Below are 111,564 nucleotides of genomic sequence, written 5' to 3' on the forward strand. Positions count from 1 at the left end.
GTGATGGATGCCTTCGCCGCACCACGCTGGCCGCCGACGGCGCGGATGATGCTCGCCGCCGTCGACAGCTGGCGCAAATGGGCGCTGTTCGGCGTTCCCGACGGATGCCCCTGGACTGAGGGCCCGGTCGCGCTGCTCGGCGACGCCGTGCACGCGATGCTGCCGTTCGCAGCGCAAGGCGCCGGCATGGCGATCGAGGATGCGGCCGTGCTGGCCCAGCATCTGAGCGTCGAGACCGCCGAGGACGCAAGCAGCGTCGCTTCTGCTCTGAAACAATATGGCCTGATACGTCAGGCCCGGGTCAGGAAGGTGCAGCGCACCGCGCGACTGCAAGGCCGGATCTATCATCTCGGCGGCCCTGTCGCGCTCGCGCGCGATCTCGCGATCCGCGCACTCGGGCCGGACCGCATGCTGGCGCGGCAGGACTGGATCTACGGCTGGCGGCCCTAGCGTTTCGGCGCAGGCTTGATATCCGGCCGCTGCGGCGACGCAGAAGCCGGCGGCGGCGCACCGGGCGGCGTTTCCCGGCACCTATTGCGGCGCCAGGCGTCTTCGGCCAGTTGCGCCGAGCCACGGACCGCGACGTAATCGTTGCGGTAGGCAAGCTCGGACACGACGGCGCCGCCGGTCCCGGTCTCCGCCTTGTCCATCAGCTTCTGCAATTCGGCGGTGCGGGCGGCGAGCGCCTTGCGCTCCCCCTCGAGCTGCTTGCAGTCGTACAATTCGTATTTGGCGGGATCGGCGAAGGCCGGAGCGATCGTCTCGCTCACGCCGGCGCAGCCGGACAGCGCGAAGCCGGCCGCGACCAGCGCGGCAACCGCGCAGCGGGCGCGCAGGGAAGAGGAAAGCGAAGCAGGCATGGCCGGAAAAATAGTCCCCGTGAATTGAGAATGCCTAAAGCAGGGCCAGATGTCCGGATTGAGGCTTTGCCTTGTGCCGCCGGCTCGCTTAAGGAAGAACCGCCTGTCCAGCGCATGAGCGCCAATTCCAGACCGCTGGGCAGGACTTAAGTGTTTGATCTCGTTGGATCAAGCGGGCATGGCGGAATTGGTAGACGCAAGGGACTTAAAATCCCTCGGTGCGCAAGCGCTGTGCCGGTTCGACCCCGGCTGCCCGCACCATTTGAGCTGACCGGGACCGAGTACGCCCGCAGCATCATCCAGAAGCAGGCGATCGCGACCGTGAGCAGGTCGAATCCGTCCACGAACGCGATGCCCGAGACCGCCACCACGAACGGAATGGCAATCGCCATCGTCAGCAGGAGCGCCACCAGCACCGCAGGCAGGTCGACGACGAGGATGGCAGCATAGAGCGCCGCTTCGAAGAATGCATAGACCTTCAGTCTCGGCGCGCAGAGATAGAGCGCGTACATCGCGAGCACGGTGATGCGCATCGCGGCGTCGGGATGATCCATCAGCCAGTCGTCGAGCGCCCCGAGCGGCGAGGTCTTCGCGTCCCTGCCCTGTACCCTGACCATGCGCCATACGACAATGGCAAGCGGCGCGAGCAGAAGCGCAACCGCGATGAGCCCATAGAGCACGGCAACGACCGACTTGCTGCCGGCGAGCGACACGCGATCCGCAAGGGTCTGGGCGAGGAAGAGCAGCGACGGATTATCCTCGCCCCCCGGCGAATGTTGTCCGGGAATCTGGCCGAAGATCGCGCTCAACCAGCTTGACGACAGCTCGCCGTAGAACACTACCGAAACCAGGATCGGCAGCGCGAACATGCAAGCCGCCACCGCGATCAGGATGAGTTTGCGACGCCGCGGCTGCGGTAGCAGATAGAGCGCTGCGAGGACCGGGACAAACACCAGCTTGAACGAGGTGACGAGGCCGAGCAGCGCCGCACCGGCAAGCTGCGGCACGAAGCTCGCGTCCCTGTGCCCTTCCGACTGCGCGGAACGCAGCAGCAGCGCCAGCGATGCGGCCGTCAGTAGACCGCTCAGCATCGCGAAATTGCCGCTCGCCAAAACCCATTCGAACCCGAGAAAACCACCCAGCGCGAACACGCCACGCAGCACGACATCACGCAGGCCATCGCGGCCTCTGCCGAGACCGGGCAGCAGCAGGACGCAGATCAGCCCAAGCACGAGATAGATGGCCTTGTAGTGCGCGCCCAGAAAGCCGCCGGCACAGAGCGGCCGAAAGGCATCGAGGGTGACCGGAAGATAAGGGTATGAAAGATCAGTGCCCTTCAGGTTTCTGACGAAATAGGGATCGCGCCCCTCGCCATGGGCGTCGACCGCCGCGCAGTTCACCCGCACGTCCGAGCCGAAGGTGTTGTTGACGCTGAGATCGACGGCGACGGCCGTGGGGAGCAATACGGCCAAGATCAGCAGGAAGCGGCTCAACCGGCCCCTCCGCGGCGCCCCTGCGGCAAACGACCGCTGCTCTCCCGCATCTGCGGACGGGGCGACACTCGTCATGGACGCACGCCCTGCTGCGCGAGGCGTGTCGGCTCGGCTCGAAAATCGAGCAACAGGATCCAGAAGCACATCAGCGCGACCGCAAGCTGGACAAAGCCACCTTCGATCGTAATCCCCATGATCGAGACCAGCGTCGGAACGGCAACGCCGATGGTCAGCACGGCTGCAAGGGCTGTGGCCGGAAGATCGACGATCAGGACGGCGGCGTAGACCGCGAGCTCGAAAAACGCATATTCCTTCAGGCGCGGCGAGCTGAGATAGAGGCCGTACATCGCAAGCACCGTGATCCGCATCGCGGCCTGCGGATGATCGATCAGCCAGCGGTCGAGGCGGGCTGGCAACGATCCCCCATTGTTGCGGATCGCGCGCAGCAGCGACCAGCCGAGCGGCGCGAGCACCAAATTGGTCGCCGCCACTGCGTAAATGGCGAACACCAGCGGCTTGCTGTCGGCAAGCCCCACGCGGTCCACGATGGCCTGCGCCAACAGTAGCAGCGATGGATTGGTCTCCCCGATCCGGACCGAAAGCTGACCGGGGATCCCGCCCGTGATCGCGAGCAACCAGCTCGAGAACAAGCCTGGATAGACGGCGATCGAGATCAGCATCGGCAGCGCGAAGCCAAGGCCCGCCACCGTCATCAGGACAAGTTTCCGCCGCCGCGACAGCGGCAGGAAATACAGCGCGGCCAGCAACGGGAAGAAGACCAGCTTGAACGACATCACGAGGCCAAGCAGTGCCGCCCCTGCCATACGAAGGACGTCATCTTGATCGTCGGGCTTGGCGGGGCGAAGCAGAAGGGCAAGTGCTGCGGCCGTCAGTCCGCCACTGAGGATCGCGAAATTGCCGGAGGCCAGCACCCATTCGAAACCGACGAACGCGCCGAGCACGTAAAGTCCCCTCAGCGCCACGTCACCCATGCTGCGGGTCCGGCCGATCCCGGGCAGCAACAGGCTACAGAGCACGGCGATGGCGAGAAAGACGCCGCGCTGATGGCCGACAAGAAAGCCGCTTGCGCACAACGGACGAAAGGCATCCAGCGTCGCCGGCAGATAGGTATAAGAGAACTTGGTGCCCTTCAGATTTTTCACGTAGTACGGATCGAGCCCATCGACATGCGCATCGACCGCGGCGCAGTTGACGCGAGCGTCCCAGCCGTAATTCATATCGGGCACGGCATAGTTGGCGAGATTGCCGAACACCAGCATCGCCACCAGCGCGATCAGGCAGGCAAGCCAGGCGTTGCGCTTGCCGGCCATGTCGGCCGACGGTCCTGACCATCGTGCTGTTCCGGTGATGTCGGACACGCCTGTACCCTGCCTGTTTCCTAAGTTCCGTCGGCGCCTGATCCGGCGTACGGTCGGGCCACATTGGACAGGATGCGTTGCGGATTCATCTCCCCGATGGGTTGTCCGCGCTGTTATGGTGAATCCCTGGTTTCGGAAACGCTTCCATGCGCGCCGTCATCGCCTGCCCGCGCCGCACGAAGGCTTTTGCCTCGGCATCGAGACCGGCCTTCACGCTCTCGGAGAATTCGGCGATGTCGGCGCCGGCCGACGCGTGGCTGGAGGCAGAGTTACGTGACCACGGCATTCACGGCGCGGCAGAGCTTGCGCGGCGTGTCTTCACCATTTGTTGTCCGTCCCCGGCCCTGCCTGACAGCCATCCCAAAACAAGGGTTGTGCGATGCAGCATGGGGATGAGATATGACCTCTGAAATCAGAGGTGAGCTGCTTGTCCGAGGTCAATGCTGACGACTGGGTGTCCTCGGGACACCGTCCAATGGGTTTTCCCGAATTCGTTGTCGTGATCGCGTCCATCATGGCGCTGAATCCGCTCGCGATGGACATGATGCTGCCCGCGCTGCCCAATATCGGCGTGGCCTTCGGCATTCCCAACGCCAACCATCTCCAGCTCGTGCTGTCGACCTTCCTGATCGGCTTCGGCGCCGGCCAGTTCGTCATGGGCCCGTTGTCGGACCGGTTCGGGCGTCGGCCGGTGCTGCTCGGCGGCATGGCGGTCTATGCGGTGGCGAGCGTGCTGGCGGTCGCGGCGCCCTCGTTCGAGACGCTGCTGCTCGCGCGCGCACTGCAAGGCCTCGGCACCTCGGCGACGCGCGTGATCGCGACCTCGATCGTGCGCGACTGCTATGCCGGCCGCCGCATGGCGAGCGTGATGTCGCTTGCGATGATGATCTTCATCGCCGTGCCCGTGATCGCGCCCTCGTTCGGACAGGCCGTGCTGCTGGTCACGCAATGGCGCGGCATCTTCGTCGTACTGATGGTCTACGGCGTGCTTGCGCTGGCATGGAGCGTGTTGCGGCTGCCTGAAACCCTTCCCGAGTCCGAACGCAGATCGCTGGCGCCCGCCGACGTGTTCTCGGCCTTCCGCCAGACCGTCACCAATCGCCAGACCATCGGTTATGCGACGGCCGCCGGCGCCGTCATGGGCGCGCTGTTCGCCTACGTGTTCTCGGCGCAGCAGGTGTTCACCGGCATCTATCACCTCGGCCACTATTTCCCGCTCGCCTTTGCGGCGATCGCGGCCGGCACAGCCGTCGCCGGCTTCCTCAACGCCAGATTGGTCGGCACGCTCGGCATGCGCGTGATCTCGCACGGCGCGCTGACGCTCTACACCGCGGTGGCCGGCGTGATGCTGCTGACCCAGATCCTCGGTGTGCTGCCGCTTCCGCTATTCATGGCGTTGTCGGCGCTGATGATGTTCTCGTTCGGCATGATGGTCGCCAATTTCACCGCGCTCGCGATGGAGCCGCAGGGCCACATCGCAGGCACCGCCTCCTCGCTCTACGGCTCGATCACGACGCTGATCGGCATCGCGGTCGGAACGGCGATCGGCCAGAGTTTCGACGGCACGCTGCTGCCGTTCTCGATCGGATTCTTCCTGTCGACGCTTGCAGCACTCGCGATCGTGCTGGTGGTGGAGAAGGGACGGCTGTTCAAGCCGCATCATCGCCCCTTCGTGTGAGGAACTTCGCAGGCGCCTCGATGTTGTCCTGCAGCATTTTCGAGAGGTCGCCTCATGGAACCGAAACGCAACGAAACCGATCACGCGCCGGAACTGACTGAGGCGCAGCGAAAGGATGCCGGCGTAAAGCAGCCCGCCTTCACACCGCCCTTCGCAAGCGAAGGCCCTGAAGGGGTGCGCGACAGCCACTGCTGAGAGACGCGCCCTACTCCGGACTGCGCATGTTTGCGCTGAATTCCTGCGCTGCGTTTTCGGGCGATGCGCGGCTGCTTACTCCGACTTGTCGATGTTCCAGAACACCGGTGTCGCCGGGCCGTCGATCACACCGGTCAGCGACTTCCGCCAGGCGCTGGGCGACTGATACTGGCCGAGCGGCATGTAAAGCACCTGATCGTAGGTTTCCTTCTGGATCTCGGTCGCGATCCTCTTCTGCTCGTCGGGCGAGGCCGCGCGGACGAAGGCGTCCTTGAGCTGCTCGACCTTGGCATCCTCCGCCCAACCGAACCAGCCGCCCTTCTTGCCCTGCCCGCCCACGGCGATGTTGGAAATCGGATTGGAGACGTCGGCGCTGACCCAGTTCGTGATGAACATGTTCCAGCCGCCCTCCTTCGGGGGCTTCTGGCTGGCGCGCCGGCTCACCACCGTCTGCCAGTCGGTGGCCTGCAAGTCGACCTTGAAGCCGGCTTCGCGCAGCTGCTGAGCCACCACAATCGGTTGAGCCTTCAATGTCAGCACGTCGCCCGGCGCCATGAGCACGACGGGTGTCCCGTCGTAGCCGGATTCGGCGAGCGCCTTCCTGGCCGCAGCAACGTCGCCACCCTTCGCGAGGATCTCGCCGCCAATCTCCGTCGCGAACGGTGTGTCGCAGATGAAGACCGCGGCGCAAGTCTTGTAGTATTTGGGATTGCCGATCAGCGCATCGAGCACGTCCTTCTGGTTGACCGCCATGAGTGCCGCGCGGCGAACCTTGACGTTATCGAACGGCGGATGGAGGAAGTTCATCCGAGCGCCCGTCTGGAAGCCGAACTTGTTCAGAATCTCGACTTTGAGGTCCTTGTCGGCTTCGATGGCGGGCAACATTTCGATGGCGGGAATTTCCATGAAATCGATGTCGCCCGACTGCAGCGCGTTCAACGCCGTCTGGGCGTCCGGCATGGTGATCCACTCGACGCGGTCGACCTTCACCACCTTGCCGCCGGCAGTCCAGCTCGACGGCTCCTTGCGCGGCACATAGTCGGTGTTCTTGACATAGACCGACTTCACCCCGGGCTGGAATTCAGCCTGCACGAACTTGAAGGGGCCGGAGCCGATCTGCTCGGGGATCTGCTTGTCCACCGGCGTCTCGGCGAGACGCTTCGGCATCATGAAAGCGACCCGCGAGGACGGCTTGCCGATCGAGTCCAGCACGAGCGCGTACGGCTCCTTCAGCTTCAGCGTGATGGTCTTGGGGTCAGTCGCCTCGATGCTCGCGGTGAACAGCATCATCTGCTGCCCCATGCTATCGACAGCGGCCCAGCGCTTCAGCGAAGCAACGCAATCTTCCGCGGTGACCGGCATACCGTCATGCCACTTCAGACCATCGCGCAGCGTGAAGGTGTAAGTCAGCTTGTCGTCGGAGATCTTCCAGTCCGCCATCTGCGGCTGGATCTTGAAATTCGAATCGGTCGCGATGAGCGTGTCGTAGACCATGTAGCCATGGTCGCGCGCGATATAGGCGCTGGTGAAGATCGGATCGAGGATGCGCAGATCCGAATGCATCACCGCGGTAATGGTCTTGCCTGCGGCAAGAACCGGCGAGGCGAGCGCCGAAAGCGCCAAGACTGACATCGCAAGTGTGGAGGCGAACGCCCGACGCCCACGGCGCATGAGTTGGAACATTGAAGTTCTCCTGACGAGTTCTGCTGACGAGTTCTCCTGACGCGTTCCTTTGGCGAGCGGCGCCGCTGATGACAGCGGCGCCGCGTGATAGTCGGTTCAGAAGGCGCTAATGCACCCTCGCCTTATTCGGACTTGTCGATGTTCCAGAACACCGGGGTCGCCGGGCCGTCGAGCACGCCGGAGAGCGACTTCCGCCATGCGCTCGGCGCCAGATACTGGCCGAGCGGCACGTAGATCACCTGATCGTAGGCTTCCTTCTGGATTTCGGTCGCGATCTTCTTCTGATCGTCGAGCGAGGCCGCGCGGACGAAGTCGTCCTTGAGCTTCTCGATCTTGGCGTCTTCCGCCCAGCCAAACCAGCCGCCCTTCTTGCCCTGACCGCCGATCGAAAGATTGGAGATCGGGTTGGACACGTCGGCGCTGACCCAGTTGGTGAAGAACATGTTCCAGCCGCCCTCCTTCGGGGGCTTCTGGCTGGCGCGACGGCTCACCACCGTCTGCCAGTCGGTCGCCTGCGCATCGACCTTGAAGCCGGCTTCGCGGAGCAGCTGCACCGCGACCGTCGGCTGCGCCTTCAGCGTCACGACATCGCCGGGCACCATGACCACGACGGGCGTGCCGTCATAGCCGGACTCGGCGAGCGCCTTCTTGGCTTCCGCCATGCCGTTGCCCTTGACCAGCGTCTCGGAGCCGACATCGGTTGCGAACGGCGTATCGCAGATGAAGAAGGCGCCGCAGATCTTGTAGTACTTCGGGTTGCCGACGAGCGCGTCGAGCACGTCCTTCTGGTTCATCGCCAGGAAGGCCGCACGGCGGATCTTCGGATTGTCGAAGGGCGGATAGAGGAAGTTCATGCGACCGAGCGTCTGGTAGCCGAACTTGTTCAGCGTCTCGACCTTGAGGTCGGCATTGCCTTCAAGCACCGGCAGCAGATCCCACGGCGGCACTTCCATGAAGTCGATGTCGCCCGACTGCAGCGCATTCACCGCGGTCTGCGAGTCCGGCATGGTGATCCACTCGACGCGGTCGACCTTCACCACCTTGCCGCCGGCAGTCCAGCTCGACGGCTCCTTGCGCGGCACATAGTCGGTGTTCTTGACGTAGACTGCCTTCACGCCGGGCTGGAATTCGCCCTGCACGAACTTGAACGGACCGGAGCCGATCTGCTCGGGGATCTGCTTGTCCGGCGGCGTCTCGGCGAGGCGCTTCGGCATCATGAAGGCGACGCGCGAGGACGGCTTGCCGATCGAGTCCAGCACCAGGCCGTAGGGCTCCTTCAGCTTCAGCGTAATGGTCTTGGCGTCGGTCGCCTCGATGCTGGCCGTGAAGGTCATCATCTGCTGGCCCATGCCGTCGACGGCGGCCCAGCGCTTCAGCGACGCAACGCAGTCTTCCGCCGTTACCGGCGTACCGTCATGCCACTTCAGGCCGTCGCGCAGCGTGAACGTATAGGTGAGCTTGTCGTCGGAGATCTTCCAATCCGCCATTTGCGGCTGGATCTTGAAGTTCGAATCCGTCGCGATCAGCGTGTCATAGACCATGTAGCCGTGGTCACGCGTGATGTAGGCGGTGGTGAAGATCGGATCGATGATGCGCAGATCCGAGTGCATCACCGCGGTGATGGTCTTGCCCGCAGCAAACACCGGCGAGGCCATTGCTGCTGCAAGCGCGACGACCGATAGCGCAAGTTTGGAGGCGAACGCGCGACGCCCCCGGCGCATCAAGCTCAACATGGAAAGTTTCTCCTGACGTGAAACTGTTCAAAGGCGGGTTATTGATTGAGCATTCGGTTCGTTCCTTAGGCGAACTAACCTCATGCAATGCCTTTATCTTTCGAGACTTGCAGACAGTCTTGAGCGCGTCAATCCGGTTTCGGTGCAGCCCATGGCATCGCATGCACGGGCTCCACAAAGATCGGTTTGGCTCTACAACTCTCCCCGCTTGTCCTGCCCGCGCTGATGCAATGCGCATTCCATCTTTCGATGCTTGAGAGACATTCAGATGAATCCAGCCAATCTTCCCTTCGATTCCGAGGCGATGCTCGAGGGCCTGCGCTCCTGGGTGGAATGCGAAAGCCCGACCTGGGATGCAGGCGCGGTCAACCGCATGCTCGATATCGCAGCGCGGGATATGGCGATCATGGGTGCGACCATCGAGCGCATTGGCGGTCGCCAGGGCTTCGGCGGTGTTATCCGCGCGCGCTTCCCGCATCCGAAGCAAGGCGAGCCGGGCATCCTGATCGCCGGGCACATGGATACCGTTCACCCGGTCGGCACCATCGAGAAGCTGAAATGGCGGCGCGAGGGCAACAAGTGCTACGGCCCCGGCATCTACGACATGAAGGGCGGCAACTATCTCTCGCTGGAAGCGATCCGGCAGCTGGCGCGCGCGTCCTTCACCACGCCCCTACCGATCACCATTCTGTTCACGCCGGACGAGGAGGTCGGCACGCCCTCGACGCGCGACATCATCGAGGCGGAAGCTGCGCGCAACAAATATGTGCTGGTGCCCGAGCCCGGCCGCGCCGACAACGGCGTCACCACCGGACGTTACGCCATCGCGCGTTTCAATTTGGAAGCGACGGGACGGCCAAGCCATGCCGGTGCGACATTGTCGGCGGGGCGCTCGGCGATCCGCGAGATGGCACGGCAGATCCTTGCGATCGACGCGATGACGACGGAGGACTGCACCTTCTCGGTCGGCGTCGTGCATGGCGGCCAATGGGTCAATTGCGTTGCGACGACAGCCACCGGCGAAGCGCTCTCGATGGCCAAGCGCCAGGCCGATCTCGATCGTGGCGTCGAGCGGATGCTGGCGCTGTCGGGCACCGCCAACGACGTCTCCTTCAAGGTGACGCGCGGCGTTACTCGTCCGGTGTGGGAGCCCGATACCGGCACCATGGCGCTGTATGAAACGGCGCGCGGCATCGCAAAATCTCTCGGCGCGGAATTACCGCATGCAAGCTCCGGCGGAGGATCCGACGGCAACTTTACCGGCGCGATGGGCATCCCGACTCTCGACGGCCTGGGCGTACGCGGCGGCAACGGCCACACGCTCGAGGAGTTCATCGAGGTTGACAGCCTCGTCGAGCGCGGACGCCTGATGGCGGGACTGTTGGCGACGCTGGAGTAAATTGAATCAACTTCGCACTGCACAATGCGTTGGCAGCCGCGGCGGAAATTTAGCCTTGTCTAAAAATGAGGCGCATCGTACTGCTCGATGGTCCACGCGACGATGCGGGAGAGATCGCAGTGAGAGCATTCAGCTTTCATTGCGGCGCCGACGGAGCAACCGCCCCGGAAACTCTCAGGCAAAAGGACTGTATCGTCAGGACGATCTGGAGAGAGACGGCACGATTCAGACGTCGTGACGTCCACCGAAGGGGATAGTCCGCATAGACCTCGCTGAGGTCCATGTCGGATCAAGCTCTCAGGTAACCGTGACAGATGGGGCGCCGCCAACGGCTTTCGAGCCGGCGGTTAGCCGTCTCTAACTCACGGGAGCCCCGACTTCATCATGACCCATATCGCCATCATCGGCGCCGGCATCACCGGCGTAACGACCGCCTATGCCCTGCTCGAACGCGGCTTTGAGGTGACGGTGCTCGACAAGCACCGCTATGCCGCGATGGAGACCTTGTTTGCGAACGGCGGACAGCTCTCCGCCAGCAATGCCGAGGTGTGGAACAGCACCGCCACGATCATGAAGGGCTTGCGCTGGATGTTCCGGCGCGACGCGCCGCTGCTGATGAACCCGCGGCCGAACTGGCACAAATATTCCTGGATGAGCGAGTTCGTCGCCAACATCGGCAACTACCGCGCCAATACGATTCTGACCACGCGGCTCGCGATCGAAGCCCGCAAGCATCTGTTCGAGATTGCGGCACGCGAAGGCATCGACTTCGATCTCGAACGTCGCGGCATCCTCCACATCTATCACGACAAGAAGGGTTTTGAGTCCGGCCTGCGCGTCAATGCGCTGCTGCAGGAAGGTGGGCTCGACCGGCGTCCGGTGACGCCAGAGGAAATTCGCAACATCGAGCCGACGCTACGCAAGGACTATTTCGGCGGCTTCTACACGCCGTCGGATGCGACCGGCGATATCCACAAATTCACGCGCGGGCTGGCTGAGGCTTGCAAGCGTCGCGGGGCAACCTTCGTCCATGAAGCCAATATCGATTCCATCGCGCAAGCGGGCGGCGGCTTCGTCATCGGCTGGGCTGATCTCGCCGCAAGCGACGCGCTCGCCGCCGCGCGCGGCATGCTGACGGTCGATGGCGTCGTGGTCTGCGCCGGCGTTGCCAGCCGTCACTTCGCGGCCCTGCTCGACGAACGCGTCAATGTGTATCCCGTGAAGGGCTATTCGATCACGGTGCAGCTCGACACCGCCGAGAGCCGCGATGCGACGCCGACCGTCAGCCTGCTCGACGAAGCCGCCAAGATCGTCACCAGCCGGCTCGGCGCCGACCGTTTTCGTGTGGCCGGCACGGCCGAGTTCAACGACTTCAACCGCGACATCCCGGCCGACCGCGTGCAGCCGCTGGTCGACTGGGTGCGCAGCAATTTTCCGGCGGTCGAGACGTCTCGTATTATTCCCTGGGCCGGGCTCCGGCCGATGATGCCCAACATGATGCCGGTGGTGCGCGCGGGGCGGATGCCCGGCGTGTTCTTCAACACCGGCCACGGCCATCTCGGCTGGACGCTGTCGGCCGCGACCGCGCAGATGATTGCCGGAACCATCGATGGCTGGCGCGGGCTCGACGCACCGGCAACCGTCCCCTCGTTTCGCGGAGAACTTGCGGTTGAGCACGAGATGCGCCGTGCATCCTGAGTTGGCCGCAAACCGATACGGGGCGGGCTCTTGCGACCGCCCTGCCCTTGGCACACAATTTGCCCCAAGAAGACGGCTCTCGGGCCGGCTTTTCAGCCCGAGTGACAGGCGCGCATGATAGACACGACAGAATCCACCGGCGTCTCACGGCGTCGCAAGTTCCGCAGCCGGAGATAGGTGCATGCTAGGTTATCTCATTCGCCGCGTTCTGGCTGCGGTGCCCGTGATGGGCGTCGTGGCGCTGTTCGTGTTCCTGCTGCTGCGACTGACGCCCGGCGATCCGGCCGCGATCCTCGCCGGCGACAATGCGACGCCGGAGCGGCTGGAGCGCATTCGCGCCTCGCTCGGCCTCAACGAGCCCTTGATCGTGCAGTTCATCACCTGGGTCGGCAAGCTCCTGCACGGCGATCTCGGGACTTCGCTGATCTCCAACCTGCCGGTCATGAAGATGATTGGCCAGCGCGTCGAACCGTCGATCTCGATCGCGCTGTCGACCATCATCCTCGCCGTCATCGTCGCGGTGCCCTTAGGGGTGATTGCGGCCTGGAAGCATGGCACCTGGATCGACCGTTTCGTGATGGGCCTCTCCGTGCTCGGCTTCTCGGTGCCGGTGTTCGTGGTCGGCTATGTCCTGATCGAGGTCTTTGCGATCGACCTGCGCTGGGTGCCGGTGCAGGGCTTCAAGAGCATCTCGGGCGGCTTCGGCGCGTTCTTCGAGCGCATCATCCTGCCGACCTGCGCGCTCTCCTTCATCTACATCGCGCTGATCGCGCGCATGACGCGCGCGGCGATGCTCGACGTGCTCGGCGAGGATTACGTGCGAACGGCACGCGCCAAGGGCATCAACGAGGTCGCGGTGATGATGCGGCACGCCCTGCGTAACGCCGCCGTGCCCGTGATCACCGTGATCGGCACCGGTTTTGCGCTGCTGATCTCCGGCGTCGTCGTCACCGAGAGCGTGTTCAACATCCCCGGCATCGGCCGCCTCACCGTGGACGCGGTGCTGGCGCGCGACTATCCGGTGATCCAGGCGATGATCCTGCTGACCTCGCTGATCTACGTCGTCGTCAATCTCCTGATCGACGTCGCCTACACGCTGCTCGATCCCCGGATCCGGTACTGAGGCAAGGACAAGAACAAGATGTCAGTCGATACCCTTCCCCAGTCGTCCATCCCGATCACGTCGCCGCTGCGGCCGCGTTTCGGCTTCCTCACCTCGACACCGATCATCGCCGCCGCGACCGTGTTGCTCTCGCTGATCGTGCTGATCTCGGTCCTGGCGCCACTGATCGCGCCGCACGATCCGATCCAGCTCGCGCCGTCGCAGCGGCTCAAGCCCTCCTCCACGCAATTCCTGCTCGGCACCGACGCCTATGGGCGCGATCTGCTGTCGCGCGTCATCTATGGTGGTCGCATCTCGCTTCTGATCGGCATCGGCTCGGCGATCCTCTCGATCGTCATTGGCCTTGCGATCGGCCTCGTCTCCGGCTTCTTCAAGCTGGTCGATTCCGTGCTGATGCGCGTCATGGACGGCCTGATGGCGATGCCGAGCATTTTGCTCGCGATCGCCGTGGTCTCGCTGTCCGGCGCCAGCATCTGGACCGTGCTGATCGCGATCACCATCCCCGAGATCCCCCGCGTGGCGCGCCTGGTGCGCTCGGTGGTGCTGTCGGCGCGCGAGGAGCCTTACGTCGAAGCCGCGATCTCGGTCGGCTCCTCGCTGCCGAAGATCATGTGGCGGCATCTGATGCCGAACACGATCGCCCCGCTGATCGTCCAGGGCACCTATGTCTGCGCCTCCGCCATCCTCACCGAGGCCATCCTTTCCTTCCTCGGCGCCGGCATCTCGCCGGAGACGCCGACCTGGGGCAACATCATGGCCGAGGGCCGCCAGTACTTTCAGCTCAAGCCGACGCTGATCTTCTGGCCGGGCCTGCTGCTCTCGATCGCCATTCTCAGCATCAACCTGATCGGCGACGCCGCCCGCGATGCGCTCGATCCCCGCATGAAGCAGCGGGAGGGCAAGTGATTTGCTCCTCCGGCCTAGCCACTTGTTCCGTCATTGCGAGCGAAGCGAAGCAATCCAGTCTGCCTCTGCAGAAAGATTTCTGGATTGCTTCGTCGCTTCGCTCCTCGCAATGACGTCGGAGTGACCTGATGACCAACAACATTATCCTCGACATCAACAACCTCGTCGTCTCCGTCGGCAAGAAACCGGGCGGACCGAAGATCATCGACGGCATCTCGGTCCAGGTGCACCAGGGCGAGACGCTGTGCCTCGTCGGCGAAAGCGGCTCGGGCAAGTCGGTGACCTCGCTCACCACGATGGGCCTGCTGCCGAAGGGCACGCTGGTCCCGACCGGCGGCAGCGTGAAGCTCGTCGGCGAGGAGATCCTCACCGCGACCGACCGCCGCCTGCGCCAGCTGCGCGCGACGCAGATGGCGATGATCTTCCAGGAGCCGATGACCGCGCTCAATCCGGTGGTGCCGGTCGGCCGCCAGATCGACGAAGTCTTGCGCGCCCACACCGATCTCGACGCCAAGGCACGCAGGAAGCGCATCCTCGACATGATGGAGCAGGTCCGCCTGCCCCAGGTCGAGCGCATCTTCGCCTCCTACCCGCACCGCCTCTCCGGCGGCCAGCGCCAGCGCATCATGATCGCGATGGCGCTGGTGCTGGAGCCGAAGCTGCTGATCGCCGACGAGCCGACCACCGCGCTCGACGTCACCACGCAAAAGCAGATCTTGACCCTGATCCGCGACCTCCAGCGCGATCACGGCACCGCCGTGCTGTTCATCACCCATGACATGGGCGTGGTCGCGGAGATCGCCGACCGCGTCGCCGTGATGCGGCAGGGCCGGTTGGTCGAGACCGGCACACTCGATTCCATCCTGCGCAATCCAACCATGGAGTACACCCGCAACCTGCTCGCCTCGGTGCCGAGCCTTGTGCCGCGTGCGGCCCGGCCTGAAACGAAGGAACCGGTGGTGCTGGAAGCCAACGACCTCAGCAAGGTCTACAAGGAGCGCGCGTTCTTCGGCAAAGGCCGCGAGGTCGTTGCCGCCGACAAGGTGACGCTGACGCTGCGCAAGGGGCGGACGCTCGGCATTGTCGGAGAGAGCGGCTCGGGCAAGTCGACGGTGGCGCGCTGCATCGTGCGCCTGATCGATCCGACCTCCGGCGGCGTGCGGCTCGCCGGCCGCGAGATCTCCGACATCTCGCGCCGCCTGCTGCAGCCGCATCGGCAGAAGATCCAGATCGTGTTCCAGGACCCCTACCGCTCGCTCAACCCGCGCGTCACCGTCGGCGAGAGCATCGCGGAAGGCCCGATCAATTACGGCGTCTCGCATGCCGACGCGATGAAGCGCGCCCGCGAGCTGCTCGAGCTCGTCGGTCTCCCTGCTGATGCCGTGTCGCGCTATCCGCACCAGTTCTCCGGCGGCCAGCGCCAGCGTATCGCCATCGCGCGCGCGCTCGCGCTCGATCCGGACGTGCTGGTCGCGGACGAAGCCGTCTCCGCGCTCGACGTCTCCGTGCAGGCCCAGGTGCTGGAGCTCCTCGACGAGATCCAGAAGCGGCTCGGCATCGCCATCCTGTTCATCACCCACGATCTGCGTGTCGCAGCCCAAATCTGCGACGAGGTGGTGGTGATGCAGCACGGCCGCGTCGTCGAACAGGGCCCGGCTGCCGAAGTGCTGACGCATCCGCAGGAGGCCTACACGCGGGCATTGCTCGAGGCAGCGCCGGGCCGCGGCTGGGACTTTGCGAATTTCCGGCCGGTCTCGGAGGGCGTGGCGGCGAGCGCGTAGGTCCAGCCATTGCGAGCGCAGCGAAGCAATCCAGACCGTTTCCGCGGAGGGATTCTGGATTGCTTCGCTCCGCTCGCAATGACGGTGATCGCGGCAAGTATTCCCAAAACAGCTTGAGGCTATGCGCGGCGCGATTGCCTGGCTTGCTTGCTCTTGCCGCAAAGGCGGGTAACGTCGCGCGCATCATTTGCGTAGGACTGGATTGAATGACACGTATCGCCGTCGGCGGCTTCCTGCACGAGACCAACACCTTCGCTCCGACGAAGGCGACGTTCGCCGACTTCCAGCATGGCGGTGGCTGGCCGGCGATGACCGAAGGCGCCGGCGTGCTGAAGGTGATGCGGCGCATCAATGTCGGGCTCGCCGGCTTCGTCGACAGTGCCGAAGCCAATGGCTGGGAACTCATTCCGACCATCGCCTGCGGTGCAAGCCCTTCGGCGCATGTCACCAAGGACGCCTTCGAGCGCATCGTGAAGGTCATGGTCGACGGTATCGCGGCCGCCGGTCCGATCGACGCGGTCTACCTTGATTTGCATGGCGCGATGGTGACCGAGCATTTCGATGACGGCGAAGGCGAGATTTTGGCGCGCGTGCGCCGCGTCATCGGCAAGGATGTTCCGCTGGTCGCAAGCCTCGACCTCCACGCCAACGTCACGCCCGAGATGATGGAACACGCGGACGCGCTGATCGCTTATCGCACCTATCCGCATGTCGACATGGCCGAGACCGGCCGCGCCTCGGCAAAGCACCTCGCTTTGCTGCTGAAGACGAAGCAGCGCTTCGCAAAGTCGTTCCGCCAATTGCCCTTCCTGATCGCGATCAGCTGGCAATGCACCAACGACTTTCCCACCAAGGGCATCTACGAGAAGCTCACCGCGCTCGAGAGCGATGCGGTTCCGACACTGTCCTTCGCGCCGGGCTTCCCCGCCGCCGATTTCCGCGATTGCGGGCCGAGCGTGTTTGCCTATGGCAAGACGCAAGGGGATGCCGACCGCGCGGCGGATGCGATCGTCAAGCTGATCGAAAGCCACGAGGACGATTTCGACGGCAAGATCTGGTCCCCCGATGACGGCGTGCGGCACGCCATGGAACTTGCGAAGAGCGCGAGCAAGCCGATCATCATCGCCGACACCCAGGACAATCCGGGCGCCGGCGGCGATTCCGATACCACCGGCATGCTGCGCGCGCTGGTGCGCAACAAGGCGAGTGCTGCGACCGGTGCGATCTACGATCCGGTCTCGGCCAAGGCCGCGCATGCGGCCGGCGTCGGCGCCACCGTGACACTGTCGCTCGGCGGCAAGTCCGGCATTCCCGGCGACGAGCCCTATACCGAGACCTTTGTCGTCGAAAAACTCTCCGATGGCCGCTTCATCGCAGCCGGCCCCTATTATGGCGGCCGCGAAATGGAGATGGGCCCCTCCGCGGCCTTGCGCATCGGCGATGTCCGCGTCGTCGTCTCCTCGCACAAGGCGCAGCTTGCCGACCAGGCGATGTATCGCTATGTCGGCATCGAGCCGACGGAAGAGAAGATTTTGGTCAACAAGAGCTCGGTGCACTTCCGCGCCGACTTCGAGCCGATCGCGGAAAAGCTGATGATCTGCGCCGCGCCCGGCGCGATGCCGGCCGATACCGCCGCGCTGCCCTGGACGCGGCTGCGTCCGGGCATCCGCATCAAGCCGAACGGCCCCGTTTTCACGCCGAAATCCCGCTAATCAAGTCACGCCAACCGGACAGGACACATGCCCACCATTGACCGCATCGACGGCTACGCCGACGAACTCACCGCTATCCGCCGCGACATCCACGCCCATCCGGAGATCGGCTTCGAGGAAGTGCGCACGTCCGGCATGGTCGCCGACAAGCTGAAGGGCTGGGGCATCGAGGTGCATCGCGGCCTCGGCGGCACCGGCGTGATCGGCGTCATCAAGGGCAAGGGTTCCGGCGGCAAGCGCATCGGCCTTCGCGCCGACATGGACGCGCTGCCGATGGAAGAGAACACCAATCTGAAATGGAGCTCGAAAATCCCCGGCCGCTTCCACGGCTGCGGACATGACGGCCACACCACCATGCTGCTCGGCACCGCGCGCTACCTCGCCGAGACCAGGAATTTCGACGGCACCGTGCACCTGATCTTCCAGCCGGCCGAGGAAGGCCTCGGCGGCGCCCGCGCGATGATCAAGGACGGCCTGTTCGAGAAGTTTCCGTGCGACGAGCTCTACGGCCTGCACAACGCGCCAGACCTCAATCTCGGCGAGATCGCGATCCTGCCCGGGCCTGCGATGGCCGGCGCCGACTTCTTCGACCTCCGCATCACCGGCTATGGCGCGCATGGCGCGATGCCCGAGCGCTCCAAGGATGCGGTGATCATCGCGACCACGCTGGCGCAAGCGATCCAGACGGTCGTCAGCCGCAACGTCGAGCCGCTCCAGGCTGCGGTGGTGTCGATCACCCAGATCCATGCCGGCTCCGCCTACAACGTCATTCCCGGCGAAGCGCATCTTTGCGGGACCATTCGTACCTTCTCGGATGAAGTCCGCGCCCTGATCAGCCAACGCATCCGCACGATCTGCGCCGGCATCGCGAGCGCCTATCAGTGCGAGATCGACGTCGACATCCGCGACACCTTCGGCGTACTGGTCAACCAGGTCGAGCAGTCCAAGGTGGTCGAGGACGTCGCCCGCACCATCGTCGATCCGGCCAAGGTGATCACCCGCAGCCAGCCGAAGATGGGCAGCGAGGATTTCGCCGACATGCTGCAGACCATTCCCGGCGCCTATTTCTGGGTCGGCCACGACGGCTCGGTGCCCGTGCACAATCCCGGCTTCGTCCTCGACGACAAGATCCTGCCGATCGGCGCCAGCATGTTCGCCCGGATTATCGAAACGCGCATGCCGGTGGGTTAGCAATGCAGAAAAAGAGCGTCGAGGAAACGGTCACCTCGCTGCACGATCTCTCCGCGAGCGATCTGATCGCGGGCTATCGCGCAAAACAGTTCTCGCCGAGCGAGGTGCTTGAGGATTTGCTCGCGCATGTCGCTGCGTGGGAACCGCATCTCAAGGCGCTCTATGCATTCGATCCCGACAGCGCGCGCGAGGCGGCAGCGGCCTCGACCGCGCGCTGGTCCGGAGGTGAACCGTCAGGCGCGCTCGACGGTGTGCCGGTCACGGTCAAGGACAACATCGCGACCAAGGGCGTGCCCGTGCCGCTGGGGGCTGCGAGCGTCAAGCTCGTCCCGGCCGAGAAGGATGCCCCGCCCGCCGCGCGGCTGCGCGAGGCCGGCGCCATCATCTTCGCCAAGACCACCATGCCCGATTACGGCATGCTCTCCTCGGGGCTGTCCTCGTTCCATGCGCTCGCACGTAATCCATGGGACCTCTCCAAGAATCCCGGTGGCTCCAGCGCCGGCGCAGGCGCAGCGGCGGCGGCCGGCTATGGCCCGCTGCATCTCGGCACCGATATCGGCGGCTCGGTTCGCCTGCCCGCGGGCTGGTGCGGCCTCGTCGGCCTGAAGCCGAGCTTTGGCCGCGTGCCGATCGATCCCACCTATGTCGGCCGCGTCGCCGGTCCCATGACGCGTACGGTCGACGATTGCGCGCTGATGATGAGCGTGATCGCAAAGCCTGACCGGCGCGACGGCATGAGCCTGCCCGCCGAGCCTCTGAACTGGAAAGGGTTGGAAAAGTCGCCGCGCAAGCTGCGGATCGGCCTGATGCTCGATGCCGGCGTCGGCCTGCCGGCGGAAAAGCCGGTCCGCGAGGTCGCCGTGAAGGCCGCAAAGGCGTTCGAGTCGGCGGGCACAGTCGTCACCGAAGTCGACGGCATCCTCACCCGCGACATGCTCGACGGCCTCGACAATTTCTGGCGCGCCCGGATGTGGGATGATCTGTCGAAGCTCACGCCGGCCGAACAGGCAAAGGTGCTGCCGTATATTTTCAAATGGGGCGAGTCCGGCGCAAAACTGTCGGGCGTCGACGTGATCCGTGGCTTCAACCAGACGATGGCGATCCGCGCGGCGGTATCAAAGCTGTTCTGCGAGCTCGACTACGTCATCTCGCCGACCGCGCCGAACGTGAACTATGCGGCGGAATGGGCCTCGCCCACCAACGATCCGATGAGACCGTTCGAACACATCTGCTATACCGTGCCGTGGAATATGTCGGAGAACCCGGCCATCTCCATCAATGGCGGCTTCGACGCCAAGGGCTTTCCGATCGGCGTGCAGATCGTCGGCCGCCGCTTCGACGATATCGGCGTGCTCGGCATGGCCAAGGCGTTCGAGAGCCTGCGCGGCGCGCAGAAGCCCTGGCCGAAGCCGCCGGCAAAGTAGCTTGAATTCAGTCATTCCGGGTTGCGCCCTCTTGGCGCAAGCCCGGAATCCATTCATCGGCACAATCAATGCGGAGAGACGGATTCTCAGGTGCACAATGCACCGGAGTTCGCGCTTCCGCCTTCGCTCTTCGAGCTTCGGCGGACAAGTCGCGCGCCCCGGAATGACATGCTAGAGAGATGACAAAGAAACCGGGAAGGAAACCACCCATGGCGTATGAGACGATCAAATACGAGGTCGCTGAGCAGATCCTCACCATCACGCTGAACCGGCCCGACAAGCTCAACGCCTTCAACGCGCAGATGCAGGCGGAGCTGATCGACGCGTTCGACGCCGCCGACAAGGACGACAATGTCCGCGCCATCATCGTCACCGGCGCCGGCCGCGGTTTTTGCGCGGGCGCCGATCTGTCGTCGGGCGCGGACACCTTCGATCGCGACGCGCGGCGCGGGCCCGTCAAACGTTTCGCCGACGGCAAGGTCGATTACAGCGATCCGCAGGTCCGCGACGGCGGTGGCCAGGTGACCTTGCGCATCTTCAAGTGCCTGAAGCCGGTGATCGCTGCCGTGAACGGACCCGCCGTCGGCATCGGCGTCACCATGCAGCTCGCCATGGACATCCGCATTGCCTCGGACGCTGCGCGCTTCGGCTTCGTGTTCTCCCAGCGCGGCATCGTGCCGGAGGCGGCCTCGAGCTGGTTCCTGCCGCGCATCGTCGGCATCTCGCAGGCACTGGAATGGTGCTATTCGGGCCGCGTCTTCCCGGCACAGGAAGCGTTGGCAGGCCGTCTCGTCAGCAAAGTCGTCGCCCCCGACAATCTGCTGCCGACCGCCCGTGCGCTCGCCAAGGAGTTCGCGACCAAGACCGCGCCGGTGTCGGTCGCGCTGATCCGCCAGATGATGTGGCGCATGATGGGCGCCGACGATCCGATGGAGGCCCACAAGGTCGACAGCCGCGGCATCTACGCCCGCGGCCGCTCCGAGGATGTGAAGGAAGGCGTGGCGTCGTTCCTGGAAAAGCGTCCGGCGCAATTCAAGAACAAGGTGTCCAGCGATATGCCGGACTATTTCCCGTGGTGGAGTGAGCGGGAGTACAAATAACGCTCTCGTAGGGTGGGCAAAGCGGAGCGTGCCCACCTTCTGGTCGTGACAGAAAAAAGGTGGTGGGCACGGCGCGGAAGTGCGCGCCTTTGCCCACCCTACGGCACCGTTAGTCCATGACGAGTGCGACCCGCCCGATCGCCTTGCGATCGAGCAACAACCGCATCGCCTTGGCGTAATCTGCGAGCGGCAGGCGGTGCGAGATGTTCGGGCGCAGCCTGCCCTCCTCCGCCCATTGCAGCAGCGTCTTCAGGCGGACCTCGCCAAGCGCGGGGTTTTTCCGCACCGCCTCGCCCGCACGCACACCGAGCACGCTGGCGCCCTTGATCAGCAGCAGATTGGTTTTGGCCGAGCCGATCCCGCCGGTAAAACCGATCACCAGCAGCCGCGCGCCCCAGGCGATGCAGCGCATCGAGTTCTCAAACACCTCGCCGCCGACGGGGTCGAACACGACGTCGGCGCCACGGCCAGCGGTGATGCGCTTGACGGCGTCGCGGAACGGCTCGCGGTCGTAGCGCACGAGATGGTCGGCGCCGCGCGATTTCGCGATCGCGAGTTTCTCGTCGCTGGAGGCCGTCGCGATCACGGTCGCGCCCAGCATCTTGCCGATCTCGACAGCAGCAAGGCCGACGCCGCCGCCGGCGCCGTGCACCAGCAACACCTCACCGGGCTCGACCCGGCCGCGGTCGATCAGCGCGTGATAGGCGGTGCCGTGGCCCGCGAGATAGGTCGCGCCCTCTGCATAGTCAAAGTTCGATGGCATCGGCGTGAGCTGCGACGGCGTCACCACGGCTTCGTCGGTGAAGGCACCGTGGCGCATCTTGACGATGACCTTGTCGCCGACAGCGACACCCTTCGCCTCCGCGCCGACTTCGGTCACGTCGCCTGCGGCTTCCATGCCGGGCGTGAACGGCAGCTCCGGCTTGAGCTGGTATTCGCCGGCCGCCATCAGCACATCCGGAAAATTCAGCCCGGCGGCGCGGATCGCAACCCGCACCTCGCCCGGCTTGAGGGCGCGCGATGGAAACTCTTCCAACAGCAAGCGCTCGGGCGCGCCGAGCGCGCGGCAGACGACAGCCCGCACCATCAGGCCGCGCTCGCCTTGCTGCGCATCAACGCCTCGCGGATCAGCGGCAGGCGGTCATTGCCGAAATACATGTCGGATTTGTTGACGAAGATCGTCGGCGAGCCGAAACCGCCACGGGCGACGACCTCTTCCGTGTTGGTTTTGAGCTGGTCCTTGATCGCCTGCTCCGAGATGCCGGCGAGGAATTTTTGGTCGTCGATGCCGACTTTCCTGCAGATCTCGGCCAGCACCGCGTCCTGCGAAATGTCCTTGTCGCCGCCCCAATAGGCCTCGAACAATGCGGTCGCGAACGGCACCATATCCTTGCCCAGCCAGATGCAGCCGCGCATCGCCTTGACACTGTTCACCGGAAACACCGTCGGCGGCATCTTGATCGCGAGGCCCGCCGAGCGCGCCCAGTCGGCGAGATCCTTCTTCATGTAGCGCGCCTTCAGCGGCACCGGCGTCTCCCGCTGCGCGTAAACACTCGGGTTGACCGTGTTGAAGATGCCGCCGACCAGGATCGGCCGCCAGGTGATCTCGGCGCCGAGCTCCTTGGCGAGCGGCTGGATGTTGTGGAAGGCGAGATAAGTCCACGGGCTGGAACAGTCGAAGAAGAATTCGATCATGGCGTTTCCTTGTATCTTGTTGCTCTCTCCCCCGTCTTTGCGAGCGAAGCGAAGCAATCCAGAATGCCTCCGCGGAAACAGCCTGGATTGCTTCGTCGCAAAAGCTCCTCGCAATGACGGGGAGAGAGCGGAGGCACTACTTCTTTCCCAACACTTCCTTAGCTCTCTGGCCGAACATGATCTTGCGTGATTCCTCGTCGAACGGCTCTTTGACGAATTTGCCGATCGCAAGGCCCGCCTGCACCTGCGGCCTGGCGCGCACCTCGGCGTACCAGCGCTTCACGTTCGGGTAGTCGTCGAGCGTAAAGCCTTGCGCCTTGTGGGTCATGGTCCAGGGAAAGCAGGCGATGTCGGCGATCGAATAGTCGCCGGCGACGTAGGCGCCGGTCTTGGCGAGCTGGCGGTCGAGCACGCCATAGAGCCGCGCCGCCTCGTCGCGGTAGCGCTCGATCGCGTAAGGAATCTTCTCCGCCGCATAGAGCGCAAAATGGCCGTGCTGACCGAGCATCGGCCCGAGCCCCGCCATCTGCCACATCACCCATTGGATGGTGGTGGAGCGGCCGCGCAGATCGGACGGCAAGAAACGGCCGGTCTTCTCCGCCAGATAGATCAGGATCGCACCGGTCTCGAACACAGAGAACGGCGCGCCGCCGTCGGCAGGGTCGTGATCGACGATCGCGGGAATGCGGTTGTTGGGCGAGATCGCCAGAAATTCGGGGCCGAACTGCTCGCCGGCGCGAATGTTGACGGGCTTCACGGCGTAGGGAAGCCCGAGTTCCTCCAGCATGATCGAGATTTTCCAGCCGTTCGGCGTCGGCGCATAATGGAGATCGATCACGGCCTTTCCTCTGACCCTTCCGTGGGCCTTTCCCGTCGTCGCCACCGGAATAGAAGGCGACTTTTGTTGTTCTGTACCTCGACGTTAAGACATGGCAGACAGAGGCGCAATCATAACCCGCCGGGAGGGACCCATGCTGTTTCCAACGACGATCGCCGGCTCCTTGCCCAAGCCGGAATGGCTCGCCGAGCCCAACATGCTTTGGGCGCCCTGGAAGTCGCAAGGTGACGAGCTTCTTCGCGCCAAGCGCGACGCGACGATGCTCGCGGTGAAGGTCCAGGAGGACGCCGGCATCGATATCGTCACCGAGGGCGAGCAGGCCCGGCAGCATTTCGTGCACGGGTTTCTCGAGAAGATCGAAGGCATCGATTTCGCCCACAAGGTCGAGATGGGCATCCGAAAAGACCGCTACAAGGCGATGGTGCCGCAGGTGGTCGCGCCGCTGCGGCTGAAGGGACGCGTTCACGCCGACGAGGCGCGCGTGGCGCGGACGCATACACGGAAGAAGCTGAAGTTCACCCTGCCTGGCCCGATGACCATCATCGACACGATTGCGGATCGTTACTATGGCGATCGGGTGAAAATGGCCTTCGCCTTCGCCGAGCTCTTGAACGAGGAAGCCAAGGCGCTTCAGGCCGACGGCGTCGATCTCGTGCAGTTCGACGAGCCCGCCTTCAACGTCTACATGGACGAGGTCAACGACTGGGGCATCAAGGCGCTGGAGCGCGCTGCGCAAGGCCTCACCTGCGCCACCGCCGTGCATATCTGTTACGGCTACGGCATCAAGGCCAACACCGACTGGAAGGAAACGCTTGGCTCGCAATGGCGGCAGTATGAGCAGATTTTTCCGGCGATCGACGCGAGCCCGATCCAGCAAGTCGCGATCGAGTGCCGCAATTCCAAAGTGCCGCTCGATCTGCTCGCGCTGCTCAAGAACAAGATCGTGCAGGCCGGCGTGATCGACGTCGCCAGCGACACGGTGGAGACCGCCGAGGACGTCGTCAAGGTGATCGACGCAGTGTCGAAATTCGTGCCCAAGAGCAACATCATCGCCACCACCAATTGCGGCATGGCGCCGATGCGGCGCGAGATCGCCGAAGCCAAGCTGATGGCGCTCGGCGCGGGTGCGGCGCTCGCGCGCGAGAAGCTGGGTTGATGGCAGTGGTCCGACCGGCCCTCGTCATAGCGGCGCTTGCAGCGTTCACGCTGCGTGCGCACGCGGAGGATCGCTCCGTGCTGCTGAACTGCAAGGCCATGGTCGAACGGGCGTCGAAAGCTCCGAGTGCGGCAAGCGAGGCCGACCTCACCCGCTGCCGTCAGGTCATTCGCGAATGGGCACTGCGCGATGCCCGGACGACCGTGGATGAAGAGGGTAAGCCGCTGCGCTAGGACAGTGCAGTCGGGTGCAGCACCGGCTGATAACCTGCGTTCATTGCGCGCAGCGACGATGGCGGCGTCAGCAGCGTTGCTTCGGCAGGATGACGCTCCATCGCGGCATAGCCTACCGGCGACCACAGCAGCGCCCTGCCCCGCGTGACCAAATAACTCTCGTCACCCTGCTGCAGCATCGCACCGTCGGGAAGCTGGTCGAGCGGCACCAGCAGCGCGTGCAGCCGCTTCTTGCCGTGATCGAGCCGCTCGTGGTGCAGCACCGTGTCGATGTCGTGCATGCGGACGTCGTGAACGCGGTTGCCCTTCTCCCACGCGGCGCGGAAGCGATTGGCATCGTCGCGTCGGCAATAGAAGCAGGGGCGATGCCCGGCGGCGAGCGCGGTGGCTTCATCGAGAAAGAACAGCTCGGTCCAGCTTCGCTGCGCCATCACCTCGCGGCGCCGGCCGCGGAATTCGCAGGTGCAGGTGAGCCAGGCCGGCGTCGACCAGCGTTTCTTCAGCAGCGTCTTCGTCGCGGGATCATGGATGATGCCGCGATTGCCGGTGAACAGACCGCGATGCGGGGTGGCGATGATCTCGCCAGTCGGCGTGACGCGATTTTGCAGGGGCATGACTGCCTCCACCCGTCATTGCAAGGAGCGAAGCGACGAGGCAATCCAGACCATTTCCGCGGATGCCATTTCTGGATTGCATCGCTAGGCTCGCCATGACGGCGATAACTAGGCCGCGCCGTCGCGGAGCGGCGGGTGATAGGACAGCGCAGTGTCCCAGGGGAAGAAGATCCAGGTGTCCTGCGAGACTTCCGTGATGAAAGTGTCGACCAGCGGGCGCCCCTTCGGCTTGGCGTAGACGGTGGCGAAATGCGCGTCGGGCAGCATCTCGCGCACCAGCTTGCCGGTCTTGCCGGTGTCGACGAGGTCGTCGACAATCAGAAGCCCCTTGCCGGTGCCGCCGCCGAGCTTCATCGCCGATTCTGAAATGCCCTTCAGGACCTGCAGTTCGCCCTGCTTGTCGTGGTCGTAGCTGGCGATGCAGACCGTATCGATCACGCGCACGCCCAGCTCGCGCGCCACGATCGCGGCCGGCACCAGGCCGCCGCGGGTAATCGCGATCACCGCGTGGAACGGGCCAACCTCGTTGAGCCGCCAGGTCAGCGCCCGGCAGTCCCGGTGGAACTGATCCCACGACACCGGAAAGGGCCGGCCGGCCCGCTCCTGCGCGCTCAGTTCCGGTACTTCACCAGCCATCTTCGTCTCCTGCATTCGTCTGCCGACAGCTCCATCTGCTACCGGGTGATGTTCAATCCCGCCAGCATTTCCTTCACTGCTGCCATCGCGGAGGCGAGCTTATCCGCGTCGCGCGAGCGCACCACCAGATTGGTGTTCGGCTTTTGCTCCTCGTCCATGAAGGGATAGCTGCCGATGATGGTGTCGGGGTGGGCTGCCGCGATCGTCCGCAAGGGGCCGCCGATATCGCCTTCCCGCGCATTGGCGCGAACCGATTCGGACAGCATGCGGACGCCGGATTTCAGCTTGGGCGAGACGATGTCCATCATCGCTTGCATGATCGAGGGCACGCCGGCCATCACGATCACATTGCCGATCTTGAAGCCGGGGGCGAGGATGGTCGCGCTCTGGATCAACTCGGCGCCGTCGGGGATGCGAGCCATGCGCAGGCGGGCCTCGTTGAGGTCCTGCTCGCTCCAGCGCTCGCGGAAACGAGCGACCACTTCGGGGTGGTGGTCGATGCCGACGCCGAACGCCTTGGCGACGCTGTCGGCGGTGATGTCGTCATGGGTCGGGCCGATGCCGCCGGTGGTGAAGACATAGGTGTAGCGGTGCCGCAGTGCATCCAGCGCGGCAATGATGTCGGGCTCGTCGTCGGAAACGACCCGGACTTCCTTCAGGTCGATGCCGATATTGGTCAGGTATTCGGCGATGAAGCCGATATTCTTGTCCTTGGTCCGGCCGGACAGGATTTCATCCCCGATGACCAGAATGCCCGCCGTGACGATCTCGCTCATGCCTTAAGTCCCTCAGCTCTGGTCCCGACTTTGCCGAGGTAACGCGTTGAAGTCACGCGGTTTTGCTGCTGAATTAAGCAGTCCTCAGCCATTTTTTCAGGCATCGTCCCGGCCATCCCCGGCAAATGCCCTCTCTCCATGCTTATCGCGCTGGCCCGCCCCTTGCTACCTCCTCAGAGTCATGCACTCTTGCCGCATGGCCAGGACGTTGCGGTCTTCACCAAGGCCAGACGACCTGTCAATTGGCGCAACGCCTTGCGGAGACAAGTCGGGATCTATGGCAGTCGCGTTCGATGAAATGAATATTCCGGGTGGGGACCTTCGTCCCGCCTACCAGGAGCTGGCGCGCTGGCTCAAGGAGACGCCCCCCGAGGCGCTCGAATATCGCCGTCAGGAGGCCGAGCTCCTGTTCCGCCGCATCGGCATCACCTTCGCCGTCTATGGCGATACCGAGTCCACCGAGCGCCTGATTCCGTTCGACGTGATCCCGCGGATCATGTCCGGCAAGGAATGGACGCTGCTGGAGAAGGGCCTGAAGCAGCGCGTGCGCGCGCTCAACATGTTCCTGCGCGACATCTATCACGGCCGCGACATTCTCCGCGCCGGAATCGTGCCCGACGATCTGATCTTCCAGAACCCGGTGTTCCGGCCCGAGATGAACGGCCAGCAGGTGCCGCACGACGTCTACGTGCACATCGCCGGCATCGACATCATCAGGGTCGATGCCGAGGACTTCATCGTGCTGGAGGACAATGCGCGCACACCTTCCGGCGTGTCCTACATGCTGGAAAACCGCGAGATCATGATGCGGCTGTTTCCGGACCTGTTCGCCCGCCACAGGGTGGCGCCGGTCGAGCGCTATCCGGACGAGCTGCTCTCCGCGCTGTGCTCGGTCGCGCCAAACGGTGCCTCGGGCGAACCGACCGTCGCCCTGCTCACGCCCGGCGTCTACAACTCCGCCTATTACGAGCACTCCTTCCTTGCCGACAAGCTCGGCATCGAGCTCGTGGAAGGCCGCGACCTCATCGTCAAGAACAACGAAGTGTTCATGCGGACGACCGAGGGCGTGAAACGCGTCGACGTCATCTATCGCCGCGTCGACGACGATTTCCTCGATCCCCTCACCTTCCGTCCCGACTCTGCGCTCGGCGTGCCCGGGCTGATGTCGGCCTATGCGGCCGGCAACATCACGCTCGCCAACGCGGTCGGCACCGGCATCGCCGATGACAAGGCGATCTACTCCTACATGCCGGAGATCGTGAAATTCTACCTCGGCGAGGAGCCGATCCTGAAGAACGTGCAGACCTGGCGCTGCCGCGAGCCGAAGGATCTCGCTTACGTGCTCGACCATCTCGGCGATCTCGTCGTGAAGGAAGTGCACGGCTCCGGCGGCTACGGCATGCTGATCGGCCCCGCCGCGACCAAGGCGACGATCGAAGCCTTCCGCGAGAAGCTCAAACGCGAGCCGGAAGGCTTTATCGCGCAGCCGACGCTGGCGCTCTCGACCTGCCCGACCTGCACGGCCTCCGGCCTCGCGCCACGCCACGTCGACCTGCGGCCCTTCGTGCTCACCGGCAGCAAGAGCACGACGATCGTGCCGGGCGGGCTGACGCGTGTCGCGTTGAAGGAAGGTTCGCTCGTGGTGAATTCGAGCCAGGGCGGCGGCACCAAAGACACCTGGATCTTGGACGAGTAGAGAGATGCTGTCGCGTACCGCCGAAAACCTCTACTGGCTCGCCCGCTACGTCGAACGGGCCGAATACCTCGCGCGCACCATCGATGCGACCCTGCGCGTCACCGCGCTTCCCGCCGCCTATATCGGCAAGACCAACGAGTGGGACTCGGCATTGCTGACCGCCGGCGTCGCGGAAAGCTTCTATCAGACCCACGAGGAAGCCAACGAGCACAACGTCGTCGACTACCTCTCGTTCTCGGCGGACAACCCGTCCTCGATCAGGAACTGCATCGAGGCGGCGCGGCTGAACTCGCGCTCGGTGCGCACCGCGCTGACCAGCGAGATGTGGGACACCATCAACTCCGCCTGGATCGAGCTTCAGGCGGTCTGGAGCAAAGGCACCTCCACACGCGAGGACCTCGCAAAATTCCTGCGCTTCGTGCAGGAGACCTCGCTGCGCTTCGACGGCTCGGCCTACCGGACCATGCTCCGCAACGATGCCTACTGGTTCTCGCGGCTCGGCCTGCATCTCGAGCGCGCCGACAACACTGCACGCATTCTCGACGTGAAGTATCACGTGCTGCTGCCCGAGGAAGAGCATGTCGGCGGTCCGCTCGACTTCTATCAGTGGAGCTCGATCCTGCGCTCGGTGTCGGCGCTGACGGCCTATCACTGGGTCTACCGTGAGACGCTGAAGCCTTGGCTGGTCGCGGATCTGCTCATTCTCAACGGCACCTTGCCGCGCTCGCTGGCGAGCTGCTACGACAATCTTACGCGCAACCTCGACCAGATCGGCGTCGCCTATGGCCGTCAGGGCCCGGCGCAGCGCCACGCCCGTGGCATCCGCAACCGGCTGGAACACAGCAACATGAACGACATTTTCCAGCATGGCGTGCATGAATTCATTCAGGAATTCATTGCGGACAATTCCAGGCTGGGCGAAATCATCACGAAGCAGTATTTGATCTGATACACGCAGTCACTCCGGAACGCCGAAGGGGCGAGCCCGGAATGACGGAATCAAAACACCATGCGCCTGCGAATCCAGCACACCACGACCTATCGCTACGAGCCGCAGGCCACCAGCGTGATCCAGATCCTGCGCATGACGCCGTGCAGCCATGACGGACAATATGTGGCGGAATGGCAGATCGACGTCTCGACCGACACCAAGCTCGACATCCATGAGGACGCCTTCGGCAACGTCACCCATGTGCTGTCCTGCGGGCCCGTCGGCGACATCAAGATCACCGCCGAAGGGCTGATCGAGACCCATGATACCGGCGGTGTGCTGCGCGGCGCCGACGAGCGCTTTCCTGCCGACATGTTTCTGCGCACCACCGATCTCACGACGGTCAATCCGGCGATGGCCGCGGTCGCGCGCCAGTTGCGCAGCGAGGCCGAGACCGACACGCTCGGCTTCCTGCATACACTGATGTCGCAAATCAGCGACCACATGACCTTCGACGAAGATCCGACCAACAGCGGCACGTCGGCGGCCGAGGCGTTCACGCTCAAGCGCGGCGTCTGCCAGGACTATGCGCATATCTTCATCGCCTGCGCCCGCACTGGCGGCGTGCCGGCGCGCTTCGTCTCCGGACACTTTCTGCGCTCCGACGGCACCGTGCATCAGGACGCCGGCCATGCCTGGGCGGAGGCTTATGTCGACGGTCTCGGCTGGGTCGGCTTCGATCCCGCCAACAGCATCTGCGCCACCGATGCCCATGTCCGCGTCGCCATCGGGCTCGACTATCTCGGCGCAGCGCCGGTACGCGGCACTCGCTATGGCGGCGGCGCGGAGACGCTGACCGTCGCGGTCAAGGTCGACCAGGCCGGCCGCGGCGGGCAGTCGCAATCGCAATCCCAGCGGCAGAGCTGAGCCACTTTCTCCTGTCATTCCGGGGCGCGCGTCAGCGCGAGCCCGGAATCCATTTCACCGCTAGCGCTGCGGCCTGATGGATACCGGGCTCGCGACTTCGCCGCGCCCCGGAATCACGACGCCCCCCGGGAATCGGGGGTTGGAGCGGCCGGCGAAATTGGCTAGTAATTCCGCGCAAACGCGTTCGGGGACTGGAAATGACCTATTGTTGTGGAATCCTGGTTCGGGACGGGCTGGTCATGATCGCCGACACCCGCACCAATGCCGGCCTCGACAATGTCTCGACCTTCCGCAAGCTGCACATCTTCTCCAAGCCGGGCGACCGCATCATGGCGATTGCCAGCGCCGGCAATCTCGCCATCAGCCAGTCGGTCCTCTCCACCCTGACCGAGGGCCTGGAAGACCCCACCACGGGTGAGGTCGAGACGCTGATGAACGCGCCGACCATGTTCCAGGCCGCCCAGCGCATCGGCCGGGCGATCCGGGCGGTGCACGCGACCGAAGGGCCGGCACTGAAATCCGAGGACGTGTCCTTCGACGTCTCCTTCCTGTTCGGCGGCCAGATCAAGGGCGCGCGGATGCGACTGTTCATGGTCTACACGGCAGGCAATTTCATCGAGTGCACCACCGACACGCCGTACCTGCAGATCGGCGAGCACAAATACGGCAAGCCGGTGCTCGACCGCGCCATGCATTACGACGTCGAGCTGTACGAGGCGCTGAAGACCGGCCTGATCTCGATGGATTCGACCATGCGCTCGAACCTCGGCGTCGGTCTTCCCATCGACGTGCTGGTGGTGCGCGCCGACGCCTGCGATGCCGATCTCAACCACCGCATCGAGGCGGGTGAGCCCTATTTCCACGATCTGCGCTCGCGCTGGTCGGCGGCCTTGCGCGCGGCGCATCAGAACATTCCGCGGCCGCCCTACAAGAACGAAAAAGAACCCAAGACCTGACAACTGAAGAAAAGGCAGGAAACGATGAGTGAAGCAAAGAAGATCGCAGTGGTGACGGGTGCGGGCACCGGTGTCGGGCGCGCCGCGTCGCTGGCGCTGATGAACACCGGCTTCACCGTGGTGCTGGTCGGGCGCCGGCTCGACATGCTCGAGGAAACCGCGAAGCTCGGCCCCGCGGGCAAGAGCCTGTGCGTCACCGCCGACATGACCAAGCCGGAGCAGATCGCCGCGCTGTTCGACAAGGTGAAGGCGACCTATGGCCGGCTCGACGTGCTGTTCAACAACGCCGGCATGGGCGCACCTGCCGTCAATTTCGAGGACCTCGGCCTCGAGCAGTGGCAGGCGGTGGTGAACACCAACCTCACCGGGCCGTTCCTGTGCACCCAGCACGCCTTCCGCATCATGAAGGACCAGAGCCCGCGCGGCGGCCGCATCATCAACAACGGCTCGATCTCGGCGCATGCGCCGCGCCCGTTCTCGGCGGCCTACACCTCGACCAAGCACGCCATCACCGGCCTCACCAAGGCGAGCAACCTCGACGGCCGCATGTACGACATCGCCGTCGGCCAGGTCGACATCGGCAATGCCGCAACGCCGATGACCGATCGCATGGTCAACGGCCCGGGCGTGCTGCAGCCGGACGGCGCCACCAAGCACGAGCCGCGCATGGATGCGAAGGCGGTCGGCGATGCCGTGGCCTACATGGCCGGCCTGCCGCTCGATGCCAACGTGCTGACCATGACGGTGATGGCAACCAAGATGCCGTTCGTCGGACGGGGCTGAACGCAAAACGCGAAAACAACCCCATGCACAGTAGATCGCGTGGGGTTGCTACCTGCGTTCGGCAAGCGGAGTGACGTCGGCTAAATCCCTGCGTTGCTTCGGCAATGATCGGGGAGAGAGCGGCGCCCGCCGCACGTCGCGAAACTAGGCTAACTAGAGTGGCTTTGGATTGATCGGCCGACCTTCTGCAAGGCCTCGAAGGCTGCAAAACGCTCGATATTCCAGTTTGCCAGGGCCGCATGGGGTGAATGTATTTCTCCCAACGCCGACATCGCTTCCATCGCCTGGCTGACATCGGCGTGATCGCCCGAAGCAACTGATCCGAGCATCGCGGAGCCGAGCAACACGGGCTCCGGAGATGCCGAGGCAGCGACCGTCAAATCCGTCGTATCGGCGAGCACCTGCCGCACGAGGCGACTCTGGGCCGCACCACCGCTGACGACGATCGTATCGATGGCGATGCCTTTATCCTGCTGGGCGCGCACGATCTGCCGCGCGCCGTAACCAAGGCCGCACAGGCCGGCAAGATAGAGCGCCAACAGGCTCTCCAGGTCGGCGCGCATATCCAGTCCAGCGATCAGCGCACGCGCATCGGGATCAGCGAGGGGCGCACGGTTGCCGAGGAATTCAGGCACGACATGAAGCTCGCCAACCAATTCCCGAACCATCTCCGCACCGCCGCGCGCGTCCACCTGGGAGGCGAGCCAATCGGCGAGCGTCCGTTGCTCCTGACGCGCCGCATGTGTCGCCTGTGCGGAATACGGATGCATCTGCACGAGATGATCAATTGCTGCACCAGCGACCGACTGTCCGCCCTCATTGAGCCATAGCTCGGGCAACATGGCGGAGAAATAAGGTCCCCAAACGCCGGGAACGAAGACCGGGTTCTTCGTGGTGGACATGGTGCAGGCGGACGTTCCGAACACATAGGCCATGCGCGTGAGCGCCGTCCCCGCAGCTCCACGCGCCCCCACCGTTCCGACACCGCCCGCATGCGCGTCGATCAGGCCTGCCGCAACGGAGGTGCCAAGCTTCAGGCCGAGGTCGGTCGCTGCCTCCGCTGTCAGGCCGGCAGCCAGCGGTGTGCCGCCGGGCACGATCTCGGTGCCGATCCGGCGAAACTGCTCGTCCACCAGCGTGCCGAGACCGACCGAACGGAAGAAGCCGCCATCCCAGCGGTCTTCGTGGCCCAGATAGGTCCACTTGCACGTGACGGTGCAGGTGGAGCGAGCAAGGCTCCCTGTTGCACGCCAGGTGAGGAAATCCGTCAGGTCCATGAACTGCCGGGCGTCCGCAAAAGTGCCGGGCATGTTTTCGGCAAGCCACAACAGCTTCGGCGTCTCCATCTCGGGTGAAATCGCTCCCCCGACATAGTCGAGAACTTTCGCGCCCGTGCGGTTGATCCGACGCGCCTGCTCGACGGCGCGGTGGTCCATCCAAACGATGATATTGCGGGCAGGATCGCCGGACGGGCCGACCTGAAGCGGCGCGCCGCCAATGCCCAGCACCACCAACGAGCAGGTCGCGTCAAAGCCGATACCGGCAATGCTGTCCGGCGCGACACCGGCCTTTTCGACCGCGCCCCGCACGCTGCAGCATACGGCGCGCCAGATGTCCTCGCTCGACTGCTCGACAATATCGCCGGCCTCCCGCCAAAGCGCGATGTCGGCCTTATCGGTGGCGACAAGTCTGCCGGAGCGATCGAAGACCCCGGCTCGCGCACTGCCCGTGCCGACGTCGATACCCAGAAAATGACGAGTCATCGCGGAGTCCCTCACCATGCAGCAACGTCCAGATCGCAGATGCGGAAGCGTTACAGATCGTTGCTCTGCGGCAGGATCACGAGGTCGCGGATCGTGACGTTTCTCGGACGGGTCAACATGAAGAGCACGGCCTGCGCAACTTCCGTCGGCTGGATCAGGCCACCTGCCGCCATTTCCGCCTCGAGCTTCTCCTTCGGCCAGTCGCTGATGAGCGCGGTCACGACCGGGCCGGGCGCCACGGCGCCGACGCGCAGGCCATATTTCGCGACCTGCCGACGCACGGTATGGACAAAAGCCTGCACGGCGTGTTTCGAGGCGGTGTAGATCGGCTCCCAGACGACGGGGACGAGACCGGCGATCGAACTGGTGACGATGATGTCACCGCTCTTGCGCTCCACCATATGTGGCAGCACCGCGTGGATCGAGCGGAACAGCGCGTTGATGTTGAGGTTGAGCATGCGGTCCCAAGCGTCGGGGTCGCCATCGAGCACCTCGCCGCCGATATAGGCTCCGGCATTCGCATGGAAGATGTCCAGCCGGCCGGCCTTTTCCAGCACCTGCGGCATCATGCCCGCCATGCTCGCCTGATCGGTGAGATCGATACGCAACGGGATCGCGTGGTCGCCCAGTTCGAGGCAGACGCTGTTCAGCGCGTCCTCGGCCCGGTCGACCAGCACCACGCGCGCGCCCGCTGCGATCATCGTCCTGGCGCATTCGAGACCGATGCCCGAGGCAGCGCCGGTAATCGCGGCAACCTTTCCTGCAAGTTCCTGGCCCACGGTCGGTCCTCTTGTTGGAGTTGTCTAGGCTCGGCCATGTGAGACGCGCGAGCGTCGTGCCAGCGAGTCGACGATGACCGCGACGGCAAGCACTGCACCCGTGATCATGTACCGAAGCGACGAAGACAGATCGAGCAGCGTAAGGCCGCTGGCGATCGACTGGATGACGATGATACCGAGCAGTGCGGAATAGGCGCTGCCGCGGCCGCCAAATAGGCTGGTGCCGCCGATGACAGCGGCGGCGATGGCGTTAAGGTTCACGTCCCCCGTGCCGGCCTGCTGGCTGGAAGATGCCAGCCGTGCGGCGGCAAGGATACCGCCCGCGGCTGCCAGCGTGGAGCACAGCATGAAGGCGCTCGTATTGATCCGGCGAACGTTGATGCCGGCACGACGGGCGGCCTCGCGATTGCCTCCGACCGCGCTCATCGAGCGGCCCCATTTGGTCCGCTTCAGCGCGTAGTTCATGACCACGCACAAGCCGACGAACAGGCCGAACATCCACGGAACGCCGCGCGCGAGATTGAGATAGTAGACGATGAATTCGAGCACGACGACGACCAGCACACCCTTCAGCAAAAGGCGGCCGAGTGAGCTTGCAGACAGCCCCGCCGCTCGCCTGCGCGCTGCCATGCGGTAGCCGGTCGCGAATAGGACCACGCCGGCAAGTGCCGCCAGCGCGTAGGATACGATCGGCGGCATGACCAGCATCTGTCCGAAATTGACCAGCGGCGATCCGTAGGGAAGATTGATCGAGCCGGACGAGCCGAGCAGATAGAGTTGCAGGCCGAGCCATGCCAGCAGGCCGGCCAGCGTCGAGACGAAGCTCGGCATGCCAAGGCGGTTGAACAAGAAGGCATAGAGCGCGCCGATGGCGCCACCGAGCCCCAGCGCTGTGACGATCGCCACCGCCACGGGCCAGTCCTGATTGACCCACAGCACGCCAACCAGCGCGGAGGAGAACCCGCTCACCGAGCCAACCGAGAGGTCGATCTCGCCGACCATCAGGATACAAACGATGCCGAGCGAGATGACGCCCACGGTCGAGCAATCGAACAGCAGATTGACCAGATTGTCAGGCGCCAGGAAGACCGGGTTGAGGCTCTGGAATGCGGTGCAGATGATCAGCAGCCCGACCACCACCGGCAGAGAGCCGAGGTCGCCCGACCGCACGCGGTCGACAAAGCCGCCGATCGTGCTGCCGATCGTGTCCTCATGTGCGACGCGCTCGTCGCGACGGTCCAGCAGCTGCGCGGTCGAAACCCGTTGTGTATTGTCGGTCATGGCCGCACCTCCCGCGACTGCTGCGCGCGGCGTCGGCTGGCACGCCGGGAGACCGAATTCTCGTCGGCGCCCGTGATGGCCGTGACCAGATCCTGGTTGGTCACGTCGGGTCCGAATTCGCCGTTGTTGCGGCCGAGGCGCAGCACCACGATCCGGTCGGCGACGGCGCGCACGTCCTCCATGTTGTGGCTGATCACGATGACGCCGAGGCCGCGGGCGCGCACACGCTCGATCAGGTCGAGCACCTCAGCGGTCTGGGCGACGCCGAGTGCGGCGGTCGGCTCGTCGAGCAAGATAAGGTTCGGCTCGGTCAGCAGTGAGCGCGCGATCGCCACAGTCTGGCGCTGCCCGCCGGAGAGCGACGCAACGGGGTCACGCACGCTCGGAATGCGCGCCGACAGTTCGTTGAGCAACGTCCAGGCCCGGACCTCCATGGAAACCTCATCGAGCCTGATAGGATTGAGCTCGCGGCCCAGGAAGATGTTGGCGACCACGTCGAGATTCTCGCAGAGCGCCAGGTCCTGGAAGACCGTGGCGATGCCCAGACCAAGTGCCGTGGCCGGATCGGACAGGACGACATGTTCGCCATCGAAGGCGATCGTCCCCGAGGTGGGCTGGTGCACACCGGCAAGGATCTTCACCAGTGTGGATTTGCCGGCGCCGTTGTCGCCGACAAGCGCCACGACCTCGCCGGCATGAACGTCGAGATCGACGTCGGTCAGGGCGGACACGGCGCCGAAATTCTTGGAAATGCCGCGAAGGCTCAGGACCAGTTCGCCTGGCCTCTGCTGCGGTTGATCGACATCCGAGATCGTGGACATTTCCGCGTCCGCCTTCCCTGCGTTCATCCCGGCCGCGGTGAGCGGCCGGGATACTGCTTCGCTTACTGCGTGATGCCGAGCTTCTTGCATCCGGCGGCATATCTGCCCGTGCAGAGCTGATCGGCGGTCTGAATCTTCTTGTCGATAATCTCCGTCTTCAGGTTCTGCTCGGTCACGACCGCCGGAATGAACAGCTTCGACGGCGTATTAAAGAGAGTGGTTTCCGCCTTGGGCGTACCGCCCGAGAGGAATTCCACCGCCGCCTGGGCCGCGGCAGCTGCAACGATCTCGCTGGGCTTGGATATCGTATTGTACTGATCGCCGGCGATGATGAGCTGAAGCGCGGCAATCGTCGCATCGTTGCCTGTCACCGGAGGCACTGGATCGACACCGGCGGCCTTGAGAGCGGCAATTGCGCCACCGCCCGTACCATCATTGGCGGCGACGACGCCGAGAATCTTCTTGCCGAAGCGGGTGACCTGGCCGCTGGCCCATTGTTGCGCCTTGGGCGGCGCCCAGTCCGGCGTGTCGTATTCGGCGAGGATCGGATAGCCGCTCTTGTCGAGGCCCGCATGGATGCCCTTCTTGATGAGTCCCGCGGCGGCATCGGTCGGCGATCCATTGATCTGGAGCACCCCTTCACCTTCCTTCGGCGTGACCTTGGCGTCCTTCAGATGCTTGACCAACGATTCCGAGATGGCCTTGCCGATGCCTTCATTGTCGAAGGAGACGTAGAAGTCGGCCTTGGCGTCGGGGATCGGGCGGTCGTAGGCGATCACCTTGATGCCCTGGGACTGCGCCATCTTGACCAGCGAAGCTGCGGCGGTCGAGTCGACTGGATCGAGCACGATCACCTTGGCGCCCTGCGAGATCACCGAGTTGAATTGCTGCTGCTGGCGCGCGGCGTCTGCACTGGCATTCTGGTAGATGACCTTGCAGCTCTGGCAGAGTTTCTTCATCTCGGCAGCAAAACCTGGATAGTCGTGCTGTTCGTAACGGGTGGAGGCCTGGTCGGGCATGAGGAAAGCAACAGTCGCGTCCTTCACCTCCGCAGCCTGCGAGAACGAGGCCGTTGCGCCGAGCAGCGACAGGACGAGCGCGGCTGTGCCCGTGGTCTTGAACGAGAGTTTCGTCATCCGGACTTCCCTTTCCGAAACTGGGTGTTAGAGTGCTACGCATTGATCTCTTGGAGACACGCCTTCCCTGCTTCCGCAGCCGGAGGGCAAACGGCGGTCAGCGCCGATATCCTCCGAAGCCACGCGGAATTTCCGGACAAGCAATCTCCTTCGCAGGCGGCCATCGGCGCGCCCGCGTCATTCTTCCCGTAATCGTCCTCCTCCCTTGCTCCTCCCGGTTAGGCGGCGCGAGCCGCGTTGATGTTGTCGGCCAGCAATCGTCTGAAGCGCGAGGGCGGCATGCCCTTCTCGGCCAGAAACTGCCGATTGAAATTGGAGAGATTGTTAAAGCCGACCTGGAAGCAGATGTCGGTGATGGATGCGTGCTCGTCGCTCATCAGTATCTGGCAGGCCAGATTGATGCGGAGCCGCTTGACGTATTGTACCAGCGACATCCCCGTGTGACGGCGGAACGAGCGCGAAAATGAGCTTTGCGACTGGCGGGCGATCGTCGCGAGATCTGCTTCGCCAAACGGCTGCGTCAGGTTCTCGCGGATGAAGGCGAGCGCCTTGTTCATCCCAGCCGACATGTAGCCGGACGGGTCGGGCAAATAGTTAGGGCTGGAGAGCGGCAGTGCACCCCGCGCGCGGCACAGCGTCCCCAGAATCATCATGAACAGCTCAATCCGACGCACGCCCTTCGCCGCCACGATCTCCTCCATCAGCGGGGCGAGCTCCTTGCTTGTATTGCCTGAGAACAGCACGCCACGGCGGGAGGATTCCAGCAGCGCACCGAGGCCCGAAAGCTCAGGCATGAGCTTCATCGTGTCGCCTATGAATTCTTCGCTGAACTGGATGATGCGGCCGCGCAGCGGGATGGCGACGTCCACCGGCAGATCGCTCACCCAATTGTGCGGCAGGTTGGGTCCGGTGAGCACGAGATTGCCCGGCTCGAACTGGCCGATGAAATCGCCGACAAAGTAGCGACCGTTCGTCACCACGACCTGATGGATCTCGTATTCCGGATGAAAATGCCACCTGACCGTATGGAAGGGATACCCGTGCGACCAAGCCTTGAATGACTCGCCGCGCCGAATCTGGACGACTTCCAGGTCTGGTTCCATATCCGTTCCCTCCTGGGCCGGCCGGTCTGTAAACACCTGGCTCGTCCCCGATGGCTGAATTTTGCTCAGCTCTAGCTATTGCTGGAACCGTATCGGGTGGCAGCCGCTGCCGCCACCACGATTCAGATACCCAACCGATACTCTTTTGACATTCGTTGGCTGGGCACCGCAATATCGACCGCCTTCAGGCTTGGTCCGGCTTCCCTACTCCAGGCTCTCCACCTGGCGCAGGCTGGGGAACAGCTTCATCCACAACAGCGCCACCGCCACCGTGCAGACGCCGCCGAGCACGGCGGCGGGCATGGCGCCGAACAGTGCCGCCGTCAGCCCGCTCTCGAACTGGCCGAGCTGGTTCGAGGCGTTGATGAAGAGGAAATTGACCGCGCCGACGCGGCCGCGCATCTCGTCGGGGGTGGCGAGCTGCACCAGCGAGAAGCGGATCACCACGCTGATCGTGTCGGCGGCGCCGAGAATCGCGAGCGACAGCACCGACAGCCACATCCAGGACGACAGCGCGAACACGATCGTGGCGACCCCGAACACGATCACCGCCTGGAACATGCGCAGGCCGACGTGGCGCGTGATGGCGTGCCGCGCCAGCACCGTCGTCATCAGCAGTGCGCCGACGGCTGGCGCCGCACGCAACACGCCGAGTCCCATCGGGCCGGTCTGGAGGATGTCGCGAGCGTAGATCGGCAGCAGCGCCGTGACGCCGCCGAACAGCACGGCGAACAGATCGAGCGAGATGGTGCCGAGGATCGCCGGATTGCTGCGGATGAAGCGAACGCCGGCAAAGATATTGTCGGTGCTCTCGTCCTTCGCCACGGCTTGCGGGCGCGGCTGGATGAAGCCGGTCAAAATCATCCCAAAAATCCAGAACACCAGCATCACGGCATAGGCGAGATGCGGCGCGATCGCGTAAGCAAAACCGCCGAGCGCGGGCCCGGTGATGGTCGCCACCTGGCCGGCGCCGCTCGCCACGGCCGTTGCGCGCTGGAGCGAGCCCTGTGGCGCGATCAACGGCAAGAGTGCCGCCGTGGTCGGGCTCTCGAACGCGCCGGCAATGCCGAGCACGAAGGTCGCGACGAAAATCTGCACTTCGCTGACGGCGCCGAGATAGGTGATCCCTGCGAGATAGAGCGCGGTCGCGGCTTCCACGAGCTGGCAGAGCTGGACCACGCGCTTGCGCTCAAAACGGTCGGCGGCGTGGCCGGCGACGAAGACGAGCAGCGCGGTGGGCGCGAACTGCACGAGCCCGACCATGCCGAGATCGAAGGCCGAGCCGGTGAGGTCGTAGATCTGCCAGCCGATCGCGACCGCCGCGATCTGGCTGGAAAAGCGTGACAGGCTCCGCGAGAGCAGGAAGAACAGGAAGGCGCGGTGGCGGAGGAGCTCTCCGGCGCTGACCGCCGGACTGACGGATGTTGGCTGCTCTGGCATCGCCTCTTCGGTCACGCTCGGCTGGTCCGCCCCTGATATCGACGCGCTCCCCGCGTGGCTGACGCAGGCGTGCTTGTCAACAGCGGGCGGCTCCTGGGCCATCCGGCATTGCGTTTGCAACGCACGCGCGGGCATAATCATTGAGGGTTTGGGGACATCATGCTGAGGCTGCAATCGACACTCGGTGTTTTCGCATTGCTGCTGATCGCCTTCGCGCTGGCGGAGAATCGGCGCGCGGTCTCGCTTCGGCAGGCGCTGATCGGCCTCGTCGTGACCTTCGTCACCGCGGTCGTGCTGTTGAAGGTACCGATCGTGGCGCATGCCTTCGGTGCCATCAACGACGCGGTCGGCGCCATCTCCGCGGCCTCGCGCGCCGGCTCCTCCTTCGTGTTCGGCTATGTCGGTGGCGGTCCCCTGCCCTTCGACCTGAAGGCGCCGGGCGCCGATTTCATCCTAGCGTTCCAGGCGCTGCCGATCGTGCTGGTCATGAGCGTACTGACCACGCTGCTGTTCTATTGGCGCGTGCTGCCGCCGATCGTGCGCGGCATGGCCTGGCTGCTCGAACGCACGCTCGGTGTCGGCGGCGCGGTCGGGCTCTCCACCGCCGCCAACATCTTCCTCGGCATGGTCGAAGCACCACTGTTCGTGCGGCCGTATCTGACGCAGATGAGCCGCAGCGAATTGTTTCTGGTGATGACCGGCGGCATGGCCGGCATCGCCGGCACCGTGCTGGTGCTCTACGCGACGCTGCTGGCGCCGCTCATCCCTGACGCGGCAGCGCATTTCGTGATCGCCTCGGTGCTGGGTGCGCCGGCCGCGATCCTCGTCAGCCTGATCATGGTCCCCGAGACATCCGACAAGCGCACCGGCGGCGCGCTGGAAGATCCGGAGATGGAAGTCTCCAGCACGATGGATGCGATCGTGAAAGGCACGAGCGCGGGGATCGAACTGCTGATCAACATCGTCGCCATGCTGCTGGTGCTGGTGGCGCTGGTCTATCTCGTCAACGCCGCCCTCGGCCTGCTGCCCGATATCGGTGGCGCCGCGATCTCGCTGCAGAGGTTGCTGGGCCTTGTGATGGCACCGGTATGCTGGCTGATGGGCTTGCCCTGGGATCAGGCCGTGACCGCCGGCAGCCTGATGGGCACGAAAACCGTGCTCAACGAGCTGATTGCCTATGTCGACTTCTCGAAGCTGCCGCCGGGTACGCTCGATCCGCGCTCCCGCCTGATCATGCTCTACGCGATGTGCGGCTTCGCCAACTTCGCCAGCCTCGGCATCATGATCGGCGGCTTGGGAGTAATGGCGCCGGAGCGGCGCGACGAGATCAATGCGCTGGGGCTGAAGTCGATCGTGTCGGGCACGCTGACGACGTGTCTGATGGGGGCGATCGTGGGGGTGTTGACGTAGGTCCTTTCTAAGCCAAAACTCCAGCCACGGTGCGAAATGCCACGACAGCGCGATCAATATCCGCATCGTCGATATGGCGATGAGTCACACAACGTAAGCGATGCCGACCCCAGGGCCTCGCCCTCAGCCCCGCCTTCTCGAGAGCCCCCGACCACGCGGCGCTGTCGCGCCCGGAGAGAGAGACATCGACCTGCACGATATTCGTCTGCGGGATTGTCGCGCGGAGCTTTGGACTGATCGCGTTCAGCGCATCACTCAGGGTTCGCGCACGCCGGTGATCCTCGCCCAGACGCGCACCCATGACCTGAACGGCCTCCAGGCCGGCGGCGGCCAGGATGCCGATCTGGCGCTGCGTGCCTCCCAGCATGCGGCGAAACCTGCGGCTCCGGTCGATCACGGCGCGCGACCCGGCGAGCACCGCACCGGCGGGTGCGCTCAGGCCTTTCGACAGGCACAGAGAGACCGTATCGCAATGCCTCGCGACTTCGGCCGGCGCCGTTTCAAGGGCGACCGCGGCGTTGAAGAGCCGCGCACCGTCGAGATGCACCGGGACGCCGCGGGCCGACGCCATGGCGTGCACGGCCTGCATATGCTCCAGCGGCAGCACGGCGCCGCTGGCGTTGTTGTGCGAGGTTTCCATCGCGACAAGGGCGGTCCTGAGCTTGAGCCCTTCGCCCTGCAAGGCGTCTTCCAGCACATTCAGGTCCATCGCGCCGTCGCTACCGGCAATGGCGAGATAGAACTGCCCCGTGAACGTCGCCGCCCCTCGTTCGGAGGTGTACATATGGGCATTCGCCTCCAGCACGATCTGCTCGCTGCGCTGCGACTGCGCCAGCGTCGCCAACAGATTGGCCATGGTGCAGCTCGGCACAAACAGGCCGGCGTCCTTGCCCATCGCCGCGGCCGCGACGGCCTCGAGCTCCTGCACCGTGGGGTCACCGTCCAGCCCGTCATCGCCGAGCGGCGCCGATGCCATCCGGGCATACATCGCCTCGGTCGGCTTGGTGACGGTATCGCTGCGCAGGTCGATGGGTTGCAACTCAGCGCCCGCCGGACTCGTGTCGTGTTGTGCCATCGCGAGAACCTTTAAAGCGCTTGCCGTATTATTCGTAGACTGCCGGGTCGCCGGAATCGGTCGGGTTAGCCAGCGCCCGCTTGAGGGCGGCGCTCATCGGAAAGTTCAGGTTGAGGCCATGCGGCGGGATTGGTGAATTGAAATATTTGTCGTAGAGCGCCGCAATCTTTCCGCTCTTCATCAGGTCGATCACGGCCTCGTCGACCATCTTCTTGAAAGCAGGATCATCCTTGGGTTCGAGGATGCCGTAAGGCGCCATCTCGAGACTCTTGCTGCCGATCAGGAAGTCATCCGGCGTCCTGGACGAGGCGACCGTGGCATAGGCGAGACCGTCATCGTTGGCTGAGCCGGCCACCCGGCCCGTCGACACCAACAAGAAGGTCTCGGCGGTGTCCTTGGCCGGCACGACCGTGATGCCAAGATTGTTCTTGGCGTTGATCAGCGTAATCACCTTGAAAGTCTGACCTCCGGCTTGGGCGGAGATGGCCTTGCCGCGAAACGAAGCCGGGTCGTTGACATCGACCCCGCCATCCTTGCGCGCGACGAGGACGACCTGCGCAACAAAGATGGTGGGAGAAAAGGCGGCGAGTTTATGCCGCTCGAGATTATTGGTCGTGTTGCCGCATTCGAGATCGATCGTACCGTTGGCGAGCAGCTGTATACGTGTCGCCGAGGTGATGGGGTTATAGCGAATCTCGAGCTTGGGGAGCTTGAGGGCCGTCTTGATCGCCTGCACGACTTGTTCACAGATTTCCACGGTGTAGCCGACCGGCTTCTGGTTACCGTCGAGATAGGCGAAGGGCACCGAAGTTTCGGGATACCCCAACGTGATCGAGCCGCTCTCACGGATCTTGTCCAGCCTGCTCGCACCCTGGGCCATGGCCTCGCTGGAAAGAAGAACGACAGCGACGGTCGCCGCGACGAGTGCCTTCATCGTTGTCGTTTTCATCTCGTCCCTCTCTTGGCGAATGTCCGTGACGCCGTCCACGGGGGCTGAGCAACGACAGGGCAGCTCCCTGCGAACGGCGTCATGCTCTGGACTATCGTCCAAAAGCTCGATCTGATGAAATTCCAGTTTCGTACTCACCTATACGGATTTGATATGGCCACCAGACGCATGGGCTTGAAGCATGTGGAAGCTTTTCGGGCGGTGTTCGTGACGGGATCGATGACGCAGGCGGCTCAGCGCATGCATACCTCGCAGCCGCAGATCAGCCGCTTGATCGGACAGTTGGAAGCGATCACGCAATTCCCGCTGTTCGACCGCAGTGGCGGCCGGCTCCGCCCGACCGTGGACGGATCGCGCTTCTTCCAGGAGGTCGAGAAGACTTTCATCGGCCTGGCCGGACTGGAGGCCAGCGCAGCCAGCATCCGCTCGTTCGGTATGGGCAGGTTAAGCGTTGCGGCAATGCCGCGCCTGGCCGGCGGACTGCTGACGCGCATCGCGGCGCGTTTCAAAATGGACTATCCGCATGTGATGATCTCGATCCGGTCCGGCACGGCGAGCGCCGTGCACGATTGGGTCAGCTCCGGGCTTTGTGACACGGGATTGGCAATGCTCTACGGCGAGGTTGCGGGGGTGCATGTCGAACCGGTGCTCAAGACCCGCTGCGTCGCAATCATGCCGAAGGCGCATCGTCTTGCGCAGAAGAAGACGCTGCGTCCTGCCGATTTCGCCGATGAGGCCTTCATCTCCTTCGCCACGGGGAGTCCGCTCCACGATCGCATCGATACGATCTTCACGCAGGCCGGCGTCACGCGCCACATTGTTGCCGAGACCGATCTGGGCGCATCGGTCTGTGCCTTGGTCGCGGCGGGCCTCGGCATCAGCATCATCAACCCGATTGCCGCGCATGACGAAAGCTCTGGCGCGGCTTTGATGACGCGCCCCTTCAACCCTGCTGTCCCTGTTACGATCGCACTGCTCTATCCGCCTTATGCTGCGCGCGGCCGGTTGATTGATGCCTTTGGCGAATATGCGCGCAAGATCATGAGCGAGGAACTGGGCTATCTCGAGCGATAGTCGGCTGATGCAATCCCGCTATAAGGTTCGTCATTGCGAGCGAAGCGAAGCAATCCACAACTGCATCTACGGAAATTCCGGATTGCTTCGTCGCATCAGCGCAAATTTCTTCGCAATTTTGTCGCGAGCTCCTCGCAATGACGACGGAGAGACTGACTAAGCCTTCAACTCCACCGTCTTGAACTCCGCCGGCAAAATCACCTCCAGCAGTTCGACGTCATCGGAGTAATCCAGAATCATGTGCTTGATCTTCGGCGGTTGGGTCCAGGCGCTGCCTGCTTTCATCAAGGTTTCGCCCTGCCCGTCCATGTAGGTCTTCACCCAGCCCTTGAGCACGTAGACCATCTGGAAGTCGACGGCGTGGAAGTGCAGTTTTGAGACTTCCGCCGGATCGCAGGGGCCCTGCAGGCGGATCACGTGAGCTTGCGCGAGACCGTGGCTTGCCGCGGCGATGCCGAGGTCGCGGTATTTCGCGTAGGCGCGCAGGCCGTCGGCCTTGAAATCTTCCTCGCGGTGATGGCTGATGGCGATGCGCTGCTTCGGCCGGGCGGGTTTCTTAACGGATGACTTTGCCGTCGTCACGCGCGCCTTCGCCTTCACCGCCTTGCGTGCAGAGGAACGCGCGGCGGACTTGGCGCCGCTCCGCTTCTTCAACGCGGTCTGGACTGCGCTGCGCGATTTTGTTTTCGATTTTGTTTTCTTGGCCATGGGCCGGCCTCCCGCTGTTGTTATGCGAGGAGGTTAACACGGAAACAGGTCTCGTAGGGTGGGCAAATCGGAGCGTGCCCACCATTGCAAATGAAGCGCGGAGAGATGGTGGGCACGGCGCGCGAAGTGCGCGCGCCTTTGCCCACCCTTGAGAGACCGGTGCCTACGAGACCGATGTTGTCGGCTTCAATTCAACCGGAACACGCCATCCACGGCGCGCAGCTCGGCGGGCTTGATCAGCTTGGAATGCGCGACCGTCACCGAATGCAGCGGGCCGTCGAGCTTCTGCTGCCAGAACACCAGGAAGTCGGTGAGCGCCGGGAATTTCGGAAACATGTCGTAGTTCTGCCAGACGTAGGTCTGGAGCAGCGACGGGTGATCCGGCATCCGGTAGAGAATTTGGGCCGTCGTCAGCCCGTAGCCCAGCAACTGTTTCCGGAAATCCTCGGAAACGGCCCCAACCCGCAATCCCATGCCAACCTCCTTTGCAGGAGCGCATTCAGGGGGTGGCTTGGTCCGGTACGCTGCTTACGAGCCACCCGGTGGAGATGCGCTCACATGAGAGAAATGTGACGCAAACTGACAATTCATCTCAAGCCCAAAAGTTTAACAAGTTGTTGAAATTCAATGCTTTAGCAGCAGAGACGGCTCCGTGCTAATACGGCCCCAAGACGCCCCAAAGCTCGGTTAACGATGGTAAAGAGATTCTGGCAGGCCGGCCGTCAGAGTGCCGAATTTTCTGCTAGAAGCCCTTGCCCCCGCAAAATTCCTGTCCTATTTCAGCTTCGCCTGTGCTAGCACTCGCTGGCACAGACTGCTAACGCCAAAAAATCATCAACTCGTGCAAATGCTTAGGAGAGCTGCATGAAATTCCGTCCGCTTCACGACCGCGTCGTGGTCAAGCGCATCGACGCAGAAGAGAAGACCGCCGGCGGCATCATCATCCCCGACACTGCCAAGGAAAAGCCCTCGCAGGGTGAAGTCGTCGCCGTTGGCCCGGGTGGCCGCGACGAGGCCGGCAAGCTGATCCCGATCGACCTGAAGGTCGGCGACCGCGTGCTGTTCGGCAAGTGGTCCGGCACCGAGGTCAAGATCGACAACGTCGATCTGCTGATCATGAAGGAAAGCGACATCATGGGCGTCCTCGACGTCCCCGCTTCCAAGAAGAAGGCGGCCTAACAGCCCTTCTCTCCCTCCAGTCAAACCCTCAAGGAAAAAATCCACATGGCAGCCAAAGAAGTCAAATTCTCGGTTGAAGCGCGCGACAAGATGCTGCGCGGCGTCGACATTCTCGCCAACGCGGTGAAGGTCACGCTCGGTCCGAAGGGCCGCAACGTCGTGCTCGACAAGTCGTTCGGCGCTCCCCGCATCACCAAGGACGGCGTCACCGTCGCCAAGGAGATCGAGCTCGAGGACAAGTTCGAGAACATGGGCGCGCAGATGGTGCGCGAAGTCGCCTCCAAATCCGCTGACGCGGCCGGCGACGGCACCACCACCGCCACCGTGCTCGCAGCAGCGATCGTGAAGGAAGGCGCCAAGTCGGTCGCCGCCGGCATGAACCCGATGGACCTCAAGCGCGGTATCGACCTCGCGGTCGAGGCCGTGGTTGCGGACCTGCAGAAGAACTCCAAGAAGGTCACCTCGAACGACGAGATCGCCCAGGTCGGCACCATCTCGGCGAACGGCGACGCGGAGATCGGCAAGTTCCTCTCCGACGCCATGAAGAAGGTCGGCAACGAGGGTGTCATCACCGTCGAGGAAGCCAAGTCGCTCGAGACCGAGCTCGACGTCGTCGAGGGCATGCAGTTCGACCGCGGCTACATCTCGCCCTACTTCGTCACCAACGCCGACAAGATGCGCGTTGAGATGGACGACGCCTACATCCTCATCAACGAGAAGAAGCTCTCCTCGCTGAACGAGCTGCTCCCGCTGCTCGAGGCCGTGGTGCAGACCGGCAAGCCGCTGGTCATCGTCGCCGAGGACGTCGAAGGCGAGGCGCTCGCGACCCTGGTCGTGAACCGTCTGCGCGGTGGTCTGAAGGTCGCGGCCGTCAAGGCTCCGGGCTTCGGCGATCGCCGCAAGGCAATGCTGCAGGACATCGCGATCCTGACCGGCGGCCAGGCGATCTCGGAAGATCTCGGCATCAAGCTCGAGAACGTCACGCTCAACATGCTCGGTCGCGCCAAGAAGGTGATGATCGACAAGGAGAACACCACGATCGTCAACGGCGCCGGCAAGAAGGCCGACATCGAAGCGCGCGTGGCCCAGATCAAGGCGCAGATCGAGGAAACGACCTCGGACTACGACCGTGAGAAGCTCCAGGAGCGTCTCGCCAAGCTCGCTGGCGGCGTCGCGGTGATCCGCGTCGGCGGCGCGACCGAGGTCGAGGTGAAGGAGCGCAAGGATCGCGTTGATGACGCGATGCATGCGACCCGGGCGGCTGTCGAGGAAGGCATCGTCCCGGGCGGCGGCGTCGCCCTGCTCCGTGCTTCCGAGCAGCTCAAGGGCCTGCGCACCAAGAACGACGACCAGAAGACCGGCGTCGAGATCGTGCGCAAGGCGCTCTCCGCGCCCGCTCGCCAGATCGCGATCAACGCCGGTGAAGACGGTTCGGTGATCGTCGGCAAGGTGCTGGAGAACAAGTCGTACGCTTTCGGCTTCGACTCCCAGACCGGTGAATACGGTGACCTCGTCAAGAAGGGCATCATCGACCCGACCAAGGTGGTCCGTACCGCGATCCAGAACGCAGCCTCGGTTGCGGCCCTGCTGATCACCACGGAAGCCATGGTCGCCGAGCTGCCCAAGAAGGGCGGCGCCGGTCCGGCGATGCCCCCGGGCGGCGGCATGGGCGGCATGGACTTCTGATCCAGCCGTTCAGGCACACGACGAAATGCGAAACCCCGGCAGCGATGCCGGGGTTTTTGTTTTGGGGAGCTACTTCTCTCCGCTCGTCATTCCGGGGCGGCGCAAAGCGCCGAGCCCGGAATCCATTCCACCCTTTGCTCCTGACCTATCGAGACTCGATCGTGCGGATGGGACTTCGCATGTAGGAGCTGAGCATGTGGACTAGCGGAGTCCGGGCTCGCGCTTCGCGCGCCCCGGACTGACAGAAGAGCTACCCCACCTTCCCCATCCGATCCGGTCGCAGGCCGCCTCGGGAATCGAGCGACCAGAAGATCCGCGTCACCTTGCCGACCAGATTGTCCATCGGAATAAAACCCATCGCCTGCTTGAAGCGACTATCGGCCGAGTTGTCTCTGTTATCGCCGAGCGCGAAAAAATGGCCGGGAGGCACAGTGAAGACTTCGGTATTGTCGGCAAAGCCATTGTCGACGCAGTCGTACGTGATGTAGCTCGCACCGTTCGGCATCGTCTCGCGCCAGCGCTTGACCTTGACACCGACCTCGCCGCCGCACGCCGACCCGGCGGACACGTCCTTCAGGGCGACACGCGCGACCGGCTTGTCGTTGAGGAAGAGCTGGCCCTGCCGCATCTGAATGCGGTCGCCAGGCAGCCCGACCACGCGCTTCACATAATCAACGGTAGTGTCCCTCGGCGTCCTGAATACGACGACGTCGCCATAGGCGGGATCAGCGGCGCGGAAGCGGCCTGAGATCAATGACGGCGCGAAGGGGAACGAGTAGCGGCCGTAACCGTAGGCGTATTTTGCGGCGAAGACGTAGTCGCCAACCACCAGTGTCGGCATCATCGAGCCGGACGGGATGTTGAACGGTTGATACAGGAAGATGCGAAACAGGAAGGGCGGCGACCACAACACCGGCACGAGCAGGATCAGGACGACGATCGCCTTCCATTCGCTCGATCTGGCCCGCGGCCGGATGGTGTGCTCAAGAGTGGTCATCGCCCGCCCCTGCCCAATGAGGTTGTGCACTGAGACTAGCGCAAGTGCTGGCACGCGCAAATCCGGGCTTGCCTGAGTTGGTCGTCAGGTTGTCGGGCTGCGTTCAAAGCGGCCGCTCGCCGGCGATCAACCCTGCGCCAGATCCCCGAAGCAACGGCGGATCCATTCTATGGTTAGCCGCGTTGCGGCGTCGCGCTTGAGGTGATTTTGCACGAGCAGCCAGACGTCGCGACGTTTCGGCAGCAGCGTCGCGCGCAGGCGACGATCGCCGAGCAGGTCCGCGCAAACATACTCCGGCAGCACGCCAGCGGCCTGATACGAGCGGATCAGGCTGCGGATGACGCGGACGTTGTCGGTGACGCAGCGCGCGCGGGCTTGCTTCGTGCGCAGGAATTGCATCTCGGGAATGGCACCGAGTTCGTCCGGATAGGCGCACAGCACTGGCTCGCGCTCGGTCGTAACAGGCTCGAAATAGTAGATGCGGGTCTCGCCGAGCTTCGAGATCGCGAAGTCGCCCTTGTCGGGCTTGCGCAGCCGGATGGCGAGATCGGCCTCCCAGCGCGAGAACTTGACGTTCTCGCTCGAGGTGAGGAATTGCAGCGTCAGGCCGGGATTGGTGCGCAGGAAATCGCTCGCGCGCGGCGACAGCACCTCCTCGGCGACCGTGTTGGTGGAGGCGATGCGCAGGCGTCCCACCGGACCTGCCAGACTCGCACCGACGCGACCGATCTCAGCGGCGTGTGCGGCCATCGCCTCGACATGCGCCAGCACCGCCTCGCATTGCCGCGTCGGCCTGCGGACACCGTCGGCGGCCTCGAACAGACGCAAACCGAGCGAACGCTCGATGCGCGACAGCCTGCGCCCGACCGTCGTCTCGTCGATGCGCAGCCGCGCGCTGGCACCGGCATAGGTGCCTTCGTCCCTGACGGCGGCGATGATGCGCAGATCGTCCCAGTTCATCGCTCGAGGTTATACCGGCCGGAGGCCGCCTGCAATAACGCAGCCACCCGCTGCAATATCCCTGCATATCGGCAGGCCGTCCCGCGGCTATGCTTGCCCAAGGTTTCGCCCCGGAGATTACAAAAACCATGTCGACCGCAAAGACCCTGCTGCAGCTCGCCGGTGCCGATCTCAACCCGCCGCGTCTTGGCAACGCCGCGCTGGTGCTGATCGACATCCAGAACGAATATCTCGCGGGCCCGCTCGCCTTGCCCGATGCCAAGCCCGCGATCGTGCGGGCGACCGCGCTATTGGCGCGGGCCCGCGAGGCCGGAGCCACGATCATCCATATCGCCCATCGCGGCAAGGCGGGCAGCCTGTTCGACCGCGGCGCCGAGCGCGGCGCCATCGTCGCTGAACTCACGCCCCGTGCCGGCGAGCTGGTGATCGAAAAGGAGCTGCCCAATGCGTTTGCCGGCACGGATTTGCAGGCGCGCCTTGCCGCAACCGACCGGAAGAACGTCGTGCTGGCCGGCTTCATGACGCATATGTGCGTCAGCTCCACGGCGCGCGCCGCGCTCGACCTCGGCTTTCGCACGACGATCGACGCCGACGCTTGCGCCACGCGCGACCTGCCCGACGGCCGCGGCGGCACGCTGGACGCCCGGACCATCCACGAGGTTGCACTCGCCGAGCTATCCGACCGCTTCGCGATCATCGCGCGCGGCGACGCGCTGACATAGTGGAGCAACGCGATGCTGCAGCTCTATTTCTCGCCGATGGCCTGCTCGCTTGCGAGCCGCATCGCGCTGATGGAAGCCGGCCTCGATGCGCGCTATCATCTGGTGCATCTCGCGACCAAGAAGGTCGCGGGCGACGACGGTGATTTTCGCGGCATTTCGTCGAAGGGCGCGGTGCCGGTCCTGGTGCTTGAAAACGGCGAGCGGCTGACGGAAAGCGCGGCGGTGCTGCAATACATCGCCGACCTGAAGCCAGAGCGCGGCCTTGCGCCGCGGCCGGGAGAAGCGGATCGCTACCGGCTGCAGGAATGGCTGAGCTTCATCGGCGCCGAGATCCACAAGGCGTTCCTGTTTCCGACTTTCTGGTACAAGGACGATGCCTCGCTCGCCAAGCCGCGCGCGCGGATCGCGCAGACATTATCGGTGCCATCTGCGCATCTGGCGGACCGTGAATTCCTCGTTGGTCAACGCTTCACCGTTGCGGACGCCCATCTCACCTGGGCCCTGCTGCTGCTACGTGCCGCGGGCGTCGACGTCGCGCAATGGCCGTCGCTGGCTGCCTATCTCGAACGCATGCAGGCGCGGCCGATGGTGCGAGAAGCGATTGCCACTGAAGTTGCGCTGCGCAAGACCGTGGCGGCCAGCCCGGCGTGACAGGTCACTGGTGCGGGCGATGGCGATTGGGTTAGATCTTGTGACCGACTGAATTTTCACGACGGGAACGAGATCATGACATCGCATGACGCTACGAAGATATTGGCGGGCAAGGTGGCGCTGGTGACCGGCGCGGGGCGCGGACTCGGGCGCGCCTTTGCAGAGAATCTCGCCGCGCTCGGCGCCGATGTCGCCATCCACGGCATGCGGGAGAACGGGCCGGCGGAATATGGCGAGGGCACCACGCTGACCGCGGTGGCCGCAGAGATCGGGGAGCAATTTGGCGTCCGCAGCCGGCGCGTGCTCGGCGATCTCACCAAAGGCGAAGACATCGCGCGCGTGGTGGCCGAGACGGAAGGCGCGCTCGGCCCAATCGACATTCTCGTGCACAATGCCGGCGGCGATATCGCGGCCGCCGGCGGCAAGCCCGATCCGAACGACGCGGTGAACATTGAGGAGGCCGATGTGCGCGCGGTGCTGGAGCGCAATCTGCTCTCGACCATCCTGACCTGCCAGGCGGTCGCGAAGGGCATGATGGAGCGGCGGCGTGGCCGCATCGTCACGCTCGGCTCGGTCGCCGCCTTCAAGGGGCGCACCCAGGGCTCGATCTATGCGGTGTCGAAGGCCGGCGTCACGCATTACACGCGATGCCTGGCCGACCAGCTCCGTCCCTTCGACATCGCCGTCAATTGCATCGCGCCCGGCGACACCCGCACCGGCCGCTTCCTCGGCACCCGTGCGGTGGACCCGAACCGGATGGTCGAGACCGGCACGCTCGACCGCATCGCGACCGTCGACGAGGTCGCACGCGTCGTCGAGTTCTTTGCAGGGCCCATGGGTGCGTTCGTCTCCGGCCAGGTGCTGCGGATCGACGGCGGCGGGCAATGCTGGCCGGGCTGAAAGGGCACGCGCAACACTGAAAAAGAAAAGGGCCGCTGCGAGCGGCCCTTTTGGATTGTCTGGAATTGGCTGAGAGATCAGTCGACCCGCGCCAGCACCGCGAGCTTGCGGATACCCTTGTTGCGATAGGCGTCGAGGAACGCGTAATAGTCCTTGAACGACACGCAGCCGTTGGAGTCGCCGTTCGGCCCAAGCATGAAGGTGTGCGCAAGCAGACCGTCACGGCCGTAGATCGCGCTCTCGCCGCCGATCGGTGTCAGCCGCAGCGCCGGCACGCCGTGGAACAGCGCTTCGCGCGGCTTCAGATTGTAGATGTGCGGCGGGGTCACGCCACGCATGCGCACCCGCGAGGAGCGCGGATCGTCGAGATTGGAGCCGAGGCCGGAATGCGCCTCCAGCTTGGTGCCATCGGGCAGGTAAACCGTCTTGGCGGTGATGTCGTAGACCGCGGTATCGCGATCATAGGGCGCCGATCCGCCAAGCATCGGGTTCTGCTCCTTCGGCGCGATCGCCGAGGTCACGCTGGCATCGGCCGAAGCATAGGCGAGCAAGCCGCCGGACGGCTCGCGCTTGCCCCAGAGCTTCTCCACCATCGACTGGCGCGGGCCGGTGATCGACATCACCGCGGCCTTGGCGCGATCGGCAAAGGACTTTGGCTTGGCTTCAGGCGCCGGCACGATCTGGGCCGGATCGGCCGAGGCGAGCTGCACCGGTGCCTCGGCGCCGCGCTTGGACTTCGTCACGTCCGCGACCCTGTCGGCAATCCTTTCAGAGACCTTGGCCGGACTCTTCAGCACTTCCGCGACCTTGGCCATGACGGTCGGCTTCGGCGCTTCCTTGTTGGTATCCTTGGCTTCGGCGACCTTGGTCGCCGGCACAGCACTCGCCGCGTTGGACTCGACACCCTGCGTCGCTGCCGCGGCAAAGCGCTCGTTGAACATGTCGCGTGAAATCGGTGCCACCACCTGCAGCCGGTCGGGCAGCAGCGCAAAGGTTTCCCGGATTGCCTCGCCTGCCTCGCGCAGCGCGACCTTGGGTGCGCGCTTGACCACGGGCTCGTCATAGCCGGAGCTGCCGACGGTCGGATAGACGCTGGCCGCGAAGATGTTGTTGTAGACGGTCCAGCCGGCCAGCACGACGCAGCCGATCACGGCTGCGCCAAGCGCGTTTTGGGTGGTCATTTTCCGGGAAGACTTCCGATGTGAATGTTTGTTCGGATTCTTGTTCGGATTCTTGGGCTTCCGTGCCGCGTAACTTTGCGCAGCGATACTCGTACTCATTCGCCTTGCATCCAGGACGGTGTCACTCAGTCCCCCTTCGAAGTGCCGCTGGTCACGTTCCGGAACCAGCATTTCGCAGAGGGTCGGAGCGTCATTAAGGCGACTTTTAGTTAAATGCGGATTAAGTTCTGGCGGATGTGAGGCCGGCCGTTAGCGCTGTGCCATTTCGAGAAAAAAGCCCGCAGAACTACGGACTTAGGCGAAGCTGTTAACCATAATTCTCGGCCGGTTCGGCACGGTCGGCGGACGTCTCCGACCGCATCTCTAGACGCACCAACCAAGTCGTTTTCGTGGTGATCAATATCCGGAAGATAGCGGGGAAGCGTTGCGCGAGGCTGGTGCGGTCAGCGGCAGATGTCAGCAGAACGGCGGCAGCACCCACATCCCACATCGCGCGCAGAGCGCTCACGCGGCACGGCGCCATGACTGAAAGTTGATTGCGCCGGTCTGGAAATTGCCGCAGCGCAAAATAGCTAAAGACCCCGGCGCTTTTCAACAGCCTCTGCGCGTGATACGGTACCGTATCAACATCGCCTTGAACTGTGCCGAGCATGCAAACGGAGGCTGGCATGAGAGGTTTTTGGCGCGCCGGGTTTTGCGCCCTGGCGTGGACATTTGTGTTGATCGGAGCTGCAACTGCACAGCCGGCCGCCAATGCGGGCTGCACGGCATCACCATCGGCCGCAGGAACGCAAACCTGGCGCTGCGACAACGGCATCACGATCGTTGCCGAAAGCGGCGCCCGATTTGAACTAAACGACGCCAACCGCGACGGACATATTGACTCCGTGGAGTTGAGCAGCAAGGCGTTGCTGGTCGAGGTGCCCAGGAAGCCCGGCGGCAATCCCTTCAAGGTGCTGACGCCGCAAGCGATCGCCGCTGTGCGCGGCACCAAATGGGCGGTCGATGTCACCGAAGCCAAGACGTCTGTGTTCGTCGCCAACGGCCGGGTCGGCGTGACCCGCAGGGCGACGCGTGGACGTGGCGCCGTGCTGGGAGCTGGCGAAGGCGTCGACGTCGAAGCGACCGGTCCGCTGACCGTCAAGACGCTGACCGTCAAGACATGGGGCCAGCCGCGCATCGATGCGCTGATGGCAAGACTGGGTCAATAAGACTGGGTCAATAAGGCTCGGACGTCGCGACCTGCTGAGACAGGCCCCGACAACAACAAGAAGATTGCAGTACGACGGAATGAAGAGACACGTTCAAATTCTGGTGGCACTTGCCCTCACCGCGCTGTGGGGCGCGGGCATCTATGCGGGCCACGCCAACGGTCATCTCCGCTTCCTCGATCGGCTCGAGGCGACGCTGACGGATTGGCGAACGCAGGTCCGCGGCGTGCAAGCTCCGCCCGATCTCGTCACCATCGTCGCCATCGACGACACCGTGGTGAAACGTGGCGGCAGCTATCCGCTGCCGCGCGCCGATCTCGCCCGCGTGGTTGACACCGTCGTGCAGTTCAAGCCGAAGGTCGTCGCGATCGACCTGCTGCTGGTCGACCGCAGCGCCGCGATCGGTGATGCCACGCTGGCCAACACGCTTGCCACCGGCCCCATGGTGCTCGCAGCTGCAGCGATCTTTCCGAGCGCGAGCGAGACCGTGGCGCCGGCCAGCGCCGGGCCGCTCGCCGCGCTGCCCCAGGCCGAGCGCTTCCTGCTGCCATTGCCGGCATTCGCCGATCACGCCGAGGTCGGTATCGTCAACGTCGCGACCGGGCAGTCCGGCTCGCCGCTCTCGGTGCCGATGCTGTTCCGGACAGATGACAAGGTCGAACTGTCGTTTCCGCTGCGGGTCGCAAGCCGCGCACTCGACAAGCCGCTGACGATCGCGCCCGATCATCTCATGCTCGGCGATCGCGCGGTGCCGACCGACACCGACTTTGCGCTGCCGATGACCTATTACGGCCCGCGCCGCACCATCCGTACCGTGAGCGCACAGAGCATTTTCGACGGCACGCTCGACCGCAAGGCGATCGAGAACCGGATCGTCGTGATCGGCGCCGCCGTTGCCGGTGGCGGCGACTTCTTCCCGACGCCGTTCGATTCCCTGATGCCCGGCGTCGAGGTGATCTCGACCGCGGTCACGCATCTCGTCGCCGGCGACAGCGTCGTGCGCAACCGCAAGGTTCACATCGCCGATGCGCTGATCGCGATCCTGCTGCCGATGCTGCTGGTCGGCCTGCTCGCCTGGCGACGGAGCGCGCTCGGCTTCGTCGCGGCAGCCGCGGTGACGGTCGCCTGGGCCGGGATCAATCTGTTCGCATTCACGCACGGCGTCTGGCTCGATGCCGCGACCACGCTCGCAGCGGCAGTGCCACCGGTCGCGGTGTTCGTTGGCGTGCAATTGTGGGCAGGCGGCCGCCGCACGCAATATCTGGCCGCCAAGAGCCGATCGCTGGCGCAATTCCAGGCACCAGCCGTGCAGGAGTGGCTGGCGCGCGATCCCAACTTCCTGGCGAAGCCCGTCCGGCAGGACGCGGCCATCGTCTTCATCGATCTCTCCGATTTCACCGCACTGAGCCAGCGGATCGATCCGGACGAGCTCCAGGACATCCTGCAGGCGTTCCACGGGCTGATCGACAGGGCCGCGGTCGATTGCGGCGGCATGATCACCAGCTTTCTCGGTGACGGCGCCATGATCCTGTTCGGTCTGCCGGGCGCGATGCCGGATGACGCGGCGCGTGCGCTGAAATGCGCGATCGATCTGCATCGCGGCGTCGAGCGCTGGATCGCGTCACTGCCGTCAGCGATCGGCGACCGGCTCGGGTTCAAGATCGGGGCGCATTTCGGCCCGATCGTCGCCTCCCGTCTCGGCGAGAGCCACCAGCACATCACGGCAAACGGCGACACCGTCAATCTCGCGAGCCGGCTGATGGAGGTCGCCGCGCAAAACGATGCACGGTTCGCATTGACGGACGCCTTGCTCGATGCGGCCGACTTTCACGGGGCGCCCGACGGTGTCCTGTCGGGCCCCTTGCTGACACAGATCCGTGGCCGCTCCGGCGTCGTCACCGTCTGGTTCTGGCGCGACCGGGACAGGCCGAGCCAGGCCACAGCCAGGGTCGAGATGATCGACTGAGGCCGTCGGCTCGGCTCCTGCTATTTCGCCCTGCGCCTCAGCACGCCCAGGCCGCCGAGCAGGCCGCGCGACATCAGCTCGCGAAAGCTGTCATTGATGAGGATCTCGTCGACCTCATCCGATATCAGCTTCGCTTCGGCCTCGGTCATGATGTTGGAGGTGAACGAGCCGCTCGCCTTCATGGCGTTGAGCACATCCTTGACCAGCGGCGCGCCGTTGGACGGAATCTCCGGCGGCTGCCAATCGAGATCCTCGATCACGAACAAGCCGCCCGGCATCAGCGAAGGAAACAACACGCCGAGCGTCAGGTGCTGGTGCACCGAGGCGTGAGAGCCGTCGTCGATGATGATGTCCAGCGCGCCCTCTTTGCTTGCGAGCTCCGCCAGCATGGTCCGGTCGCCCTGATCGACGCGATGGACCCTGACCCGCGGATGGGAGAACCAGCTGAAATCCTCGATGTCGACGCCGATGACCTCGGCATTCGGGAAGTAATCCAGCCACATCTGTAGCGACGGCACCTGATCCTGAGTGCAGCCTTCGACCCGCCCGCGGCATAGACCGATTTCCAGGATGCGAATGGGCTCGAGCGCCTTCGATCGGAACAGCTCGTGATAGATTCTCGTATAGTGATGGGCGAGGTGGCCCTTGTAGACCGCGCCCTTGTCGGAGTCGTATTTCGCCGCAAGCTGCGTCAACCAGTTCGGCTCGAGCACCAGCTTCTTGAGATAGCCAGCCACGCTCTGCTCGGGGACCGCATCGAAGCGCAGCCCCCTCTCGGCCCACATCTTTCCCCAGAGATGGACGCCCGTCACACGGGGATCGCTCAAGAGATCGAAGCCGGCCCGGCCCTCGGAGGCGAACAAGTCCACTTCACGCCCGTCGATCGCGTTGAAAGTTGTGGGCGGCAGAATAGATGACTGGAGCTCCTCGTCGCCCGCCACGAGCAGATATTCGCTGAGCAGCAGCGGCCCCACCGCGCCATATTCGACGCGCTTTTCGCTGAACAACCGCTGCAGGGACAGCGCATACAGGTTGGCCATGTGAACCGAGCCCTTGGGCGCGCGCATCACGTCGCCGACGCAGACATGCCCGTTCTCGACGCCCGACCATTGCGCGGAAAACACGTGCTCCCTGCCAAAATCCAGCGGCTTCACGAGTACGATGTCCGTATCGAGCCACCAGCCGCCGAATTCATGAAGAACGGCATAGCGGAAGATGTCGCTGAAGTAGCGGATATCGCTGTTCACGACGGCATCCTGGTAGATTGAACCCGGCACGACGTTTCCGGCATCGACCACTAAGACCCCGGGCGGCACAAGTGCCTGCACTGCGGCCAGGTTGTCGTAAGTGTAAAGCTTGACCGGATGGCCCTGGCGGATCATCGACTGAAGCGAGAGACGATGCATTTCGCCGAGTGGAGCCATCGACCAGAAGCAATGGATGGGATCACGAGCCTCTCCCGGCGCCGAGTGGCTCCAAAGATGCGCGTTGAACTGCTCTGTCAGGGCATTCCAGCCGCTGCGAGGAACAGAACGGCACTCGCTGAGGAACGGCAATTTCTGATACGCGCGCGCGATCAGAAAGCAAAGGCTCGCCTGGTTGACATGCCCCGCCCTGTTCAACGCGTTGCCAAAGTTCTCCCAGATGGACGGATCGACGGGATCGAGCGCCACCGCGCGCTGAAACGCCTCGAGCGCGGGCTCTTGGAGTCCCTTCCCTTGCAGGGCGGTCCCGAACGTCGCAAGATAGGTCGCCTTCATGTCGTTCGTGAGAGCACGGCCGGCCCAGTGGATGGCGGCATCGTAATTCCCGTTGAGCAGCGACACACCGGCCATCAAGTGAAGCAAGCCGGCATGATTTTCGTCCGCGGCCAGCCCCTCCCGACAACGGGCAACCGCCTGCTCGAGCTCGCCCGATTTCAGGTGTCGAAGGCAGATCTGGTAAACCTCATCCCGCGTCAGCGACGACGGGTCTCCCGAAATCTCGTTCGCTCTTGCGAGAGTGCCGTCGTGATAATTCATCGGGAACCTTCCGGATCATGGGAGCGGGCGGCAACCCGACTCCCGAGGCTCCAGGGCGGTCGCCGTCTCCCACTATCCCGTTTGTAGCTTGCTTGAAGCTTGACACCGCATTCGCCTCATCGCGTCGGCGCATGGCGAATCAAGCGGGCGGTTGATATGGCTGCGATCAGGCGTCCGATGGCGCGTCGAATTTGGGGAGAGAGAACCCATGAACAGTCGATTGGATGTCCACGTCGCCGCCTATGAAGGCAAGAACATCTACGATTTCGACAACGAACTTTCACTGACCTGGTATCCGAAACGCATCGCGCGCGTCGTCAAGAATCCGCGCGCCGTCCTGGATCTGGGACTGGGGCACGGGTTCGCAACCGAGATCTTTTCGGGCGGAGCTGGCCGCCATGTGGTTCTTGAAGGATCTGCCGCGGTCATCGAAAACTTCAAGCTGAGATTTCCAGACAACAAAAGCGAGCTCGTCGAGACCTACTTCGAGGAGTTCAATACGGACGAAAGATTCGACCTTATCGTCATGGGGTTCGTCCTCGAGCATGTCGACGACCCCCTTCTGATCCTGAAGCGATTCAGGAAGTTTCTCGCACCCGCAGGCAAACTTTTCGTAGCGGTCCCCAATGCCGAAGTCATGAACCGAAGGCTCGGCAATCTTGCCGGAATGCTGCCCGACATGCAGGCCCTTTCAGAGAACGATCTGGTCCTGGGGCATCAGCGGTATTTTACGGTCAATTCGCTCACCAAGCTGGTGAGCGACGCCGGCTACAAGATCGAGAAGATCGAGGGCATCTATCTCAAGCCCTTCTCGACCAGTCAGCTCCTGTCGTTGAATCTCGACACCAAGATCATCCAGGCCTTGTGCGAGATAGGCGTCGACTATCCGGAACTGTCCTGCGGGCTTCTCGCTCAGCTCACGCCGGACGACTAGGCACGCTCATGAGAGTGTTGATCGTCGGGGGAACCTCTTCGCTGGCGCAGGCGCTGATCCCACTCCTTCGCGACCATTGCGACGTGTTGACGGCTGGCCGCAGGGGCTGCGATGTCGAGCTGGACCTCCGTTCGCATGACATTCGGATTCCCGGCGGGATCGACTGCGTCGTGAACATGGCCGCAGCTTTCGGGGGCAAGGACTTTTCCGACACCCTGCAAGCGGTGGATGTCAACGTGCTCGGCTTGATGAGGCTCTGTCATGCCAGTTCAATAGCGAACGCGAAGCATTTCGTGCACATCTCCAGCATCTCTGCTGATCTCAGCAGCGGCTCTCCCTTCTTCGGCGCCTACTCACTTTCAAAGAAGCATTCCGAAGACGTTGCGCAAATCTGCGGCAGGGAGCTCCGGCTGCCGATCGCGGTGCTGAAGCCTTCCCGGATCTATGGTGTGGGCGAGCGGTTTCGAAAGCATCAGCCATTCCTATACGCCATCATGGACAAGGCCCAGCGGCACGAAGACATCGACTTCTTCGGTTCGAATGACGCCTTGAGAAACTTTATCCATGCCCAGGACATGGCAAACATCGTCTCGGCCGTCATGGCGATGAAGCTCGAAGGTGTCTATCGCTGCGTGAACGCCGATAACGTCTCGTATTCTCAAATCGCAGCGGCCGCCATTTCTGCTTTTGCTAGCAGAAGCAAGGTCAGGTTCCTGCGAGACAAGCCCGACATCCCAAGCAACGCCTTTGCTTGTGACGAGACGCTGTTCCGCCTGGTCGACTATTTTCCCCGCATCTCCATTGCGTTGGGAATGCAGATGGAAGCGGCTCACCGAAGGTTGGCATCGTGACGACGGTATTGATTTCCGGCGCCAGCAGCATCGTCGGCTACGGAATCTTGCGCTCCCTCAAGATGTCGAAGCGACCGATGACACTCATCGGCACCTCGATCTATACCGACTCGGTCGCGCAGGGGTTTTGCGACGTTTTTGAAGTCGTGCCCAGGACGGACGCACCGGACTACCTCGATCGGCTTCTCGCGCTCCTGCGCAAGCATCACGTCGACGTGGCGATCCCCGGCATCGATGCCGACATGTACAAATGGGCGGATCACGTCGCCGAAATTGAGGCGACCGGGACCAAGGTCGTCCTCAACTCGCTCGAGCTGATTTCCAGATGTTCCGACAAATGGGCATTCTATGAAAGGCAGCAGGAGCTGAAGCTGCCCTATGCGATCCCGAGCTACCTGGACGTGGACTTCCATTTCCTCAAAGAGAACTGCGGCCTGCCGTTCCTGATGAAGCCGCGTCGGGGTTTCGGATCCAAGGGTATCGTGGTGGTCGAGAGCGCGGAGCAGCTTGCCAGGATTGCTCCCGCGACAAAGACGACGTTGATGGCGCAGCCCATCGTCGGGCGCGATGATGAAGAATTCACGGTGTCCGCGTTTTGCGATGGCCATGGGAGCTATTCGGCCCTCATGGCGCTCCGGCGAAAACTCTCCAAGGATGGCTTTACGGATAAGGCCGAAGTCGTCAATCAGGCCGACTTTTCCCAAGCCGTCCGGGATCTGTGCAGCGCGTTTTCTCCGGTTGGGCCTACCAACTTTCAGTTTCGCAAGACGGATCACGGCCTGAAGCTGCTCGAGATCAATCCGAGGATTTCTTCATCCACGTCGATACGCGCCGCCTTTGGCTACAACGAAGCCCTGATGGCGGTTGAAATGGCCGTCGAGAAACGGATGCCGGTCCAACCGGACATCAGGCGCGGCAGAGCCGTCCGCTATACCGAGGATTTCATCTTTTATGACGATCGCGTTCATCTCTGACGTCCACGGAAATTTCGAGGCGCTGAAGGCGGTTCTCGCCGAGCTCGATCGCATGCGCGTGACTGAGATCTTCTGCGTGGGCGACGTGGTCGGCTACTATTCCCAGGTGAACGAATGCTGCGACGAACTGAAAAGGCGCGGTATCCCGAGCGTTATCGGCAACCATGACTGGTACCTGGGCTTCGGGGGTTTCTGCACCAGATCCAAGAGCGTGAACGAATGTCTGGTCCATCAGCGGAAGGTGATCACGTCCGACAACGTGAATTGGTTGAGGGCCTTTCGCCTCCAACAGCAAATCGGGAATGTTCAAGTCGTTCACGCCGGATGGGGCGATCCGATCGATGAGTACCTCACCAATCCCACCGAGGAATATTTCGCACGTCTCTCCGGCGTCAACTTCGTCAGCGGCCATACCCACGTGCAAAGCATCCACCGTTTCGGCGGCAAGACCTATTGCAACCCGGGGTCCGTTGGCCAGCCGCGCGACGGCGATCCGCGGGCCGCGTTTGCAACCTTTGACGGCGAGAGCTTCGCGCTGCATCGGGTCGCGTACAATATGCAAAGGGTATTCGAGTTGATGGAAGTCGCGGGATTCCACGATTACTACTATGGCGGGCTGAAGACCGGCGCGAAGAATCTCAGGCGGCTCGCGGATTGAGAGCTGCTCTCCCCCGCGGCCAGCGCCGCCCGCGATCTCGCATTGCGTTTTCCCCGAATCACGATGAAAGTTCACCTCCAATTGCTGAGAGCGCAGGTTATGACATCCAAAGATCCGCAAGACGCGCAGAATTTCACCTATGCTGCCATGGACGAAGTGGCCGCCTATGGTCGGTTGCAGGAGTTGATGAAGACATCGCCGATGCCTCCGCGTGAGTTCCACGCGAACCTCGGCCTGTTCCTGAATCGCCCATCGCTGGCGCGTATTCTCTTCATGCATGATCTCTATTCGAAAGCGCTGCACACGCACGGCGTCATCTTGGAGTTTGGCGTGCGCTGGGGCCAGAACATGGCGCTGTTCACCACGATGCGCCACATCTACGAACCCTACAACATGAGCCGCAAGGTCGTCGGCTTCGACACGTTCGAGGGTTTCCCGTCGGTGGCTCCGCAGGACGGCGATTTCGACGCCTTGAAAGTCGGCGGACTCAGCGTCACGCCGAATTACGAGGACGTGCTTGCAGACATCCTGTCGGCGCAGGAGAAACTCGCGCCGCGCAGTCACATCCGCAAGTTCGAGCTGGTCAAGGGCGATGTGACCGAAACTCTGCCTCGGTATCTGGAAAAGCATCCCGAGACGATCATCGCACTGGCCTATTTCGACCTCGATCTCTACGAGCCGACAAAGAAATGCCTCGAGCTCATTCGCCCCTATCTGGCGAAGAACAGCATCGTCGGGTTCGATGAACTGGTGCTGGCCGAGAATCCCGGAGAAACCCTGGCATTGCGCGAGGCGTGGGGCACCGAAGGCTATCGCATCTGCCGCAGCACGATTTCACCGCAACAGAGTTACGTCGTGTTCGAGTAACGCATCAGTCTTGATGTGGGATTCAGCGCTGCCGGTGCCAGAAACAGCAAGCTGGCGAAACAAGCGCGTGCCATGATCGCCTGATTCCGCTGCACGGAGTCAGGCGTCGACGTCCACAGTCGAAAGACTGGCCCGGCGGCCGAGGGCTACGCCCCCTCAACCAGGTCATAGTTCGTGGCGATGACTTCGCCCAGCTTCGAAACCGAATTGAACATCAGCAGGTCCACGATCGAAAGATACGGCACATGCGGCTGACCGAATTGTTCATAAGGAAACGGCTTTGCTCGAAGTGCCCTGAATTCGATTCCGCGTGCGCTAAAGGCGGCGGAATCGTAGAGCTCCAGGCCGCCGATCGCGTTGATATATCTTTGCGTGCCTTCCGCTTCGCACAAGGCCAACACCTTGTCCTGAAACTTGAGCGAATGGTCGATCGGCACCTCGGACGAAATCTTGAAGGTGGTCTTCAGGCCCAGATGCTCACTGGTCATCTGCAACGAATTGAAGAGATAACGGAATAGATTGGGGTCTTCAAAGCCGACGATCTTCTCCAGGAGCGGAAAGGTCTCCTCGAAGAACGGCGCGGTCCGATAGGCCCCCCGCCATCGATTGAGCAGCTTTGCACGGTCGAAATCAGCCGCCAGCTCCCTGTCGCGAATATCCAGGGCATCCGAATCCTTCTTCAATGGAAGCGAGAAGATCGCGTCCTGCCCGTTGAGCAGCATCCGGTTGCGGTTGATCCAGCCCTTTTTCACATATTTGATGTTGTCGTAGACAATGAAGAGATCGACCGCACCAATCAGCTGGTAGTAGCCGATGTAGGGAAGAAAGTACGGCTGCATGATCGCGAGTTTCATCGGGGGTGACGCCCTGCTACTGTGAAGACATTCATTCGTAAACCCCGCTCACGACAGATCCCCACATCCGTCAGGCTTGCAGGCCCCAGGCGCGTGCATCGTGAGTGAAGGTCGTCGAGGTCGAGTTATCATTGCGCGGCACGACGAGGGGTGCGAAGCAAGCATAGGCCTGCATGAAGCGATAGACGCTATTGCCCATTCCATCCAGACCGATCGTCGGTACCACGCGATTGTTCAGCGCCTCGACCTGGACCGGTCGATTGTCCATCGGATAACACAGCTCCAGCAGCCGCTTCGCTCCTGCAGGCGATATCAGGTTTCCGGCTGGACCATAGCAGGTGTTGAGCCGGAGCGCGGCAACCTGGGAATTCGCGCGCTGGAAAGCAGCTTCGCTCTGCTCATTGGGGTGCTGAGGTCTGAAGATCATCATCGATTTCATTCCTGGTGCCAGCTCGAGATCGAGTACGGAATCCGTGTTGCAACCCAGGACCAGAAGATCCCAGTTCTCAAGGGTCGGAACAAGCGCCTGCAAGCGCGCGATGATGTCGTGACGGATTGCACAATCGTCCTCGAACACAAGGGCGGGTTCATTCTGCCCGGCGATCCAGTTCAATATTCTCCATAGCGAAGCGGCACCGCCAACGGCTCCCCTGGTGAACATCGAACCGGGCGCGACAAGCCGCATCGCCATCACGTCCCGATCGGTCAGCTCCAACCCGTTGGACGCAGAGAAACGCTCGAAGGCGATTCCGCAGCCCGCGTTCCGCTCCAGGAAGCGTGCGTATTTTTCCGGCTGGCGATCGAGATTGATGACGAAGTTTTTCATATGCGAAACGCACCATTGGCGAATGAACAGCGGTGAAGCTCACTCAAATATGATTCGCCGCAGTCACGGCTAGTCCAAAACGCGTGTCAATCAACGACTCCCGCGGCACACGAATGCTCCACACAAGTCTCGGCCTGTATCGGTAACCAGTCATGGACCTTATCGACAACCAGGACTCGAGATGAGCGACATGCTCCCGCCTGAATTTCCGGCGCCCCGGGCCAAGAGCCCGCTCCATATCGTGCGTCCGAGGTTTCCGAAGACGGAGCAATTCCTGGCCGCGTTCGAGAACGCGCTGGAAGCCGGCCAGGTCACCAATAACTCGCGTTGGGTCGTCGAATTCGAGGCGCGCTTGAGCGAGTATCTTGGCGTCCCGACCCTCGTATTCTGCAATGGCCAGATCGGCATGATGGCGATGCTGAGGGCTGCGGGAATTACGGCAGGCGAAGTGATCGTGCCGTCATTCACGTTCAGCGCCACTCCGCATGCCGTCAGATGGGCCGGAGCCGAGCCGGTATTTGCGGACATCCTCGATGACCAGACCATGCGTCTCGACCCGAACGATGTGGAGCGCAGGATCACGGACCGCTCGGTCGCCATCCTTGCCGTCGACGCTTATGGCGTCGCCAGCGATTACGCTGCGCTTGCCCGCATCGCCGAGCGCCACAAGTTGAAATTCCTCGTCGACAGCGCGCCGTCGTTCGGCACGCGCGTCAACGGCCATTTGGTCGGAGGCTTCGCAGACGCGCAGATGTTCAGCTTCCACGCCACCAAAGCCTTTTCGACGATGGAGGGCGGGTGCGTCTGCAGCCACGACGCAGAGCTGTTCGCGCGCGTCAAAGCGATGCGCAACTTCGGACAAGTCGATGGCGCCGACTGTCACGAGGCAGGCTTGAACGGGAAGATGCTGGAGATATCGGCCATCATCGGCCTCGAGCAACTCAAGACGTTCGAGCAGGCCATCGCGACCCGCCGCCACGCTGTCGAGCGCATGCGGACCGGCCTTTCCCGGATTGCCGGCTTGCATGTGGGGCAAGAGCCCGCAGACGTCCAATCCAACTGGCTGTACCTGCCGATCGTCGTGGACGCCGCGGAATTCGGAATAGACCGAGAGGCACTGGCAGCGGCGCTCGAGAAGCACGACGTCTTCGTCCGGAAGTATTACAGCCCGCCCTGCCACCACATGACGGCCTACGCCGCGCATAAGGAGGTGAAATTGGCTGTGACGGAAAGGATCGCTTACAGCGTCATTGCGCTCCCGGTCTACAACGACATGACCGACGAAGAATGCGATCTCATCGTCGCAGCGATCGAGAGCGTGCGCCAATCCGTGCAAAACGGAAGCAGGTCTTAGTCCCAAAAAACAGATCGCACCTCATGCGATGACCCCAAGGACATAGAAGTCGAACAGATGCAGAAAGTTCTCGTGACTGGAGCCGGTGGCTATATCGGCATTCCCCTGTGCCAGATGCTGGCCCAAAAGGGGTATTCGGTGACTGCGCTCGATCGCGGGTTTTTCGGCCGGGATCGTTTCATGCAGGCGGCTTCCCACCCGAACATCAAGCTGCTCGTCGACGACATCCGCACCGTGGACCCCAAGCAGTTCGAGGGCATGGACGCCGTCATCGACCTGGCAGGACTAAGCAACGACGCCTCCGCCGAAATCGATCCCGAACTGACGGTCTCGATCAACCATCAGGGCGGCGTTCGTCTCGCTCGCGCGGCCAAACAGGCCGGCGTTCGCCGCTATGTCTACTCGAGCTCGGCATCTGTCTACGGCCACGGCCAGGAAGTGGCGCTCAACGAGCACGCCGTCTGCCGCCCGCAGACGCTGTATGCCGAGAGCAAGCTTCACGTCGAGGACGAGTTGCGCAAGCTGCAAAGCGACACGTTCGAGACGGTCATCCTGCGCAACAGCACGGTATTCGGCCTGGCTCCGCGCATGCGCTTCGACCTCGCCATCAACGTCATGACGCTACGCGCCTGGAAAGAGCGAGTGATCTACGTCATGGGAGGCGGCGAGCAATGGCGGCCGTTCATTCACGTTCATGATGTCTGCCGCGCCCTGATGATGAGCGTCGAGAGCGAGGCGTCAGCCGTATCCGGCGAGACCTTCAACGTCGGCAGCGACGATCTCAATTATCAAATCAAACAGCTGGCAAATTTCGTCAAAGACATCATCCCGAACATCGTCACACACACGATCCCGGATGCGACGGACAAGCGAACCTATAATCTGTCCTTTGCCAAGATCATACAGCGCCTGAAGTTCGATCCGTCCTCACGCGTGCACGAAGGCATCGTGGAGATAAAGCAGGCTCTGGAGCGCGGCGTGGTGAGTGGCGACGATCCCACGACCCATACACTGGGATGGTACCGTTCCCTGATCGACTGGGAAAAGCGGATCAAGGAGCTGTCGATCAACGGCAAGATCTTGTGATCGCTCAGGGCAGAAGCTCAGGCGGCAGCGAGCGGTCCAGCACCTCGCCCTTGGCGCCCTCGAGCAGATCGATGCCGTAGGTCTCCACCACGAGCGGGCCGCGCTTGCGCTGCAGCTCGGCGACACGCGTCACCTGCGTGAAGAGGTCGTTCAGGAACGGATGGCCGTCGGGACGCAGCTCGTCGACATAGATCAGCTTGCCCGCGAGCAGTTTTGGATCGGGCTCGGGCATGTTGACCCAGCGGATGCGCTGGTTCTGCTGCACCACGCAGCTGCCGCGCGGCAGATAGAAGGCGAGCCAGCCCGTGGTGCCGTAATCCGGCGTGAGCACGCAGGTCGCACCGCTGCGGACGCGTTCCGCCTCGATACCGGCGGCGAGTTCACGCCAGCCGACGCCGACACTGCGAACGGTCGCATCGCGGCGATAGCCGGATAGCCAGCCCGTATTGGCCTGCAGGATCAGTGCGGCGAACATCACGATGCCCGTGGGCGCGGCCCAGCGCAGGCAGAAATCGACCAGGCGTCGCGCACGCGGTTTCCACTGTACGAGGTTGGCCGCGGCAGCGGCGGCAACGACGAAGGGCGGATAGACCGGCGCAAACCAGTTGGCCTCGACGCGGGCATGCAGCGAATGCCAGACGAAATAGGCGACGATGGTCCAGAACATCGTCTCGATCAGCACGCGCGAGGCCAGTGCACCGGCGCGGCGCCAGGTCAGCGCATGCAGGCCCATCGCGCCGAGGATGAACACGAGCGGGGTCGCAAACGCGATCTGGGTCGGGATCAGCTCGGCAATGAAGACCGGGCGGAAATCCTCGATCCTGGCGCGCCCGAGCTGCTTGACGAACGAAACCCAGTGATGATCCGCATTCCAGAGGATCACCGGCGAGAACAGCGCGAGCGCGACGAGGCCGCCGAGATAGGGCCAGGGCGAGAGGAACCAGCGTCTCAGTTTTGGCACCGCCGCGAGCCAGATCAGGATCGCCGCGCCAAAGAACATCGCGGTGTACTTCGACAGCAACGCCGCGCCCACGGCGGCGCCGACAGCAAGCCACCAGGCACCACGACCGGTCTCCAGCACTTTTGCGAGGAAGAACAGCACGAAGCTGGAGGCGACCAGCAACGGCGCATCCGGCGTCACGATCAGCGTACCGACCGAGGCCATCATCGTCACGTTGAGCAGGATGGCGCTGGTTGCCGCCAGCCGGGCGCCGCCGAACAGGATCGCGGCCGTGCGATAGATCGCATAGCTCATCGGCAGCGCGAGCAGGATCGAGACCAGACGGACGCCGAGCTCGGTGTCGCCGGCTATCATGGTGCCGGCGCGGATGACGTAAGCCACCATTGGCGGGTGGTCGTAGTAACCGCCCGCCAGATTCTTCGACCACATCCAGTAATAGGCTTCGTCGAAGGTGATCGGCGTGAAGGCGGCCGCCACCAGCCGCAATGCGACCAGCGCAAGGATCACCAGCGCCGTATTGCGGACGATCCGCGCGTCAGCCCCGCCCATACAAGCTTCCTTGCAAGCCTTGACGCGTTATTTCTTGCGCCAGACGAATAGTCCGGACATCGCGTAATTCCACACCACGCCCATCAGCGCGCCGGCAAGGCCCGCCAGCCACCAGATCGGCTCCTGGTCGTAGACCGAGAAGGCGACGCCGACATTGGCGAGCAGGCCGACGCTGCAGACGATGTAGAACATGATCAGGCCGCGCAGGATCGCAAAGCCCTTCAGCCGCTGGTCGCGATACGTGAGGAAGTTGTTGAGGATGAAATTGGTGGTCATGGCAACGATCGCGCCGGCGGCCTGGGCCTCCGCGAACGGCGCCCTGAACAACTGAAGTCCGATGAACAGCGTGGTGAGATGCACCACGAGGCCGATGCCGCCCACCATCGCGAACAGGATGAAGCGCAGCGAGACGATATCGTTGGTCAGCTTCGCCAGCACGAGTCCGAGGAAGTCGAGCGCGACCATGGAATCGAGCTTGCTCTCGCCATGCTGGCGGGCGCCGAACGTGTAGGGAATCTCGACCGCGCGCAAATTGCCCTGCGCGCTCGCGACCAGATCGAGCAGGATCTTGAAGCCGTGCACCGAAAGCTTGGGCGCCAATTGCTCGAAACGGTCGCGGCGGACCATGAAGAAGCCGCTCATCGGATCGGCGATCTCGACCCGGAGCATCTTCTTCGCGACCTCGGTCGCCAGCGCACTGGCGCCGGCGCGCTGCTTGTTGAAACCTTCGCTCTTGTAGCCCTCGATATAGCGGCTGCCGACGACGAGGTCGGCCTGGTCGCTTGCGAGCAGCAACAGCATCTTCGGCAACTGCGTCTCGTCGTGCTGGAGGTCGGCGTCGATTACGGCGGCGTAAGGCGCGCTGGAGGCCAGGATGCCCTCGATGCAGGCGCCCGACAGGCCGCGGCGGCCGATGCGGCGGATGCAGCGCACGCGGCTGTCCTGCTGCGCCAGCGCCCGCACCACGTCCGAGGTGCCGTCGGGCGAATTGTCGTCGACGAACACGACCTCCCAGGCGACGTTGACGAGCGTCGCCTCCAGCCGCCGGTACAGCACGGTGACGTTGTCGCGCTCGTTGAAGGTCGGGACGATGACCGACAGCTCCGGCCCCTCCTGGGCCTGGCCGTCGACGTCCGGTCTGATCGCTTCATTCATGACGGCAGCGTATATCTGCCGCGTCCTGCGATGCCAAGCCGGGGGTCTGGGGGAATGACCCAAACGGGGCCCTAAAATGCCAACGACCCCGGAACGGCGGGCCGCGCGTACATCCGGCGCGAGCCCAAGCTATTCCAAGGTCGTCTCAGCAACGGAGGTTGTTACTCAACGTTGCCGTTATCGAGCAAATGGGGGCGCCCTGGCCGCTTCGCAAGGGGGCCAGGAGATCTTTTTCAGGCCATTACTGGTTCGGGACTTCCCGGATCACCGGGCCCCGCGGCGCCGGCGCCACAGGAACTGCGGGCGCCATGGCGGAGGGGGCCGGCTCGACCTTGGCCGGCTTCGGCGGCTTGCCGTACTGCCCGATCGGCCCGAAGACGACGGCGACCGCAAGCACGATCGCCGCGACGATCACGCCACAAATGCCACCTACCGACTCAGACGACATGCCAGCCCGTCCCTGTTCCAGATGAACCCAGCTTACCACGCCTGGGCGCGCAGCTGGAAGGGTCCTTCGCGGAGGGGCGAATAGCGCATGGCGAGTAGCGAATGACGAAGGCTGGCTGTCCGACCCTATTCGCTATTGGCCATTCGCCACTCCCTACTTTGCTGGCGGTCGGTGCTTGACGAAGGCGGTCACGATGTCCTTCTGCGCCGCCTCCACGGCCCTGTTCGCGGTCGCGAGATGGGCGCCGGATTCGATGCTCGGATACTGCGAGGTGAGATAATCGAGCAGCGCCACCCGGTAATATTGCCGCTCCGACGGACAGGCGCCGGCGACCGAGCGGCCGAAATCCTGCTCCGATAGTCCCTGATTGCTGTCGCGCGAATACTCCCGCGCCAGGCAATGCCAGTAATCGTCGCGGCCCTGCATGGCGAGCTTCTGCGCGCCCTTCGTGTCGTCGTCATCCGCCTTGGCCGCAAATGTCATGGCAGCAGATGTCATCAACACGAGCGCCGCTCCCAGCATCACCATCCGCATCTTGTTCTCCTTTTTGCGCAGATTTCTTCGTCAGCTTAGACGGGACACCGCAGCTGGCCAATCACTTCTGGTTTGACTAGGATGCAGACCTCCCCTTCCCGTCGATGCGAGATCCTCCGTGGCCAAAGCAAAAACCGCGACCAAAAAATCCGGCAACATCTTCATCGGCGTCGGCGGCTGGACCTTCGAGCCCTGGCGCGGCGTGTTCTATCCGGAGAAGCTGACGCAGGCGAAGGAGCTGTCCTACGCGGCCTCGAAGCTGACCTCAATCGAGATCAACGGCACCTATTACGGCTCGCAGAAGCCTGAGAGCTTTCGCAAATGGGCCGGCGAGGTTCCTGAGGGTTTTGTGTTCTCGGTGAAGGGCCCGCGCTTTGCCACCAACCGTCGCGTGCTCGCCGAGGCCGGCGATTCCATCAAGCGGTTCTACGATTCCGGCGTACTGGAACTCGGCGACCATCTCGGCCCCGTGCTCTGGCAGTTCGCGCCGACCAAGAAATTCGACGGCGCCGATTTCGGCAAGTTTCTGGAGCTGTTGCCGCGAAAGCTCGAGGGCCGCGCGCTGCGCCACGTGGTGGAGGTGCGTCACGACAGCTTCTGCGCGCCCGACTTCATCGCACTGATCCGCGAATTCGAAACGCCTGTGGTGTTCGCCGAGCACGGCAAATATCCGGCGATCGCCGATGTCGCCGGTGATTTCGTCTATGCCCGGCTGCAGAAGGGCAACGACGAGATCAAGACCTGCTATCCGCCGAAGCAGCTCGATGCCTGGGCCGAACGCTTCCAGGCCTGGGCCAACGGCGGTGAACCCGACGACCTTCCGAAGGTCGACAAGGCGAAGCCGAAGAAGGAGCCGCGCGACGTGTTCGCCTATGTCATTCACGAGGGCAAGGTGCGCGCACCGCACGGGGCCATGGAACTTATCGCGCGGGTGAGCTGAGGATCGTTCATGGCGAAGGCGAAAAAGCTCTTCACCATCGGCTATGAGCAGACGCCGCCCAAGGCGGTGCTGGACGAGCTGGAGCAGGCCGGCGTCAAGCTCGTAGTCGACGTGCGCGCGGTGACGTCGTCGCGGCGGCCCGGCTTTTCCAAGAAGCAGCTTGCCGCAGGCCTCGACGAACGCGGCATCGCCTATGTCCATCTCGCAGCCCTCGGTACACCCAAAGAGGGCCGCCTCGCCGCGCGCAGCGGGCAATACGATGCGCTGGAGAAGATCTACTCAAAGCATCTGAAGGCACCTGAAGCCAAGGAAGCGATGGACGAACTCTCGGCGCTGGTGAAGAAGGCCGGCCCCGTCTGCCTGCTCTGCTACGAGCGCGACCATACCCATTGCCACCGTCAGATGATCGCGGAGATCATCGAGGAGCGCGATGGGGTGGCGGTGCGGAATCTTGCGGGGCGACAGGTGTAGCCGTCGTTCGGGTGTTGGCCGTAGCCGTCATCCTGAGGTGGCCGCTTCTTCAGCGGCCCTCGAAGGACGGCGGCGTGCCACCGACGTTGCAGCACCCGGGCCGTGCATCCTTCGAGGCTCGCAAGGGCTCGCACCTCAGGATGACGGATCGCTCGGCGTAACGAGTGGCGAGAGCTACCCCTCCCCCGCCAGCCTGAACGTCCCCTCCATCATCTGCACGCAGCTGCCGCCGACATGGGCGGAAACGATCTTGCCGTCCTGCTTGCGCACGCGCGTCCGGAGGATGCTGGGCCGGCCCATGTCAAAGCCCTGGCCGACCGTGAGCTTCAACTCGCCGTCGCGCACGGGATCGAGATCGGCGAACAACGCGGCGGCGGCGACCGTGGCGCTGCCGGTGGCGGGGTCTTCGGCGAGACCGCCGGCACCGCGCATGAACATCCGCGCCTGTCGCTCGCTAGGCGCCTCCGATGCGGGCACATCGCTTGTGTAGAACCACACCGAGCGGGCGTCGTCGCGCGGCAATACCCTGCCGAACGCAGCCGCGTCGGGCCTCGCCCGCTTGAGCGCATCGCGCGAATGCAGCTCCGCCACCACGAACGGCGTTCCGACGCCGACAACGTGCGGCGCGTGGCGATCGACCTTGATGTCATCAGCAGTCAAGGAGATGCAGGCCGCAACGTCGGCGGCGGAAATCTCCGCCAGTCGCGACAGCGGCTGCGGCGCGGTGAGCTCGGTGCTGATCACCCTGCCTTGCTCCCGCACGATGTCGACCGGGACCAACCCAGCTATCTCCTCGAACAGCAATCGCGGCTTCGGCTCCTTCGCGAGGCTCGCCAGCACGAAAGAGGTGCCGACATTCGGATGGCCGGCGAACGGCATCTCCCTCACCGGCGTGAAGATGCGCACCTCGGCGTCGTTGGCCTTGTCGCGCGGCGGCAGCACGAAGGTCGTCTCGGAATAGTTGAACTCGGTCGCGATCGCCTGCATCTGCTGCGTTGAAAGCCCTGCGGCGTCGAGCACCACGGCGAGCTGGTTGCCGCCGAAGGCGCGGTCAGTGAACACGTCGACGGTGATGTAGCGGCGCTGCATGCAAAATCCTCACGCAATTGGCGGCAGCAAACCGGCCGCTTCGCGCAGCACTCTACAGGCCCAAAACATCGCCCGTCATGCCCCAAAATTCGGAGCAATCGGAGCAATCACCGATGACGGATCAGAAACGAAAAAGCGGCCGCGGTGATGCCAGAACTTGCGCGCGCTCGCTCTTGTCGACGATCAGCGCATCGAGGAATTCGCGGTTCTTCGCGTAAGCCTGCGTTGCCTCGAACTGCGTGTGCGGCCAGTCGCTGCCCCACAGCAGGCGATCGAGGCCGTAGGCACTGCGCAGCAACGGATAAGCCTCTTTCGCAAAGCTCTCGCCGGCGGCGCCATTGCGGTACGGCGCGGAGATCTTGACCCAGACGTTTTTCGTCGCTCCCAATTTCAGCACGGATTGAAAGCCGGGATCGGCGACACCGAGCTTCGAATCGGGCAGCGCGTAATGATCGAGCACGACAGTGACGCCGCGATCGAGCAGTTGCGGCGCGAGCGCGGCAAGATCGGGGGCGTTGCGCTGGATCTCGACCTGCCAGCCCATCGCCTTCACGTTCGTGAGCAATCCCTTCCATTCGGTAGCACCCAGATCGGGCAAGGGCTGGCCAACGAGATTGAGGCGAATGCCGACGATGCCGGCACGATCGAGTTCGCGCAGCTCGTCTGCGGAAGCCGTGGGATCGACGACGGCAATGCCGCGCAGGCGGCCGTTGGTCTGCTTCAGGCAGTCGACCAGATAGGAATTGTCGGTGCCGAGAAAGCTCGGCTGCACCAGCACGCCGTTGGTCATGCCGTTGTGGTCGAGCTGCTCGAGATAAAGCGACAGCGGCGCGTCGTAGTCCGGCGCATAACGCCGGCCCGGCGCGAGTTTCAATCTACGATGAAAGACATGGGCGTGGGTGTCGATCGTCGGCAAGGCCGCCTCACTCCTGGCTGTGGTCGCGACCCCTGCGGCGAGCGATGCGAGGCCCGCACCAAACTGGCGGCGCGTCAGGCCGCGTTGGGTCGATGTCATGGTTATTCCTCCCCGTTTCCGTCAAGCGCGGGCGGCCGCGGCCTGCTCGAACACCTTGCCGCGGGTCTCGGGCAGGAGCACCACCGCAATCAGCACCAGCGAATAAGCGAAGGCCGCGTCGATGCCGATCGCGGGCCCGAGACCGATGTGATCACTGAGGAAACCGACCAGGAAAGGAAACGCTGCGGAGACGACGCGGCCGAAATTGTAGCAGAAGCCGACGCCGGTGCCGCGCACGCCGGCCGGATAGAGCTCGCTGAACAGTGCCGCCATGCTGGCGGGAATACCGGCCGAGAAGAAGCCGAGTGGAAAGCCGAGCAACAGCATCTCGCCGTTGGTCAGTGGCGCAAAGATGTAGACCAGCACGGTGGCGATGCAGGCGCTGGCGAAGAACGCGACATTGGCCCGGCGGCCGATGCGGTCGCTGATGATCCCGCTCGCGACACAGCCGCAGAAAAAGGCGGCGATAATGACCGCGAGATAGAAGCTGGAGCCGAGCACCGAGAGATGCCGCACCTCGCGCAGGTAGGTCGGCAGGAACGTCGTCAGCGCGGCATAGCCACCGTGGGCGCCGATGCCGAACAAGCCGCCGACCAGGGTCGAGCGCAGCACGTCACGATGAAAGATGCCGGAGAGCGTTGCGAGGAACGGCGTTTCCGCGTCCCTTGCAACAGCGCGCGGCGGCTCCTTCAACCCGCGACGGATGAAGAGGATGAGAAGCGCGGGCAACAAACCGATCGCAAACAGGATGCGCCAGGCGATGTCCGCCGGCGCGTAAGTGAAGACCAGCGCCGACAACAGCACCGCCGCGCCCCATCCGATCGCCCAGGCGCTCTGCACTGAACCCAGCGCCTTGCCGCGATGCTCGGGACGGATGATCTCCGCCATCAGCACCGCGCCGACGGCCCATTCCGCGCCGAAGCCCAGGCCCTGGATGGCCTTGAGCACCAGGAGCTGGGTGAAGCTCATTGCGAATGCGCAGGCGAAGGTCGCGAGCGCAAAGGTCAGCACCGTGATCTGCAGCGCCTTGACGCGGCCATAGCGATCGCCGAGCGCGCCACCGAGCCATCCGCCGAACGCGCCGAAGAACAGCGTGACCGAACCGAGCAGGCCGGCATCGGCCTTGCTGATGCCGAAGGCCGCGATCAGCGCAGGGATGGCAAGGCCGAACATCTGGACGTCGAGCGCGTCCAGCGCCCAGCCGCCAAAGCTTGCCCAGAACGTGCGCCGCTCCAACGGCGAGCTTTCACTGTACCAGTTCGACATGTTTTCCTACCCCTGTACTCGTTTATTGCTTGATATCGTTGCAAGGCCGCCGTCAGCGGATCTCGGCATGGTAGCGGAAGCGATCCGCCGGCCCGCGAGAGCGGCGCCATTCGATCGGCCGCCGCTCCAGATCGAGCGCGAGGCGCTCGATCACGATCAGCGGCGCGCGAGCCTCGAGCCGCAATAGGCGCGCCTGCATCTCGTTGGCGGTCTCGACCGTCAGGATCTCCTCGGCGGAGACCACGACCTCGCCGCAGCGCTCCTCGTAGAGCGGATACAGCAGGTCGCCGAACTCGGCGGTGTCGATCTCGAGAATTTTTGCGAAACGCGATTGCTGCAGCCAGATCTCTTCGGCGAGCAGCGGCACGTCGTCGATCAGCCGCAGGCGCGACAGGCTGATCACGGGCTCGCCAATGGGAATACGCAACGCCGACGCGACGGCGGATGTCGCCGGCACGCTCTTGCGCCTGATAATGCGGCTCTTCGGCACGCGCCGCTCGCCGCTTTCGGACCGGAAGCGGAAGAAGCGGAACAGCGAGGAGTTGAAGCGCGCCCGGCGCACGAAGGTACCACGGCCCTGCTGCCGCTCGAGCACGGCGTCGGCGACGAGCTGGTCGATTGCCTTGCGCACGGTGCCGATGGCGACGCCGTAATGGGCGCCAAGCTCAGCCTCCGAGGGAATCGGCTCGCCCGGCCGCCATTCGTTGCGGTTGATGCGCCCGGCGAGGTCGTCGCGCAGGCGCTGGTAGCGTGGCAGGCGGTCGTCGCGCGGGGCTGAATTCATATAGTCATATAGATGACTAGATGAGATGTAAGTCAAGCGCTACTGGAATACCGCGCGACCAGCTAGCCGCAGGAGAGCGCGAGGCCGGGCCGCAGACTTCGCCAACCCGGCCTCGCCTTCCCGATCGTCAGTTCATGGTCTTGGGCATGCAGGGCGGCTCCTTGTAGGGCGCCGTGGCATAGGCGCCCACCGCGGGAGCCCTGACGCAATCCGCCGTGGCGTGGGTTGCGGCGCGCCGCACGGGAGCGGTGTCGCGGGCGGCTGCGGCCTGGGTTTGATAGACGGAAGCGGCGATCAAGGCGGCCGAGACGAAGGTCAGTCGGGTCATGGATTTTCTCCGCGTGACAAACGGACGGCGAAGGTTTTTCGACGTCCTGAGTGCAAGAGCGGAATGCCGGGTAAGATATTTCAGCCATGCGTTCAAAGAAACGCGAGCGGCGCCCCTCACCCCAGCTGAAACACCGCAACCGGTCGTTCGTAGCCGCGCACGCTGACCTCGCCGAGCGCGACCGCGTCCCCGCCGTCATCGCCGAGCGCCTCGCGCACAGATGCGGAGATCAGGAGCTGCGAGCCGAACTCCTTGTTCAGGACTTCGAGCCGCGCGGCAAAGTTAACGGTGTCGCCGATCACGGTGTATTCCTTGCGCCGGGGCGAGCCGATATTGCCGGCGACGACCTCGCCGAAATGGATGCCGATGCCGATCCTGAGCGGCCAGCTCGTCAGCGCATTGATATGATCCATCGCGGTCAGCATGTCACGGCCTGCGGCGACCGCGCGATGCGCGGCATCGGACGCCTCCAGCGGCGCGCCGAACAGCGCGAGAAAGCCGTCGCCGAGAAACTTGTTCACGATGCCGCCGTGGCGATCGAGAATATCGACCAGCACCGCGAAGGCGCCGTCGAGCCGGTCGACGACCTCCTGCGGCGAGCGCGACTGCGCGCCGGCGGTAAAGCCGCGGAAATCGACGAACATCACGGCCACGCGACGAAGATCGCCGGCAGCGCTCGTCCCCTCCGCCATCAGCCGCTCGACCACCTGCGGCGAGACGTGCTGGCCGAACAAATTGGTCACCCGGTCGCGCGCCGTGGCCGCGGCAATGCTCGCGGCAAATTGCCGCCGCAACTGCGCGCCGACCGAGCCCGCCAGCACGCCACATACCAGGATCACCAGACTGCGGACTGCGTGGAAATAGATCAGCGGCTCGCCGGCGCCGCTGGCTGAATTGAAATACAGCGCGACCGCCAGGAGTTCGGCTGCGGCGACAAAACCCGTGAAGGTGGACAGCCAGAAATCGAGCCGCAGCGTCGAAAGAATGACGAAGATGAAATAGACCAATGGCAACACGAAGCCGAGCGCCTGGCTCGCGCCCATGCTGCGGATCTGGAGGATCAGGATTAGCGTCGGCAGCGAGGTCTCGATAAAGGCGCCGATATAGCGCCTGATCACCGGCAGGTCGCGATCGAGCTCGAGGTTTTTTCTGATCTGGCTGTGGACCCAGACCTCGAAGAGCAGGAAGCCCGCCACCAGGACATATTCGCGGACCATGCCCTCCGTCCCGCGCCAGATCCGGTTCGAGATGGCAGGATCGATCACGAAGGTTGCCGTGAGCAAGACCATCATGACGCAGCCGGTGGCGATCAGCGCCTTGACCCGCAGCAGCTCGGTGCGCAGCACTTCGCGCGTCAGCTCGCGCTCGAACTCCTCCGACAAGACGGCTTTCTGCCGGGCTTTCCCGCTTATCAAGCTGACCATTCCACCCCCTCGATTCCGGGGCAGTCTGCCTCAATCCAGCGTGCGGCGGAAGCGCGTCACGGCGATGGTCATGGCGACCACCATCAGGGCGGCCAGCGCCAGCGTATCGTAACGCAGGTTCTGCATGGTCGCGCCCTTCAGCATGATGGCACGGACGATGCGCAAGTAGTGCGTCAACGGCAGGCATTCGCCGACAAATTGCGCCCAGACCGGCATGCCCGCGAACGGGAACATGAAGCCGGACAGCAGGATGCTCGGCAGGAAGAACATCATCGACATCTGCATGGCCTGCAGCTGGTTCTGCACCAGCGTCGAGATCGTGTAGCCGATCGACAGATTGGTGGCGATGAACAGGGTCGAGAGCAGCGCCAGCAGGAGAACGTTGCCGAGCAGGGGCACGCTGAACAGCAGCACACCAATGCCGATGATGAGGAAGGCCTGGACGAAGCCGACCAGCACGTAGGGGATGATCTTGCCGAACATCACCTCGACCGGCTTGATCGGCATCGATAACAAGGCCTCCATGGTGCCGCGCTCGACCTCGCGCGTTACCGAGAGCGCGGTAAAGATCAGCATGGTCATGGTGAGGATGGTGCCGACCAGGCCCGGCACAATGTTGAGGCTGGAGTTCGCGGCCGGATTGTAGCGTGCATGCGCGCGGATCTCGAACGGCATCTCCGGGGGATCGCCGATATAGAGATCGTGCGCGAGCGCAGTCTGCACGAGCATACCGAGCGAGCCGATCGCAGCGCTGGCCGCGACCGGATCCGTGGCATCGGCCGCGACCAGCAGCGCCGGCTTGTCGCCGCGGCGCACCGCCCGCTCGAAGCCGCGCGGGATCTCGACGCCGAACAGCACCTTGCCGGACTTCAGGAGGTTGTCGAATTCATCGACGTCGTGCACCTCGTAGATGAAGCGGAAATAGGCGGTATTCTCCATTGCCTTCAACACCGAGCGGGCGAGATCGGAATCCTCCTGGAGCAACACGGCGCTCGGTAGATTGTGCGGCGTGGTGTTGATGGCATAGCCGAACAGCAACAGCTGCATTACTGGGAGCATCACGATCATCGCGAACGAGACGCGGTCGCGCTTGAGCTGGATGAACTCCTTGACCAGCATCGCATAGGAGCGCTTCCAGAAGCCGAAGCGCTCCCGGATTTCGTGCGCTGGCGCGGGACGATCGACGGCGCTCATTGCAAACTATCCTTGAAAATTGTCCTTGGAGCGGCTCATCAGCTCGATGAAGACGTCTTCCAGCGAGGGCGCCGATTTGTGCCAGTGCAGACTGCTCTTGTCGCGCCACGGCGCGATGCTGGCCTCGAGCGCGGCGACGTCGCGTCCCGAGACGTGCAAGGAGGTGCCGAACGGCGCCACCATGTCGATTCCGGGCTTGCCGGTGAGCGCGGCCGTGAGGTCGTTTAAGTCCTCGCCTGTCACGGTGTAGGTCGTGAGCGCTGATCCCGCGATCACCTCCTCCACCGTGCCGTGCGTCAGCAGGTGACCGTAGGCGATGTAGGCGATCTCGTGGCAGCGCTCGGCCTCGTCCATGTAGTGGGTCGAGACCAGCACGGTGAGGCCTTCGGCGGCGAGCCCATGGATCTCGTTCCAGAAATCGCGCCGCGCCTTGGGATCGACACCCGCCGTCGGCTCGTCCAGCAACAGCAACTTTGGACTCGGCAGCGTGCAGGCCCCGAGCGCCAGCCGCTGCTTCCAGCCGCCGGAGAGTTCGCCGGCGAGCTGTTCCTCGCGCCCCGACAAGCCGAGCCGCTTGATCATGTCGCGCGCCGCGCCGCGCGCATCGGTGAGGCCATAGAGCCGCGCGAGGAATTCGAGATTCTCGCGCACGGACAGATCCTGATAGAGGCTGAAGCGCTGGGTCATGTAGCCGACCTGGCGCTTGATCTTGTCCGCGTCCTTCAGGATGTCGTAGCCGAGGCAGGTGCCCTCGCCGCTATCGGGCGTCAGCAGGCCGCAAAGGATGCGGATGGTCGTGGTCTTGCCCGAACCGTTCGGGCCGAGGAAGCCGTAGATCGAGCCACGCTTCACCTGCATCGACAGATCGTGCACGACCTCGCGGCCGCCGAACGATTTGGTCAGGCCCTTGACGTCGATCGCGATGTCGTTGCCGCCGTTCATCGCTTGTCCGCCACCGGCGTTTTGGGATTGAGATAGACGTCGATCGGTTGCCCCACGCGAAGAGCATCAGGTCGCGACGGCCGCGCCTGGATCAGGTAGACGAGCTTGTTGCGCTCTTCGAGGCTATAGATCACCGGCGGGGTGTATTCGGCCGAGGTCGCGATGAAATAGATCTTGGCGGTCAGATCGGCGGCGCAATTGTCGCAGGCGACCCGCACCTCGTCGCCGATCGACAATTTCGGCAGCTCCGTTTCCGGCACGAAGAAGCGCAGCTTCATGTTGCCGGGCGGCATGATCGAGAGCACCGGCCGCTGCGCCGCCACCATCTCGCCCTCCCGGAAGTAGATCTGCTGGATGGTGCCGGCAACCGGGGCAAAGCCCGTGCGTCGCGCCAGTCGCGTCTCCGAGGTCACCACCCGCGCTTCGGCAACCCGCAGGTCCGAGACGGCGGAATCGAGCGACGCTTGTGTACCGGAGCCGGTCTTTCTCAGCGACTCCGCGCGATCATGGGTCTGCTGCGCATTGGCCAGCGTCGCCTTGGTCTGGTTGAGATCGGCAAGCTGGAGATCGTCGTCCACCGAATAGAGGTGATCGCCGACCTTCACGGTGTCGCCCTCACGGATATTCAGCTTCGTCACCCGGCCTGCCTCATCCGGGCTGACATAAATCATGTCGGCCTCGACCCAGCCCTGGAAGCCGGGATCGCGCTTGTCGTTGCAGCCGGTGAGTCCGGTTGCGAGGACCAGAACCACGATCGAACAGAAGCGCGGCAGATACCGCTTATGACCCCTCACCCTGGGGAGCCGCGAAGCGGCGTCTCGAAGGGCGAGGAGCCACAGCCGGGCCTGCATTCTTCGAGACGCGCTTTCCGCGCTCCTCAGGATGAGGTGAGAGATCGACTTCATGTCGTCCTCCGTTCGCCAAAAATCAAATCGAGATGGACGCGCAGCATGTCCTGCGCGTCGAGCGGCGCGTGCCGCGCAAACAGGCTCTGCCAGATCACCGCGATCATCGCCGGCGCGACCAGGATCTGCGGATAGCGCGCAAGATCCTTGTCGCGGATCTCGCCGCGGGCAATGCCGAGCTCGATCAGCGCGCGCATGCCGGCGACCCCGCGCGAGACCACTTCGCGGTAGTAGAAATCGGCGACGGCCGGAAAGCGCGGTCCTTCCGCGACGATCAGGCGCACGAGATCGCCGCGCCGTGTGCCGATCACCTCTTTCAGGAAATTGCCGGCAAAGGCTTCGACGAGATCCCGCACCGAGCCCGTCGGCGGCGGCAACGCATTCAGCTTTGCCACCACAGGCACGATCACCGTGCGCACGAGCTCCTCGAACATCGATTCCTTGTCCTTGAAGTGCAGGTAGATCGTGCCCTTCGCGACGCCGGCGCGCTTGGCGATGTCGTCGAGCCGCGTCGCGGCAAAGCCGCGCGCAATGAATTCCTCCATCGCCGCCTCGACGATCGCATCGCGCCGCTTCGCCGCGCGCATGGCGCGGCTTGATGCCGGAGCAGCGGCCTCCGCGCCAGCTTCGGGCTTGTGAGCTGCTGTCTTGGCCGCAACCGCCTTGGTGGACTTCTCTGTCATGCACCATTTATGACTGACTAGTCAGTCATAGTCAATTGCGATTTGGATCTCCACGCATATGAATTAGTATTGACTAATGAATTAGCTGATGCTAATTGATTGGTATGATCGAAGCCGCTCCAAATGCTGTCACCGCCGTGATGCGCGCCCTCGCCGACCCGACCCGCCGCGCGGTGTTCGAGCGCGTGTTCGAGAGCAAGGAGATCAGCGTCGCCGAGCTGACGCGCGGCAGCGGTGTGACGCAGGGCGCGATTTCGCAGCATCTGAAATCGTTGAAGCAAGCCGGCCTCGTCGCCGAGCGCGCCGAGGGCCGCAACGTCTATTATCGCGCCGCCCCGCAAGGCCTCGAGCCGCTGGTGACCTGGATGGATCATTACGGCGTCTTCTGGCGCGAGCGCTTCGAGAACCTGCGTGACCTCTTGAAGGAGATCGACCCGTGAGTGCAGCCGAGATGAAAGCCGAGACCCAAGGAAACATCCGAGACATCGTGCTGGACGACGTGTTCCCTCACGCGCCCGAGACGATCTGGAAGGCGCTGACCAGCGCCCAGTTGATCGCGCGCTGGCTGATGCCACCGACCGGTTTCGAGGCCGTCGTCGGCAATAACTTCACCTACCAGACCAAGCCGGGTGGCAATTGGGATGGTGTCATCCATTGCCGCGTTCTGGAGGTCATACCAAACCGGCGCCTCGTCTACGGCTGGAAGGGCGGCGATGAGCGCAACATTGGTTACGGCGCGCCGCTCGACACCGTCGTCACCTGGTCCCTCATCCCGGTCGAGGCCGGCACGCGGATCCAGCTGATTCATGCGGGCTTCGTGCTTCCCAGCAACGAGAGTGCCTACACCATCATGAGCGGCGGCTGGAAGCAGGTCGTCCGGCAGCTCGACGAGATCAGCGGCGAAGAGAGTTAGGAGTTATCACAATGGACAAGCCCTATACCGGCGGCTGCGCCTGCGGCGCGATCCGCTATTCGATTGCCGGCGAGCCCCTGTTCAGCAATCATTGCCAGTGCCGGGACTGCCAGCGCGAGAGCGGCAGCGGCCACGGATCCTACGCCACCTTCGCGCGCGCCGGCGTCACGGTAACGGGCGAGGCCAAGACATGGGACATGGTGGGCGACAGCGGCAACGTGAAGACGCGCGCCTTCTGCCCCGAGTGCGGCGTAGCCGTCTACATGACCTTCGCCGCGATGCCCGACATTTTCACCATCCGCGCCGCGAGCCTCGACGAGCCCGCCCGCTACAAGCCGCAAGTGGTCACTTACGCTGTGCGCGCGTATGACTGGGATCATCTCGATGCCGGCCTGACCAAGTTCGAGACGATGCCGCCGGGGTAGCCACGCACTCCGTCCTTGCGAGGAGCGAAGCGACGAAGCAATCCAGAAGCCTTCGAGGAAAGACTCTGGATTGCTTCGCTACGCTCGCAATGACGACGTGGAAGCTGTCGAGCACACCCACTAACTATGAAACTTCAATCCATCGACGATCTTGTCGATCACCTTGCGATCGGCGCGCATCGCGATGCCGACGAGATTGAGATCGGCACGCACAACCGCCTTTACCGCCTCACGGTTGGCGGCATCATGCGCGGTCTTGAACATGTCCTCGGTATAGACCGCCGGCGTGACATTGCGCGTGAGTGCACGATCGAGTGCGCGTGACAACGCCGGACCATCGGCACCATAGATCAGGATCGGTTGACCGATCAGCGCAAGATATTTCGTCGCCGAGGCATCCTCATAGGCATCGCCGATGCAGTCCGGAAAGGCGGCCGCGACGCCGCTCGTCAGGAACGAGGCGACATTGAGCTTCTGCCAAGCCTGGAGATCGTTGCGAATGACAACGGCGATCTTGGTATCGAACTGCATGATTCTCCCAACACATATCCAAGCGTCGGGAAAGAAAGAAGATTCCCCGCGCAAATGGCGGCGGACACGAATGTAACCCGGATTGACCCATCGATCACAGCCCGGAAATTTCAATGGAGATGCGACGGGCTGCGCTTCTCCTCGCGAGTCAAGTCAGGTATATGTCGGCGTTCTGTCACCGAACTGTCATATAGCGTGCATGTCCGAAACTGGCGCCATCAAGCGAGCCCTCGAAACCGTACAGCGGCTTGCGAAGGCCAACGGACATCCGATCCCCGATGACGGGAAGAAATCCAGCAGCTTCGTTGTTCCCGACGCTGGTGAAGCGCCCGGTTCCGCGTTCTCTGACGACACCTCTTCGCGTGACGAAAATTTCTCCGCTGATGAAACGCTTGCAGAGACGGTTGCGCCGGAAACCCAACCTCCTCGCGACGCCGCGCTTCGCGCCACCGAAATCGAGCTCAAGCTCATTGTCGACGCCGATCGCCTGGCGGATTTCAACCATGCGCCGGTCATCGCGGCAAATGCGCGCAACAAGGGCACGCGCAAACACTTGAAGGCGATCTATTACGACACACCCAAGCGTGCGCTCCAGCATAGCGGATTGAGCTTTCGAGTCCGTCAGAGTGGCGCGCGCTTCACGCAGACGGTGAAAGCCGAATTGTCCAACGATCCGCTGCGGCGCGGCGAGTGGGAGGCGAGTGTGCCTTCCCTTGCGCCCGACATCGCGCTGGCGCTTCCGTTTATTCCGGAGAAGGTCCGCGCCGATCTCGAACGTCATCCGCTCGAAGTCGTCTTCACGACCGACATTCGTCGACATCAGCGCATGGTGGACCTGCCGTCCGGCGCGGTCGAGATCGCCTTCGACCGGGGCCATCTGACATCCGGAGATCGCGCGTTGCCGGTCAGCGAGATCGAACTGGAACTCAAGAGCGGTAGCCCGTCCGCCATCTGGGAGTTGGCGCTGCGGCTTGCCGAGCATGGTCCGGTGAAGCCGTCGATCCGCACCAAATCAGCACGCGGATTCGATCTCGCGGCCGATACGCCGCCGCGTGCACCGAAGCCGCCAAAGCTTCGTCTCGATCCGTCGACATCGCTCGACGAGGCATTTTCGGAGATCCTGCGGTCCTGTCTGTTGCATCTGCTGCAGTCGTTGCCCGCCGCCGAGGACGGGCGCGATCCCGAGGGGATGCATCAGGTTCGCGTCGCGCTACGGCGCCTGCGATCCGCACTCGACCTGATGCGGTCGGTGGTGTCGTTGAACAAGCTCGACCTGATGCGCGCCGAGGCGAAATGGCTTGCCGGCAGTCTCTCCGGCGCACGTGATTGGGACGTGTTTCGACAGGAGACGTTGCGAACCGTCGCGGATGGCTGTCCGTCGGTTACAGGCTTCGACGCGCTGGCCGGGCTCGCCGACGAACGTCGCGCGACCTGCTACGACAGAGCCCGCCTCGCCCTCGCCGACCGGCGATGTCAGTATTTCGTCATCGGGCTCGGCGGCTGGATCGAGGCGCGCGGCTGGCGTAGCGAGGTTGCGCCCGAAGGTCTGGCGCAACTGGCGGAGCCGGCGATCAATTTTGCACGAAACATCCTGTCGACGCAGCATGCCAAGGTGCTGAAGCGCGGCCGGCGCTTCAAGTCGCTGCCGACGGAGGAGCGGCACCGGGTCCGTCTCGCCGCGAAGAAGCTGCGCTACGTCGCCGACTTCCTGCTCCCGCTCTGCGGGCAACGCAAATCCGCGCGGCGCTTCTCGCGCAGGCTCGCCGACCTCCAGCAGGAACTCGGGGTCTACAACGACATGGCGACGACGACGTCATTGCTTGCGGATGTCGGCGCGGGCTCGACCGGCAGCGGCGTGGCGGCGGCGGCGATCGCCGGCTGGCAGGCCCATGCCATGGTCGGCATCGAAACGCGCCTGCTCAAGGCCTGGTCGGAATTCACCAGTGCCAAGGTGCCCTGGTCGGTGGATGCGCCGGAGCAACCGGCAAAACTGGTGCAAACCAACGCGGGATGGCTGCGCTAGCTTTCGGTCAGCCCTTGACGTCGCAGGCCCAGGCGCGGATCACGCATTCCTTGCCGCCATATTTGTAGCATTCGCGCGTGGCCGCATTGAGCGTGGCCGAGATCTTCGACTTCACGGCATAGCCATAGGCGCCGCAGGGGTTGGCCATATCGACCGACATCGCCGCGCAGGCCCGCTTCATCATCACCGTCGTGCAGTCGCCCTTGCACTGCTTTTGAGCAGCGGCGCGGGCTTCGTGCTCGGCACTATAATCATAGGCCTGGCCGTAGGCGCCGCACTTGCCGACGGCAAACGCGCCGGCCGCATGGGCTTCGGTGATATGACGGGCGCCGGCGACACAAACCGACAGCGCAAAGAAAAACATCGCGCAACGGCGCGCGACGAGGTTCGAAACCATGGAAAAACCCCTCACCCCCAAGGCAAGTGCGGAGAGTCTAAGCCGCGGTCGTTTCCAGATGGTGAACGAGGGGTTGAAACCTACCCGCGTCTCGCGGCTTCCAACGCCTGCGGCGTGTCGATGTCGAGGAAGGCGCCTTCCCCGTCGACAGGCACTTCGGCGACCGCTTCCGTATGCTTGGCGATCAGATGCCGCGCGCCGATGTCGCCGTCGAGCGTCATCAGCTCACTGAAGAAGCGGCGCGACCACAGCACTGGGTTGCCGCGGCGGCCGTCGCTGACGGGCACGACGATGAGATTGCCGCGATCCGGCGCAAAGCCGTCGATGAGACGATCGATCAGGCCGGCATCGATCAGCGGCATGTCGCCGAGGCAGACTACGGCGCCGTCGCTCGCTTCAGACACGGCCGCGATGCCGGCCTTGACCGAGCTCGCAATGCCGCCGGCAAAATCCGGATTTTTGACGAAACGCACCTTCAGGCCCTCGAGCGCTTGCTCGACCAGCTCGGTCTGGTGGCCGGTGACGACTATCACCTCGGACGCCTTGGACGCCAGCGCCTGCTCGGTCGCGATCCGCACCAGCTTCTTGCCGTCGAGCTCGGCGAGCAGCTTGTTCGGCCCGCCCATGCGGGTGGAGCGTCCCGCCGCGAGCACGATGGCGGCGACCTGGCTGTTACCCTCGATCTCCGGTTTTGCCCGCGGCTGCGGCCGTGTCACGATCTCCATCAGGAGGCCGCCGACGCCCATGCCCATCAGCTCGGAGCGCGTCACCTTGATGCCGGCGAGCAGCCGCATCAGCACCCAGTCAAAGCCGTTCTCGACCGGCGAACGTGCGCATCCCGGCGCGCCCAACACGGGGACGCTGCCGGCGCGCGCGATCAGCAGCAGATTGCCGGGATCGACGGGCATGCCGAAATGCTCGATCTCGCCGCCGATCTCGGTGACGGCCGCTGGAATGACATCGCGGCGGTCGGCAATCGCCGACGCGCCGAACACGATCACCAGCTCGGCGCCAAGAGCGAGCAATTCCTTGATCGCAGCCGACAGCGCCCGCTCGTCATGCTGCACACGACGCTCCGCGATGATGCTGGCGCCGGCCGGCGCGAGGCGCTCGGCCGTGACACGCAGCGTCTTGTCGACGACTTTGGAGGACAGGCCCGGCAGCAGCGTCGAGACCACGCCGACGCGCTTGATGACGTAGGGCGCGATCCTGAGCACATCCTTGCCGGCGGCCTTCACCGCGGCATCGCGCAGATTCCCTTCGACGCCGAACGGAATGATCTTGACGGTACCCACCATCTCGCCTTCGACCACCGGCTTGTAGGCGGCAAGCGTGGCGAAGGTGATGGCCTCGTCGATATTGTTGATGCGGTCGACCGCGGGACGGTCGATCACCAGCAGCCCCGGGCGTGCGGCGAACAGATTGGCGCGGCCGGTGAAGGCGCGCTCGACGTGAATGCCCTCGCCGCCGATCGCAAGTGCAATGCTGGCAGCGGCGACGTCCTCGGACACGTCGCCCTCCTCCATCCGTACCACGACGACGTCCTTGATGCCGGCGCGCGTCAGCGCCTCGATCTCGGCGGGTCCGATCGTCGTGCCTTTCTTCAGCACCAGCGGACCCTGGCGCAGGGTGTGAACGGTCACCCCGCCGATCGCATCCTTGGGGCTCGCCGGGCCGAACTTCATGCCGCTTCTTCTTTTTCTTTTGGCGGCAGCCGAAGCACCGCCGTGATTTCGGCCATGATCGACACCGCGATCTCGGACGGCGAGACCGCGCCGATCGCAAGCCCAATGGGCGCGTGGATGCGCGCGATGTCGGTGTCCCTGGCGCCCTGCGCCCGCAGCCGGTCGCCGCGCTTGGCGTGCGTCTTCCGCGAGCCGAGCGCGCCGATATAGAAGCAGTTGCGCTCGAAGGCATGCAGCAGTGCGGGGTCGTCGATCTTTGGATCGTGCGTCACCGCGACGAAGGCGGTGTAGGCATCGACGTTGAGCGGCGGCAACGCGGTATCGGGCCATTCGGCGACCAGCGGAATATCGGGGAAGCGCTCGGGGCTCGCAAAGGCCGTGCGCGGATCGACCACGGTGACGTCGTAGCCGAGCGAGCGCGCCAGCGGCGCGAGCGCCTGGCTGATATGGACGGCGCCGACAATGACGAGCTTTGCGGTCGGCGCGTAGACGTTGAGGAACAGCTTCTTGCCGCCGACCTCGACATTGGCGCTCTTGCCCATGCGGAGCTGCTTGTCCAGCTCGGCGCGCAGCGGATCCTTGGCGAAATCCGCTGATTTCACAAGGCGCTGCTCGCCGCTCTCGGTATCGGTCACCAAGATCACCGGCCGGCGTGCGGCGCGCTCGGCGTTGAGTTCGTGCAGGATTGCGAGCTTCACGGCTAGCCGACCTTCTCGACGAAGACGCGGATGGTGCCGCCGCAGGACAGACCGACATTCCAGGCGGTCTCGTCGGCAACGCCGAACTCGAGCATCCTGGGCTTGCCGCTCGCGATCACGTCCATGGCCTCTGTGACCACGGCGCCCTCGACGCAGCCGCCGGAGACCGAACCGAGAAACGTGCCCTCGTCGTTGATGACGAGGCTCGAGCCCGCCGGGCGCGGCGCCGAGCCCCAGGTCTCGACCACGGTTGCCAGCGCGACGCCACGGCCGGCCTTCTGCCAGTCCTCCGCCGCCTTCAGAATATCCTCGTCGCGATCGAGCATGGCTGTGCCTCTCAGGCTGCGGGGCGGATCAGGCTGCGGTGGTGCGGCGGCAGCGGCCGGGACAGCGTCGTGATCAGCTCCTGGATAGAGCTCAAATTATGCACGGGGCGAAATTCGTCAACGTGCGGGAGCATCATTTTGATGCCCTGGGCCTTGGCCTCGAAGCCGCCGAACCGCAGCAGCGGGTTGAGCCAGATCAGCCGCCGGCAGGAGCGGTGCAGCCGGTCCATCTCGAAGGCGAGCTTGGAATCGGCCTCCCGCTCCAGCCCGTCGGAGATCAGCAGCACGATGGCGCCCTGGCTCAGCACCCGCCGCGCCCACAATTTGTTGAAGTTGTGCAGCGAGGTCGCAATCCGCGTGCCGCCGGCCCAGTCCTCAACCGCCGCCGAGCAGCTCGCCAGCGCCTCGTCCGGATCGCGCTGGCGTAACGCGCGTGTCACATTGGTGAGCCGCGTGCCGAACAGGAATACCGAGACCCGCTTGCGCGCGTCGCCGACGGCATGCAGGAAATGCAGGAACAGGCGGGTGTACTCGCTCATCGACCCGGAGATGTCGAGCAGCGCCACGATCGGGGCCGGCTTCTCGATCCGCCCAAGCCGATGGATGTCGATGATGTCGCCGCCGGTGCGCAACGACGCGCGCAGCGTGCGGCGCATGTCGAGCCGCAGGCCGCGCGGATCGGGCCGGTGCCTGCGCGTCAACAGCTCCGCCTGCGGCAGCCGCATCATCTCGATGGCACGCAGCGCTTCCGCGATCTCGGCTGCGCTCATCTGCGCAAAATCCTTCTTCTGAAGGATTTCCTTGTCGGAGACCGACAGGCGCAGATCCTGCTCCTGGTGCTGCGGCGTCTCCGTCATCCGCGGTTGCGACATCGCCTCCTGGACGCGACGCGAGGCGGCAGGCGGTTTTTTCTTGGCGCCATCCGGCAACGGCACCGAATCCAGCATGTGCTTCCACTCTTCGGAGGCACGGAAGAACAGGTTGAAGGCCTGCTTGAAGATCAGCGCATGCTCGTGGCGCATGACGAAGATCGACTCCAGCGTGGTGAAGACGTCGGCGCGGTTGCCGATGTCGATCACCTGGAGCGCGTTCATGGCATCGATCACCGCGCCCGGACCAACCGGCATGCCGGTCGCACGCAGCGCACGCGCAAAGCCGACGATGTTGTCGGCGAACTGCTCGGTCTGCTCAGGGGCAAGATGGTTGATGGCCATGCGTCCACACTCTCAGCCGTCATTCCGGGGCGCGACGCAGTCGCGAGCCCGGAATCCATTCATCCAACAACTCTGCGGCCCGATGGATTCCGGGTTCGACGCTTGCGCGTCGCCCCGGAATGACGGGAGCAGTTTCGATGCGCGTCAGTCCTCGCTCGTCGCTTCCTTCAGCACCTTCTGCAAGGTGTCGCCCTGCATGCGGGTGATATCGTCCTGGTACTTGAGCAGCGCACCCAGCGTGTCGCCCACCACTTGCGGGGTCAGCGAGCGGGCGTCGAGCTCGGACAGGGCGGTGGCCCAGTCGATGGTCTCGGCGACACCCGGCGACTTGTAGAAATCCTGGTTGCGCAGCGCCTGCACGAAGCGCACGACCTGCTGCGACAGCTTTGCCGAGATGCCCGGCACGCGCGACTTGACGATCGCAAGCTCGCGATCGGCGGCGGGATAGTCGACCCAGTGATAGAGACAGCGACGCTTTAACGCGTCGTGGATTTCGCGGGTGCGGTTGGAGGTGATGATGACAATCGGCGGATGCGGCGCCTTGACGGTGCCGAATTCGGGGATCGTCACCTGGAAGTCGCTGAGGATCTCCAGGAGATAGGCCTCGAACGCCTCGTCGGCGCGATCAAGCTCGTCGATCAGCAGCACCGGGGGACCTGCGACGTCGGGCTCCAGCGCCTGCAACAGCGGCCGCTTGATCATGTAGCGGTCGGCAAAAATGTCGCTCGAGAGCTGATCGCGGTCGGTATCGCCGGCGGCTTCCGCCATCCGGATCGCGATCATCTGCGCGGCGCTGTTCCATTCGTAGACCGCGGAGGAGACGTCGAGACCTTCGTAGCATTGCAGGCGGATGAGCTTCCGCCCCAGCGCCGTCGACAGCACTTTTGCGATCTCGGTCTTGCCGACACCGGCCTCGCCTTCGAGAAACAGCGGGCGCCCCATGCGCAGCGAGAGATACGTCACCGTCGCCAGCGACCGCTCGGCGAGATAGCCGCGCGAGGTCAAGAGTTCGAGCATCGCATCGACCGATGCCGGCATGGCACCGGAAGTATTGGTCGCTGAAGTCATGAAAAAGCCAGTCTCGCTACGCCCCACAAAGGGCAAGTTTGGCCGAAGAGTGAGGTCACCTCACTCCTTGGCGTTGGCGGCGTCGAGGGCGCGCCGCGTCAGCACACCGATGAGATGGGCGCGGTATTCGGCGCTGCCGTGGATGTCGCTGTTCAACCCTTCCGCCGGCACCTCGATGCCATCGAGCACCTTGGACGAGAACCGCTTCTTCAGCGCTTCCTCGTAAGCCTCGATACGGAACACGCCGTCCGAACCCGCACCGGTCACGGCGACGCGCACGTCCGAGGGCCGCCGCGCCACGAACACGCCGACCAGCGCATAGCGCGAGGCCTGGTTGCGGAACTTGATATAGGCGGCCTTCTTCGGCAGCGGGAACATCACCTTGGTGATGATCTCGTCGGCTTCCAGCGCGGTCGAGAACAGGCCCTGGAAATACTCCTCGGCCTTGAGGCGCCGCTTGTTGGTGACGATGGTCGCGCCGAGCGCCAATACGGCGGCCGGGTAATCCGCGGTCGGATCGTTGTTGGCGAGCGAGCCGCCGATCGTGCCCTTGTGGCGCACGGCGGGATCGCCGATCTGGCTGGCGAGATTGGCCAGTGCCGGGATCGCTTCGCCGACGATGGCGGAGGTCGCGACCTCGGCGTGCCTGGCGGTGGCGCCGATCACCAGCGAACGGCCCTTCATCTCGATCGTGTTCAGCCCCTCGATGTGGGAGAGGTCGACCAGATGCGGGGGGCTTGCGAGCCGCTGCTTCATGACCGGAATCAGGGTGTGACCGCCGGCGATCACCTTGGCGTCTTCGTTCTTCACCAAGAGGTTGGCAGCCTGCCGCACGGTCTCGGGGCGATGATATTTGAATTCGTACATCTGGATGTCCTGATCGCGGGATGCGTGCGCGGGTTACGCGAGATCGGATTTCGCCATCGCCTTCGCGCCGGCGGCGATCGAGGCGACGATGTTCTGGTAGCCGGTGCAGCGGCAGAGATTGCCTTCCAGCTCCTCGCGAATGGTGTGGTCGTCGAGCTCGTGACCCTTGCGATGCACGAGGTCGATCGCGGTCATGATCATGCCGGGTGTGCAGAAGCCGCACTGCAGACCATGGTGCTCGCGGAAGGCCTCCTGCATCGGATGCAGCGGTGCGCCATCGGCGGCCAGCCCCTCGATGGTCTTGACCTCGTGGCCGTCGGCCATCACGGCCAGCGTGGTGCAGGACTTCACGGCCTTGCCGTCGAGATGCACGACGCAGGCTCCGCATTGCGAGGTGTCGCAGCCGACATGGGTGCCCGTCAGCCGCAGATTCTCGCGCAGGAACTGCACCAGAAGCGTGCGCGGGTCGACATTGCCAGTAACAGGATTGCCGTTCACGATGAGGGAGATTTTTGCCATAAGCACTCTCTATCAGCGCCCCGACGGGTCCCGTCGAAGCGGTTCTTTTTTATAATTATTCCAACCCATCATATGGGCCAATATGGCCGGGGGCAACATCACCCCGGACGCAAGGCGCCATGCCAAAAGGCGATAGGCTCAGCCCTGTACCGCCTTGGCGAAATTCGCGAAAAACTCGTCGGCCAGCTTCTTGGCGGTGCCATTGATCAGGCGCTGCCCGAGCTGCGCCAACTTGCCGCCGATCTGCGCCTCGACCTCGTAGGACAGCAGCGTACCGCCGTCCTTCTCCGCGAGCTTCACGGCCGCGCCACCCTTGGCAAAGCCGGCCACGCCACCCTCGCCTTCGCCCGATATCCTGTAGCCGTTCGGCGGGTCGAGATCGCTCAGCGTCACCTTGCCCTTGAAGCGCGCCGAGACCGGGCCGACCTTCATCTTCGCCGTTGCGCGAAAGCCGCCGTCGTCGGTCTTCTCGAGCTCCTCGCAGCCGGGGATGCAGGCCTTGAGCACCGCGGGATCATTGAGCTTTTCCCACACGGCCTCGCGCGGCGCCGCAAGCTGGACTTCGCCGTTCATTGTCATGGCCATGGGGTGCCTCCGGGGATATCGAACTTGGATCGCATCAGAATGATATGGCTCAAGTAACGCACGGAGGCCGCAAAGGAAAGAGCCGGCCTTGGTCACGTGCAATGCATATTCGCACCTGCAAAATGTCTTGTGCAGTCAGTCAGGGATTGGCAGAGCCGGAGCATGGTGATTAGGTCCGGCGCAACATGAGCACAGCCCTCTCCCCCCTGCTTGCGCCGATGCTGTCGAGCGCAGCCATGCGCGCCGTCTGCGACGACCGCTCCACCCTGCAAAACATGCTCGATTTCGAGGCAGCCCTGGCCCGGGCCGAGGCCGCCGCGGGTGTGATTCCCGCATCCGCAGTGGGCCCGATCGCGGCCGCCTGCAAGGCTGACACCTTCGACATGGCTGCGCTGGCCGAGGCCGCGACCCGGTCGGGCAATCTCGCGATCCCCCTGGTGAAGACGCTGACCGCCAATGTCGGCAAGGCCGACGTCGGAGCCGCCCGCTACGTGCATTGGGGGGCGACCAGCCAGGACGTCATCGACAGCGCGACCATGCTCGGCTTGCGCGCTGCGATCGATGTGCTGGACGCTGATCTCAACCGCGCCATCAAGGGCTTTGCGACCCTTGCCCGCGCCCATCGCAACACCGCGATGGTGGCACGGACCTGGCTCCAGCACGCGCTGCCGATGCCGTTCGGGCTGAAGGCCGCCGAATACGCATCGAGTCTTGCCCGTGCCCGCTGCCGCCTGCGGCGGCTCCGCCGCGAGGGCCTTGCGCTGCAATTCGGCGGCGCCGCCGGCACGCTCGCCGCCCTCGGCGACAACGGGCTCGCGGTGGCCGAACGGCTGGCGCAGGAGCTGAACCTGCCATTGCCCGAAGCGCCCTGGCACACCCATCGCGACCGCATCGCGGAAGCCGCCTCAAGCTTCGCGATTCTGGCCGGCAGCTGCGGCAAGATCGCGCGCGACGTCTCGCTGATGATGCAGACCGATGTTGGCGAAGCATTCGAGCCCGCCGGCGAGGGCCGCGGCGGTTCCTCGACCATGCCGCACAAGCGCAACCCGGTCGCGGCCGCAAGCGCGCTCGGCTGCGCGACCATGGCGCCGCAGCTCGCCGCGACGATCTTTGCGGCCCAGGTGCAGGACCACGAGCGCAGCGCCGGCCCATGGCACGCGGAATGGCCGACGCTGCCGCAATTGATGCTGGTGACCTCCGGCGCGCTTGCGGCCATCGTCGACATCGCCGAGGGACTGGACGTCGATGCCGCGCGCATGCGCAGCAATCTCGATGCGACGCACGGGCTGGTCATGGCGGAAGCCGTGACTTTTGCCCTCGCCGACAAGATCGGCAAGAGCGACGCCCATCATCTGATCGAGGCCGCGAGCAAGCGCGCGGTTGCCGAGAAGAAACATCTGCGCGAAATTCTCGCCGCCGATTCGCAGGTCACCGCGCATCTGACGCCCGAGAAAATAACGGCATTACTTGAGCCGATGGCCTATCAAGGGGCTTCTCAAGCCCTGATCGACCGGCTGCTCGACAGCCTCGAGCGCGAATAGAGCAGCCCTGAGCGAAAAGAAACGGAGACGCCGCATGCCCATGATCGATGCCGACGGTTGCCTGATCAACGTCTCCGTCGAGGGCCGCGACGGCGGGCCGACCTTGATGCTCTCCAACTCGCTCGGCTGTACGCTGCAGATGTGGGAGCCGCAGATGAAGGCGCTGACGCAGGTGTTCCGCGTCATCCGCTACGATCGCCGAGGCCACGGCAAGTCCACCGTGCCGCCCGCGCCCTATACGATGGAACGTTTCGGCCGCGACGTGCTCGCGATCCTCGACGATCTCAACATCGAGAAGGTGCATTGGTGCGGCCTGTCGATGGGCGGAATGGTCGGGCAATGGCTGGGCGCCAATGCGCCTGAGCGCTTCGGCAAGCTCATCCTCGCCAACACCTCCTGCTATTACGCCGAGCCGACCAAATGGCTGGAGCGCATCGAGGCCGTCAAGAAGGGCGGCATCGCCGCGGTCGCCGACGCCGTGATCGCCGGCTGGCTCACCCAGGACTTCCGCGAGCGCGAGCCTGACATCACCGCCAGGATGAAAGCGATGCTGCTGGCGACCCCGGTCGAAGGGTATCTCGCCTGCTGCGAAGCCCTGTCGACCCTCGACCAGCGCGCACTGCTGCCGAAGATCAAGAGCCCGACGCTGGTGATCGCCGGCCGCCATGACCAGGCCACCCCGATCTCTGCGGGCGAGCTGATCCGCTCGAACATTCCCGGCGCGAGCATGACCATCATCGACGCCGCCCACATTTCCAATGTCGAGCAGCCCCACGCGTTCACCGACGCGGTGGTGGGATTTTTGACGCAACGGTAGTCGCGATCCGGAGAAACAACATGGACGACCAGAAGCGCCGCGATGCCGGCATGAACGTGCGGCGAAAAGTGCTGGGCAATGCCTGGGTCGACAAGTCGATCGCCAACCGCAACGCCTTCAACACCGATTTTCAGGACATGATCACCCGCTACGCCTGGGGTGAGATCTGGACGCGTCCGCATTTCGACGAGCGTACCCGACGGGTTCTGGTGATCGGCACCATGGTCGCGCTTGGGCAATGGGATGAATTCCGCCTGCACGTGCGCGCGGCGCTCGCCGAAGGCGGCTTCACTCCCGACGACATCAAGGAAATTCTGCTGCAGCAGGCGATCTATTGCGGCGTTCCGGCGGCAAACCACGCCGTCAAGGAAGCCTCAACGATTGTGCAGGAGCTCGGCCTGCTCAAGACCTAGCGGCGCGGTGTTCGCGACCTCGACGGTCTTCGGCGCAGCCGCCGGCCGCTCGGTCACCAGCACGACCGCGGCACCGAGCAGCAACAGCAGTTCGGTTGCGTGCAGCCGAAGCGCGGCCATCTCGCCGACCTTCGAGGCCATCACCATGCTCACAAACGAGATCAGGCTGCCGATCGCGAGCGCGATGCCGAGCGCCTCGTCGCTGGCCCCGCTCTTGCGGGTGCGCGGAATGGCGAGCAGCGCAAGATAGATCGCAAAGAATGCCACCACGGTCAGGCGTCCGAGTGCCAGCAACCAGGCGGCGCGCACCGTGCTCATGCCGGACATCTGAAGCTGGTCGCTGAGGAACAGCGCCACTGCAACGCTCGGCCGCTCGTAGAGGCCGTGCACCGGCGCCACCATGATGTTAAAGGCGACCATCGTCCAGGCCGGAATGAAATAGGCCGCCAGCAACGCGCCATTGACCGAGCCGATCCGCCAATTCCTGAACATGCCGCTTCCCGCTTCGTCTGCTACCCGCCTTCAAGGGAAGGCTTTGCCGAGCTAACTCGCATCGGACTGTGGCGGCAATTTAAACCCTTTGTTTACCTTAATCGCCCCGCTGGTCCGTTCATCCCAAGAAAAAGGCCCCGCCTTTCGGCGGGGTCTCTTCGTCACTCCTGGGCTCCCAAAACTACTTGTTGTCCTGACGAGGCTGGCCGCCCTGCTGCTGACCGGGCTTCTCGCCCTGGCGCTGCGGGTCCTGCTGTTGCTGACCGGGCTTCTGGCCACCACCCTGCTGGCCGGGGTTCTGGCTCTGTTGGCCCGGCTTCTGATTTTGCTGGTTCGTCATGGGGAACTCCCTTGTTGGACGTCAGTGTGGAAATAACCGTCGCCCTCGACTTTGGTTGCTCCGCAAACCCGGTTCCTCGCAGTTGCGGGAACCAGGACATGACATCCGTAGCCGAAATGATCTCTGTACAAGCCTTTATGCCAAGGCATGGCCAGTTGCAGCCACCAGTTCCGTCCTGTTACAAAACGGGAAGAACGCTTAAGGGCTGCCGGGGCCCGAGAAGAAACGTTAGCACACTCTCTCGAAGACCTCCCTTTGAGTCGCGTCAGGTTTGGGTAACGGCAGCCTATGGATTATTTCGCCCAGCAGCTCATCAACGGCCTCGTGCTCGGCTCCATCTACGGCCTGATCGCGATCGGCTACACGATGGTCTACGGCATCGTCGGCATGATCAATTTCGCCCATGGCGATATCTTCATGATCGGCGGCTTCATCGCCCTGATCACCTTCCTGATTTTGATCTCGCTCGGCCTGACCGCGATCCCGGTGATCCTGCTGGTCGTGCTGCTGGTCTCGATGGCGATCACCGCGCTCTATGGCTGGACCATCGAGCGCATCGCTTACCGGCCGCTGCGCCATTCCTTTCGCCTCGCCCCGATGCTGTCGGCGATCGGCATGTCCTTCGTGCTGACCAACTACTCGCAGGTGGCGCAAGGCGCCCGCGTCAAACCGATCCCGCCCCTCATCACCGGCGGCTACACGCTGCATGAGAGCGTGGACGGTTTCGTGATCAGGCTGTCCAACGTGCAGATCTTGGTGGTTGTCACCACCATCGTGCTGCTCGGGATATTCACCTGGCTGGTCTCGCGCACGCGGCTCGGGCGCGACATGCGCGCCTGCGAGCAGGACCAGACCATGGCGGCACTGCTCGGCGTCGACGTCGACCGCACCATCTCCATGACCTTCGTGATCGGCGCCGCACTCGCCGCGGTCGCCGGCCTGATGTACCTGCTCTATTACGGCCTGGTCGATTTCTTCATGGGCTTCGTCGCAGGCATCAAGGCCTTCACCGCCGCCGTGCTCGGCGGCATCGGTTCACTGCCCGGCGCCATGCTCGGCGGCCTCGCGATCGGCCTGATCGAGACGTTCTGGTCGGCCTATTTCTCGGTCGAGTACAAGGACGTCGCCGCGTTCTCGATCCTGATCGTCGTGCTGATCTTCATGCCGACCGGCCTGCTCGGCCGTCCCGAAGTCGAAAAAGTCTGACGGACCGCCCCGCGTGACAGCCACCCCGCACGAGACCGCCAAAGCAAGTCGCACCGCCGGCATTCCCTTTCTTCTAAAGACCGCTTTCATCAACGCAGTGATTGCGCTGGTGCTGTTCTCGCTGATGATCGGCATCCGCACCGAAGCGGGCTCCGACGGCCAGCTCACCTATTGGACGCGCTTCGGCGATCTCGCCTCGATCGTCGCCGCGGTGTTCGGCGGCTCGATCGTGATCGAGCTGCTCAGGCAATGGATCGGCCCGACCGGCGCCGAGAAGCTGGTGCCGCCGGCCGTGCAAAGCGGGATGTCGTTCATCGGCCGCTACCTCGCGCCGGCACTCCTGGTCTTCACGCTGCTGGTGCCCGTGATCTTCTATAACCAGCGCTACATCCTCGACCTCGCGATCCTCGTGCTCACCTATGTGATGCTGGGTTGGGGGCTGAACGTGGTGGTCGGGCTCGCGGGCCTGCTCGATCTCGGCTACGTCGCCTTCTACGCCGTCGGCGCCTATTCCTACGCCCTGCTCGCCACCAATTTCGGCTGGTCGTTCTGGGTCTGCCTGCCGCTCGCCGGCATCCTTGCCGCGTTCTGGGGCGTGCTGCTCGGCTTTCCCGTGCTGCGCCTGCGCGGCGACTATCTTGCGATCGTGACGCTCGCCTTCGGCGAGATCATCCGTCTCGTCATCATCAACTGGCAGGATCTGACCGGTGGTCCGAACGGCGTTTCCGGCATTCCGCGCCCGACCTTCTTCGGCATTCCGCTCGACAACAGCGACGACGGGCTGGCTGCAAAACTCCGCATCGAATACTCGCCGACCCACCGCATCGTCTTCCTGTTCTATCTGATCCTGGCGCTGGCGCTGCTGACCAATTGGGTCACGATCCGCCTGCGCCGCCTGCCGATCGGCCGCGCCTGGGAGGCGCTGCGCGAGGACGAGGTCGCTTGCCGCGCGCTCGGCATCAACACCACGACCACCAAGCTCACGGCGTTCGCAACAGGCGCCATGTTCGGCGGCTTTGCCGGCGCGTTCTTCGCGACCCGCCAGGGCTTCATCAGCCCGGAATCCTTCACCTTCCAGGAATCGGCGCTGGTGCTCGCCATCGTCGTGCTCGGCGGCATGGGCTCGCAGCTCGGCGTCGCGCTCGCGGCCCTTGCCATGATCGGCGGCTTCGAGCTGTTCCGCAGCCTGGAGACCTACCGCATGCTGGTGTTCGGCATGGCCATGGTGCTGATCATGATCTGGCGGCCGCGCGGTCTGATCGGCCATCGCGCGCCAACCGTGTATCTGACCAAGGCGCAGGCAATCTCCTCCGACCTCGTCAAGGAGGGCCATGGATGAGCGGTGAGCCAATTCTCAGCGTCGACCGGCTCACCATGCGTTTCGGCGGCATCGTCGCCGTTCATGACCTGTCGTTCGCGGCCGAACCGAAAAAGATCACGGCGCTGATCGGACCGAACGGCGCCGGCAAGACCACCGTCTTCAACTGCATCACCGGCTTCTACAAGCCGAGCGGCGGCGCCATTCGCCTCACCCACGACGATGGCCGGCAGATCGCGCTGGAACGGCTCAACGATTTCCGCATCGCCAAGCAGGCCAAGGTCGCCCGCACCTTCCAGAACATCCGGCTGTTTCCCGGCATGACGGCGCTCGAAAACCTGATGGTGGCGCAGCACAATACCTTGATGCGCGCCTCCGGCTTTACGTTTCTCGGCCTGATCGGCGTTCCCACCTATCGCGACGCCGAGAAGCAGGCGATCGCGCTGGCCACCGACTGGCTCAAGCGGATCAATCTGCTCGACCGCGCCGATGACGCCGCCGGCAATCTCGCCTATGGCGACCAGCGCCGGCTCGAGATCGCCCGCGCGATGTGCACGGAGCCCGCGCTACTCTGCCTGGACGAGCCGGCCGCAGGCCTCAATGCGCGCGAGAGCGCCGCGCTCAGCGAGCTCCTGCTGTCGATCCGCAACGAGATCGGCACCTCGATCCTCCTGATCGAGCACGACATGTCGGTGGTGATGGAGATCTCCGACCACATCGTGGTGATGGACCATGGCGTGAAGATCGCGCAGGGCACGCCGCGAGAGGTCCGCGACGATCCCAAAGTGATCGCCGCCTATCTCGGCACCGACGAGGAAGAGGCTGCGGCCGTGATGGAGAGCGGGTCGTGACGTCCGCCCCCACGCCCCTGCTCGCGATCCGCAGCTTGCGCGCCGCCTACGGCAAGATCGAGGCGCTGAAGGGCGTCGACGTCGAGATCAATCCCGGCGAGATCGTGGCGCTGATTGGCGCCAACGGCGCCGGCAAATCGACGCTGATGATGACGATCTTCGGCAAGCCGCGCGCCCGCGCCGGCCAGATCCTGTACGAAGGCCGCGACATCACCGACGTCCCCACCCACGAGATCGCGCACTTACGCATCGCGCAGTCGCCGGAAGGCCGCCGCATCTTCCCGCGCATGAGCGTCGCTGAAAACCTCCAGATGGGGGCGGACGCCACCGGATGCACCGACGCGGAACGGGAGGCGACGCTGCTGCGCGTGTTCACGCTGTTTCCGCGCCTGAAGGAACGCTATGCCCAGCGCGGCGGCACGCTGTCCGGCGGCGAGCAGCAGATGCTGGCGATCGGGCGCGCCCTGATGAGCCGCCCCCGCCTGCTCCTGCTCGACGAGCCTTCGCTTGGCCTCGCGCCACTGATCGCCCGGCAGATCTTCGACGCGATCCGCACCCTGAACCGGCAGGACGGCCTGACCGTCCTGATCGTGGAGCAGAACGCCAACCATGCGCTCAAGCTCGCCCATCGCGGCTATGTCATGGTCAATGGCCTGATCACGCTGGCCGGGACCGGCGCCCAGTTGCTGCAGCGCCCCGAGATTCGCGCCGCCTATCTGGAAGGCGGCCGGCACGGCTGACCGGGCCGAAGTGCGGTCGAATGTGGCGAAAATCGCGGCTGTGACCGTATTTTGCCGGTGACTTCTCCCAGGATTCATTCAAGAATGGCGCTGGTTTGAACCGGGCCAACCCGGCAACTTCCACAGGCGATCACCCACGAGGTATCTCATGAAATCACTGAAGCTCATCGGTCTGGCATTCGGCGCGTCGATCGCGCTGTCGAGCGCGGCCTTCGCGCAGGATGTCACCATCGCAGTCGCAGGCCCGATGACAGGCACGGAGTCCGCATTCGGCCGGCAGATGAAGAACGGCGCCGAGATGGCCGTGGCTGATCTCAACGCCGCCGGCGGCGTCAACGGCAAGAAGCTCGCGCTCAACGTCGAGGACGATGCCTGCGATCCGAAACAGGCGCGCTCGGTCGCCGAGAAGATCGCTGGGGCCAAGATCCCGTTCGTGGCCGGGCATTATTGCTCGTCGTCGTCGATCCCGGCATCCGAAGCCTATGCCGACGGCAATGTGCTTGAGATCACGCCGGCCTCGACCAATCCGCTCTTCACCGAGCGCAAGCTCTGGAACGTGGCGCGCGTCTGCGGCCGTGACGATCAGCAGGGCCTGATCGCGGCGCAGTACATCGCCAAGAACTTCAAGGGCAAGAACATCGCGATCCTCAACGACAAGACCACCTACGGCAAGGGTCTTGCGGACGAGACCAAGAAGGCGCTCAACAAGGCCGGCATCACCGAGAAGATGTACGAGTCCTACAACAAGGGCGACAAGGACTTTAACGCGATCGTCTCGCGCCTGAAGCGCGACAACATCGATCTCGTTTATGTCGGCGGCTATCACCAGGAAAGCGGCTTGATCCTGCGCCAGATGCGCGACCAGGGCCTCAAGACTATCCTGATGGCCGGAGACGCGCTTGCCGACAAGGAATACGCCTCCATCACCGGCCCCGCCGGCGAGGGCACGCTGTTCACCTTCGGCCCCGATCCGCGCAACAAGCCGACCGCAAAGAAGATCGTCGACGCGTTCAAGGCCAAGAACATCGATCCCGAAGGCTACACGCTCTACACCTACGCGGCGATGCAGGTCTGGTCGCAGGCTGCCAAGAAGGCCGGCACCACCGACGCCAAGAAGGTTATGGAAGCGATGAAGGCCGGCAAGTGGGACACCGTGATCGGCCCGATCGAGTATGACGCCAAGGGCGACATCAAGCAGCTCGACTACGTCGTCTATAAGTGGGACGCGAAGGGCGGCTACGCCGAGATCAAGGGCAACGGCACCTGAGACACGACGCCTGACCCTTTAACCAGACCGACGTCAACGCCCCGGTTCGCCGGGGCGTTTTCTGTTGCAGTCCGATCAGACGGCTGCGGCCAATTCGCCGCCCGCAGCTTCTTGCGCCTTCAGGATCGCTTGCAGCAGGTCGTTCGGCCGAAACGGCTTTTGCAGGCAGACCACGCCGTCAAGCCCGGGCGCCTCGCCCATGAAGTCCAGCGCCGTCATGCCTGATATCGCCACGATCGGAAATCCGGGGACCCGCTCGCGAATAGCGGCCATGACCTCGATACCGCTGGTGTCGGCCAGAAAAATGTCGACAATCGCTGCGTCGAAAACGTTCTCGCTGAAGGCCTTCAGGCCGACGGCGCCGCTCTCCGCTTCAACTACGTCATAACGATTGACCCGAAGGACGATCGAGACCATGGCGCGGACGTCCTTCTGGTCGTCGACAACAAGGACACGGGGCATGGGAACAACTCCCGGATTCACATCATTAATTGGTTCAATTCAACTGCGACGTGCGCCAAGGCAGTATGGGGCGGTCCAGTAAAGCCAACCTTACCGATTGCCTATTCCGAGTCCCTATCCAAGTTAAGTAAGCTGTAACCCTCGGTTGAGTCGTGGGCGCATTTTGTTCGGACGCGCGCCCGGAGCCGGCTACCATGGAGGCCAAGGCGGACGAGCCAAGGCAGCCGGCCAACGAAGTCATGTGGATTACCCATGCCGACCCAGCGAGAGGTCAACGTGCACGCAAAGAACGACCGAAGCACATTCCTTTCGACCTTGCCGGCCACGCAGAGCGACCGCGCTGCAGCATTGGCCATCGTCGGAATCTCCGCGATCCTGTTCGCGCTGGCTGTGCCCTTCGCAGGCAAGCCGCTGGTCCAGGTGCCGGCCTTCGTGGCCAGCTACCAATCGGCGCTGGCCGTCAGCGACATCATCACCGCGGTTCTGCTGCTGTCGCAGTTCACCGTCCTGCGTAGCCGCGCCCTGCTGCTGCTGTCGACCGGGTATCTTTTCACGGCGGCAGCTGCGGTGACCCACGCCCTCACCTTCCCGGGGCTGTTCGCACCGACCGGACTGCTGGGCGCCGGCACACAGACCACGGTCTGGCTCTACATGATCTGGCACGCGGGATTCCCGCTGTTCGTGCTGGCCTATGGCTGGCTCAAGGACAGCAACGGCGGCAACAAGATCGACGGACCGACCGAGCGTCCCATCGTGCTCGCCGTCCTCGGCGTGATCGTCGCGATAGTCGCCATCGCCTGGATCGTCACGGCCCAGCACGATCTGCTGCCGGTCCTGCTGAGAGACGGCCGCTACACCACCACCATGATCGGCGTGGTATCGTTCGTCTGGTCGTTGAGTTTCGCCGCGCTGATCACGCTGTGGTTCCGCAAGCCGCACACGGTGATCGACATCTGGCTCATGGTCACGATGTGCGCATGGTTGTTCGACATCGCGCTCTCGGCGATCGTCAACGTCGCCCGCTACGATCTCGGCTTCTATGCCGGCCGCCTCTATGGCCTCGCTGCCGCGAGCTTCGTACTCGCCGTGCTCCTGATCGAGAACGTCCGCCTCCAGGCGCACACGGTGGGCCTCGTCGGCCGGCTGCGCGAACAGTCGGCCTCGGATCGCGACTACTACGGCAAACGCCTCGCGCTGTACGGCGCCGTCGTCGAATCCTCCAACGATGCGATCATCACCGAGTCGCTCGACGGCATCATCACCGGCTGGAACAAGGCTGCCGAGCACCTGTTCGGCTATTCTGCCGCCGAGGCCGTCGGCCAGTCGATCTACCTCGTGGTGCCGGAGGACCGGAGGGCCGAAGCCAGGGGAATTCTCAACCGCGTCAGCAGCAACGAGTCGATCGCCCAGCACGAGACAGTCCGCATTCGCAAGGACGGCCGTCAACTCGACGTCATCGTGAACATCTCGCCGCTACGATCGGACAGCGGGCAAATCATCGGTGCATCAAAGATCGCTCACGACATCACCGAGGAAAAGCAATCGCGCGAGAAGCTGCGCCGCGAGACCGAGGAGCGCCAGCGCATCTTCGAGACCTCGCGCGACCTGATCCTGGTCACCGATGGTTTCGGCAACTTCATCCAGGTCAGCCCGAGCGTGAAGGACATCCTCGGCTTGAGCCCCGAGGACATGATCGGGCACAGCGCGACCGACTTCATCCATCCCGACGACCTCGAGAGGACGCGGGGCGAGATGCGCGCGGCGCGCCGCGGCCAGACCAAGCGCAGCTTCGAGGCGCGCTACTATCATTTTGACGGCCACGAAGTCACGCTGAACTGGATGGGCACGTGGTCCGAACCGGTGAAGCGCCATTTCTTCATCGGCCGCGACCTCACCGAGAAGCAGGCTGCGGAGGCCCAGTTCCGGCAGGTCCAGAAGATGGACTCTATCGGCCAGCTGACCGGCGGCGTCGCCCACGATTTCAACAATGTGCTCACCGTCATCACCGGCACGATCGGCATCCTGGCGGATGCAGTCGCCGACCAGCCCGAGCTCGCCGCCATCACCAAGCTGATCGACGATGCCGCCGAGCGCGGCGCGCAGCTGACCAAGCATCTGCTCGCCTTCGCCCGCAAGCAGCCGCTTCAGCCGCGCGAGATCGACGTCAATGCGCTGACGCTCGAGGCGGCCAAGCTGTTGCACCCGACGCTTGGCGAGCAGATCACAATCATGCCGCAGCTCACCGAGGATGCCTGGCCCGCTCTGGTCGATCCGGGCCAACTCTCCACCGCGATCCTCAATCTTGCGCTGAACGCCCGCGATGCGATGCCCGACGGCGGCACGCTGGTGCTTGAGACCCGCAACATCTTCCTCGACGACGGTTATGCCAGCATGAATCCCGACGTCGTCGCCGGCAATTACGTGATGATCGCGGTGAGCGACACAGGCTCGGGCATTCCGGCGGACTTGATCGAGCGCGTGTTCGATCCCTTCTTCACCACCAAGGAAGTCGGCAAGGGTACCGGCCTCGGCCTGAGCATGGTGTTCGGCTTCGTCAAGCAATCCGGCGGCCACATCAAGATCTACAGCGAGGAAGGCCACGGCACGAGCGTGAAGATCTACCTGCCGCGTTCGAGCGGCGTGCAGGAAACCGAGTACGAGGCGCTGCAGAACGTGCCCATCGCGGGCGGCAACGAGAGAATTCTCGTCGTCGAGGACGACGCGCTGGTGCGGCAGTATGTGATGACCCAGGTCAAGAGCCTCGGTTATACCGCGCTCGAAGCGGCCAACGCGGCCGAAGCCCTCGTCATCATCGATGCCGACAAGGACATCGACCTGCTGTTCACCGACGTCATCATGCCCGGCAACATGAACGGCCGCCAGCTCGCCGACGAGGCGGCGCGGCGGCGTCCCGAGCTGAAGACGCTGTTCACCTCAGGCTATACGGAAAACGCCATCGTCCATCACGGCCGGCTGGATTCCGGCGTGCTGCTGCTGGCAAAGCCCTACCGCAAGTCGGAGCTCGCCAAGATGCTCAGGACGGCGCTGGCGAGTTGAGCGTGCCGCTCGCCTGCGCTATCGCTGAGGCGATGCAGCGCATGGAGTGCCGTCCTTGAAAAACCTCCTCACCGATATCGCCGGCGTCCGCGTCGGCCACGCCCACGATGCAAAACTCGCTTCGGGCACGACCGCGATTGTGTTCGACCAGCCGGCGGTAGCGGCGATCGACGTCCGCGGCGGCGGTCCCGGCACGCGCGAGGACGCGTTGCTCGATCCTGCCAGCACGGTCGAACGCGTTGACGCGATCGCGCTGTCCGGCGGCTCCGCCTTCGGAATCGAGGCCGGCGGCGGCGTCCAGGCCTGGCTTGCCGAGCAGGGCCGCGGCTTCCGCGTGCGTGAGGCGCTGATCCCGATCGTGCCGGGCGCGATCCTGTTCGACCTGCTCAACGGCGGCGACAAGGCCTGGGGCCGCTTCGCACCCTATCGCGATCTCGGCTACACCGCGGCCGCCACCGCCAGGACGGAATTCGCGCTCGGCAGCGTCGGCGCCGGCTACGGTGCCACCACCGCGACTTTCAAGGGCGGGCTCGGCTCGGCATCCGCCGTCACCAGCAGCGGCATCACAGTTGCGGCGCTCGTCGCCGTCAATGCGGTCGGCAGCGCAACCGTCGGCGACGGACCGTGGTTCTGGGCAGCGCCGTTCGAGGTCGACGGCGAGTTTGGCAGCCGCGGACTGCCCGACAAATTCACCAACGACATGCTCAGGATGCGCGTCAAGGGCGGTCCCGCCGCAACCGAGCGCGAAAACACCACGATCGGCATCGTCGTCACCGATGCGGTGCTGACCAAGCCCCAGGCCAAGCGGATGGCGATGATCGCGCATACCGGCTTCGCACGCGCGATCTATCCGGTGCATGCCCCGACCGATGGTGACGTGCTGTTTGCCGCCGCGACATGCGCGAAGCCGATCGATCCGATTGTCGGCATGACCGAGCTCGGCATGGTCGCTGCCAACGTGGTTGCGCGCGCGATCGCCCGCGGCATCTACAGCGCAACCGCGCTGCCATTCCCGGACGCGCTGCCGGCGTGGAAAGATCGCTTCGGCTAGGACTTCACATCGCGCTTATACGCTCATCGACATCGAGGAAGAGGCCGAGGCAGCGGACGATCCCTGCCCTTGACGCTGCATCATCTGCGCAAACCAGTCATAGGGCGAATGGCCTGCGCCTGATCCATTTGAGGAACTCGAAGCGCCCGGCACGGTGGTCGTCATCTTGAAGCCGTCGGCATAGGTAACGGTGGTGGTGGTCGAACCGTCCGCGCCGGTCGACGTCGTCGAGGTCGACCCGGCGCTCGACGATGACGACGAGGAATCCGAGGCGCTGCCTGACGCATCGTCCGAGCTGCTCGCGGCCTGCGCATGGTGATGGCCGCCATGATGGCCGCCGGTGCCCTTCAGCGCCTTCGACATCTCGTCGAGGCTGACGCTGCCGTCGGAATTGCCATCGAGCTTCGAGAACACGTCGTCGGCCTGCGCCAGATTGGTGCCGCCGGCCCCCAGTGCGTTCTCGAACTCCGACCTGGTGATGTGACCATCGCCGTTGGCGTCGATCTGCGAGAACAGGTCCTTCAACGCGTCGTCCCGGCTGGTCGACGTCGAGGAGGTCGCGCTCGACGACGTGGAGCTGGTCGCGCTGCTCGTGGCGTTCGTGCTGTACGACGACTGGCTTTGCGCGGCGATCAGCGCGCTCATCGTCTCCGGCGAGATCTGCGCGCAATTTCCGGAATTGACCGACGAGGTCGCTCCACTGCTCGTGCTGTTGCTGCCGGTGTCGATCGCGAACGGGTCGGTCGCACCTTGCGACGATCGCGTCTTCTGGGTCGATGACGGGGACTTCGAGTTCGTCAGCGATTGAATGGCATCGAGCGCACTCGAGACGGCACCAAGCGCAAACAACATTGCACAACTCCAACCGATGCGGCATGCCGCGACCAATGTTCTGGCCGTAAAGTCAGCAAGCGTCGTGCCAGCGCGAAAAGCTCAATGAAATCCGTGTCCGCTGCACTCTTTGGGATCGCGGAACATCGGCAATTCATGCCGCCGGCGGCAGAATTTTCCACCCGCAGGAAGCTCATCCTCGCTGCATTGCCCGGCCGCGGGGTCCATGTTAGGCGAGGCCCTTCACCCTTCGGCCGCCACGGGAAACCACGCCATGACCCAAGCCTTCGCCCCCCGCGCTTTGGCAATCGCACCCTCGATCCTGGCCTCGGATTTCTCCAAGCTCGGCGAGGAGGTTCGCGCGGTGGACGCCGCAGGCGCCGACTGGATCCATCTCGACGTGATGGACGGACACTTCGTCCCCAACATCTCCTACGGCCCCGACGTCATCAAGGCGATGCGCCCGCACACCAAGAAGGTGTTCGATGCCCATTTGATGATCTCGCCCTGTGATCCCTATCTCGAGGCCTTTGCCAAGGCCGGCTGCGACCACATCACCGTACATGCCGAGGCGGGTCCCCATTTGCACCGCTCGCTGCAGGCGATCCGCGCGCTCGGCAGGAAGGCCGGCGTCTCGCTCAATCCGGGCACGCCGATCAGCGTGCTCGAATACGTGCTCGACCTGGTCGACCTCGTGCTGGTGATGTCGGTCAACCCGGGCTTCGGCGGTCAGGCTTTCATCCACTCCGCGATCGGCAAGATCCGCGACATCCGCGCGATGACAGCGGGCCGGCCGATCGACATCGAAGTCGACGGCGGCGTCGGCCCCGACAATGCGGGCGCGCTCGCGGCTGCCGGCGCCAATGCTTTCGTCGCCGGCACCTCCGTGTTCAAAGGCGGCACGCAGGAAGCCTACAAGACCAACATCGTAGCGATCCGCAACGCGGCGCTCGGGGCCCGCGGCGAAGCGATCTGAAGCACCGCTACGCGCCCGCAAACCTGCGGTCCTTGCGGGTGTTGCGACGCGCAATGCCTAAAATTGCAACCGCGACCCGTACTCCTCCGGGCTTCCCTGATTCGTGCAAATCACCGCTAGTGATTCCTGCCTGATTGGACAGGAGCACATCATGACGACGACCCTGGTTTGGACTGGCGTGGCGTTGTGGATCGGTTTTTGTGTGTTCGTTGTGTTCGGCCCGTCGGCCGGACCGGTAAGAGCGCCGGCGCGTTCGCCCCGCATCATCGGTCGCGACCGTTATCGGGCCTGATGCCATGCAGTTCGCCCTCGTGAAGCGTCAGCCGAAACGCAGGTGCCGCATCCCGCGCCGGCATTGAGATCTGTTCTGGACCAAGACTGATGAAACCGCACTGCCCGAACTGCCTGAAGGAAATGACCAAGGCGTCAGCGTCGCGCGACCTCTTCAACTGCGAACCCTGCCGCGAGATCATTCAGTACTTCGGCGGCAGTCCGGATCACGGCGAGCCGGGGCCACAATTCTCCTGGCCGATCCGCCGCAAGCGTTCGGTTCACACCGCCCACGCGGCCTGATCTTCCTAGCCCCACACCACGCCGGCGTCTGGTTTCGCCGCAGCCATCCGTGGCGGCCGCACCACGGTGACGGTGCAGGTCGCCTCTGCGGCCACCTTGGCCGAGACGCTGCCGAGCCAGGTACGCTTGAACGAATTTTGTCGCGCCCCGATGATGAGATGGTCGACCGAGTTCATCTCGGCAAATTCCAGCAGCGCCGTGGCGGGATCGACGGCCTCCAGCACGTGAACCGACAGCCGGCTCTCGTCCAGCTTCAAGGGCGTCGCCCAATGCCGAAGCGCCACCAGCCGGTCGATGTGCTTGTTGGAGCCCTGCTCGTCCAGCGTCTTGTCGATGGCAATGCGATTGAGCTTCAGCACGTTGACACAGGTGAGCCGTGCTGACGGCAACGTAGCCAAGATGCGTTCCGTGGTGACCCGCAGCGCCTCGTTCAGCTCCGGCGCCCCCTCTGTCGTGTCGAGCGCGACCGCGACGATCGGGCTCATCGCCATTTGCGTCGCGAGATCCGATCTCGCACCCGGCTGTTTGACGTCCGGGTTGAAACGGCGTCGCCAGGCGACACTGAGGGGATCGCGCTTCATCCGCTCGGCGCGCGCGGTGAGCTTGACCTGGTCCGGATGGGTCAGATCGAAGGCAAGCTGGGCCGCCGTCGGATAGCGCCAGTCCGGTTCGATCTCGAGGCAACGCAGCACCACCTCCTGGAGCCAGGGCGGATAGTCGCTGCGCAAGCTTCGCGGTGGATACGGATCGCGCCAGAGCCGGCGCCGTATCGCGCGCAACGTCTCTCCCTCGCCGAAGGGACGTTCGCCGGTGGTGAAGAAATACAGCAGCACGCCGAGAGAGAACAGATCGCTCCGCGGATCGTCGCGCACGCCGCGAAGCCGCTCCGGCGCCATATACGGCGCCGTGCCGTAAGGCAGGCGGAACTCCGCCTGCAACAAATCGGGCAGATGGTTATGATGCGACAGGCCAAAGTCGATCAGCACGGCCTCATCCAGCATCTTCCCGCCACTCCCGCGGAACATGATGCTGCTCGGCTTGATGTCGTGATGGATCACGTTCTGCCGGTGCAAATCGGCGAGCGCGGTCGCGATTTTTGCGACGAGCAGCCGAACCTCGTCGTAAGGCAGCGGCAAATCGGGCAGCCGCTTGTAGAGTGTGGTCCCCGAAATGCGCTCGATCACGGCGTAAGCCTGATGCGCGAAATCGCCTGTGCCGTAGCAATGCGGCACATGGGGTCCTGTCAGCCGGGGCAGGATCATCATCTCCATCTCGAAGGAGACGATCGCCGCCGGGTCCTCACCCTCGGACGCCCTCGGGATCTTCATCAGCAGCGGCGCATCGATATCGGCATGGGTGACGGTCCAGAGCGTCGCCATGCCGCCGGCATGCACGCACTCGCCGATGGTGTAGCCATCGATGACGGCGCGGGGTTTGACCAGGGGTTTCGGCATCGGCCTTTAACGCCCCTCCGACAACCGGTCGGCGAGCCAGTGCGGCAGGCCGTTCTCGCGAATTCGGTTCGCCGCGCTCGCGACATCATAGGGCGCGCGGCAATACGTGATCTGGCACGAGATCGTATCGAACAGCGCGAAAGCCGCCGATGGATCACCGTCGCGCGGCTGGCCGACCGCACCGAGCACGGCCAGCCATTGCCGCCCGCGCAGGAGCGGCATG

Annotated in this window: 113 protein-coding genes, 1 tRNA gene, 1 pseudogene and 2 riboswitches (2 of these 117 cut by a window edge); of the genes and pseudogenes, 56 read left to right on the forward strand and 59 right to left on the reverse strand. The window is 63.9% G+C overall.

The genetic code is table 11. From position 1 onward, the window contains the following. A protein-coding gene (locus K3F49_RS02040; protein ID WP_234679091.1) for an FAD-dependent monooxygenase crosses the window boundary here: on the forward strand, positions 1-450 show its final stretch. Its footprint begins 753 nt before the window's first position; the window shows 450 of its 1,203 coding nt (coding positions 754-1,203); the start codon falls outside the window, past its left edge; its stop codon occupies positions 448-450. On the opposite strand, the gene K3F49_RS02045 is transcribed toward K3F49_RS02040, so the two are convergent. After that, on the reverse strand, positions 447-860 hold the full coding sequence (locus tag K3F49_RS02045; protein ID WP_234679092.1) for a twin-arginine translocation pathway signal: 414 nt from the start codon (positions 858-860) through the stop codon (positions 447-449). The two genes, K3F49_RS02040 and K3F49_RS02045, sit on opposite strands and share 4 nt — an antisense overlap. A gap of 172 nt (positions 861-1,032) precedes the next feature. On the opposite strand from K3F49_RS02045, the gene K3F49_RS02050 reads away from it, so the two are divergent. Together K3F49_RS02050 and K3F49_RS02055 are read left to right on the forward strand one after the other, a co-directional pair. Further along, positions 1,033-1,121, forward strand: a tRNA-Leu gene (locus K3F49_RS02050). 284 nt (positions 1,122-1,405) lie between these two features. After that, positions 1,406-1,678: a hypothetical protein gene (locus tag K3F49_RS02055; protein ID WP_234679093.1), complete on the forward strand. Its 273-nt coding sequence runs from the start codon at positions 1,406-1,408 to the stop codon at positions 1,676-1,678. A gap of 746 nt (positions 1,679-2,424) precedes the next feature. Here the strand turns inward: K3F49_RS02055 and K3F49_RS02060 are convergent. After that, positions 2,425-3,732 carry a hypothetical protein gene (locus K3F49_RS02060; protein ID WP_234679094.1) on the reverse strand — a complete coding sequence of 436 codons (1,308 nt, stop codon included), beginning with the start codon at positions 3,730-3,732 and terminating at the stop codon, positions 2,425-2,427. A gap of 121 nt (positions 3,733-3,853) precedes the next feature. Continuing rightward, positions 3,854-3,982 (reverse strand): annotated as a pseudogene (locus K3F49_RS02065) (enoyl-CoA hydratase); the annotation flags it as partial. A 225-nt stretch (positions 3,983-4,207) separates the two neighbouring features. Between K3F49_RS02065 and K3F49_RS02070 the strand changes: the two are divergent. Together K3F49_RS02070 and K3F49_RS02075 are read left to right on the forward strand one after the other, a co-directional pair. Beyond that, positions 4,208-5,410 (forward strand): multidrug effflux MFS transporter, encoded by a 1,203-nt coding sequence (locus K3F49_RS02070; RefSeq protein ID WP_452100252.1) that lies wholly within the window; start codon positions 4,208-4,210, stop codon positions 5,408-5,410. A 54-nt stretch (positions 5,411-5,464) separates the two neighbouring features. After that, positions 5,465-5,605 (forward strand): hypothetical protein, encoded by a 141-nt coding sequence (locus tag K3F49_RS02075; RefSeq protein WP_234679096.1) that lies wholly within the window; start codon positions 5,465-5,467, stop codon positions 5,603-5,605. Between the two features lie 75 nt (positions 5,606-5,680). On the opposite strand, the gene K3F49_RS02080 is transcribed toward K3F49_RS02075, so the two are convergent. Then, positions 5,681-7,288 (reverse strand): ABC transporter substrate-binding protein, encoded by a 1,608-nt coding sequence (locus tag K3F49_RS02080; protein ID WP_234679097.1) that lies wholly within the window; start codon positions 7,286-7,288, stop codon positions 5,681-5,683. Positions 7,289-7,410: 122 nt separating this feature from the next. Beyond that, positions 7,411-9,021, reverse strand: a complete 1,611-nt coding sequence (locus K3F49_RS02085; protein WP_234679098.1) for an ABC transporter substrate-binding protein — start codon at positions 9,019-9,021, stop codon at positions 7,411-7,413. A 268-nt stretch (positions 9,022-9,289) separates the two neighbouring features. Between K3F49_RS02085 and K3F49_RS02090 the strand changes: the two genes are divergently transcribed. From K3F49_RS02090 to K3F49_RS02130, 9 genes are all read left to right on the forward strand, one after another. Next, entirely contained in the window at positions 9,290-10,420 is a 1,131-nt protein-coding gene (locus K3F49_RS02090) for a M20/M25/M40 family metallo-hydrolase (protein ID WP_234679099.1), read from the forward strand. Positions 10,421-10,515: 95 nt separating this feature from the next. Continuing rightward, a riboswitch (glycine riboswitch) is annotated at positions 10,516-10,620 on the forward strand. A gap of 3 nt (positions 10,621-10,623) precedes the next feature. Then, positions 10,624-10,736: riboswitch (glycine riboswitch) on the forward strand. 68 nt (positions 10,737-10,804) lie between these two features. After that, entirely contained in the window at positions 10,805-12,118 is a 1,314-nt protein-coding gene (locus K3F49_RS02095) for a D-amino acid dehydrogenase (protein ID WP_234679100.1), read from the forward strand. Between the two features lie 181 nt (positions 12,119-12,299). Continuing rightward, complete coding sequence (locus K3F49_RS02100) at positions 12,300-13,241, forward strand: ABC transporter permease (protein ID WP_234679101.1); 942 nt, start codon at positions 12,300-12,302, stop codon at positions 13,239-13,241. 18 nt (positions 13,242-13,259) lie between these two features. Continuing rightward, a complete protein-coding gene (locus K3F49_RS02105) occupies positions 13,260-14,147 on the forward strand; it encodes an ABC transporter permease (protein WP_234679102.1) in 888 nt (295 codons plus the stop codon). Between the two features lie 128 nt (positions 14,148-14,275). Continuing rightward, on the forward strand, positions 14,276-15,928 hold the full coding sequence (locus K3F49_RS02110; RefSeq protein WP_234679103.1) for an ABC transporter ATP-binding protein: 1,653 nt from the start codon (positions 14,276-14,278) through the stop codon (positions 15,926-15,928). Between the two features lie 206 nt (positions 15,929-16,134). Further along, the gene (locus K3F49_RS02115) at positions 16,135-17,640 is read left to right on the forward strand and encodes a M81 family metallopeptidase (protein ID WP_234679104.1); all 1,506 of its coding nucleotides are present in this window, start codon (positions 16,135-16,137) and stop codon (positions 17,638-17,640) included. Positions 17,641-17,667: 27 nt separating this feature from the next. Then, complete coding sequence (locus tag K3F49_RS02120) at positions 17,668-18,831, forward strand: M20 aminoacylase family protein (protein ID WP_234679105.1); 1,164 nt, start codon at positions 17,668-17,670, stop codon at positions 18,829-18,831. Between the two features lie 2 nt (positions 18,832-18,833). Further along, positions 18,834-20,255: an amidase gene (locus K3F49_RS02125; protein ID WP_234679106.1), complete on the forward strand. Its 1,422-nt coding sequence runs from the start codon at positions 18,834-18,836 to the stop codon at positions 20,253-20,255. Between the two features lie 209 nt (positions 20,256-20,464). Next, positions 20,465-21,355 carry a crotonase/enoyl-CoA hydratase family protein gene (locus tag K3F49_RS02130; protein ID WP_234679107.1) on the forward strand — a complete coding sequence of 297 codons (891 nt, stop codon included), beginning with the start codon at positions 20,465-20,467 and terminating at the stop codon, positions 21,353-21,355. 109 nt (positions 21,356-21,464) lie between these two features. Here the strand turns inward: K3F49_RS02130 and K3F49_RS02135 are convergent, their stop codons facing one another. From K3F49_RS02135 to K3F49_RS02145, 3 genes are all read right to left on the reverse strand, one after another. Beyond that, the gene (locus K3F49_RS02135; RefSeq protein WP_234679108.1) at positions 21,465-22,442 is read right to left on the reverse strand and encodes an NADPH:quinone oxidoreductase family protein; all 978 of its coding nucleotides are present in this window, start codon (positions 22,440-22,442) and stop codon (positions 21,465-21,467) included. Continuing rightward, a complete protein-coding gene (locus K3F49_RS02140) occupies positions 22,442-23,050 on the reverse strand; it encodes a 2-hydroxychromene-2-carboxylate isomerase (protein ID WP_234679109.1) in 609 nt (202 codons plus the stop codon). The genes K3F49_RS02135 and K3F49_RS02140 overlap by 1 nt, the downstream gene beginning before the upstream one ends. A 136-nt stretch (positions 23,051-23,186) precedes the next feature. After that, positions 23,187-23,888 (reverse strand): glutathione binding-like protein, encoded by a 702-nt coding sequence (locus K3F49_RS02145; protein ID WP_234679110.1) that lies wholly within the window; start codon positions 23,886-23,888, stop codon positions 23,187-23,189. A 133-nt stretch (positions 23,889-24,021) separates the two neighbouring features. Here K3F49_RS02145 and K3F49_RS02150 point away from each other — a divergent pair, with 133 nt between their 5' ends. Then, positions 24,022-25,044, forward strand: coding sequence for a methionine synthase (locus K3F49_RS02150; protein ID WP_234679111.1), 1,023 nt, complete (start codon positions 24,022-24,024; stop codon positions 25,042-25,044). Continuing rightward, a complete protein-coding gene (locus tag K3F49_RS02155) occupies positions 25,044-25,277 on the forward strand; it encodes a hypothetical protein (RefSeq protein WP_234679112.1) in 234 nt (77 codons plus the stop codon). The genes K3F49_RS02150 and K3F49_RS02155 overlap by 1 nt, the downstream gene beginning before the upstream one ends. On the opposite strand, the gene K3F49_RS02160 is transcribed toward K3F49_RS02155, so the two are convergent. From K3F49_RS02160 to K3F49_RS02170, 3 genes are all read right to left on the reverse strand, one after another. After that, the gene (locus tag K3F49_RS02160) at positions 25,274-25,891 is read right to left on the reverse strand and encodes a hypothetical protein (RefSeq protein WP_234679113.1); all 618 of its coding nucleotides are present in this window, start codon (positions 25,889-25,891) and stop codon (positions 25,274-25,276) included. The genes K3F49_RS02155 and K3F49_RS02160 overlap by 4 nt on opposite strands. A 108-nt stretch (positions 25,892-25,999) precedes the next feature. After that, on the reverse strand, positions 26,000-26,527 hold the full coding sequence (gene gpt, locus K3F49_RS02165; RefSeq protein WP_234679114.1) for a xanthine phosphoribosyltransferase: 528 nt from the start codon (positions 26,525-26,527) through the stop codon (positions 26,000-26,002). Between the two features lie 38 nt (positions 26,528-26,565). Further along, positions 26,566-27,303, reverse strand: coding sequence for a competence/damage-inducible protein A (locus tag K3F49_RS02170; RefSeq protein ID WP_234679115.1), 738 nt, complete (start codon positions 27,301-27,303; stop codon positions 26,566-26,568). Positions 27,304-27,580: 277 nt separating this feature from the next. Between K3F49_RS02170 and K3F49_RS02175 the strand changes: the two genes are divergently transcribed. The 5 genes from K3F49_RS02175 to K3F49_RS02195 all read left to right on the forward strand — a co-directional run bounded on the left by K3F49_RS02175 (position 27,581) and on the right by K3F49_RS02195 (position 32,596). Further along, the gene (locus tag K3F49_RS02175) at positions 27,581-28,999 is read left to right on the forward strand and encodes a circularly permuted type 2 ATP-grasp protein (protein ID WP_234679116.1); all 1,419 of its coding nucleotides are present in this window, start codon (positions 27,581-27,583) and stop codon (positions 28,997-28,999) included. Positions 29,000-29,003: 4 nt separating this feature from the next. Beyond that, on the forward strand, positions 29,004-29,948 hold the full coding sequence (locus K3F49_RS02180) for an alpha-E domain-containing protein (protein ID WP_234679117.1): 945 nt from the start codon (positions 29,004-29,006) through the stop codon (positions 29,946-29,948). Between the two features lie 60 nt (positions 29,949-30,008). Beyond that, positions 30,009-30,857, forward strand: a complete 849-nt coding sequence (locus tag K3F49_RS02185) for a transglutaminase family protein (protein WP_234679118.1) — start codon at positions 30,009-30,011, stop codon at positions 30,855-30,857. A gap of 197 nt (positions 30,858-31,054) precedes the next feature. Beyond that, complete coding sequence (locus K3F49_RS02190; RefSeq protein WP_234679119.1) at positions 31,055-31,813, forward strand: proteasome-type protease; 759 nt, start codon at positions 31,055-31,057, stop codon at positions 31,811-31,813. 24 nt (positions 31,814-31,837) lie between these two features. After that, positions 31,838-32,596 (forward strand): SDR family oxidoreductase, encoded by a 759-nt coding sequence (locus K3F49_RS02195; RefSeq protein WP_234679139.1) that lies wholly within the window; start codon positions 31,838-31,840, stop codon positions 32,594-32,596. Between the two features lie 149 nt (positions 32,597-32,745). Here K3F49_RS02195 and K3F49_RS02200 read toward each other — a convergent pair whose 3' ends face one another. The 7 genes from K3F49_RS02200 to K3F49_RS02230 all read right to left on the reverse strand — a co-directional run bounded on the left by K3F49_RS02200 (position 32,746) and on the right by K3F49_RS02230 (position 40,919). After that, complete coding sequence (locus K3F49_RS02200; protein ID WP_234679141.1) at positions 32,746-34,359, reverse strand: FGGY-family carbohydrate kinase; 1,614 nt, start codon at positions 34,357-34,359, stop codon at positions 32,746-32,748. A gap of 50 nt (positions 34,360-34,409) precedes the next feature. After that, entirely contained in the window at positions 34,410-35,138 is a 729-nt protein-coding gene (locus tag K3F49_RS02205) for an SDR family oxidoreductase (protein ID WP_234679142.1), read from the reverse strand. A gap of 24 nt (positions 35,139-35,162) precedes the next feature. Continuing rightward, positions 35,163-36,419: a sugar ABC transporter permease gene (locus tag K3F49_RS02210; protein WP_234679144.1), complete on the reverse strand. Its 1,257-nt coding sequence runs from the start codon at positions 36,417-36,419 to the stop codon at positions 35,163-35,165. After that, on the reverse strand, positions 36,416-37,240 hold the full coding sequence (locus K3F49_RS02215) for an ATP-binding cassette domain-containing protein (protein WP_234679147.1): 825 nt from the start codon (positions 37,238-37,240) through the stop codon (positions 36,416-36,418). Before K3F49_RS02215 ends, K3F49_RS02210 begins: the two co-directional genes overlap by 4 nt. A gap of 62 nt (positions 37,241-37,302) precedes the next feature. Then, positions 37,303-38,376: an ABC transporter substrate-binding protein gene (locus tag K3F49_RS02220; protein WP_234679149.1), complete on the reverse strand. Its 1,074-nt coding sequence runs from the start codon at positions 38,374-38,376 to the stop codon at positions 37,303-37,305. Between the two features lie 218 nt (positions 38,377-38,594). Further along, a complete protein-coding gene (locus K3F49_RS02225) occupies positions 38,595-39,479 on the reverse strand; it encodes an AraC family transcriptional regulator (RefSeq protein ID WP_234680556.1) in 885 nt (294 codons plus the stop codon). A 204-nt stretch (positions 39,480-39,683) separates the two neighbouring features. Beyond that, a complete protein-coding gene (locus tag K3F49_RS02230) occupies positions 39,684-40,919 on the reverse strand; it encodes an MFS transporter (RefSeq protein ID WP_234679151.1) in 1,236 nt (411 codons plus the stop codon). Positions 40,920-41,078: 159 nt separating this feature from the next. Here K3F49_RS02230 and K3F49_RS02235 point away from each other — a divergent pair, with 159 nt between their 5' ends. Further along, the gene (locus K3F49_RS02235) at positions 41,079-42,329 is read left to right on the forward strand and encodes a NupC/NupG family nucleoside CNT transporter (RefSeq protein ID WP_234679153.1); all 1,251 of its coding nucleotides are present in this window, start codon (positions 41,079-41,081) and stop codon (positions 42,327-42,329) included. Positions 42,330-42,336: 7 nt separating this feature from the next. Here K3F49_RS02235 and K3F49_RS02240 read toward each other — a convergent pair whose 3' ends face one another. Together K3F49_RS02240 and K3F49_RS02245 are read right to left on the reverse strand one after the other, a co-directional pair. Further along, positions 42,337-43,404: a threonine aldolase family protein gene (locus tag K3F49_RS02240; protein ID WP_234679155.1), complete on the reverse strand. Its 1,068-nt coding sequence runs from the start codon at positions 43,402-43,404 to the stop codon at positions 42,337-42,339. A gap of 28 nt (positions 43,405-43,432) precedes the next feature. Continuing rightward, on the reverse strand, positions 43,433-44,353 hold the full coding sequence (locus tag K3F49_RS02245) for an amino acid ABC transporter substrate-binding protein (RefSeq protein WP_234679157.1): 921 nt from the start codon (positions 44,351-44,353) through the stop codon (positions 43,433-43,435). A gap of 153 nt (positions 44,354-44,506) precedes the next feature. Here K3F49_RS02245 and K3F49_RS02250 point away from each other — a divergent pair, with 153 nt between their 5' ends. Further along, positions 44,507-45,427 carry a LysR substrate-binding domain-containing protein gene (locus K3F49_RS02250; protein WP_234679159.1) on the forward strand — a complete coding sequence of 307 codons (921 nt, stop codon included), beginning with the start codon at positions 44,507-44,509 and terminating at the stop codon, positions 45,425-45,427. A gap of 156 nt (positions 45,428-45,583) precedes the next feature. Here K3F49_RS02250 and K3F49_RS02255 read toward each other — a convergent pair whose 3' ends face one another. Then, positions 45,584-46,135 carry a cupin domain-containing protein gene (locus K3F49_RS02255; RefSeq protein ID WP_234679161.1) on the reverse strand — a complete coding sequence of 184 codons (552 nt, stop codon included), beginning with the start codon at positions 46,133-46,135 and terminating at the stop codon, positions 45,584-45,586. A gap of 186 nt (positions 46,136-46,321) precedes the next feature. Beyond that, on the reverse strand, positions 46,322-46,609 hold the full coding sequence (locus K3F49_RS02260) for an usg protein (RefSeq protein WP_234679163.1): 288 nt from the start codon (positions 46,607-46,609) through the stop codon (positions 46,322-46,324). Positions 46,610-46,999: 390 nt separating this feature from the next. Here K3F49_RS02260 and K3F49_RS02265 point away from each other — a divergent pair, with 390 nt between their 5' ends. Beyond that, on the forward strand, positions 47,000-47,314 hold the full coding sequence (locus tag K3F49_RS02265) for a co-chaperone GroES (protein ID WP_008139213.1): 315 nt from the start codon (positions 47,000-47,002) through the stop codon (positions 47,312-47,314). A 45-nt stretch (positions 47,315-47,359) separates the two neighbouring features. Beyond that, positions 47,360-49,000 carry a chaperonin GroEL gene (gene groL / locus K3F49_RS02270; protein WP_234679165.1) on the forward strand — a complete coding sequence of 547 codons (1,641 nt, stop codon included), beginning with the start codon at positions 47,360-47,362 and terminating at the stop codon, positions 48,998-49,000. Positions 49,001-49,250: 250 nt separating this feature from the next. On the opposite strand, the gene lepB is transcribed toward groL, so the two are convergent. Continuing rightward, positions 49,251-49,997, reverse strand: coding sequence for a signal peptidase I (gene lepB, locus K3F49_RS02275; RefSeq protein WP_234679167.1), 747 nt, complete (start codon positions 49,995-49,997; stop codon positions 49,251-49,253). Between the two features lie 126 nt (positions 49,998-50,123). Further along, complete coding sequence (locus K3F49_RS02280) at positions 50,124-50,957, reverse strand: LysR family transcriptional regulator (RefSeq protein WP_234679168.1); 834 nt, start codon at positions 50,955-50,957, stop codon at positions 50,124-50,126. A gap of 128 nt (positions 50,958-51,085) precedes the next feature. On the opposite strand from K3F49_RS02280, the gene K3F49_RS02285 reads away from it, so the two are divergent. The 3 genes from K3F49_RS02285 to K3F49_RS02295 all read left to right on the forward strand — a co-directional run bounded on the left by K3F49_RS02285 (position 51,086) and on the right by K3F49_RS02295 (position 53,230). Further along, positions 51,086-51,679, forward strand: coding sequence for a cysteine hydrolase family protein (locus tag K3F49_RS02285; RefSeq protein WP_234679170.1), 594 nt, complete (start codon positions 51,086-51,088; stop codon positions 51,677-51,679). Between the two features lie 12 nt (positions 51,680-51,691). Beyond that, complete coding sequence (locus K3F49_RS02290; RefSeq protein ID WP_234679172.1) at positions 51,692-52,330, forward strand: glutathione binding-like protein; 639 nt, start codon at positions 51,692-51,694, stop codon at positions 52,328-52,330. 75 nt (positions 52,331-52,405) lie between these two features. Then, entirely contained in the window at positions 52,406-53,230 is an 825-nt protein-coding gene (locus K3F49_RS02295; RefSeq protein WP_234679174.1) for an SDR family NAD(P)-dependent oxidoreductase, read from the forward strand. Between the two features lie 77 nt (positions 53,231-53,307). Here the strand turns inward: K3F49_RS02295 and K3F49_RS02300 are convergent, their stop codons facing one another. Then, positions 53,308-54,411, reverse strand: a complete 1,104-nt coding sequence (locus tag K3F49_RS02300) for a DUF2778 domain-containing protein (RefSeq protein WP_234679176.1) — start codon at positions 54,409-54,411, stop codon at positions 53,308-53,310. A 307-nt stretch (positions 54,412-54,718) separates the two neighbouring features. Continuing rightward, complete coding sequence (locus tag K3F49_RS02305) at positions 54,719-55,231, reverse strand: hypothetical protein (RefSeq protein ID WP_234680607.1); 513 nt, start codon at positions 55,229-55,231, stop codon at positions 54,719-54,721. Between K3F49_RS02305 and K3F49_RS02310 the strand changes: the two genes are divergently transcribed. Continuing rightward, positions 55,131-55,622: a FecR domain-containing protein gene (locus tag K3F49_RS02310; RefSeq protein WP_234679178.1), complete on the forward strand. Its 492-nt coding sequence runs from the start codon at positions 55,131-55,133 to the stop codon at positions 55,620-55,622. The two genes, K3F49_RS02305 and K3F49_RS02310, sit on opposite strands and share 101 nt — an antisense overlap. 79 nt (positions 55,623-55,701) lie before the next feature. Continuing rightward, positions 55,702-57,588 carry a CHASE2 domain-containing protein gene (locus tag K3F49_RS02315; RefSeq protein WP_234679180.1) on the forward strand — a complete coding sequence of 629 codons (1,887 nt, stop codon included), beginning with the start codon at positions 55,702-55,704 and terminating at the stop codon, positions 57,586-57,588. A gap of 20 nt (positions 57,589-57,608) precedes the next feature. Here K3F49_RS02315 and K3F49_RS02320 read toward each other — a convergent pair whose 3' ends face one another. After that, positions 57,609-59,609, reverse strand: a complete 2,001-nt coding sequence (locus K3F49_RS02320; RefSeq protein WP_234679182.1) for a glycosyltransferase — start codon at positions 59,607-59,609, stop codon at positions 57,609-57,611. Between the two features lie 208 nt (positions 59,610-59,817). Here K3F49_RS02320 and K3F49_RS02325 point away from each other — a divergent pair, with 208 nt between their 5' ends. The 5 genes from K3F49_RS02325 to K3F49_RS02345 all read left to right on the forward strand — a co-directional run bounded on the left by K3F49_RS02325 (position 59,818) and on the right by K3F49_RS02345 (position 63,893). Next, positions 59,818-60,543, forward strand: a complete 726-nt coding sequence (locus K3F49_RS02325) for a class I SAM-dependent methyltransferase (RefSeq protein ID WP_234679184.1) — start codon at positions 59,818-59,820, stop codon at positions 60,541-60,543. Positions 60,544-60,551: 8 nt separating this feature from the next. After that, the gene (locus tag K3F49_RS02330) at positions 60,552-61,394 is read left to right on the forward strand and encodes an NAD-dependent epimerase/dehydratase family protein (protein ID WP_234679186.1); all 843 of its coding nucleotides are present in this window, start codon (positions 60,552-60,554) and stop codon (positions 61,392-61,394) included. Then, the gene (locus K3F49_RS02335) at positions 61,391-62,368 is read left to right on the forward strand and encodes an ATP-grasp domain-containing protein (RefSeq protein ID WP_234679188.1); all 978 of its coding nucleotides are present in this window, start codon (positions 61,391-61,393) and stop codon (positions 62,366-62,368) included. The genes K3F49_RS02330 and K3F49_RS02335 overlap by 4 nt, the downstream gene beginning before the upstream one ends. After that, positions 62,346-63,026 carry a metallophosphoesterase family protein gene (locus K3F49_RS02340; protein WP_234679189.1) on the forward strand — a complete coding sequence of 227 codons (681 nt, stop codon included), beginning with the start codon at positions 62,346-62,348 and terminating at the stop codon, positions 63,024-63,026. The genes K3F49_RS02335 and K3F49_RS02340 overlap by 23 nt, the downstream gene beginning before the upstream one ends. 99 nt (positions 63,027-63,125) lie before the next feature. Continuing rightward, positions 63,126-63,893, forward strand: coding sequence for a TylF/MycF family methyltransferase (locus tag K3F49_RS02345; protein ID WP_234679191.1), 768 nt, complete (start codon positions 63,126-63,128; stop codon positions 63,891-63,893). 146 nt (positions 63,894-64,039) lie between these two features. Here K3F49_RS02345 and K3F49_RS02350 read toward each other — a convergent pair whose 3' ends face one another. Both K3F49_RS02350 and K3F49_RS02355 read right to left on the reverse strand, forming a co-directional pair. Beyond that, on the reverse strand, positions 64,040-64,747 hold the full coding sequence (locus tag K3F49_RS02350; protein ID WP_234679194.1) for a WbqC family protein: 708 nt from the start codon (positions 64,745-64,747) through the stop codon (positions 64,040-64,042). Positions 64,748-64,817: 70 nt separating this feature from the next. Next, positions 64,818-65,573: a glycosyltransferase family 25 protein gene (locus tag K3F49_RS02355; RefSeq protein WP_234679195.1), complete on the reverse strand. Its 756-nt coding sequence runs from the start codon at positions 65,571-65,573 to the stop codon at positions 64,818-64,820. A 190-nt stretch (positions 65,574-65,763) separates the two neighbouring features. Between K3F49_RS02355 and K3F49_RS02360 the strand changes: the two genes are divergently transcribed. Further along, on the forward strand, positions 65,764-66,927 hold the full coding sequence (locus K3F49_RS02360; RefSeq protein ID WP_234680557.1) for a DegT/DnrJ/EryC1/StrS family aminotransferase: 1,164 nt from the start codon (positions 65,764-65,766) through the stop codon (positions 66,925-66,927). Positions 66,928-66,984: 57 nt separating this feature from the next. Next, positions 66,985-68,013, forward strand: a complete 1,029-nt coding sequence (locus tag K3F49_RS02365; RefSeq protein ID WP_234679198.1) for an NAD-dependent epimerase/dehydratase family protein — start codon at positions 66,985-66,987, stop codon at positions 68,011-68,013. Positions 68,014-68,017: 4 nt separating this feature from the next. On the opposite strand, the gene K3F49_RS02370 is transcribed toward K3F49_RS02365, so the two are convergent. The 4 genes from K3F49_RS02370 to K3F49_RS02385 all read right to left on the reverse strand — a co-directional run bounded on the left by K3F49_RS02370 (position 68,018) and on the right by K3F49_RS02385 (position 71,660). Continuing rightward, positions 68,018-69,523, reverse strand: a complete 1,506-nt coding sequence (locus tag K3F49_RS02370; RefSeq protein WP_234679199.1) for a glycosyltransferase family 39 protein — start codon at positions 69,521-69,523, stop codon at positions 68,018-68,020. 27 nt (positions 69,524-69,550) lie between these two features. After that, positions 69,551-70,678 (reverse strand): glycosyltransferase, encoded by a 1,128-nt coding sequence (locus K3F49_RS02375; RefSeq protein WP_234679201.1) that lies wholly within the window; start codon positions 70,676-70,678, stop codon positions 69,551-69,553. 241 nt (positions 70,679-70,919) lie between these two features. Next, on the reverse strand, positions 70,920-71,126 hold the full coding sequence (locus K3F49_RS02380; protein ID WP_234679203.1) for a hypothetical protein: 207 nt from the start codon (positions 71,124-71,126) through the stop codon (positions 70,920-70,922). 153 nt (positions 71,127-71,279) lie between these two features. Further along, positions 71,280-71,660 (reverse strand): hypothetical protein, encoded by a 381-nt coding sequence (locus tag K3F49_RS02385; RefSeq protein WP_234679205.1) that lies wholly within the window; start codon positions 71,658-71,660, stop codon positions 71,280-71,282. A gap of 118 nt (positions 71,661-71,778) precedes the next feature. Here K3F49_RS02385 and K3F49_RS02390 point away from each other — a divergent pair, with 118 nt between their 5' ends. Together K3F49_RS02390 and K3F49_RS02395 are read left to right on the forward strand one after the other, a co-directional pair. Further along, positions 71,779-72,600, forward strand: coding sequence for a DUF72 domain-containing protein (locus K3F49_RS02390; RefSeq protein WP_234679207.1), 822 nt, complete (start codon positions 71,779-71,781; stop codon positions 72,598-72,600). A gap of 9 nt (positions 72,601-72,609) precedes the next feature. Then, positions 72,610-73,071, forward strand: a complete 462-nt coding sequence (locus K3F49_RS02395; RefSeq protein ID WP_234679209.1) for a DUF488 domain-containing protein — start codon at positions 72,610-72,612, stop codon at positions 73,069-73,071. A gap of 174 nt (positions 73,072-73,245) precedes the next feature. Here K3F49_RS02395 and K3F49_RS02400 read toward each other — a convergent pair whose 3' ends face one another. The 10 genes from K3F49_RS02400 to K3F49_RS02445 form a co-directional block, all read right to left on the reverse strand. After that, the gene (locus K3F49_RS02400) at positions 73,246-74,160 is read right to left on the reverse strand and encodes a PhzF family phenazine biosynthesis protein (protein ID WP_234679212.1); all 915 of its coding nucleotides are present in this window, start codon (positions 74,158-74,160) and stop codon (positions 73,246-73,248) included. Between the two features lie 121 nt (positions 74,161-74,281). Next, positions 74,282-75,175, reverse strand: coding sequence for an amidohydrolase family protein (locus K3F49_RS02405; RefSeq protein WP_234679214.1), 894 nt, complete (start codon positions 75,173-75,175; stop codon positions 74,282-74,284). A 21-nt stretch (positions 75,176-75,196) separates the two neighbouring features. Then, on the reverse strand, positions 75,197-76,441 hold the full coding sequence (locus K3F49_RS02410) for an MFS transporter (RefSeq protein ID WP_234679216.1): 1,245 nt from the start codon (positions 76,439-76,441) through the stop codon (positions 75,197-75,199). Positions 76,442-76,493: 52 nt separating this feature from the next. Then, entirely contained in the window at positions 76,494-77,225 is a 732-nt protein-coding gene (locus tag K3F49_RS02415; protein WP_234679218.1) for a GntR family transcriptional regulator, read from the reverse strand. Between the two features lie 127 nt (positions 77,226-77,352). Then, positions 77,353-77,553: a hypothetical protein gene (locus K3F49_RS02420; RefSeq protein WP_234679220.1), complete on the reverse strand. Its 201-nt coding sequence runs from the start codon at positions 77,551-77,553 to the stop codon at positions 77,353-77,355. 116 nt (positions 77,554-77,669) lie between these two features. After that, on the reverse strand, positions 77,670-78,977 hold the full coding sequence (locus tag K3F49_RS02425; protein WP_234679221.1) for an adenylate/guanylate cyclase domain-containing protein: 1,308 nt from the start codon (positions 78,975-78,977) through the stop codon (positions 77,670-77,672). A 30-nt stretch (positions 78,978-79,007) separates the two neighbouring features. Further along, a complete protein-coding gene (locus tag K3F49_RS02430) occupies positions 79,008-80,171 on the reverse strand; it encodes an ABC transporter permease (RefSeq protein WP_234679223.1) in 1,164 nt (387 codons plus the stop codon). A 6-nt stretch (positions 80,172-80,177) separates the two neighbouring features. Continuing rightward, on the reverse strand, positions 80,178-81,113 hold the full coding sequence (locus K3F49_RS02435; protein ID WP_234679225.1) for an ABC transporter ATP-binding protein: 936 nt from the start codon (positions 81,111-81,113) through the stop codon (positions 80,178-80,180). Then, positions 81,110-82,018, reverse strand: coding sequence for an HlyD family secretion protein (locus K3F49_RS02440; RefSeq protein WP_234679227.1), 909 nt, complete (start codon positions 82,016-82,018; stop codon positions 81,110-81,112). The genes K3F49_RS02435 and K3F49_RS02440 overlap by 4 nt, the downstream gene beginning before the upstream one ends. Beyond that, positions 82,015-82,701, reverse strand: coding sequence for a TetR/AcrR family transcriptional regulator (locus tag K3F49_RS02445; RefSeq protein ID WP_234679229.1), 687 nt, complete (start codon positions 82,699-82,701; stop codon positions 82,015-82,017). Before K3F49_RS02445 ends, K3F49_RS02440 begins: the two co-directional genes overlap by 4 nt. A gap of 104 nt (positions 82,702-82,805) precedes the next feature. Here K3F49_RS02445 and K3F49_RS02450 point away from each other — a divergent pair, with 104 nt between their 5' ends. The 3 genes from K3F49_RS02450 to K3F49_RS02460 are packed head-to-tail and all read left to right on the forward strand — an operon-like array spanning position 82,806 to position 84,039. Further along, positions 82,806-83,141, forward strand: coding sequence for an ArsR/SmtB family transcription factor (locus K3F49_RS02450; protein WP_234679231.1), 336 nt, complete (start codon positions 82,806-82,808; stop codon positions 83,139-83,141). Beyond that, a complete protein-coding gene (locus tag K3F49_RS02455; protein ID WP_234679233.1) occupies positions 83,138-83,614 on the forward strand; it encodes an SRPBCC family protein in 477 nt (158 codons plus the stop codon). The genes K3F49_RS02450 and K3F49_RS02455 overlap by 4 nt, the downstream gene beginning before the upstream one ends. An 11-nt stretch (positions 83,615-83,625) precedes the next feature. Beyond that, a complete protein-coding gene (locus K3F49_RS02460; RefSeq protein WP_234679235.1) occupies positions 83,626-84,039 on the forward strand; it encodes a GFA family protein in 414 nt (137 codons plus the stop codon). A 120-nt stretch (positions 84,040-84,159) separates the two neighbouring features. Here K3F49_RS02460 and K3F49_RS02465 read toward each other — a convergent pair whose 3' ends face one another. Further along, positions 84,160-84,570 carry a DUF2000 family protein gene (locus K3F49_RS02465; protein ID WP_234679237.1) on the reverse strand — a complete coding sequence of 137 codons (411 nt, stop codon included), beginning with the start codon at positions 84,568-84,570 and terminating at the stop codon, positions 84,160-84,162. A 271-nt stretch (positions 84,571-84,841) separates the two neighbouring features. Here K3F49_RS02465 and K3F49_RS02470 point away from each other — a divergent pair, with 271 nt between their 5' ends. Beyond that, positions 84,842-86,593, forward strand: coding sequence for a CYTH and CHAD domain-containing protein (locus K3F49_RS02470; protein WP_452100711.1), 1,752 nt, complete (start codon positions 84,842-84,844; stop codon positions 86,591-86,593). A gap of 7 nt (positions 86,594-86,600) precedes the next feature. Here K3F49_RS02470 and K3F49_RS02475 read toward each other — a convergent pair whose 3' ends face one another. From K3F49_RS02475 to K3F49_RS02515, 9 genes are all read right to left on the reverse strand, one after another. After that, positions 86,601-86,990, reverse strand: a complete 390-nt coding sequence (locus tag K3F49_RS02475; RefSeq protein WP_234679241.1) for a DUF4189 domain-containing protein — start codon at positions 86,988-86,990, stop codon at positions 86,601-86,603. Positions 86,991-87,070: 80 nt separating this feature from the next. Then, positions 87,071-88,675 carry an NTP transferase domain-containing protein gene (locus K3F49_RS02480; protein ID WP_234679243.1) on the reverse strand — a complete coding sequence of 535 codons (1,605 nt, stop codon included), beginning with the start codon at positions 88,673-88,675 and terminating at the stop codon, positions 87,071-87,073. Then, complete coding sequence (locus K3F49_RS02485) at positions 88,672-89,373, reverse strand: XdhC family protein (RefSeq protein WP_234679246.1); 702 nt, start codon at positions 89,371-89,373, stop codon at positions 88,672-88,674. Before K3F49_RS02485 ends, K3F49_RS02480 begins: the two co-directional genes overlap by 4 nt. 2 nt (positions 89,374-89,375) lie before the next feature. After that, positions 89,376-89,699, reverse strand: coding sequence for an XdhC family protein (locus K3F49_RS02490; protein WP_128965556.1), 324 nt, complete (start codon positions 89,697-89,699; stop codon positions 89,376-89,378). Between the two features lie 11 nt (positions 89,700-89,710). Continuing rightward, on the reverse strand, positions 89,711-90,913 hold the full coding sequence (locus K3F49_RS02495; RefSeq protein ID WP_234679248.1) for a vWA domain-containing protein: 1,203 nt from the start codon (positions 90,911-90,913) through the stop codon (positions 89,711-89,713). Between the two features lie 144 nt (positions 90,914-91,057). After that, entirely contained in the window at positions 91,058-91,981 is a 924-nt protein-coding gene (locus K3F49_RS02500; RefSeq protein ID WP_234679249.1) for an AAA family ATPase, read from the reverse strand. 60 nt (positions 91,982-92,041) lie between these two features. Then, entirely contained in the window at positions 92,042-92,848 is an 807-nt protein-coding gene (locus K3F49_RS02505) for an FAD binding domain-containing protein (protein WP_234679251.1), read from the reverse strand. 33 nt (positions 92,849-92,881) lie between these two features. Next, positions 92,882-93,367 carry a (2Fe-2S)-binding protein gene (locus K3F49_RS02510; protein ID WP_200473369.1) on the reverse strand — a complete coding sequence of 162 codons (486 nt, stop codon included), beginning with the start codon at positions 93,365-93,367 and terminating at the stop codon, positions 92,882-92,884. Positions 93,368-93,505: 138 nt separating this feature from the next. Beyond that, the gene (locus K3F49_RS02515) at positions 93,506-93,952 is read right to left on the reverse strand and encodes an SRPBCC family protein (RefSeq protein ID WP_234679254.1); all 447 of its coding nucleotides are present in this window, start codon (positions 93,950-93,952) and stop codon (positions 93,506-93,508) included. A 185-nt stretch (positions 93,953-94,137) separates the two neighbouring features. Here K3F49_RS02515 and K3F49_RS02520 point away from each other — a divergent pair, with 185 nt between their 5' ends. The 3 genes from K3F49_RS02520 to K3F49_RS02530 are packed head-to-tail and all read left to right on the forward strand — an operon-like array spanning position 94,138 to position 96,723. Then, on the forward strand, positions 94,138-95,493 hold the full coding sequence (locus K3F49_RS02520; RefSeq protein ID WP_234679256.1) for a 3-carboxy-cis,cis-muconate cycloisomerase: 1,356 nt from the start codon (positions 94,138-94,140) through the stop codon (positions 95,491-95,493). Between the two features lie 34 nt (positions 95,494-95,527). Then, complete coding sequence (gene pcaD / locus K3F49_RS02525) at positions 95,528-96,310, forward strand: 3-oxoadipate enol-lactonase (protein WP_234679258.1); 783 nt, start codon at positions 95,528-95,530, stop codon at positions 96,308-96,310. A 20-nt stretch (positions 96,311-96,330) separates the two neighbouring features. Next, the gene (locus K3F49_RS02530) at positions 96,331-96,723 is read left to right on the forward strand and encodes a carboxymuconolactone decarboxylase family protein (RefSeq protein WP_234679260.1); all 393 of its coding nucleotides are present in this window, start codon (positions 96,331-96,333) and stop codon (positions 96,721-96,723) included. On the opposite strand, the gene K3F49_RS02535 is transcribed toward K3F49_RS02530, so the two are convergent. Beyond that, positions 96,685-97,215: a hypothetical protein gene (locus K3F49_RS02535; protein WP_234679262.1), complete on the reverse strand. Its 531-nt coding sequence runs from the start codon at positions 97,213-97,215 to the stop codon at positions 96,685-96,687. The two genes, K3F49_RS02530 and K3F49_RS02535, sit on opposite strands and share 39 nt — an antisense overlap. A 181-nt stretch (positions 97,216-97,396) precedes the next feature. Then, positions 97,397-97,555 (reverse strand): hypothetical protein, encoded by a 159-nt coding sequence (locus K3F49_RS02540; protein WP_234679264.1) that lies wholly within the window; start codon positions 97,553-97,555, stop codon positions 97,397-97,399. 288 nt (positions 97,556-97,843) lie between these two features. Between K3F49_RS02540 and K3F49_RS02545 the strand changes: the two genes are divergently transcribed. The 5 genes from K3F49_RS02545 to K3F49_RS02565 all read left to right on the forward strand — a co-directional run bounded on the left by K3F49_RS02545 (position 97,844) and on the right by K3F49_RS02565 (position 102,937). After that, a complete protein-coding gene (locus K3F49_RS02545) occupies positions 97,844-98,761 on the forward strand; it encodes an ABC transporter permease subunit (RefSeq protein WP_234679266.1) in 918 nt (305 codons plus the stop codon). Positions 98,762-98,774: 13 nt separating this feature from the next. Beyond that, entirely contained in the window at positions 98,775-100,100 is a 1,326-nt protein-coding gene (gene livM / locus K3F49_RS02550) for a high-affinity branched-chain amino acid ABC transporter permease LivM (protein ID WP_234679268.1), read from the forward strand. Then, positions 100,097-100,930 carry an ABC transporter ATP-binding protein gene (locus tag K3F49_RS02555; protein WP_234679270.1) on the forward strand — a complete coding sequence of 278 codons (834 nt, stop codon included), beginning with the start codon at positions 100,097-100,099 and terminating at the stop codon, positions 100,928-100,930. The genes livM and K3F49_RS02555 overlap by 4 nt, the downstream gene beginning before the upstream one ends. After that, positions 100,927-101,670, forward strand: coding sequence for an ABC transporter ATP-binding protein (locus K3F49_RS02560; protein ID WP_234679272.1), 744 nt, complete (start codon positions 100,927-100,929; stop codon positions 101,668-101,670). The genes K3F49_RS02555 and K3F49_RS02560 overlap by 4 nt, the downstream gene beginning before the upstream one ends. A gap of 148 nt (positions 101,671-101,818) precedes the next feature. Continuing rightward, positions 101,819-102,937 carry a branched-chain amino acid ABC transporter substrate-binding protein gene (locus K3F49_RS02565; RefSeq protein WP_234679274.1) on the forward strand — a complete coding sequence of 373 codons (1,119 nt, stop codon included), beginning with the start codon at positions 101,819-101,821 and terminating at the stop codon, positions 102,935-102,937. A gap of 75 nt (positions 102,938-103,012) precedes the next feature. On the opposite strand, the gene K3F49_RS02570 is transcribed toward K3F49_RS02565, so the two are convergent. Beyond that, positions 103,013-103,399, reverse strand: a complete 387-nt coding sequence (locus tag K3F49_RS02570; protein ID WP_234679276.1) for a response regulator — start codon at positions 103,397-103,399, stop codon at positions 103,013-103,015. A gap of 252 nt (positions 103,400-103,651) precedes the next feature. Between K3F49_RS02570 and K3F49_RS02575 the strand changes: the two genes are divergently transcribed. Both K3F49_RS02575 and K3F49_RS02580 read left to right on the forward strand, forming a co-directional pair. Beyond that, entirely contained in the window at positions 103,652-106,456 is a 2,805-nt protein-coding gene (locus K3F49_RS02575) for a PAS domain S-box protein (protein WP_234679278.1), read from the forward strand. Positions 106,457-106,511: 55 nt separating this feature from the next. Beyond that, the gene (locus K3F49_RS02580; protein WP_234679280.1) at positions 106,512-107,507 is read left to right on the forward strand and encodes a P1 family peptidase; all 996 of its coding nucleotides are present in this window, start codon (positions 106,512-106,514) and stop codon (positions 107,505-107,507) included. A 15-nt stretch (positions 107,508-107,522) separates the two neighbouring features. Here the strand turns inward: K3F49_RS02580 and K3F49_RS02585 are convergent, their stop codons facing one another. After that, entirely contained in the window at positions 107,523-108,359 is an 837-nt protein-coding gene (locus K3F49_RS02585) for an EF-hand domain-containing protein (protein ID WP_234679282.1), read from the reverse strand. Between the two features lie 253 nt (positions 108,360-108,612). On the opposite strand from K3F49_RS02585, the gene rpe reads away from it, so the two are divergent. From rpe to K3F49_RS02600, 3 genes are all read left to right on the forward strand, one after another. Further along, complete coding sequence (gene rpe, locus K3F49_RS02590; RefSeq protein ID WP_234679284.1) at positions 108,613-109,314, forward strand: ribulose-phosphate 3-epimerase; 702 nt, start codon at positions 108,613-108,615, stop codon at positions 109,312-109,314. Positions 109,315-109,465: 151 nt separating this feature from the next. Continuing rightward, entirely contained in the window at positions 109,466-109,606 is a 141-nt protein-coding gene (locus K3F49_RS02595; protein WP_234679286.1) for a hypothetical protein, read from the forward strand. 89 nt (positions 109,607-109,695) lie between these two features. Further along, entirely contained in the window at positions 109,696-109,887 is a 192-nt protein-coding gene (locus K3F49_RS02600) for a hypothetical protein (protein WP_234679288.1), read from the forward strand. Positions 109,888-109,892: 5 nt separating this feature from the next. Here K3F49_RS02600 and K3F49_RS02605 read toward each other — a convergent pair whose 3' ends face one another. Continuing rightward, complete coding sequence (locus tag K3F49_RS02605) at positions 109,893-111,341, reverse strand: bifunctional serine/threonine-protein kinase/universal stress protein (protein ID WP_234679290.1); 1,449 nt, start codon at positions 111,339-111,341, stop codon at positions 109,893-109,895. A 6-nt stretch (positions 111,342-111,347) separates the two neighbouring features. Further along, positions 111,348-111,564, reverse strand: the 3' end of a protein-coding gene (locus tag K3F49_RS02610; protein ID WP_234679292.1) for a metallophosphoesterase family protein. It continues 524 nt past the right edge of the window; 217 of the gene's 741 nt are visible here — the last part of the coding sequence; its start codon lies beyond the right edge, outside the window — the gene reads right to left on this strand; its stop codon occupies positions 111,348-111,350.

The organism is Bradyrhizobium monzae (assembly GCF_021458635.1).
Taxonomy (GTDB): domain Bacteria; phylum Pseudomonadota; class Alphaproteobacteria; order Rhizobiales; family Xanthobacteraceae; genus Bradyrhizobium.

Excerpts from the sequence above, each read along its gene's own strand:
- K3F49_RS02045 (WP_234679092.1), bottom strand. The coding sequence starts at position 860 with ATGCCTGCTTCGCTTTCCTCTTCCCTGCGCGCCCGCTGCGCGGTTGCC.
- K3F49_RS02055 (WP_234679093.1), top strand. The coding sequence starts at position 1,406 with ATGATCCATCAGCCAGTCGTCGAGCGCCCCGAGCGGCGAGGTCTTCGC.
- K3F49_RS02070 (WP_452100252.1), top strand. The coding sequence starts at position 4,208 with ATGGGTTTTCCCGAATTCGTTGTCGTGATCGCGTCCATCATGGCGCTG.
- K3F49_RS02075 (WP_234679096.1), top strand. The coding sequence starts at position 5,465 with ATGGAACCGAAACGCAACGAAACCGATCACGCGCCGGAACTGACTGAG.
- K3F49_RS02080 (WP_234679097.1), bottom strand. The coding sequence starts at position 7,288 with ATGTTCCAACTCATGCGCCGTGGGCGTCGGGCGTTCGCCTCCACACTT.
- K3F49_RS02085 (WP_234679098.1), bottom strand. The coding sequence starts at position 9,021 with ATGTTGAGCTTGATGCGCCGGGGGCGTCGCGCGTTCGCCTCCAAACTT.
- K3F49_RS02090 (WP_234679099.1), top strand. The coding sequence starts at position 9,290 with ATGAATCCAGCCAATCTTCCCTTCGATTCCGAGGCGATGCTCGAGGGC.
- K3F49_RS02095 (WP_234679100.1), top strand. The coding sequence starts at position 10,805 with ATGACCCATATCGCCATCATCGGCGCCGGCATCACCGGCGTAACGACC.
- K3F49_RS02100 (WP_234679101.1), top strand. The coding sequence starts at position 12,300 with ATGCTAGGTTATCTCATTCGCCGCGTTCTGGCTGCGGTGCCCGTGATG.
- K3F49_RS02105 (WP_234679102.1), top strand. The coding sequence starts at position 13,260 with ATGTCAGTCGATACCCTTCCCCAGTCGTCCATCCCGATCACGTCGCCG.
- K3F49_RS02110 (WP_234679103.1), top strand. The coding sequence starts at position 14,276 with ATGACCAACAACATTATCCTCGACATCAACAACCTCGTCGTCTCCGTC.
- K3F49_RS02115 (WP_234679104.1), top strand. The coding sequence starts at position 16,135 with ATGACACGTATCGCCGTCGGCGGCTTCCTGCACGAGACCAACACCTTC.
- K3F49_RS02120 (WP_234679105.1), top strand. The coding sequence starts at position 17,668 with ATGCCCACCATTGACCGCATCGACGGCTACGCCGACGAACTCACCGCT.
- K3F49_RS02125 (WP_234679106.1), top strand. The coding sequence starts at position 18,834 with ATGCAGAAAAAGAGCGTCGAGGAAACGGTCACCTCGCTGCACGATCTC.
- K3F49_RS02130 (WP_234679107.1), top strand. The coding sequence starts at position 20,465 with ATGGCGTATGAGACGATCAAATACGAGGTCGCTGAGCAGATCCTCACC.
- K3F49_RS02135 (WP_234679108.1), bottom strand. The coding sequence starts at position 22,442 with ATGGTGCGGGCTGTCGTCTGCCGCGCGCTCGGCGCGCCCGAGCGCTTG.
- K3F49_RS02140 (WP_234679109.1), bottom strand. The coding sequence starts at position 23,050 with ATGATCGAATTCTTCTTCGACTGTTCCAGCCCGTGGACTTATCTCGCC.
- K3F49_RS02150 (WP_234679111.1), top strand. The coding sequence starts at position 24,022 with ATGCTGTTTCCAACGACGATCGCCGGCTCCTTGCCCAAGCCGGAATGG.
- K3F49_RS02155 (WP_234679112.1), top strand. The coding sequence starts at position 25,044 with ATGGCAGTGGTCCGACCGGCCCTCGTCATAGCGGCGCTTGCAGCGTTC.
- K3F49_RS02160 (WP_234679113.1), bottom strand. The coding sequence starts at position 25,891 with ATGCCCCTGCAAAATCGCGTCACGCCGACTGGCGAGATCATCGCCACC.
- gpt (WP_234679114.1), bottom strand. The coding sequence starts at position 26,527 with ATGGCTGGTGAAGTACCGGAACTGAGCGCGCAGGAGCGGGCCGGCCGG.
- K3F49_RS02170 (WP_234679115.1), bottom strand. The coding sequence starts at position 27,303 with ATGAGCGAGATCGTCACGGCGGGCATTCTGGTCATCGGGGATGAAATC.
- K3F49_RS02175 (WP_234679116.1), top strand. The coding sequence starts at position 27,581 with ATGGCAGTCGCGTTCGATGAAATGAATATTCCGGGTGGGGACCTTCGT.
- K3F49_RS02180 (WP_234679117.1), top strand. The coding sequence starts at position 29,004 with ATGCTGTCGCGTACCGCCGAAAACCTCTACTGGCTCGCCCGCTACGTC.
- K3F49_RS02185 (WP_234679118.1), top strand. The coding sequence starts at position 30,009 with ATGCGCCTGCGAATCCAGCACACCACGACCTATCGCTACGAGCCGCAG.
- K3F49_RS02190 (WP_234679119.1), top strand. The coding sequence starts at position 31,055 with ATGACCTATTGTTGTGGAATCCTGGTTCGGGACGGGCTGGTCATGATC.
- K3F49_RS02195 (WP_234679139.1), top strand. The coding sequence starts at position 31,838 with ATGAGTGAAGCAAAGAAGATCGCAGTGGTGACGGGTGCGGGCACCGGT.
- K3F49_RS02200 (WP_234679141.1), bottom strand. The coding sequence starts at position 34,359 with ATGACTCGTCATTTTCTGGGTATCGACGTCGGCACGGGCAGTGCGCGA.
- K3F49_RS02210 (WP_234679144.1), bottom strand. The coding sequence starts at position 36,419 with ATGACCGACAATACACAACGGGTTTCGACCGCGCAGCTGCTGGACCGT.
- K3F49_RS02215 (WP_234679147.1), bottom strand. The coding sequence starts at position 37,240 with ATGTCCACGATCTCGGATGTCGATCAACCGCAGCAGAGGCCAGGCGAA.
- K3F49_RS02220 (WP_234679149.1), bottom strand. The coding sequence starts at position 38,376 with ATGACGAAACTCTCGTTCAAGACCACGGGCACAGCCGCGCTCGTCCTG.
- K3F49_RS02225 (WP_234680556.1), bottom strand. The coding sequence starts at position 39,479 with ATGGAACCAGACCTGGAAGTCGTCCAGATTCGGCGCGGCGAGTCATTC.
- K3F49_RS02230 (WP_234679151.1), bottom strand. The coding sequence starts at position 40,919 with ATGCCAGAGCAGCCAACATCCGTCAGTCCGGCGGTCAGCGCCGGAGAG.
- K3F49_RS02235 (WP_234679153.1), top strand. The coding sequence starts at position 41,079 with ATGCTGAGGCTGCAATCGACACTCGGTGTTTTCGCATTGCTGCTGATC.
- K3F49_RS02240 (WP_234679155.1), bottom strand. The coding sequence starts at position 43,404 with ATGGCACAACACGACACGAGTCCGGCGGGCGCTGAGTTGCAACCCATC.
- K3F49_RS02245 (WP_234679157.1), bottom strand. The coding sequence starts at position 44,353 with ATGAAAACGACAACGATGAAGGCACTCGTCGCGGCGACCGTCGCTGTC.
- K3F49_RS02250 (WP_234679159.1), top strand. The coding sequence starts at position 44,507 with ATGGCCACCAGACGCATGGGCTTGAAGCATGTGGAAGCTTTTCGGGCG.
- K3F49_RS02255 (WP_234679161.1), bottom strand. The coding sequence starts at position 46,135 with ATGGCCAAGAAAACAAAATCGAAAACAAAATCGCGCAGCGCAGTCCAG.
- K3F49_RS02260 (WP_234679163.1), bottom strand. The coding sequence starts at position 46,609 with ATGGGATTGCGGGTTGGGGCCGTTTCCGAGGATTTCCGGAAACAGTTG.
- K3F49_RS02265 (WP_008139213.1), top strand. The coding sequence starts at position 47,000 with ATGAAATTCCGTCCGCTTCACGACCGCGTCGTGGTCAAGCGCATCGAC.
- groL (WP_234679165.1), top strand. The coding sequence starts at position 47,360 with ATGGCAGCCAAAGAAGTCAAATTCTCGGTTGAAGCGCGCGACAAGATG.
- lepB (WP_234679167.1), bottom strand. The coding sequence starts at position 49,997 with ATGACCACTCTTGAGCACACCATCCGGCCGCGGGCCAGATCGAGCGAA.
- K3F49_RS02280 (WP_234679168.1), bottom strand. The coding sequence starts at position 50,957 with ATGAACTGGGACGATCTGCGCATCATCGCCGCCGTCAGGGACGAAGGC.
- K3F49_RS02285 (WP_234679170.1), top strand. The coding sequence starts at position 51,086 with ATGTCGACCGCAAAGACCCTGCTGCAGCTCGCCGGTGCCGATCTCAAC.
- K3F49_RS02290 (WP_234679172.1), top strand. The coding sequence starts at position 51,692 with ATGCTGCAGCTCTATTTCTCGCCGATGGCCTGCTCGCTTGCGAGCCGC.
- K3F49_RS02295 (WP_234679174.1), top strand. The coding sequence starts at position 52,406 with ATGACATCGCATGACGCTACGAAGATATTGGCGGGCAAGGTGGCGCTG.
- K3F49_RS02300 (WP_234679176.1), bottom strand. The coding sequence starts at position 54,411 with ATGACCACCCAAAACGCGCTTGGCGCAGCCGTGATCGGCTGCGTCGTG.
- K3F49_RS02315 (WP_234679180.1), top strand. The coding sequence starts at position 55,702 with ATGAAGAGACACGTTCAAATTCTGGTGGCACTTGCCCTCACCGCGCTG.
- K3F49_RS02320 (WP_234679182.1), bottom strand. The coding sequence starts at position 59,609 with ATGAATTATCACGACGGCACTCTCGCAAGAGCGAACGAGATTTCGGGA.
- K3F49_RS02325 (WP_234679184.1), top strand. The coding sequence starts at position 59,818 with ATGAACAGTCGATTGGATGTCCACGTCGCCGCCTATGAAGGCAAGAAC.
- K3F49_RS02330 (WP_234679186.1), top strand. The coding sequence starts at position 60,552 with ATGAGAGTGTTGATCGTCGGGGGAACCTCTTCGCTGGCGCAGGCGCTG.
- K3F49_RS02340 (WP_234679189.1), top strand. The coding sequence starts at position 62,346 with ATGACGATCGCGTTCATCTCTGACGTCCACGGAAATTTCGAGGCGCTG.
- K3F49_RS02345 (WP_234679191.1), top strand. The coding sequence starts at position 63,126 with ATGACATCCAAAGATCCGCAAGACGCGCAGAATTTCACCTATGCTGCC.
- K3F49_RS02350 (WP_234679194.1), bottom strand. The coding sequence starts at position 64,747 with ATGAAACTCGCGATCATGCAGCCGTACTTTCTTCCCTACATCGGCTAC.
- K3F49_RS02355 (WP_234679195.1), bottom strand. The coding sequence starts at position 65,573 with ATGAAAAACTTCGTCATCAATCTCGATCGCCAGCCGGAAAAATACGCA.
- K3F49_RS02360 (WP_234680557.1), top strand. The coding sequence starts at position 65,764 with ATGCTCCCGCCTGAATTTCCGGCGCCCCGGGCCAAGAGCCCGCTCCAT.
- K3F49_RS02365 (WP_234679198.1), top strand. The coding sequence starts at position 66,985 with ATGCAGAAAGTTCTCGTGACTGGAGCCGGTGGCTATATCGGCATTCCC.
- K3F49_RS02370 (WP_234679199.1), bottom strand. The coding sequence starts at position 69,523 with ATGGGCGGGGCTGACGCGCGGATCGTCCGCAATACGGCGCTGGTGATC.
- K3F49_RS02375 (WP_234679201.1), bottom strand. The coding sequence starts at position 70,678 with ATGAATGAAGCGATCAGACCGGACGTCGACGGCCAGGCCCAGGAGGGG.
- K3F49_RS02380 (WP_234679203.1), bottom strand. The coding sequence starts at position 71,126 with ATGTCGTCTGAGTCGGTAGGTGGCATTTGTGGCGTGATCGTCGCGGCG.
- K3F49_RS02385 (WP_234679205.1), bottom strand. The coding sequence starts at position 71,660 with ATGCGGATGGTGATGCTGGGAGCGGCGCTCGTGTTGATGACATCTGCT.
- K3F49_RS02395 (WP_234679209.1), top strand. The coding sequence starts at position 72,610 with ATGGCGAAGGCGAAAAAGCTCTTCACCATCGGCTATGAGCAGACGCCG.
- K3F49_RS02400 (WP_234679212.1), bottom strand. The coding sequence starts at position 74,160 with ATGCAGCGCCGCTACATCACCGTCGACGTGTTCACTGACCGCGCCTTC.
- K3F49_RS02405 (WP_234679214.1), bottom strand. The coding sequence starts at position 75,175 with ATGACATCGACCCAACGCGGCCTGACGCGCCGCCAGTTTGGTGCGGGC.
- K3F49_RS02410 (WP_234679216.1), bottom strand. The coding sequence starts at position 76,441 with ATGTCGAACTGGTACAGTGAAAGCTCGCCGTTGGAGCGGCGCACGTTC.
- K3F49_RS02415 (WP_234679218.1), bottom strand. The coding sequence starts at position 77,225 with ATGAATTCAGCCCCGCGCGACGACCGCCTGCCACGCTACCAGCGCCTG.
- K3F49_RS02420 (WP_234679220.1), bottom strand. The coding sequence starts at position 77,553 with ATGACCCGACTGACCTTCGTCTCGGCCGCCTTGATCGCCGCTTCCGTC.
- K3F49_RS02425 (WP_234679221.1), bottom strand. The coding sequence starts at position 78,977 with ATGGTCAGCTTGATAAGCGGGAAAGCCCGGCAGAAAGCCGTCTTGTCG.
- K3F49_RS02430 (WP_234679223.1), bottom strand. The coding sequence starts at position 80,171 with ATGAGCGCCGTCGATCGTCCCGCGCCAGCGCACGAAATCCGGGAGCGC.
- K3F49_RS02435 (WP_234679225.1), bottom strand. The coding sequence starts at position 81,113 with ATGAACGGCGGCAACGACATCGCGATCGACGTCAAGGGCCTGACCAAA.
- K3F49_RS02440 (WP_234679227.1), bottom strand. The coding sequence starts at position 82,018 with ATGAAGTCGATCTCTCACCTCATCCTGAGGAGCGCGGAAAGCGCGTCT.
- K3F49_RS02445 (WP_234679229.1), bottom strand. The coding sequence starts at position 82,701 with ATGACAGAGAAGTCCACCAAGGCGGTTGCGGCCAAGACAGCAGCTCAC.
- K3F49_RS02450 (WP_234679231.1), top strand. The coding sequence starts at position 82,806 with ATGATCGAAGCCGCTCCAAATGCTGTCACCGCCGTGATGCGCGCCCTC.
- K3F49_RS02460 (WP_234679235.1), top strand. The coding sequence starts at position 83,626 with ATGGACAAGCCCTATACCGGCGGCTGCGCCTGCGGCGCGATCCGCTAT.
- K3F49_RS02465 (WP_234679237.1), bottom strand. The coding sequence starts at position 84,570 with ATGCAGTTCGATACCAAGATCGCCGTTGTCATTCGCAACGATCTCCAG.
- K3F49_RS02475 (WP_234679241.1), bottom strand. The coding sequence starts at position 86,990 with ATGGTTTCGAACCTCGTCGCGCGCCGTTGCGCGATGTTTTTCTTTGCG.
- K3F49_RS02480 (WP_234679243.1), bottom strand. The coding sequence starts at position 88,675 with ATGAAGTTCGGCCCGGCGAGCCCCAAGGATGCGATCGGCGGGGTGACC.
- K3F49_RS02490 (WP_128965556.1), bottom strand. The coding sequence starts at position 89,699 with ATGCTCGATCGCGACGAGGATATTCTGAAGGCGGCGGAGGACTGGCAG.
- K3F49_RS02495 (WP_234679248.1), bottom strand. The coding sequence starts at position 90,913 with ATGGCCATCAACCATCTTGCCCCTGAGCAGACCGAGCAGTTCGCCGAC.
- K3F49_RS02500 (WP_234679249.1), bottom strand. The coding sequence starts at position 91,981 with ATGACTTCAGCGACCAATACTTCCGGTGCCATGCCGGCATCGGTCGAT.
- K3F49_RS02505 (WP_234679251.1), bottom strand. The coding sequence starts at position 92,848 with ATGTACGAATTCAAATATCATCGCCCCGAGACCGTGCGGCAGGCTGCC.
- K3F49_RS02510 (WP_200473369.1), bottom strand. The coding sequence starts at position 93,367 with ATGGCAAAAATCTCCCTCATCGTGAACGGCAATCCTGTTACTGGCAAT.
- K3F49_RS02515 (WP_234679254.1), bottom strand. The coding sequence starts at position 93,952 with ATGGCCATGACAATGAACGGCGAAGTCCAGCTTGCGGCGCCGCGCGAG.
- K3F49_RS02520 (WP_234679256.1), top strand. The coding sequence starts at position 94,138 with ATGAGCACAGCCCTCTCCCCCCTGCTTGCGCCGATGCTGTCGAGCGCA.
- pcaD (WP_234679258.1), top strand. The coding sequence starts at position 95,528 with ATGCCCATGATCGATGCCGACGGTTGCCTGATCAACGTCTCCGTCGAG.
- K3F49_RS02530 (WP_234679260.1), top strand. The coding sequence starts at position 96,331 with ATGGACGACCAGAAGCGCCGCGATGCCGGCATGAACGTGCGGCGAAAA.
- K3F49_RS02535 (WP_234679262.1), bottom strand. The coding sequence starts at position 97,215 with ATGTTCAGGAATTGGCGGATCGGCTCGGTCAATGGCGCGTTGCTGGCG.
- K3F49_RS02540 (WP_234679264.1), bottom strand. The coding sequence starts at position 97,555 with ATGACGAACCAGCAAAATCAGAAGCCGGGCCAACAGAGCCAGAACCCC.
- K3F49_RS02545 (WP_234679266.1), top strand. The coding sequence starts at position 97,844 with ATGGATTATTTCGCCCAGCAGCTCATCAACGGCCTCGTGCTCGGCTCC.
- K3F49_RS02555 (WP_234679270.1), top strand. The coding sequence starts at position 100,097 with ATGAGCGGTGAGCCAATTCTCAGCGTCGACCGGCTCACCATGCGTTTC.
- K3F49_RS02565 (WP_234679274.1), top strand. The coding sequence starts at position 101,819 with ATGAAATCACTGAAGCTCATCGGTCTGGCATTCGGCGCGTCGATCGCG.
- K3F49_RS02570 (WP_234679276.1), bottom strand. The coding sequence starts at position 103,399 with ATGCCCCGTGTCCTTGTTGTCGACGACCAGAAGGACGTCCGCGCCATG.
- K3F49_RS02575 (WP_234679278.1), top strand. The coding sequence starts at position 103,652 with ATGCCGACCCAGCGAGAGGTCAACGTGCACGCAAAGAACGACCGAAGC.
- K3F49_RS02585 (WP_234679282.1), bottom strand. The coding sequence starts at position 108,359 with ATGTTGTTTGCGCTTGGTGCCGTCTCGAGTGCGCTCGATGCCATTCAA.
- rpe (WP_234679284.1), top strand. The coding sequence starts at position 108,613 with ATGACCCAAGCCTTCGCCCCCCGCGCTTTGGCAATCGCACCCTCGATC.
- K3F49_RS02595 (WP_234679286.1), top strand. The coding sequence starts at position 109,466 with ATGACGACGACCCTGGTTTGGACTGGCGTGGCGTTGTGGATCGGTTTT.
- K3F49_RS02600 (WP_234679288.1), top strand. The coding sequence starts at position 109,696 with ATGAAACCGCACTGCCCGAACTGCCTGAAGGAAATGACCAAGGCGTCA.
- K3F49_RS02605 (WP_234679290.1), bottom strand. The coding sequence starts at position 111,341 with ATGCCGAAACCCCTGGTCAAACCCCGCGCCGTCATCGATGGCTACACC.